This is a genomic window from Acaryochloris sp. 'Moss Beach' (assembly GCF_021497025.1).
Taxonomy (GTDB): domain Bacteria; phylum Cyanobacteriota; class Cyanobacteriia; order Thermosynechococcales; family Thermosynechococcaceae; genus Acaryochloris; species Acaryochloris marina_A.
In genome coordinates this window covers 2132028-2247370 of the sequence record NZ_CP071717.1, presented here as the reverse complement: position 1 = coordinate 2247370, position 115343 = coordinate 2132028, and the positions used below count along the sequence as shown (strand labels likewise).

General features: G+C 49.0%; 94 protein-coding genes and 2 pseudogenes (2 of these 96 cut by a window edge). 54 read left to right on the top strand and 42 right to left on the bottom strand.

Features of this window, described 5'->3' with window-relative positions:
* The 6 genes from HRE53_RS10375 to HRE53_RS10350 all read left to right on the top strand — a co-directional run.
* A protein-coding gene (locus tag HRE53_RS10375) for a hypothetical protein (RefSeq protein WP_212663375.1) crosses the window boundary here: on the top strand, positions 1–458 show its 3' portion. Its footprint begins 22 nt before the window's first position; only the last 458 of its 480 coding nucleotides appear in the window; its start codon lies off the left edge, out of view; it ends in the stop codon at positions 456–458.
* 70 nt (positions 459–528) lie between these two features.
* Positions 529–930: a hypothetical protein gene (locus HRE53_RS10370; protein WP_235110346.1), complete on the top strand. Its 402-nt coding sequence runs from the start codon at positions 529–531 to the stop codon at positions 928–930.
* A gap of 61 nt (positions 931–991) precedes the next feature.
* Entirely contained in the window at positions 992–1711 is a 720-nt protein-coding gene (locus HRE53_RS10365; RefSeq protein WP_235110345.1) for a rhomboid family intramembrane serine protease, read from the top strand.
* A 7-nt stretch (positions 1712–1718) separates the two neighbouring features.
* On the top strand, positions 1719–3293 hold the full coding sequence (locus HRE53_RS10360) for a metallophosphoesterase (RefSeq protein ID WP_235110344.1): 1575 nt from the start codon (positions 1719–1721) through the stop codon (positions 3291–3293).
* 308 nt (positions 3294–3601) lie between these two features.
* The gene (locus tag HRE53_RS10355) at positions 3602–4036 is read left to right on the top strand and encodes an AMIN domain-containing protein (protein ID WP_235110343.1); all 435 of its coding nucleotides are present in this window, start codon (positions 3602–3604) and stop codon (positions 4034–4036) included.
* Positions 3999–4649, top strand: coding sequence for an N-acetylmuramoyl-L-alanine amidase (locus HRE53_RS10350; RefSeq protein WP_235110342.1), 651 nt, complete (start codon positions 3999–4001; stop codon positions 4647–4649). The genes HRE53_RS10355 and HRE53_RS10350 overlap by 38 nt, the downstream gene beginning before the upstream one ends.
* An 18-nt stretch (positions 4650–4667) precedes the next feature.
* On the opposite strand, the gene HRE53_RS10345 is transcribed toward HRE53_RS10350, so the two are convergent.
* The 4 genes from HRE53_RS10345 to HRE53_RS10330 form a co-directional block, all read right to left on the bottom strand.
* Complete coding sequence (locus tag HRE53_RS10345; RefSeq protein ID WP_235110341.1) at positions 4668–7064, bottom strand: protein kinase domain-containing protein; 2397 nt, start codon at positions 7062–7064, stop codon at positions 4668–4670.
* The gene (locus HRE53_RS10340; RefSeq protein ID WP_235110339.1) at positions 7061–7870 is read right to left on the bottom strand and encodes a PP2C family serine/threonine-protein phosphatase; all 810 of its coding nucleotides are present in this window, start codon (positions 7868–7870) and stop codon (positions 7061–7063) included. Before HRE53_RS10340 ends, HRE53_RS10345 begins: the two co-directional genes overlap by 4 nt.
* Positions 7871–7975: 105 nt before the next feature.
* Positions 7976–8638, bottom strand: coding sequence for a VWA domain-containing protein (locus HRE53_RS10335; protein WP_212663366.1), 663 nt, complete (start codon positions 8636–8638; stop codon positions 7976–7978).
* 278 nt (positions 8639–8916) lie between these two features.
* Positions 8917–11178, bottom strand: coding sequence for a bifunctional (p)ppGpp synthetase/guanosine-3',5'-bis(diphosphate) 3'-pyrophosphohydrolase (locus HRE53_RS10330; RefSeq protein ID WP_235110337.1), 2262 nt, complete (start codon positions 11176–11178; stop codon positions 8917–8919).
* Between the two features lie 247 nt (positions 11179–11425).
* Here HRE53_RS10330 and HRE53_RS10325 point away from each other — a divergent pair, with 247 nt between their 5' ends.
* The gene (locus HRE53_RS10325; protein WP_235110336.1) at positions 11426–14020 is read left to right on the top strand and encodes a DNA polymerase III subunit alpha; all 2595 of its coding nucleotides are present in this window, start codon (positions 11426–11428) and stop codon (positions 14018–14020) included.
* A gap of 77 nt (positions 14021–14097) precedes the next feature.
* Positions 14098–14601 (top strand): hypothetical protein, encoded by a 504-nt coding sequence (locus HRE53_RS10320; RefSeq protein ID WP_235110334.1) that lies wholly within the window; start codon positions 14098–14100, stop codon positions 14599–14601.
* Positions 14602–14739: 138 nt separating this feature from the next.
* Here the strand turns inward: HRE53_RS10320 and HRE53_RS10315 are convergent, their stop codons facing one another.
* The 4 genes from HRE53_RS10315 to HRE53_RS10300 form a co-directional block, all read right to left on the bottom strand.
* A complete protein-coding gene (locus tag HRE53_RS10315; protein ID WP_235110332.1) occupies positions 14740–15150 on the bottom strand; it encodes a hypothetical protein in 411 nt (136 codons plus the stop codon).
* Between the two features lie 23 nt (positions 15151–15173).
* A complete protein-coding gene (locus tag HRE53_RS10310) occupies positions 15174–15992 on the bottom strand; it encodes a tetratricopeptide repeat protein (protein WP_235110329.1) in 819 nt (272 codons plus the stop codon).
* Between the two features lie 192 nt (positions 15993–16184).
* Entirely contained in the window at positions 16185–17333 is a 1149-nt protein-coding gene (locus HRE53_RS10305) for a DUF1822 family protein (protein ID WP_235110327.1), read from the bottom strand.
* A 10-nt stretch (positions 17334–17343) separates the two neighbouring features.
* Entirely contained in the window at positions 17344–18564 is a 1221-nt protein-coding gene (locus tag HRE53_RS10300) for a sigma-70 family RNA polymerase sigma factor (RefSeq protein WP_235110325.1), read from the bottom strand.
* A 100-nt stretch (positions 18565–18664) separates the two neighbouring features.
* Between HRE53_RS10300 and HRE53_RS10295 the strand changes: the two genes are divergently transcribed.
* From HRE53_RS10295 to HRE53_RS10260, 8 genes are all read left to right on the top strand, one after another.
* Complete coding sequence (locus tag HRE53_RS10295) at positions 18665–19582, top strand: hypothetical protein (RefSeq protein ID WP_235110323.1); 918 nt, start codon at positions 18665–18667, stop codon at positions 19580–19582.
* 240 nt (positions 19583–19822) lie between these two features.
* On the top strand, positions 19823–19975 hold the full coding sequence (locus tag HRE53_RS10290; RefSeq protein ID WP_235110321.1) for a hypothetical protein: 153 nt from the start codon (positions 19823–19825) through the stop codon (positions 19973–19975).
* A 44-nt stretch (positions 19976–20019) separates the two neighbouring features.
* Positions 20020–20454 (top strand): protein kinase domain-containing protein, encoded by a 435-nt coding sequence (locus HRE53_RS10285; RefSeq protein ID WP_235110319.1) that lies wholly within the window; start codon positions 20020–20022, stop codon positions 20452–20454.
* Complete coding sequence (locus tag HRE53_RS10280; RefSeq protein WP_235110317.1) at positions 20397–22415, top strand: AAA-like domain-containing protein; 2019 nt, start codon at positions 20397–20399, stop codon at positions 22413–22415. Before HRE53_RS10285 ends, HRE53_RS10280 begins: the two co-directional genes overlap by 58 nt.
* A gap of 65 nt (positions 22416–22480) precedes the next feature.
* Complete coding sequence (locus HRE53_RS10275) at positions 22481–26026, top strand: AAA-like domain-containing protein (RefSeq protein WP_235110314.1); 3546 nt, start codon at positions 22481–22483, stop codon at positions 26024–26026.
* A gap of 187 nt (positions 26027–26213) precedes the next feature.
* The gene (locus HRE53_RS10270) at positions 26214–27386 is read left to right on the top strand and encodes a histidine kinase (protein ID WP_235110312.1); all 1173 of its coding nucleotides are present in this window, start codon (positions 26214–26216) and stop codon (positions 27384–27386) included.
* Positions 27387–27538: 152 nt separating this feature from the next.
* Complete coding sequence (locus HRE53_RS10265; protein WP_212663354.1) at positions 27539–27799, top strand: photosystem I reaction center subunit IV; 261 nt, start codon at positions 27539–27541, stop codon at positions 27797–27799.
* 41 nt (positions 27800–27840) lie between these two features.
* Positions 27841–28695, top strand: a complete 855-nt coding sequence (locus HRE53_RS10260) for a DNA-formamidopyrimidine glycosylase (RefSeq protein ID WP_235110310.1) — start codon at positions 27841–27843, stop codon at positions 28693–28695.
* Here HRE53_RS10260 and HRE53_RS10255 read toward each other — a convergent pair.
* From HRE53_RS10255 to HRE53_RS10215, 9 genes are all read right to left on the bottom strand, one after another.
* Complete coding sequence (locus tag HRE53_RS10255; protein WP_315876581.1) at positions 28692–29816, bottom strand: AAA family ATPase; 1125 nt, start codon at positions 29814–29816, stop codon at positions 28692–28694. The two genes, HRE53_RS10260 and HRE53_RS10255, sit on opposite strands and share 4 nt — an antisense overlap.
* A 345-nt stretch (positions 29817–30161) precedes the next feature.
* Positions 30162–31766: a photosynthetic/respiratory NAD(P)H-quinone oxidoreductase subunit D1 gene (ndhD1, locus tag HRE53_RS10250; protein ID WP_212663350.1), complete on the bottom strand. Its 1605-nt coding sequence runs from the start codon at positions 31764–31766 to the stop codon at positions 30162–30164.
* 52 nt (positions 31767–31818) lie between these two features.
* Positions 31819–33882: an NAD(P)H-quinone oxidoreductase subunit 5 gene (locus HRE53_RS10245; RefSeq protein WP_212663349.1), complete on the bottom strand. Its 2064-nt coding sequence runs from the start codon at positions 33880–33882 to the stop codon at positions 31819–31821.
* A 183-nt stretch (positions 33883–34065) separates the two neighbouring features.
* Positions 34066–34416 (bottom strand): co-chaperone YbbN, encoded by a 351-nt coding sequence (locus HRE53_RS10240; protein ID WP_235110306.1) that lies wholly within the window; start codon positions 34414–34416, stop codon positions 34066–34068.
* A 45-nt stretch (positions 34417–34461) separates the two neighbouring features.
* The gene (locus HRE53_RS10235; RefSeq protein WP_235110304.1) at positions 34462–35184 is read right to left on the bottom strand and encodes an NnrU family protein; all 723 of its coding nucleotides are present in this window, start codon (positions 35182–35184) and stop codon (positions 34462–34464) included.
* Positions 35185–35196: 12 nt separating this feature from the next.
* On the bottom strand, positions 35197–36015 hold the full coding sequence (locus HRE53_RS10230) for a YaaW family protein (RefSeq protein WP_235110303.1): 819 nt from the start codon (positions 36013–36015) through the stop codon (positions 35197–35199).
* A 66-nt stretch (positions 36016–36081) separates the two neighbouring features.
* Positions 36082–36975, bottom strand: coding sequence for an LD-carboxypeptidase (locus HRE53_RS10225; protein ID WP_235110301.1), 894 nt, complete (start codon positions 36973–36975; stop codon positions 36082–36084).
* Positions 36976–38064, bottom strand: a complete 1089-nt coding sequence (locus tag HRE53_RS10220; RefSeq protein WP_235110299.1) for a glycosyltransferase family 4 protein — start codon at positions 38062–38064, stop codon at positions 36976–36978. It abuts the gene before it with no gap.
* 140 nt (positions 38065–38204) lie between these two features.
* Positions 38205–38348: a hypothetical protein gene (locus tag HRE53_RS10215; RefSeq protein WP_212663344.1), complete on the bottom strand. Its 144-nt coding sequence runs from the start codon at positions 38346–38348 to the stop codon at positions 38205–38207.
* Positions 38349–38686: 338 nt separating this feature from the next.
* Here HRE53_RS10215 and HRE53_RS10210 point away from each other — a divergent pair, with 338 nt between their 5' ends.
* The 4 genes from HRE53_RS10210 to HRE53_RS10195 all read left to right on the top strand — a co-directional run bounded on the left by HRE53_RS10210 (position 38687) and on the right by HRE53_RS10195 (position 40845).
* The gene (locus HRE53_RS10210) at positions 38687–38914 is read left to right on the top strand and encodes a Calvin cycle protein CP12 (RefSeq protein WP_212663343.1); all 228 of its coding nucleotides are present in this window, start codon (positions 38687–38689) and stop codon (positions 38912–38914) included.
* A gap of 92 nt (positions 38915–39006) precedes the next feature.
* Positions 39007–39879 (top strand): fructosamine kinase family protein, encoded by an 873-nt coding sequence (locus HRE53_RS10205; protein WP_235110298.1) that lies wholly within the window; start codon positions 39007–39009, stop codon positions 39877–39879.
* Positions 39880–40067: 188 nt separating this feature from the next.
* Positions 40068–40334 carry a Calvin cycle protein CP12 gene (locus tag HRE53_RS10200; RefSeq protein WP_212663341.1) on the top strand — a complete coding sequence of 89 codons (267 nt, stop codon included), beginning with the start codon at positions 40068–40070 and terminating at the stop codon, positions 40332–40334.
* Positions 40335–40419: 85 nt separating this feature from the next.
* The gene (locus HRE53_RS10195; protein ID WP_235110296.1) at positions 40420–40845 is read left to right on the top strand and encodes a hypothetical protein; all 426 of its coding nucleotides are present in this window, start codon (positions 40420–40422) and stop codon (positions 40843–40845) included.
* Positions 40846–41010: 165 nt separating this feature from the next.
* Here the strand turns inward: HRE53_RS10195 and HRE53_RS10190 are convergent, their stop codons facing one another.
* The 4 genes from HRE53_RS10190 to HRE53_RS10175 all read right to left on the bottom strand — a co-directional run bounded on the left by HRE53_RS10190 (position 41011) and on the right by HRE53_RS10175 (position 44619).
* Positions 41011–41547, bottom strand: a complete 537-nt coding sequence (locus tag HRE53_RS10190; RefSeq protein WP_235110294.1) for a hypothetical protein — start codon at positions 41545–41547, stop codon at positions 41011–41013.
* Between the two features lie 353 nt (positions 41548–41900).
* A complete protein-coding gene (locus tag HRE53_RS10185) occupies positions 41901–43271 on the bottom strand; it encodes a glycosyltransferase family 2 protein (RefSeq protein WP_235110292.1) in 1371 nt (456 codons plus the stop codon).
* A 106-nt stretch (positions 43272–43377) separates the two neighbouring features.
* Positions 43378–43953: a tRNA-(ms[2]io[6]A)-hydroxylase gene (locus HRE53_RS10180; protein ID WP_235110291.1), complete on the bottom strand. Its 576-nt coding sequence runs from the start codon at positions 43951–43953 to the stop codon at positions 43378–43380.
* A gap of 21 nt (positions 43954–43974) precedes the next feature.
* Entirely contained in the window at positions 43975–44619 is a 645-nt protein-coding gene (locus HRE53_RS10175) for a hypothetical protein (RefSeq protein WP_235110290.1), read from the bottom strand.
* Positions 44620–44725: 106 nt separating this feature from the next.
* On the opposite strand from HRE53_RS10175, the gene HRE53_RS10170 reads away from it, so the two are divergent.
* Positions 44726–45373, top strand: coding sequence for an NAD(P)/FAD-dependent oxidoreductase (locus tag HRE53_RS10170; protein ID WP_235110289.1), 648 nt, complete (start codon positions 44726–44728; stop codon positions 45371–45373).
* The gene (locus HRE53_RS10165; protein ID WP_235110288.1) at positions 45303–46070 is read left to right on the top strand and encodes a hypothetical protein; all 768 of its coding nucleotides are present in this window, start codon (positions 45303–45305) and stop codon (positions 46068–46070) included. Before HRE53_RS10170 ends, HRE53_RS10165 begins: the two co-directional genes overlap by 71 nt.
* 23 nt (positions 46071–46093) lie before the next feature.
* On the opposite strand, the gene HRE53_RS10160 is transcribed toward HRE53_RS10165, so the two are convergent.
* The 4 genes from HRE53_RS10160 to HRE53_RS10145 all read right to left on the bottom strand — a co-directional run bounded on the left by HRE53_RS10160 (position 46094) and on the right by HRE53_RS10145 (position 52990).
* A complete protein-coding gene (locus HRE53_RS10160) occupies positions 46094–49342 on the bottom strand; it encodes an efflux RND transporter permease subunit (RefSeq protein ID WP_235110287.1) in 3249 nt (1082 codons plus the stop codon).
* A gap of 44 nt (positions 49343–49386) precedes the next feature.
* Entirely contained in the window at positions 49387–50865 is a 1479-nt protein-coding gene (locus tag HRE53_RS10155; protein ID WP_235110286.1) for an efflux RND transporter periplasmic adaptor subunit, read from the bottom strand.
* 359 nt (positions 50866–51224) lie between these two features.
* Entirely contained in the window at positions 51225–52226 is a 1002-nt protein-coding gene (locus tag HRE53_RS10150; RefSeq protein WP_235110285.1) for a glycosyltransferase, read from the bottom strand.
* Positions 52226–52990, bottom strand: a complete 765-nt coding sequence (locus HRE53_RS10145; RefSeq protein ID WP_235110282.1) for an FHA domain-containing protein — start codon at positions 52988–52990, stop codon at positions 52226–52228. Before HRE53_RS10145 ends, HRE53_RS10150 begins: the two co-directional genes overlap by 1 nt.
* Before the next feature lie 193 nt (positions 52991–53183).
* On the opposite strand from HRE53_RS10145, the gene HRE53_RS10140 reads away from it, so the two are divergent.
* From HRE53_RS10140 to HRE53_RS10130, 3 genes are read left to right on the top strand one after another with little or no spacing between them, the layout of a single operon-like run.
* Positions 53184–54068, top strand: a complete 885-nt coding sequence (locus HRE53_RS10140; RefSeq protein ID WP_235110280.1) for a P-loop NTPase fold protein — start codon at positions 53184–53186, stop codon at positions 54066–54068.
* Between the two features lie 41 nt (positions 54069–54109).
* On the top strand, positions 54110–54529 hold the full coding sequence (locus HRE53_RS10135; protein WP_235110279.1) for a hypothetical protein: 420 nt from the start codon (positions 54110–54112) through the stop codon (positions 54527–54529).
* Complete coding sequence (locus HRE53_RS10130) at positions 54516–56276, top strand: tetratricopeptide repeat protein (RefSeq protein ID WP_235110277.1); 1761 nt, start codon at positions 54516–54518, stop codon at positions 56274–56276. Before HRE53_RS10135 ends, HRE53_RS10130 begins: the two co-directional genes overlap by 14 nt.
* Before the next feature lie 92 nt (positions 56277–56368).
* Here HRE53_RS10130 and HRE53_RS10125 read toward each other — a convergent pair whose 3' ends face one another.
* Complete coding sequence (locus tag HRE53_RS10125; RefSeq protein ID WP_235110275.1) at positions 56369–57265, bottom strand: hypothetical protein; 897 nt, start codon at positions 57263–57265, stop codon at positions 56369–56371.
* 82 nt (positions 57266–57347) lie between these two features.
* On the opposite strand from HRE53_RS10125, the gene HRE53_RS10120 reads away from it, so the two are divergent.
* Positions 57348–58523, top strand: a complete 1176-nt coding sequence (locus tag HRE53_RS10120; RefSeq protein ID WP_235110273.1) for a glycosyltransferase family 4 protein — start codon at positions 57348–57350, stop codon at positions 58521–58523.
* A 368-nt stretch (positions 58524–58891) separates the two neighbouring features.
* Positions 58892–59509 carry a 50S ribosomal protein L25/general stress protein Ctc gene (locus HRE53_RS10115; protein WP_235110271.1) on the top strand — a complete coding sequence of 206 codons (618 nt, stop codon included), beginning with the start codon at positions 58892–58894 and terminating at the stop codon, positions 59507–59509.
* Positions 59510–59610: 101 nt separating this feature from the next.
* Here the strand turns inward: HRE53_RS10115 and HRE53_RS10110 are convergent.
* Both HRE53_RS10110 and HRE53_RS10100 read right to left on the bottom strand, forming a co-directional pair.
* Positions 59611–60787 (bottom strand): annotated as a pseudogene (locus HRE53_RS10110) (glycosyltransferase family 4 protein).
* 44 nt (positions 60788–60831) lie between these two features.
* Positions 60832–62859, bottom strand: coding sequence for a GspE/PulE family protein (locus HRE53_RS10100; protein WP_212663327.1), 2028 nt, complete (start codon positions 62857–62859; stop codon positions 60832–60834).
* 442 nt (positions 62860–63301) lie between these two features.
* On the opposite strand from HRE53_RS10100, the gene HRE53_RS10095 reads away from it, so the two are divergent.
* Both HRE53_RS10095 and HRE53_RS10090 read left to right on the top strand, forming a co-directional pair.
* Positions 63302–64771: a TldD/PmbA family protein gene (locus HRE53_RS10095; RefSeq protein ID WP_212663326.1), complete on the top strand. Its 1470-nt coding sequence runs from the start codon at positions 63302–63304 to the stop codon at positions 64769–64771.
* 81 nt (positions 64772–64852) lie between these two features.
* Complete coding sequence (locus tag HRE53_RS10090; RefSeq protein WP_235110268.1) at positions 64853–66193, top strand: TldD/PmbA family protein; 1341 nt, start codon at positions 64853–64855, stop codon at positions 66191–66193.
* Positions 66194–66197: 4 nt separating this feature from the next.
* Here HRE53_RS10090 and HRE53_RS10085 read toward each other — a convergent pair whose 3' ends face one another.
* A complete protein-coding gene (locus tag HRE53_RS10085; RefSeq protein ID WP_235110266.1) occupies positions 66198–67307 on the bottom strand; it encodes an S-(hydroxymethyl)glutathione dehydrogenase/class III alcohol dehydrogenase in 1110 nt (369 codons plus the stop codon).
* Positions 67308–67395: 88 nt separating this feature from the next.
* Positions 67396–68064, bottom strand: coding sequence for a Mo-dependent nitrogenase C-terminal domain-containing protein (locus HRE53_RS10080; protein ID WP_235110265.1), 669 nt, complete (start codon positions 68062–68064; stop codon positions 67396–67398).
* Positions 68065–68225: 161 nt separating this feature from the next.
* Here HRE53_RS10080 and HRE53_RS10075 point away from each other — a divergent pair, with 161 nt between their 5' ends.
* The 3 genes from HRE53_RS10075 to HRE53_RS10065 all read left to right on the top strand — a co-directional run bounded on the left by HRE53_RS10075 (position 68226) and on the right by HRE53_RS10065 (position 70563).
* Positions 68226–69698: a DEAD/DEAH box helicase gene (locus HRE53_RS10075; RefSeq protein WP_235110264.1), complete on the top strand. Its 1473-nt coding sequence runs from the start codon at positions 68226–68228 to the stop codon at positions 69696–69698.
* A gap of 92 nt (positions 69699–69790) precedes the next feature.
* Positions 69791–70267 carry a DM13 domain-containing protein gene (locus HRE53_RS10070; protein ID WP_235110263.1) on the top strand — a complete coding sequence of 159 codons (477 nt, stop codon included), beginning with the start codon at positions 69791–69793 and terminating at the stop codon, positions 70265–70267.
* Between the two features lie 5 nt (positions 70268–70272).
* A complete protein-coding gene (locus HRE53_RS10065; RefSeq protein ID WP_235110262.1) occupies positions 70273–70563 on the top strand; it encodes a hypothetical protein in 291 nt (96 codons plus the stop codon).
* 238 nt (positions 70564–70801) lie between these two features.
* On the opposite strand, the gene psaB is transcribed toward HRE53_RS10065, so the two are convergent.
* Both psaB and psaA read right to left on the bottom strand, forming a co-directional pair.
* Positions 70802–73003 (bottom strand): photosystem I core protein PsaB, encoded by a 2202-nt coding sequence (psaB, locus tag HRE53_RS10060; protein ID WP_212663319.1) that lies wholly within the window; start codon positions 73001–73003, stop codon positions 70802–70804.
* A 22-nt stretch (positions 73004–73025) separates the two neighbouring features.
* Complete coding sequence (gene psaA / locus HRE53_RS10055) at positions 73026–75287, bottom strand: photosystem I core protein PsaA (RefSeq protein WP_212663318.1); 2262 nt, start codon at positions 75285–75287, stop codon at positions 73026–73028.
* A gap of 833 nt (positions 75288–76120) precedes the next feature.
* Here psaA and HRE53_RS10050 point away from each other — a divergent pair.
* From HRE53_RS10050 to HRE53_RS10040, 3 genes are all read left to right on the top strand, one after another.
* Positions 76121–79993 (top strand): hypothetical protein, encoded by a 3873-nt coding sequence (locus HRE53_RS10050; RefSeq protein WP_235110261.1) that lies wholly within the window; start codon positions 76121–76123, stop codon positions 79991–79993.
* 151 nt (positions 79994–80144) lie between these two features.
* Positions 80145–80930 carry a YdcF family protein gene (locus HRE53_RS10045; protein ID WP_235110260.1) on the top strand — a complete coding sequence of 262 codons (786 nt, stop codon included), beginning with the start codon at positions 80145–80147 and terminating at the stop codon, positions 80928–80930.
* 97 nt (positions 80931–81027) lie between these two features.
* The gene (locus tag HRE53_RS10040; protein ID WP_235110258.1) at positions 81028–81489 is read left to right on the top strand and encodes a GNAT family N-acetyltransferase; all 462 of its coding nucleotides are present in this window, start codon (positions 81028–81030) and stop codon (positions 81487–81489) included.
* A gap of 3 nt (positions 81490–81492) precedes the next feature.
* On the opposite strand, the gene HRE53_RS10035 is transcribed toward HRE53_RS10040, so the two are convergent.
* Entirely contained in the window at positions 81493–85542 is a 4050-nt protein-coding gene (locus tag HRE53_RS10035) for an adenylate/guanylate cyclase domain-containing protein (protein WP_235110256.1), read from the bottom strand.
* A gap of 326 nt (positions 85543–85868) precedes the next feature.
* On the opposite strand from HRE53_RS10035, the gene HRE53_RS10030 reads away from it, so the two are divergent.
* Positions 85869–86627 carry a hypothetical protein gene (locus HRE53_RS10030; RefSeq protein WP_235110255.1) on the top strand — a complete coding sequence of 253 codons (759 nt, stop codon included), beginning with the start codon at positions 85869–85871 and terminating at the stop codon, positions 86625–86627.
* A gap of 115 nt (positions 86628–86742) precedes the next feature.
* On the opposite strand, the gene HRE53_RS10025 is transcribed toward HRE53_RS10030, so the two are convergent.
* The 3 genes from HRE53_RS10025 to dnaK all read right to left on the bottom strand — a co-directional run bounded on the left by HRE53_RS10025 (position 86743) and on the right by dnaK (position 90260).
* Positions 86743–87981, bottom strand: coding sequence for an IS256 family transposase (locus HRE53_RS10025; RefSeq protein WP_235110252.1), 1239 nt, complete (start codon positions 87979–87981; stop codon positions 86743–86745).
* A 59-nt stretch (positions 87982–88040) separates the two neighbouring features.
* Positions 88041–88226, bottom strand: coding sequence for a hypothetical protein (locus HRE53_RS10020; RefSeq protein ID WP_235110250.1), 186 nt, complete (start codon positions 88224–88226; stop codon positions 88041–88043).
* 123 nt (positions 88227–88349) lie between these two features.
* Positions 88350–90260: a molecular chaperone DnaK gene (gene dnaK / locus HRE53_RS10015; protein WP_235110248.1), complete on the bottom strand. Its 1911-nt coding sequence runs from the start codon at positions 90258–90260 to the stop codon at positions 88350–88352.
* Positions 90261–90373: 113 nt separating this feature from the next.
* On the opposite strand from dnaK, the gene HRE53_RS10010 reads away from it, so the two are divergent.
* The 11 genes and pseudogenes from HRE53_RS10010 to HRE53_RS09960 all read left to right on the top strand — a co-directional run bounded on the left by HRE53_RS10010 (position 90374) and on the right by HRE53_RS09960 (position 103262).
* Positions 90374–90580, top strand: a complete 207-nt coding sequence (locus HRE53_RS10010; protein ID WP_235110245.1) for a hypothetical protein — start codon at positions 90374–90376, stop codon at positions 90578–90580.
* Positions 90581–90752: 172 nt separating this feature from the next.
* Positions 90753–91250, top strand: a complete 498-nt coding sequence (locus HRE53_RS10005; protein ID WP_212663300.1) for an HNH endonuclease — start codon at positions 90753–90755, stop codon at positions 91248–91250.
* 277 nt (positions 91251–91527) lie between these two features.
* On the top strand, positions 91528–92766 hold the full coding sequence (locus tag HRE53_RS10000) for a bifunctional oligoribonuclease/PAP phosphatase NrnA (RefSeq protein WP_212663299.1): 1239 nt from the start codon (positions 91528–91530) through the stop codon (positions 92764–92766).
* An 81-nt stretch (positions 92767–92847) separates the two neighbouring features.
* A complete protein-coding gene (gene ftsH3, locus HRE53_RS09995) occupies positions 92848–94683 on the top strand; it encodes an ATP-dependent zinc metalloprotease FtsH3 (protein ID WP_283250040.1) in 1836 nt (611 codons plus the stop codon).
* A 268-nt stretch (positions 94684–94951) separates the two neighbouring features.
* Positions 94952–95389, top strand: coding sequence for a hypothetical protein (locus HRE53_RS09990; protein WP_235110244.1), 438 nt, complete (start codon positions 94952–94954; stop codon positions 95387–95389).
* Between the two features lie 39 nt (positions 95390–95428).
* Entirely contained in the window at positions 95429–96133 is a 705-nt protein-coding gene (locus HRE53_RS09985; RefSeq protein WP_235110241.1) for a TIGR04282 family arsenosugar biosynthesis glycosyltransferase, read from the top strand.
* Entirely contained in the window at positions 96123–96833 is a 711-nt protein-coding gene (locus tag HRE53_RS09980; protein ID WP_235110239.1) for a TIGR04283 family arsenosugar biosynthesis glycosyltransferase, read from the top strand. Before HRE53_RS09985 ends, HRE53_RS09980 begins: the two co-directional genes overlap by 11 nt.
* Before the next feature lie 155 nt (positions 96834–96988).
* Positions 96989–98338, top strand: coding sequence for a DUF3747 domain-containing protein (locus tag HRE53_RS09975; RefSeq protein ID WP_212663294.1), 1350 nt, complete (start codon positions 96989–96991; stop codon positions 98336–98338).
* A 460-nt stretch (positions 98339–98798) separates the two neighbouring features.
* Positions 98799–99951 (top strand): annotated as a pseudogene (locus HRE53_RS09970) (tocopherol cyclase family protein).
* Between the two features lie 156 nt (positions 99952–100107).
* The gene (locus HRE53_RS09965) at positions 100108–101805 is read left to right on the top strand and encodes a TolC family protein (RefSeq protein WP_235110238.1); all 1698 of its coding nucleotides are present in this window, start codon (positions 100108–100110) and stop codon (positions 101803–101805) included.
* Positions 101806–101807: 2 nt separating this feature from the next.
* Positions 101808–103262, top strand: a complete 1455-nt coding sequence (locus HRE53_RS09960) for a DASH family cryptochrome (protein ID WP_235110237.1) — start codon at positions 101808–101810, stop codon at positions 103260–103262.
* A gap of 40 nt (positions 103263–103302) precedes the next feature.
* Here the strand turns inward: HRE53_RS09960 and HRE53_RS09955 are convergent, their stop codons facing one another.
* Both HRE53_RS09955 and HRE53_RS09950 read right to left on the bottom strand, forming a co-directional pair.
* Entirely contained in the window at positions 103303–105768 is a 2466-nt protein-coding gene (locus HRE53_RS09955) for an ATP-binding protein (protein ID WP_235110236.1), read from the bottom strand.
* Positions 105701–105943, bottom strand: a complete 243-nt coding sequence (locus HRE53_RS09950) for a hypothetical protein (RefSeq protein ID WP_235110235.1) — start codon at positions 105941–105943, stop codon at positions 105701–105703. Before HRE53_RS09950 ends, HRE53_RS09955 begins: the two co-directional genes overlap by 68 nt.
* A gap of 330 nt (positions 105944–106273) precedes the next feature.
* Between HRE53_RS09950 and HRE53_RS09945 the strand changes: the two genes are divergently transcribed.
* The gene (locus HRE53_RS09945; protein ID WP_235110234.1) at positions 106274–106954 is read left to right on the top strand and encodes a 2OG-Fe(II) oxygenase; all 681 of its coding nucleotides are present in this window, start codon (positions 106274–106276) and stop codon (positions 106952–106954) included.
* A gap of 53 nt (positions 106955–107007) precedes the next feature.
* On the opposite strand, the gene rsmG is transcribed toward HRE53_RS09945, so the two are convergent.
* The 3 genes from rsmG to HRE53_RS09930 are packed head-to-tail and all read right to left on the bottom strand — an operon-like array spanning position 107008 to position 109827.
* The gene (rsmG, locus tag HRE53_RS09940) at positions 107008–107790 is read right to left on the bottom strand and encodes a 16S rRNA (guanine(527)-N(7))-methyltransferase RsmG (protein WP_235110233.1); all 783 of its coding nucleotides are present in this window, start codon (positions 107788–107790) and stop codon (positions 107008–107010) included.
* 23 nt (positions 107791–107813) lie between these two features.
* On the bottom strand, positions 107814–108092 hold the full coding sequence (locus HRE53_RS09935; RefSeq protein WP_235110232.1) for a 4a-hydroxytetrahydrobiopterin dehydratase: 279 nt from the start codon (positions 108090–108092) through the stop codon (positions 107814–107816).
* Between the two features lie 46 nt (positions 108093–108138).
* Complete coding sequence (locus HRE53_RS09930; protein ID WP_235110230.1) at positions 108139–109827, bottom strand: DUF3352 domain-containing protein; 1689 nt, start codon at positions 109825–109827, stop codon at positions 108139–108141.
* A gap of 418 nt (positions 109828–110245) precedes the next feature.
* Between HRE53_RS09930 and HRE53_RS09925 the strand changes: the two genes are divergently transcribed.
* The 4 genes from HRE53_RS09925 to cysK all read left to right on the top strand — a co-directional run bounded on the left by HRE53_RS09925 (position 110246) and on the right by cysK (position 113069).
* Positions 110246–110530 (top strand): hypothetical protein, encoded by a 285-nt coding sequence (locus tag HRE53_RS09925; protein ID WP_235110229.1) that lies wholly within the window; start codon positions 110246–110248, stop codon positions 110528–110530.
* 130 nt (positions 110531–110660) lie between these two features.
* On the top strand, positions 110661–111500 hold the full coding sequence (locus tag HRE53_RS09920) for an A24 family peptidase (RefSeq protein WP_235110228.1): 840 nt from the start codon (positions 110661–110663) through the stop codon (positions 111498–111500).
* Between the two features lie 114 nt (positions 111501–111614).
* Positions 111615–112052: an Rrf2 family transcriptional regulator gene (locus tag HRE53_RS09915; protein WP_212663284.1), complete on the top strand. Its 438-nt coding sequence runs from the start codon at positions 111615–111617 to the stop codon at positions 112050–112052.
* A gap of 72 nt (positions 112053–112124) precedes the next feature.
* Positions 112125–113069 carry a cysteine synthase A gene (cysK, locus tag HRE53_RS09910; RefSeq protein ID WP_235110227.1) on the top strand — a complete coding sequence of 315 codons (945 nt, stop codon included), beginning with the start codon at positions 112125–112127 and terminating at the stop codon, positions 113067–113069.
* 80 nt (positions 113070–113149) lie between these two features.
* Here the strand turns inward: cysK and rpiA are convergent, their stop codons facing one another.
* Positions 113150–113857 (bottom strand): ribose-5-phosphate isomerase RpiA, encoded by a 708-nt coding sequence (gene rpiA / locus HRE53_RS09905; protein ID WP_212663282.1) that lies wholly within the window; start codon positions 113855–113857, stop codon positions 113150–113152.
* A 390-nt stretch (positions 113858–114247) separates the two neighbouring features.
* Here rpiA and HRE53_RS09900 point away from each other — a divergent pair, with 390 nt between their 5' ends.
* Positions 114248–114835: an adenylate kinase gene (locus tag HRE53_RS09900; RefSeq protein ID WP_235110226.1), complete on the top strand. Its 588-nt coding sequence runs from the start codon at positions 114248–114250 to the stop codon at positions 114833–114835.
* Between the two features lie 222 nt (positions 114836–115057).
* Positions 115058–115343, top strand: partial view of a transketolase C-terminal domain-containing protein gene (locus HRE53_RS09895; protein ID WP_235110225.1) — the start only. Its footprint extends 1616 nt past the window's final position; only the first 286 of its 1902 coding nucleotides appear in the window; the start codon lies at positions 115058–115060; its stop codon lies beyond the right edge, outside the window.

The window sequence follows — 115343 nt, the reverse complement described above, 5'->3', positions numbered from 1 at the left end:
TGGGGTATAGCTTAGGAATCTTGTGGTTGACCCTGCCAGGGCATCCATTGATAGCGTGTGAGCCACCTCAAAAATCGATAGTTTTGGATAGCCAAACCAGTCACAACATGCCCCTGATTCAGGATCAAGAAACGCTGCAAAAATATGGGGGTCAACCGGTGACCTTACAAGGGCGCTATGTTGCCCATAAACAAACACCAGATATTACGAGTGCAGGCATCTGGAACCCCGAGCAACCGCCTATTCCCCATATCAGAGCCAAGATAGTCTTGAACGATGGCACCTCTGTAGCACTTTATCCTCCCACTCATAAGCAATCCCTACGTTCACCTTCGGAAGCCGACCAGTTTGATCAACAGAATGTCCTGGTGGAGGGGACGGTTGAGTCTTATACGGGCGGTGGCTCATCTCCCATATGGATAATTCGTCCTTTAGAGATACAGTTGGCATCTCCCTAAGCCGCTTCTATGATTGAGCTATGCCTGCTGTTTACTCAGTTGGGCAGATCGCCACCGTGGGATATGAAGAATGTCTTCAGTCATCTCCATCAAAAAATTTGCGCTTTGGTTCGGGCTATATGCATTAGGCAGCTTTATCGCACATAATCTGTTGGCCTTTACAATTCCGGTTGCGATCGCATTCCTAATGTTGGTATTGCCTGGGTATGGTGTGGGTCTCCTGTACTTGATCTTCCGTGCGATTAAGCATCCTCATGGCCAGCTCAGGTATCGAAATCTTTGGTTGTGGGTGGGCATGACTTGCCAGTGCTTGGTCTTGCTAGCTAGCCCCAGAGATTGCTATGGCTTTAAGCAAGGGGCTGACTGTACGCCGCCGGTTGCCGGATTTGCGATTGTCGTGGTGCTCTACCTCATTTCCCTGTTTATATTCTTCAAAACGCTGCGTATTGAACTCCCTGCTCCTGAGTCATGATGACCCTTCTGGGGGTAAATGAACTAAGCTGCATATTAGTCCCCTGAGCGAGGTTGTACAAATGGTTCCTCTTCGCGATGAAAATCCAACTCAAATCACGCCCTATGTGACCTATGGCCTGATTGTTCTCAATCTATTGGTATTTGGCTATGAATTAAGTCTGCCTCCGGGACAGCTGAGCCTCTTTCTGCAGCATTGGGCGGTTGTTCCCATTGAGCTCACCGCGAGCTTTGGCGGTTTCTCCGCCGTGGATGCCGGAGAGTGGGGTACCTTAATCACCTCCCAGTTTCTCCACGGCGGTTTTTTGCATGTGGCAGGCAACATGCTCTACCTGTGGATCTTTGGCAATAATGTAGAAGAGCAGCTGGGTCGGATGCGATTTCTCTTGTTTTATTTAGCCTGTGGGGCTTTGGCGGTTCTGACCCAATGGTTTTTTAATCCCCTTTCAGTGGTGCCATCCTTAGGGGCCAGCGGTGCGATCGCCGGAGTGATGGGGGCTTATATCTTCCGCTTCCCTCAAGTCAGAATCCTGACCCTGGTGCCCTTAGGTATTTTTCTGACCACCTTTAGAGTTCCTGCGATTCTCTACCTGGGGTTTTGGTTTGTGCAGCAAGCCTTTTATGGAGTAGCCAGTTTAGACGCCCCCGTTACCGTTGGTATGGAAGCGGGTGGAATTGCCTATTGGGCCCATGCCGGTGGATTTATATTTGGCGCGATTCTGGGGCCACTCCTGGGGTTATTCAGCAAATCGGACAACGCCCTGCTCTCTTCTGAAGATTAGGCCTCTCATGAAGTTTGTTTCGGATCCAGCCGTCGCCGTCAAGATCGCCAAAATGAAGGAACGGGTGTGTTGGCAGCATCCCTACCTACAAGCTAGAGAGGTTGATCAAACCCGATTAGTGGTGGACGATGAGCAGTCGGACAGCCTCGATTTTTCCTTTTTGGTGATTGGGGATAGTGGCACCGGGCAATATCGCGGTGATAGTCCTCAGCGGCGTGTGATGGAGCAACTCTTAGCCCACGGGCAAGGCAGCAGCTTTGTACTCCATACGGGGGATGTTGTGTATCTCGTGGGGTCGCAAGAGCAATACTTTGATCATTTTATTCACCCTTATCGCGAGTGGCTGATCAATGGTGAGCGGCCTCAACAGATTGCCTATGACCAAATGGTCTTTAAGTTGCCCCTGTTTGCAGTGCCCGGTAACCATGATTACTACGATCTGCCCTGGTGTGTGGGATTAATCGCTCAAGCCACTTTACCGATACGCAATCTCTTTCAGCGTCAGCTTGATCTCGATCTCGGCTGGCATGGCTCTAACAAAGGGGATGCCTATGCCCAAGCGTTTTTAGATTATCTCTATCGGTTCACAATGGCTGAATTACGCCAGCATGTAGAAGCCCATTACACTGCTTATTTTAATGGCCAGCGTTGCTTGCGCTATCAACCAGGAGCGTTTACTCGCTTACCCAACCGCTACTATCAATTTCGTAAAGGTGGGATTGATTTCTTTGCTCTGGACTCGAATACCTTGAATACCCCACTGCCCATTCCTAAAGATAAGACGGGCAGATTACGGCGACGACAATTGAAGGCAGACCGCCAAGCTCTGATCAATACTAGAAGTCGAGCCTTGGCAGCAGCTTTGCGCCAGCATGAGTCTCGCTCGGACGATGATGCGACCAGCGATACCTATGCCAAAGTTGAGCAATTAGACGAGCAAATTTTAGATATTGATAAGCAATTGGCCAATGGCCCCGACCTCAGCTTAGATATCGAACAGTTAGTGTGGCTGAAACAACGGCTGATTGAGTCTTGGTCTAACCCCGAGGTGCGAGGACGAGTCTTATTTTTTCATCACCCGCCCTATGTTACTGAGGCCAGTAAGTGGTATCAGGGCCAAACCCTTGCCATTCGCCGTCATTTGCGTCAGGTCTTAGATCAGGTCCAGCAGGTCGTGGGAGATCAGGCGGCTGGCCGCCCCCTCGTCGATTTGATCATTAACGGTCATGCCCATTGTCTAGAAGTTCTGAAAACCGGCGATACGGGCCATGCCGATTCCCATATCAATTGTGTGGTTTGTGGGGGCAGTGGATTTAGTCTACGGCGACAACGCCCTGAGGGAGAGGACTTATGGGAATCGGTGGATGGAGGTGCCGAGCGATGCGTGGCGCGATCTCAACTCTTTATCGGCAGACATGGGCAAGGTTCCCAAAAACACCGCCCCTATTCTGGTCTACGGATTGATGTGCAGGCCGGAACGCCCCCTAAATTTATCCTGCGTCCTCTGATTGCAGAACGCTTTCAACGACAGTGGCATCACTATCAACTCGCGCCGATTCATCTTTCGAATGGGGCAGACTAAGGATGCCTAGAATACGACCATCAGCGGTGGAAAATTTAAGAAACGCAAAGCAGTCAGGAAAACAATGAATTTGGTGTTAATGCTTGCCCGTAAAGTGTTTCAGCTAATATCTCCAGCGCCATTGATCCGCAAGACTTGCGTCTTCAGCAATGATCCATGATGATGGCGGGCGATGAGCATCATCTTTCTCTGGGCAAAACATCAGCACAGGAAACTTGATCGTGCTCCTACCAGTCAAGAGGGATCTACCCCCCCACCTACTCGAGACTAAAGATTTGCCTGCTCAGAGACGACTGTGGAATTGCAAGATGAGGAAAGCCAGCTGGGTATTGCCCCTCGCTTTAAGCCTATTCTGCTGGGCGGACAGTGCATCAGCAGGACAGCTTACCTACTGGAAGTTTAATTCTAAAAAAAGTCGCATTGATCTGATTACGAATTCAGCAACTAAGCCGCGGGCAAAAGTGGTGATGAACCCGACCCGACTGGTGATTGACCTTCCCAATACCACCTTTCGTAAACTGAAAGCCCGCCGCAAAATCAGCAAGTATGTCCGAGAAGTGCGGGTGGCTCAACATAACCGTAAAACCACACGCGTGGTCGTGGAGCTGAGCAAAAAATATACCTTAAGCCCCCGGCGCGTCCTGGTGCGCGGTATTGCCCCCAATCGTTGGTATATCCAACTCCCCAAATTTTTCCCCTTAAAGGATGCTAAAAAAGTCTTCGCGCAAGACGATTGCCGTTAGAGTGCCGCCCCCCAAAATCCCCAAGCCCTCTATTTCCTCACCCGGTCCCATCGTTTCTAAACCCGTTAAGTCAGGGGCAAAAGTCGTTGTTATTGACCCCGGTCATGGTGGCGCTGACCCAGGTGCAGTAGGCATTGGCGGGATACAGGAAAAACGAGTGGTCTTAGATGTCTCGACCCAAGTCCATAACCTCCTGCGAAAACGAGGGATTAATGCGGTCTTGACTCGCTCCGGCGATCGCGAAGTAGACTTACCCCCGCGAGTGGCCAAAGCGGAAGGGGCTCGTGCTGATGTGTTTGTCAGTATTCATGCCAATGCCATTAGCCTCAGCCGTCCTGATATCAACGGTTTAGAAACTTACTATTATGTGACGGGATACCGCTTGGCCCGTGCGATTCATACCAGCATTCGTCGAGCCGTCTCTGTCGGCGATCGTGGCATTCGCCAAGCCCGATTCTATGTCTTAAGAAAATCATCGATGCCAGCTGTCCTTGTAGAACTAGGATTTTTGACGGGTAGGACTGATGCGGCGAAATTGCGAACGGCAGCCCATCGCAAACGCTTGGCAGAGGCCATTGCCCAAGGAATTGTAAATTATCTCCAGGGGAAATAGGCGGTAAGTCCGTCTGGGCTATGAGTTGAGCAGGGTGCGCAGTAGTTTCCCTGTCTTTAAATTCCATACTTTGATACTGCGGTCGCTACTCCCACTGACCAACCAGCGGTTATTGGGGCTAATGGCTAAGGTCGAGATGCTGCCTTGGTGATCCGTCAGGGTTTTGAGCAGTTGGCCGGTTTTGAGGCTCCAAATTTTGATGGTCTGATCCTCTCCGCCGCTAATCAAAAATTGATTATCGGTACTCACGGCTAATGAAGCCACCATTTTCTCATGGGCCTTAAAGTTCTTAATCAGCTTACCGGTTTGAAAATTCCATAACCCAATATTCCCGCCCCAACTGCCCGTAATGAGAACCTTACCTTGTTGACCTAAGGCGATGGAACTGGTGAGTTCGGAAGACTGCCAACCCTCGGTATTGGGCAAGCGTCTGACTAATTTGCCCGTCTGTACATTCCACTGTTGAATTTGGCCGTCGCTGTTGCTGGTTACCAGGCTTTTGGCGTCCGGACTCAGCACCATGGTTTGTTCAGATGCCATTAATTGCGAGGGAATGCGGGTGACTTTATCCGTTTTCAGGTTGTAGAGCAGAATCGAGCCACCCCAGGCACTGCTGGCCATAATGCGGGTTTTGGGATCAGTGACGGTGGTGCGAATCCCGCCTTCAGGACGCATGGCGGTGTAATTGACAAAGCTGCGGCGCAAGGTGGCCGTGGATAAGTCCCACTGCAAGACTTTACCGCTAATGCTGCTGCTGATCAGGGACTGGCCATCATTCATAATATGGCTAGAGACCACCGGTTCGTAGTGCTCAGATAAGGTATTGAGCAATTGCCCTGTCTTTAAATTCCAGACTTTGAGGGTAAAGTCCCGACTACCACTGACGAGGGTGCTGCTATCGGGACTAATCGATAACGTGGTGATGGTATCCCAATGGCCTTTTTGGCCGTTAGCCGGGGCTACAATGGTCTGAGCAGCTGTAGATTGACCGGAAGGGGGAAGCTGAGCCAGGGTTTCACCCGTAAAGGTCGTGCCGAGTTTAGAGATTAGCCACTGATCGACAGCTCGTTCCAGGGATTTTGACCAATAGCTGAAGGTTTGAGGGTTCAGTTCTGGGGCCAAGAGTAACCCTAATCCCAAAAAACTAAAGCCACATAAAATTACCCCTAGGACTGAATTGGAAATAGACGGTGGCCAACTCGTCCGCTGGACTAAGGGCATTTGCAGAATAGAGCGGGTGATTCCAGAATTAGGAATTTGCATATTCTGGAGCTGCTGCATCCGTTGGGCATAGGCCGCTGCTAGAGCAGGGTTGGCTTGGCTCGGAGGTTGGGTTGCCCAAGGGCTCTTCTTCTTTTTTTGCTGGCGACGTTTGGGGGCAGGCTTGGGAATCACCGGGTTAGGACTAAAGATATCCACCCCTAAGCGAGAGCTGCGATCGCACCAGTAACAATGGCCATAACTTTGGCTGTAATGATGGTTGGACTCCAAATTGCAAGTTTTGAGACTCGCGATCGCCTTCTGCAGAGCGGTCATCCATTGATCTGCAGAGGGACGCAGATGAGGTTGGCCATGGCCTTGGGTAAAGCATTGATGAAAACAGGACTGCAGCTGCGGGTGCAAAATCGACAACGGTATCGTGTTGGGACCGGGGCGAATCAAACTTTGGGGCGCATAGGGCCAAAATCCTTTTTCAATCAATGTGGTGGGCTGTGGCGACTCTCCCCGGCCAATCCACTTGCCTTTAAACGGCTGATCGCCAAAGAGGAGGAGAAAAACAATCACCCCTAATCGGAACCGATCATGCATTTCGGTCTGGTCAACCGACGCTAAATCCTTGCCTAATAATTCGGAAGGCGTAAAGCCTTCTGAACCTACTAAACATCGAAACACTTCGCGAGTATGAGGGTCTTGTACCTGAAAGGAATCCGTATCGATAATAGAAACCAAGGCTTGGTTATTCACCAAGATATTTTGCGGTTTGACATCTCCGACGACGTAACCCTCTTTATGCACGGCATCCATACTGGATGCGATATTGAGAGCTGCAGTATGAAGGTAATACCAGTTAAACCGAGGTGCTTTGCGACTGCGGAGTCGAGGGTTATAGATGGTGGATAATTTAACGCTTTCCCCCACTTCAGGCATGATGAACCCCATGGGCTCGCCTTGCTGGCTCTCTAGCAAATCCTTCGGCCAAGCCAAAGAAATGTGATTCTGCCCGAGGGTCGGATCTTGGGGAGGATGGGCAATCATCACCCGTAATTTTTGAAACCGCTCTGGCGTGCGCTCGTGATAGAGCTTGGCCAGAAACCCCCGATAGCTAGTTTTCCAGACGGTCCCCTCGCCGCTACTGGCGATCTGCTTCGTCAGGGATAGGGTCCGACCCGAAACTTGGCATTTGAGAACGGTCATCCGTCATCCTCTGGCCTAAATAGACAAAGCAGCAGCGTCTTATCGTCGTCCGTCTTGGCATTTAATCGATCTGATTCTAAGAAGGTTTCTACATAGGTTTGACGTTCTTCAGGATCGGAAATCGACCGTAAACATTCAAAGAACGGCTTGAAGAAAGGCGGGAATGCTTGCCAATCCTGAAATCGAATCGCTACTTTTTCAAGACCATCCGTGGCTGCACAGACAAAGGGATGATGATCCGCACGCACAGCAATTTGCATATGCTCTACCGCATTATCGCTAGTGACAAACACTGTTTCGTTAATGTATTCGCCTTTAACCGGCTCAAAGAGGAGGTCAAAGGAAGGTATGGGTTCAGTTTCAGAGAGGTTGGGGGCTGTTTGCTGGGCTTGGGTGACAATAAAGCCATCGCCAATCTGCATACAGGCCAGCCAGTTGGGGGTCGCAATAAAGCCTAATAATGTACATCCTAGCTCTCGCAAAGGATACTCACCACTCTCGGCTTGCGATCGCAAGGCAGTAACAACCGCTTCAACCATCTCTGTGAAGAGAATTTGAGCGTCAGCATTAATGGTTTCTAAGTCAACCGAGGACCAGTGTTCTTCTCTCTCCTCTAGCATGGCCAACGCTGTTTTGACGGCTAGCTTAGACCCAATATCTGAGAATTTAGCACTGCCAGCGCCATCAGACACGACACCAATGAGGGTGTCTGCTTGCATCAGATAGTTGCCATAATCTTGGCAAGGCAATTGTTTCTGTAGATGACGGGTTCCAATTGCCGAATGAACGATTGCTCTCCAGGCCACAACCTCTCCTTTTGGGCGCGAAAAATAACGATAGGTAGGATGCGGAAGCTAGAGATGCATCAAACATGAAAGTCTGAGGCCCTCACAAGTCTCCGGCTCTGATGTCTAAGTCGCGATTTGTCCCCAACCGACAGGGGGTAAAGCAACCATATCTCCGCCTACGGTGCTGCTAGACACGCGCACCATAGAATCACTCAACCATAGAAACATGGACCGGAAATCTAGCCCATTGAGCATTAAGGGTGGACGCTCGGGGGGCGAAATTTGGTTCAAGATGGCCATATCTGCACCCTGGACACCCACGGCAAAGAAAGATAACTTTCGCTGGGCTTCAGCGCTCTTAAGGCGTTCAGAAGCTTGCTGCCAAGGAGAGTCAGGATTGGGGGCACCGTCAGTAATCAAGAAAACCCAAGGTCGATAATATTGAATGCCATTGTTGCGATAGGTGGCTTTGCGATTTTCTAGTAAATCCAAGGCATAACTTAGAGCCTCACCCATAGGCGTTAGACCGTGAGCTTCCAGTTGTAGCGGTACAAATTGGTCAATGGTCACAAAATCTTGAACAAGTTCTACAGGTCCAAAACTGACAATGGCGACGTCAACCCGCAATGCGGCTTGCTCATCCTGAATGACCGCTTCTTTGAAAGCATCTAAGCCACTATTCAAAGCATCCATGGGGGCACCGCTCATGGAGCTAGAGGTATCCACCAATAAAATAACGGGGCAACGATTCTCAGGGTTTTCAACGAATTCTGGTTGTCCAATCATTTAGATTTTCTCGAAATTAGGAGTGATAAATTGCATTTTTATAAACCCCCCGACCACAGAACCTGATTTAAGGTCCACACAACTTAGCGGTTATCAACAGGCCATACCCACATTTTCAGTAGGCTAGCATAATCTTGCTAAGCACTAATGCTTACTAAAATCTTAGTGAGGTGACTCAGCAAAGGTTTAGTAAAAATTAACGATTTTCGCTCCATCATAACCTATGGTACTGCTGATTTCGCCACCCCATTGATTATGGAGGCGTACATGGCTGTATTTCAGTCTTCAACCTGGCTGAGACGTCTTAGTTTGAGAACATCACTCATTTTTCGGATTTGGGCGCAAATTTGGTCTAATTGATTGCAATGTTCGATGTGTAGCCCCAGATTAATCACCGCAGTTTGCCCTGGGAAGGTTTTGACTTGGGCGTTATAGACATTGACTCTGCTATCGGTCAGACGGGTCAAAATATCTTTGAGAATACCAACCCGATCGATGACTTCGATTTGAACTTCAATGGGATAGGTATAGCGGCGGCTTTGTTGGGAGGGGTGGGCCGGGTTCCAACTGACGGGAATCAGCCGATCTCCTGGAATATTGCCGACATTTTTGCAGCCTTGGCGGTGAATAGAAATCCCTCGATTACTGAGGGTGACCGCCCCGATAATGGGCTCACCGGGAACGGGATGACAGCAACCGGCCATATGGTAGACCAATCCTTCAACTCCCGTAATTGGAGAGTCCCCGGAGCTGGGGAGTGGTCTGGGGCTGGCTTGAGTGGGTAAATTAACGTCTGTTAGATCTGAGGTCGCTGGTTCGGCCTCGGCTTGCTGACTCCGAATGGTTTCTCTGAGCCGATTGGCGACGGAATTCAGGGTCACTTCACCATAGCCCAGGGCAGCCAGTAGATCCTCTGGGGTTTGGTAGTTGCATCGATTGGCAACCGTCAGCATCGGCTCAGATTTGAGTAAGGCATCGAAACCTTTCTTCCCCAGCGCTTTTTCCAGCATCTCTCGGCCGCGGAGGATATTTTCTTCTCGGTGAGAGCGTTTATACCATTGCCGAATTCGGTTGCGGGCAGCATTGCTAGCAGCAAAATTGAGCCAATCCAAACTGGGATGGGCACTATTTTGGGTCATGATTTCGACAATGTCGCCATTATCGAGGGGGGTGTCGAGGGTGACCATGCGCCCATTGACACGAGCCCCAAAGCAGTGGTTACCGACTTCGGTATGAATCCGATAGGCGAAATCCACGGGGGTTGCCCCTTGGGTGAGATCAATCAGATCGCCTTTGGGGGTAAAAACATAAACTTCGCTGTCAAATAAGTTGTCTTTGACGCTGTCTAGATATTCTTGGGCGTCTTTGAGATCGCTTTGCCATTCTAATAATTGACGCAGCCAGGTAAACTTTTCGTCATCAGGACTCCAAGAGGCTTTACCGAGCTGATTGGATGACTCTTTGTATTTCCAATGGGCGGCAATTCCATACTCCGCAATATGGTGCATGGCTTCGGTGCGGATTTGCACTTCCAGGGGCCGTCCCCCTAAGCCAATGACGACAGTATGGAGAGACTGGTAGCGGTTGGGTTTCGGTAAGCCAATATAGTCTTTAAATCGTCCAGGGATAGGACGAAAACAATCATGGACAACGGCTAGGGCGCGATAACATTCTTCGTTCGTTTTGACGATGACTCGCACGGCGGCGACATCATAAATTTCATGAAATTCCTTTTGTTGCCGCTCCATTTTCTGGCTAATACTAAACAGATGTTTAGGGCGGCCAGAAATGTCTAGGTGGTGGGAGCAAATGGGTTCAAGCCGATCATGCAAAATGGTGATCGCTTGCTCAATATGTTCCTCGCGATCGACTCGCTTATCCGCAACCAGCTGCTGCATTCTGCGATAGGTGTCGGGCTCAAGATATTTGAAAGCCAGATCTTCTAATTCCCATTTGAACCGCCAGATTCCGAGGCGATTGGCCAGGGGAGCAAATACATCTCGCGTTTCCTGAGCGATACGTTTCTGCTTAACGGGGGGCAGATGCTCTAGGGTCCGCATATTGTGGAGACGGTCGGCTAGTTTAACTACAATCACGCGAATGTCTTGGGCCATGGCCAAGAACATGCGGCGAAAGTTTTCGGCTTCCCGCTCGGTTTTGGTCGAAAAATTAAATTTAGAGAGTTTCGTAACGCCTTCAACTAGCTGTCGGACTTCTAGTCCAAACTCAGATTCGATGGTTTCTGGGGTGACGTCTGTGTCTTCAACGACATCGTGGAGGAAGCCTGCAGCAATCATGGCTGCGCTACCGCCTAGATCTCTTAGGAGCTCGGCAACAGAGACCGGATGAGCGATATATGGTTCTCCCGAAGCTCGATGCTGGCCTTCATGGAGCTGGTAACCAAAGTTAAAAGCGCGACAAATCAGGTTTTGTTCTGCAACACCATCTCTGTCTTCAGCACCATCGACCTCCAGCATACATTCCTGTAGCCAAGTGGGCAGTTCGAGGTCGGTCGGTGAGACTGTAGCTTTCAAATTCATGCTACGTCGGGATACGGAGAAGACAGTTTAAACAAATCTTAACAGAGGTAGGACCTCTATGGATTAGCTTTTATAAAAGTGCAATCTTAATTTATTTGTATAAACTCTATTTTACCCAACTCCGGGTCAGCTGCTGCAGGCGGTCGAGAAATCCCTATGCAGTGGGCAATCACAAATAATGTCGGGACTGTAGTCGTTGCGATCGCAATCCGTTACCCTATAGCCAGGTTTAGCAGGAAAGTGGCCAATGTCTTTTGTGGGTTTGCATATTCACAGTGACTATAGTCTTTTGGATGGGGCCAGTCAGCTGCCGGATTTGGTATCTCGCGCCGTTGAACTCAATATGCCCGCCATTGCCTTGACGGACCATGGGGTGATGTATGGGGCCATTGGCTTGATCAAAACCTGCAAGAAGCAGGGGATTAAGCCCATTGTCGGCAACGAAATGTACGTGATCAATGGGGATATCACTAAGCAGGAGCGGCGGCCTCGCTATCACCAGGTGGTGTTGGCGAAGAACAAGACAGGCTACCAAAATCTGGTTAAACTCACCACGATTTCTAGCCTGAATGGCGTCCAAGGGCGCGGCATTTTTTCTCGACCCTGTATTAATAAAGACCTGCTGGAAGAGCACCATGAAGGGCTGATTGTCACCAGTGCCTGCCTAGGGGGCGAGATTCCCCAGGCGATTATGAAGGAAAAGCCGGATATCGCTCGACGGATTGCCAAATGGTACAAAGCGCTGTTTGGGGATGACTATTACCTAGAAATTCAAGACCACGGTTCCCAGGAAGATCGGGTGGTGAATGTGGAGCTGGTGCGCATTGCCCAGGAACTGGATATTAAGGTAATTGCCACTAATGACTCCCACTTTATCTCTTGCTATGACGTGGAGTCTCATGATGCCCTCCTTTGTATCCAGACGGGCAAGCTCATTACAGAAGACAAACGGCTGCGCTATAGCGGTACTGAGTATCTGAAAACCGCTGATGAGATGGCTTTGATGTTTCGGGACCACTTAGAGGATGACGTGATTGCCACTGCGATCGCAACCACCCTAGAAGTAGCTGAAAAGGTCGAAACCTACGATATCTTCCGCGACCCCCAAAGTCCTGACTACGAAGTACCGGAAGGCTATACTGCTGAAACTTACCTGGAAGAGGTGACCTGGGATGGCCTATTGGAGCGGTGCGAATGCAAAGCCCGCCCAGAGGTGACGGATGTCTATAAGGAACGTTTGGAATACGAGCTAGAGATGCTCCAGCAGATGGGCTTTTCTACTTATTTCTTGGTGGTGTGGGATTACATTAAATATGCCCGCGACCATAATATTCCTGTGGGACCAGGGCGAGGCAGTGCTGCAGGTTCTCTGGTGGCCTATGCCTTAGGGATTACGAATATCGATCCCGTTCATCATGGTTTGCTATTTGAGCGATTCCTAAATCCAGAACGGAAGTCAATGCCGGACGTTGATACGGATTTCTGTATCGAAAAACGAGAAGAAATGATTGACTACGTTACCCGCAAGTATGGCGAAGATCGGGTGGCGCAAATTATTACCTTTAACCGAATGACTTCCAAAGCGGTGCTCAAGGATGTGGCCCGAGTTCTGGATATTCCCTATGGGGATGCCGATCGAATGGCGAAGCTGATTCCGGTGGCCCGAGGAAAACCGGCAAAACTGAAGGTAATGATTTCGGACGAAACGCCCGCCCCTGAGTTTAAGGAAAGATACGACAAAGATCAGATTGTGCGCCGCTGGCTGGATATGGCGATTCGGATTGAGGGCACCAACAAAACCTTTGGGGTCCATGCAGCGGGGGTTGTGATTGCCTCAGAACCGTTGGATCAACTGGTGCCCTTACAGCGCAATAACGAGGGCGCGGTGATTACCCAGTATTTCATGGAAGATTTGGAATCCTTGGGATTGCTAAAAATGGACTTCTTGGGTCTCAAAAACCTGACGATGATCCAGAAAACGACGGACTTGCTCAAGAAGAATCGGCAGCTCGATTTAGACATCGATCGGGTACCCATGAATGACCCAGAAGCATTTCAACTGTTAGCACGGGGAGAATTGGAAGGAATTTTTCAGTTAGAGTCTTCGGGGATGCGCCAGGTCGTCAAAGATCTCAAGCCGTCTAACTTAGAGGATATTTCTTCGATTCTGGCTCTCTATCGACCGGGTCCTTTGGATGCGGGGCTGATTCCCAAATTTATTAACCGTAAACATGGGCGGGAAAAGATTGATTATCCCCATGAATTGATCAAACCGATCCTAGAAGAGACCTACGGCATTATGGTCTATCAGGAGCAGATCATGAAGATTGCTCAGGATATGGCGGGCTACTCTCTGGGGGAAGCTGACCTGTTGCGACGGGCGATGGGTAAAAAGAAAGTGGCGGAGATGGAGAAACATCGGGAGATCTTCATTGAAGGGGCTTTCAAGAAAGGTGTTGACAAAAAAATCTCCGAAGATTTGTTCGAGCAAATGGTGTTATTTGCGGAATATTGTCTGAGCTATGACACGCCTGTGTTGACGTTGGAGTATGGTTGGCTGCCCATTGGCCAGGTGGTACAGGAGCAAATTGAATGTCAAGTCTTTTCGATTAATGAGCGAGGGCATCTGTATACCCAACCGATTGCCCAGTGGCATCATCGGGGGCAGCAAGAGGTTTTTGAATATACGCTGGCGGATGGGGCGACGATTCAGGCGACGGCGGAACATCAGTTTATGACGATGGATGGACAGATGTATCCGATTCAGCAGATTTTTGAAGATGGATTGAGTTTGAAGCAGTTGCCATTGCCTTGGCAGACAGGGTTGCAGAAAGCTAGTTAAACCAACTATTGAGATGGGAATGGCAACAGGTGCAAGCTTTTTAGGAGAGGGAAGAGCTTATTTGTGATGACTAAATTATGAGTGTAGATTTTTCCCTTTTTAGAGTGGCTAATAGCTTTTTGCAAATTTCTTCTGATCAACGAATATCGGAGTTAAATGAAAAGGTAGTATTGCCATTTGGTAGTTTTACAAATATCGTTGAGCGTATTTGTGATATATCAGGCTTTAGCCAAAATTTTGCTGAAGAAGCAACGAGTTTAAGAATTTGGGAAGAATTAGATACAGAAGATAGATATAAGCTTCCATTAGCATGGATTAATTATCGATATCAGCTAGATAATATTTATGGTCGAGTATTGCACTTCACCATATGGGATGATCCAGTATCCTGCATTATGGTAAACCGGCGAGCCTATGTGGAAGACTTTTTCCCCATCATCGATGTACTTAAAAATCTTGAGCCATTTCTGGTTCTAAATCCATCGAGTAGCAAGCTTATCAGTCCCCATGAATTTAAATATTCAATGGAAGAATGGTTCCAAAAAAATTCTGTAGGAGATGAACTGAATTTCAAATATTGATAATGCCTCAAGTTAGCCTTAATCTTTGCTCCTATCTTCATAGGTGATCTGATGAGAGCTACATTTGTAAAAAGAGGCTTTTTGTGAGATTGGCAATATTTTAGGAACGAAGCCTATGCACTATATTCTTAGGTGCGCCTAGGGTATGTTTGCTTTCTTGATAGAGTTTGACCAAGCAATACCGGATGTGGCAATACGAATCAGTTGTAACGTATCTGCATCATGCCCAGTGATCATCAGCAAGACTTCAAGATCGCCATGTTCCCACCACACATATCGCAATGCGCTCTGGTATTCAAAGAAGTATTTTTGAGGGCTAAGATCTGTCTCTTGTTCAGATCTTAAACCACTATAAATAGGCTGACCCAGTACCGAACATAGCTCTTCTTGGAGTGAGTCCAAGATCAGATGCAGTTCTTGCTCAGTGGTGACATAGTCTATCTCGCTTGCCCAATGACCGAGTGAGACAAGCTCAACGTCGAATTCGCCAATATCCCTTTCATTTTTCTGGCGCTCTAGTAATCTCTGAAGAGTCTTGACGACATTCATTGTTTGAGGTTGAGGCGTGTATCTCACTTCCAGAATTGCCACCATTTTTTTGTCAGATGTTGTTGGCACTGCTGGCAAATGCTAACAGGTGATCCTTGGAATGAGACAACAACACCTTCATCGAACGGCTGACCACATACCCTACAGTTTGATAGATCGAGGCTAGTGGATAGTACGGTTTCCGTAGAGCTTGCAGCACTGCCTTGGCGTAAGTGGTTAATGTAGCTTAATTCATTCAGTGCGACTTCATTGTCTGGCTCAATCTTGAGTGAAGACTGAAATGCCAATTCTGCATTATCGAGATCACCCATTTCAATCAACACAAACCCACGACCGCGCAGAGCGATGGCTAGATCATGGGTGCTAACGTATGCACTGATTTCCGTGATTTGCCCATAAAGGGCGAGTGCTTCTTCTTTGCGACCTTCACTCACCAAGGCTTTTGCCTTTTCACAGGAGAATTTGGGATTTTTGGGTTCGAGTGCTTGGCCTTTCTCAAGGTACTCGATGGCTTTGTCGAATTGTTTACGTTTTACGCAGAGAAATCCCATGTGGAAGTAGGCACGGGGATAAGCGTTACCCAGCCAGTTGATAGTCTTGTTCGCACGCCCATGATGGTTTTCCCAAGTGACATAGTGGATAAAGTTAGTCTCGTCCCAGAATTTAATAGAGATGGCATCGTCAGTCTCTTCACCGTTGGCGTAGTCTGATGGTGTATTGGCAATAACGCTTAACAACAGAGTTTCTGCTTCATCTAAACGGCCAGATACTATCAATTGAAGTGCAGCATCAACCTTGTCCACATCAGCGGACTCAATATCGGTAAGCAAGGGTGAAGTCATAGGATGGCCGAAGTACCACAAAATATTAGACACATGGTGACTCATTCAAGTCTGCATAAGACTCTACCTTCTGCAGAAAATGCAGGAAAGTTGCACCGGCCCGTACTCTTAACGTGCCCGAGTGAAGTATTCGATTTGCATGAATCTTTGTGGTGTGTATCTTATCCACATTCTTGAACAGGCTTGTATTGCCTAAAATCTGAGAAGTTCTTGGTCATACTGGTCTGGCCGTGGTTCTACCGTCCAAACTAGACTTTCACCAGACTCTAGAGCGACATCGATATAGAGCCGATCTACAGGTTCAGAGGCTTGATCTTCATTCCCCTCAAAAGACGCTAGTTCTTCCGTGAGTAATCTCAGCACAAAACCTGTTGGAATCGTGGCACCAGGGGTGACAGGTCGAAGTTCAAACCGCCACGCTGAATCAGTTTCCACTGCATAGATATTCAACTCATAGGGCTGACCCTCAATCTGTAACTGTCGCGCAATCGCTGCAATTGGTGTTGAGGGTTGATCGCCTCGGGCAGCAGAGAGTTGGGGTTGTAACGTAATAGATTGCCAGCCCATCTGTTGCGCCAGATTTGTCATCCCCGTTTGCAGCCATTGCCCCACTGAAAGCTGTTCAGTGATGCCGCATCGTTGTGCCGCTAAGTGCTGTCGCCAACCACCGTGATCTATTAAGCTGCCCCATTGTTCAAAAGGAATGGATAGGCGAGGAGTAACGATATCTGCATTGCCGAGCCGTTGAATAAGTTGATCAGCTTGTACCTTGGAGAGTGCTGGCAACGGATTAACTGCTGCTTGAGTGACCTCTTGGGGATTGAATTGCTGAGTTAACCAGAGCACATTCAGATCTGGGGTGAGATCAGTATCGTTGAGAGAGTAGGTGCGATCGCGCCAATCGTATTGCCCCTGTCCTTTGAGCTGTAAGTGTTTGGTAAATCCCCCTAATCTCACCCAGCCCTCATCCAGATTGACCTGCACTGCCACATAGTAATCTGCTATCCAGTCGGGAATATCCACCCATTCTTGGGGAACCCGCAGTTCATCTAAATCGATACTTTCCGTGGGAATCAACACCAGTTTCTGCGACCCGACTTGAATAGGGGTTCCCGCTACTACTGCCCAAATACTCTGTAAGGAAGGTAACTTCAGGGCCGGGATTGACCATAAATTATGATCTTCCCGCAACCAAGGCAGCACCGTTTCCAAACAGATCAAATGCAAGTAGACCTGCCAGCGGTTGCGGGCTGCCCCTAAGCTCTGTTGCCAACATCGTGATTGAATCGCAGCATCAATTTCTAAATAGGTGGAATCAAATAAGGCTAAATCAGACGTCATGATCATCACTCTAATGCAGGGGCAGGGGGGGAGATTCACCGTAGTGTCCCGTTAGCCATTCTTCCAGGGAAGAACTCATGGCTTTGAGTATGTCCGAGTCGGGTGAAATATGCAGGTTCTCTTGGCTCCAGGTGGCTAGAGCGGTCAATAGTGTCTTGCGAAGTTTGGTTAATCGTCGAGAGATGGTGTATTGCTTCATCTCTAATTTCTCGGCAATTTGCTGTTGGGTATAGGCTTGGGAGTAGTAGAGCTGCAAGAGATCTTGGGACGGTTGATCCAGTTGGTGGATGGTTGCCATTAGCACCTCACCGAGTTGTTGATGCTGGGATTGCCGGGTGTGCAATTCTTCTGTGGCGATCATCTCTTCCAGTAACGAAGCCTGTTCTATGTTGGCTAATTGGTCGAGAAATTCTCCCGCGTCTTGTCCCGGTCTGGGTGTATTGATGGAAATTTGGGATGGGTAGAGGTAGGCTCTGGCTGCTTTGGTACAGGTCATTAGGATGGCTTCGAGATCCTCAACCGTGATGGCATCAGTATTCGGGGATAATTGTGTGGTGCGTTCTTGGTTGTATTGAGTTGCGATCGCAACCCAAACCGCAGCCCCTGGTTTCTCCAATTTCTGAGTCCCCGTTGCCTGTTGAGGGACATAAATTGCCTTGAAGCTCACCCAGGCTAAAACATAACGGTCAATTGTTTCCTGAGGCACACCATTATTTTTCAAGGCTTCGACCAGCCGCTTCTGGCTTAGCTTTCGTAGCAAAGCCCAATCACTGCAAATATCAATTTCGCGGCGTTGCCGTAGCGTTTCCCGCATTAAGCTGGCGAAGGTGGCGCTGGCATAATTTTGCAGATTAAAGCCTTGATCGGAATTGAAGCCCTTGAGGATCTTGTCCACCTGCGCCATGGCGATTTGAAAATAGTCACTCACCCCATAGCGGCTGCTGCTAAACCGAGTCGCCGTTTTCTGGGCGGTCCAATAACAAGTTTCCTGTAAATAGGCCGATAAATGGCCTGCTGAGACCTTCTGTGAGTCGGGCTGAGATTCCACTCGCCACAGCTTATGCCAGTACAGGGACCAAAACTTCGCCGACAGATCGGCTTTCTGAGATTGCTCAAGGTGGATCTGCATACTGCGACGCAGCTTTGAATCACTGGCCCAAGTGTGGACGTGATCGGTCTCAAATTGCAGAAAGGTGGAAAAGATTGCCAGCAGTGCAGTCCGAGGTTGCATGTATCCCAATGTTCAGCAGCGTGCATAAACCAACCGCGTTGGTCCTAAGAGAACAGTACAAGCTAATTCTTCTCAACGCTGACGACTACAAGGAACTGTAATGATGCTGAAACAAACGGCTGGCTCTGCTCATCCTGCGCCTAACAAACTGCAAGTATTTCTAATGGCTTGCCTGGTGGTTGGGATGAATCCCCTCGCTAGTCTCGCCTCCGAGGCTAATCCCACCCCAACAGAAGACACTCCTATCTCTTTGGAGACTGAGTCATCTGAGTTAACTGAAGAATTGCTCACAGAAGATTGTCTCTCAACGATGAGCGAAAGTAAGGAAACCAAAGTTGAAGCAACTGGTGAGGATGCTCAAGAAGGCCTAGAACCTACTGAACTTTGTTCCCCTGTGGCAGTTGATTCCCTTGCAGAAGATGAATTTGCTAACGCAGATGACACAGCCTTGGTAGAAGAGACGCAAGACTCTAGCGGTCCTGCCATCAATGTCAATATCAATATCGGTACTGAAGGCCCCCTCATTGGGATCGGGGCTTCTGGGAATGACAATGCATTCCCACCCGATGATGACTTTGGTGAACATCCAGACCCTGGTTTAGCCGAACCTGTTGAGGAAGGATTACCCGCAGTTCCAGAAGCAATCCCTGCGGGTCCCAAAGTATTGGTTCCCACTAAAGCCATTAAATCTCCCTCCAAACAGCCAAAAGGCTTAGTTCGCAAGACTAGACTTCAGAACAATAAGTCCTTGCAAAAGAAACGGTATCGCCTCAAGCCAGGAACTCGACGGGTAAAGTCCAAGCGCGTTCAGCCCAGTGCTCGTCGCCTCAAAATACTTCGTAAAAAAATCAAGTTCAATCGTCGCCCCATGAAATCTTTAGGGAAGCGCCTTAAAACGAATCGGCGGCGGATGAAGTCAACGGGGCGGCGCATTCGTCCTACCCTGCGTCGTTTCCCGACCCAAAAGCGTCAATTTCGCAGAATCAAAACCGTTAGACCGATGATGCGGCGTCCCTAAAAGACCTGCAGGATCTGGCCTCCTACTGCGAGTCTTAATCAAGCCGATGTCAAAATCACTACAACCGTATCCTCAAGCAGTTAGGATACGGTTGGGTTTTGGTATTTGCCGACAATCCAACCTCCTCTTTGCTCGCCAAACGCGTGACAATAGGTCTAGTACAGATCCCTGATCAACTGTGTTGATGGTCTGTAGTGGTTGAGAAAAGACAGTACACCTCTCACATAAGCATTACAGAGTATGCTCGGTCGAACCCTCGGTGGACGATATCAAGTTCAGGAAACCTTAGGCGGCGGTAGTTTTGGTCAGACTTATCTGGCTGTGGATATTCATCGTCCCGATCGCCCCCCAATGTGTGGTCAAGCATCTCAAGCCGGCGAAACGAGATCCTGAGTTTTTTACCGAAAGCACGGTCTCTATTTGAGCGGGAAGCCGTCATGCTGGAGAAATTAGGAAGCCATGATCAGATTACTCGTTTATTAGCCTATTTCGAAGAAAAACAAGAGTTTTATCTCGTCCAGGAATATATCCCCGGTCACCTACTGCGCAAAGAATTACCCCAGGGCTGTCAATGGTCAGAAGAACAAGTCACTCAACTCCTGCAGGATATTTTGTCGATTCTGGCTTTCATTAACCAATTCAATGTCATTCACCGCGATATCAAGCCAGAAAATATTATTCGTCGGCAGCAGGATGGTCGGCTGGTCCTGATTGACTTTGGCGCAGTTAAGCAGCTGCGTAAAGAACTGAGTAGTGATCCCCATCAACCCTTGCCGGTTGGGGGGGAACGATTGCCATTGGCACCCCTGGCTATATGGCTCCTGAACAGGCCCAGGGCCGTCCCCGAGCGAATAGCGATCTTTATGCTTTAGGCATGATTGGGATTGAGGCCTTTATTGGTAAAAACCCGACCCAATTTACCCAAACAGCCCAGGGCGAGATTGACTGGCAGGAAGAAGTGTCTGTTAGCCCAGCCCTTGCGGATGTGCTACAGCAAATGGTCCGCTACCACTTTCAATATCGGTATCAATCTGCAGAAGAGGTCTTAAAAGAACTCCAAGCCCAACCCTCGTCAGGATGGTTCCAAAAAGTTGGCAAAATCTTGCGATCGCCCGTACAAAACTTTTGGGCTGGTGATGCTGACCCCACTGTAGAACGTAGCTATCAAACCACCCCGCAAGTGGCTCGTCCGGCTGATTTCCCCAAGGGCTCATTAGGATCAGATTCCCTTGCCGCTGATCCGGAAAGTGCGACTCAACCGTTGGCGGAAGTGACTAGCCAGGTTTTTATTAGTGCGTTGAATCGGGAACCCGAGCTGCAGGTTGCTAAGGACTTATTTGAAGCGGTTAAAGGGGCAGGCTATCAGCCGTTTATGTCTACCCAGAGCCTGGAGCTAAAAGAGAATTGGGCGCAGCATATTGATCACGCTCTCAAGGCTTGTGACTTTTATGTCTTGCTCTTGTCTCGGGCCTCGGCCCATAGCGAGTTGATGCTGCAGGAAGTGCGAGCGGTCAAAGCATTGCATCAGAGTCGTTCGGAACAGCGACCTCAAATTGTGCCCATTCGGGTTGATTTGCCGATGGATGGTTCCTTGAATTACGAATTACGAGGATATTTGCATCGGCTGCAGCAGCGCATTTGGCGATCGGCCAGCGATACGCCCAACCTGGTCCAAGACATTTTGGCAACCTTGGATGCCAGTGCTTCAGTGACTCGAACCGCTGAACAAGTGAGTTCGGGTTCATTCCCCACGGTGCCGCCACCCAAGCAAAAATCCGATGCGCCCCCATTACCCGTCGCTGAGCCAGAATTGCCAGAAGGACAGGTGAATGTAGCATCGGCGTTTTATATTGAGCGTCCCCCCATTGAAATCCGCTGTGCGGAAACTGTAGTGCAACCCGGGTCGTTAATTCGCATCAAAGCTCCTCGGCAAATGGGTAAAACTTCACTTATGGCTAGAATTCTCCACGAAGCCTCTAGCCAAGGGTTGAACACGGTGTCGTTGAATTTGCAATTGGCGGATGGCAAGGTATTTACGGATCTGGACAAGCTCTTGCAGTGGCTCTGTGCGAGTGTCAGTCGCAGATTGCGTTTGCCCAATCGAATTTCTGAAACTTGGGACGATATTTTTGGCAGTAAATACAATTGCACCGCTTATTTCGAAGAGTATATTCTGCCTGATTTAGATGGCCCCTTGACCTTGGCCCTCGATGAAGTGGATCGAGTGTTTGAATATCCTGAGATTGCCAGCGACTTTTTTGGTTTGCTGCGGGCTTGGCATGAAGAAGCCAAAAACCAAGAAATCTGGCAGAAATTGCGGCTTATCGTCGTTCATGCAACTGAGGTCTATATTCCCCTCAACACCAATCAGTCCCCCTTTAATGTCGGCTTACCCATTGATTTACCAGAATTCTCTTTAGCGCAAATTAGCCAACTGGCAGAGCTACATCACTTGGATTGGGATGAAGCTCAGATTACCCAGCTTCAAACCCTCATAGGTGGCCATCCCTATCTGATCCGACTAGCCCTGTATCACGTTGCCAAGGGAGATATGAGTTTAGACCAACTGCTGGAAACAGCTCCGACGGAAGCAGGACTATTTCGCGATCATCTAAGGGGCCATTGGTGGAATTTGCAACAGCATCAACAATTGGCAAAATCCTTTATTGCCGCTGTTACGGCTGATCAGGCTATTTCTCTAGAACCCTCTGTGTTGTTTAAGCTGCACAGTTTAGGTCTCATTCAACTGGTTGGGAATGGGGCACAACCCCGTTGCGATCTCTATCGTCAATATTTTGCAACGGTGGCGGCAGAGCAAGGGGCCAGGGAATGAGGGTGATATTTTGTGACTATGGGTGCTTCCCCTAGGGACTGCCCATCGCTGGTTATGGTTTGCCTATGGATACCTCTGTCTCAGACTGGACGACCGATATGTCGCCGATCAATCCCTATCAAGTGGGGGGAAGTTTACCCGTAGATGCCCGGACCTATGTCGTCCGCCAAGCCGATCGTGATTTGTATCAAGCCCTAAAAGCAGGGGAATTTTGCTACGTACTCACGGCTCGTCAGATGGGCAAATCCAGTTTGCGTGTGCATACCATGAAGCGCTTGACCGTGGAAGGGTTTGCCTGCGCCTCCATTGATGTCACTAAAATTGGCAGCCAGAATATTACCGCAGAGCAGTGGTATGCCAGTCTGATTGGGGCATTGGTCAGCGAATTTAAGCTGGGGGACAAGTTTCATTTGCGGTCTTGGTGGCGAGATCGCACCCTGTTATCCCCCGCCCAACGCCTGACGGACTTTATTGAACAGGTGCTGTTTGTCCATGTCCCCCAGAACATGGTGATCTTTATTGATGAAGTTGATAGCCTGCTCAGCCTCAGCTTTTCTGCCGATGATTTCTTTGCCCTGCTGCGCGCCCATTACAACAGTCGGGTCGATCGTGATGACTTTAAGCGCCTCACCTTTGCGTTGTTCGGCGTCGCTACCCCTTCCCAACTGATTCAAGACCAGCAGCGCACCCCTTTTAATATTGGCCGCGCGATTCACCTGCGTGGCTTTCAATCCTCAGCTGCTCGGCCTCTCACTGCCGGTCTGAGCGATGTGTCCGAACATCCAGAACGTTTAGTACAGGCGGTTTTAGATTGGACGAATGGGCAACCTTTTTTGACCCAAAAGCTGTGTAAGTTGCTGACCACGGGTTCCACCATTCCCCCAGGCGAAGAAGCCCAGGCTGTGACCGATTTGGTTCAATTGCAAATTCTCCATAGTTGGGAGGCCCAAGATGAACCAGAGCACCTCCGCACCATTCGCAATCGCCTGCTGCAAAATGAAAAGCGAGCGGGACGGCTGCTCGGCAGTTATCAGAAGCTGCTAGACCAACCCGATTGGCAAGTGGGTACCCCCACAGACAATAGTTCTGAACAAATGGAGCTCCTGTTGTCGGGCTTGGTGATTCAGCAACAAGGGCAGCTTTATATTCACAATCACATTTATGCCAAAATCTTTGATCTGACTTGGGTCGAGCAGCAATTGGCGCAATTGCGGCCCTATGCCGATGTGATGCAGTCTTGGTTGCAGTCTGACGGACAAGATATGTCCCGGCTTCTTCGAGGTCAAGCCTTGCGGGAGGCTTTGGCCTGGTCCAATACCAAAAGCTTAAGTGACCAGGACTATCAGTTTTTAAGCGCGAGTCAGAACGCTGACAAGCAAGAAGTCGAAGTCAGCCTCGCCACCGAGCGCCAGTCCAAGAAAGCCATGGAAGAGGCCAACCATATTTTGACGGAGGCCCATGGCAAGGCCCGTCGAATTGTCAGAGTTGCGATCGCAGCCTTGGCATTGGTCTCCGGTATCTCCGTTTTGGCGATTGCAGTTGGCATTCGTACGGGGCGAGATCTCCAAGAATCTCAGCAAAGTCTGTCCTTGGAACAGGAAGGGGTGATTACTCTCCGGCAATTCCCCACGAATCAGCTACAGGCCCTGCAGTCCGCGATTGAGCTAGGCCAAAAACTGCAAGACTTAGTCCCTACTAAACGCCAGCTGCAAGACTATCCCACCGTCAAACCCCTGTTTGTCCTCCAGAGCATTCTGGACAATATGTATGAAACGAATACCTGGCAGGGGCATAAGGGACGCATTTATAGTGGTTCCTTTAGTCCTGGCGGCGATCAACTGATTACCGCAGGAAAAGATGGCTATGTCCGAATTTGGTCCCCAACGGGTGAGCAGCTACAAGCGTTTCAAGCCAATCCTAAAGGCATCCGGTTTGCAGCATTCCTCAAAAATGACCAGGTTTTGACCATCACTCCGGTGGGACAGCTCCAGTTTTGGGATGCTGAAGGTGACCTCAAGTCAACAGCCCAACAGAAGATTGGCAGACTTAGAAGTATTCGGTTTAGCCCTAATCGTGACCAATTTGCTACCGCTGCTACCGATGGTCGGGTTTATATCTGGAGTCAAGCTGGTCAGCAGTTGGCTCAGTTCACGGCCAATAATGGCTCTGTGAGTAGTTTGAGTTTTAATCCCGATGGACAGACCGTGGTGACCGTTGGGACAGACGGTACGATGCAGGCTTGGACGCTATCGGGACAGAAACTGAGGGAATGGAAAAGCCGAATCAATCCCAACCTCAAGTTAAACAGTGTGAGCTTTCTCCCCGATACAGCGCCTGGGACCTCTTCTTCAAGCCAGCAAAATCAACGGTTTGCTATGGTCGGCACCGATGGCCTGATTCGTCTGTGGAGTGCGTCTAGTACCCAACCTTTGAATGTCTGGCGAGGCAGTCAAACGTCTCTATATCTGATTGATGCCAGCCCCACAGGACAAAAATTGGTGACCCTAGGGGAAGATAGTACGATTCGAGTTTGGGACTTTGCTGGGAGAAAATTGGCAGAGCTAAAAGGACATTCTGGATTGGTGAGTAGCGCTAGCTTTAGCCCAGATGGTCAAAGTCTGCTGACCACAGGCAGAAATGGCAGCCTCCACTTATGGAACCTAGCTGGCCAGCAACAATGGGCAGGCCAGCATAAGAGTATTTGGAGTATCGCGCTTCACCCCCAACAAGACACCGTGGCGACAACGGGCAAGGATGGCATGTTGCGGCTGTGGCAGAAAAATGGAACCTTGTTGTGGGAAAAACAAGCCCACAATAAAGGCAACGATGTTGTGTTCAGTCCTGATCAAAAGCGGTTAGCGACAGCGGGTGAAGATGGCTATGTCCGCATGTGGGATTTACAGGGCCGTAAATTAGAGGACCATCTCGTTGATAAAAAAGGAGTGTATTCCCTCAGCTATGCTCCCAAGGGTGAGATGCTAGCGGCGGCGGCCAATGATGGGACCGTCCATCTATGGGATTTTCAGTCCCAAGACCATCAACAATTTGAAGCCTCTACCCAGCCCCTATGGGCGATCCGATTTAGCCCTGATGGCAAGCGACTGGTGACGGCTGGTAGAGAAGGGCAAGTCAAGGTCTGGACACCTTCTGGTAAAAAGCTGAGGCAATTTGATGCCCAGCAAGGGTGGCTTAGTGATGTCCGCTTTAGCCCTGATGGCAAGCAGATTGTGACGGTGGGGAAAGATGGTTCTGTTAAATTTTGGTCGGGTAAAGGCCAGCTGCAGCAGCAATTTCAGAGTCATCCCAACGATATTCTTCGCTTGGTGCTCAGTGCCGATGGACAGCGTCTGGCAACGGCTGGGCAAGATGGGATTGTCAAAATTTGGACCTCTAAAGGGCAACAATTAGCAGAATTGATGGGACATCAAGGGGCCGTGTATAGTCTGCAATTTGCAGCGGATGGCAAGTCTTTGATGACAGTGGGCAAAGATGACGCCATTCGGATCTGGCAAACTGGAACCCTCCCTCAACTCTTACAGCAAGGATGCCAATGGTTACAGACTTACCAACAGCGACACCCTGATGTAACAAATCCCTGTACTCGGCGCTAGAATGGGCGGATGCAAGGCATTAAAAAAAGTAGTGTTTAAGAGTTTAAACCTCGATATCTATGGTTGGCCTGATCCGGTATGGGGCGTTGTCAATTAATATGAAGTTAAGTCAGCATATGTGACTTACTTCTGAGGATTGTGTTTTTTTTAACTCCCATGTCTATTCTGTCCTGAGCTACCTACCGGAATGAGATCATCTTCCGAGACCCACACTGAACATCTACAATCTGTAGTTAAGTCTGATGCTTCACTACAGCTGCTGTTGTTCGTGGATAAACGCACAACGGCTAAAGAACAGATTCATCAAATATCGCAATATTTAGATACTCTGAAACCAGATTGTGATTTCGACCTGCATGTGGTTGAAGTCTCTGAACAACCCTACTTGGTGGAGTATTACAAACTGGTGGCAACGCCAGCGTTAGTCAAAATTCGGCCTGAGCCTCGGCATATTTTGGCAGGCAGCAACTTGGTCGCTCAGTTGGAAGAGTCTTGGCCCTATTGGCAACATGCTTTATCTGAGAATGAATTGCTGAAAGATCAGGTTACCTTAGACGACGACACAACCTCTTTTGCTGATGCTGCCCAACTGATGCAGCTATCGGATCAAATGTTTCGACTGCAACAAGAGAATGCAGCGTTGCAGGATCAGCTCAAGTTCAAGGATCGCATGATTACCATGTTGGCCCATGACCTCCGCAACCCGTTAACGGCAGCGATCATTGCTTTAGAGACCTTAGCAGGACAATGGGATGAGGATAATGAGATCATCCGCAATTTATCTCCGGCTCTGCTGAAACGATTGGTTAAGCATGCTCATACCCAAACCCAAATCATTGAGCGTATGATCACCAATTTACTGGAAGCCTCCCAAGGAAGTGAGCCCGACCTTAAAATTCATCCTAAGCAACTGGATTTAGGTGGACTTTGCCAAGAGATTATCTTAAGGGTACAGAATACCCTCAAAACTAAGTCACAGGTTTTAGAAAGCGATATTCCACCCGATATCCCCAACGTCCATGCTGATGCTGATCAGGTGCAGCAGGTGATTCTCAACTTGCTGGATAATGCGATGAAATATACGCCGGAGGGGGGCGAGATTAAACTATTGGTTGTGCATCGGACGACCCAAAAGGTGCAGGTCAGTATTTGCGACAATGGCTTAGGGATTCCCCAGGAAAAGCAACAATATATTTTTGATAACCAGTATCGTTTGGATCGAGATCAAGGCCAGTCTGGGTATGGCATGGGGCTTGCTCACTGTAAACGGATTGTAGGGAACCATTTCGGTGAGATTTGGGTGGATTCTGCTCCCGATCATGGCAGTGGTTTTCACTTTACGTTGCCGGTTTATCGGTAATTAGGATCCCCAAAAAGCATCTAAGTGAACGATAAAGTCATCAATTTTTATGACAGTTATAAAATTTTATAGATTTTGGGTTAGGACTGCACCGAGACCATAGTAGTCTGAGATCAATGCTTCGTTTGCAATTTCAATAAGGTAAAAGATTCATGGTTCAACGCGGTTCTAAGGTTAGAATTCTCCGCCCGGAGTCTTACTGGTTTCGTGAAATCGGCACCGTTGCCTCCGTTGATAAAAGTGGTATTAAATATCCTGTGATCGTTCGTTTCGATACCTGTAATTACAACGGGATTAGTGGTACTGCTGCTGGTATCAACACCAATAACTTCGGGGTTCACGAACTCGAAGAGGTTGAGGCACCCAAGGCAAAAGCTAAGAAGCCTGCTGCAGCTCCCAAAGCAGAAGGCTAACTTACCTTCGTGTCTACTATTCGTCCCAACAGTCTGCTTTAATGCCTGAGCTACCTGAAGTAGAAACAGTGCGGCTTGGCCTAGAAAAGGTGACTGTTGGGATGCAAATTATGGGTGGCGAGGTTCTCTATCCGCGAACCATTGCCCATCCTCAGTCTCCGCAAGCATTTATCCAAGGGTTGCAAACTGCAACCTTTTTGGCATGGATGCGACGTGGCAAATATTTACTAAGCCAGTTGTCTTTAGCTACTCATCATCAGCCGAGCTGGCTGGGTGTGCATTTACGCATGACAGGGCAATTGCTCTGGTTGGCCCAAGATGAGCCAGTGCAGAAGCATACTCGGGTGCGTCTATTTTTTGCGAATAATCGCGAACTCCGATTTGTTGATCAGCGAACCTTTGGACAAATGTGGTGGGTGGCCCCCACTGAAGATCCTAAGCAAATTATTAGTGGTCTGCAGAAGCTTGGGCCAGAACCCTTCTCAAAAGATTTTTCCATCGATTATTTGGGTAAATCCCTGCAAGGCCGTAAGCGTTCTATTAAAAGCGCTCTGTTAGATCAGGCCTTGGTGGCAGGAGTGGGCAATATTTATGCGGATGAAGCCTTGTTTATGAGTGGGATTTGTCCGACGATGCCATGTCAACAGCTGCAGATGGAACAGGTGCAGCGGTTGCGAACTGCGATTGTGGACGTCTTATCGACCAGCATTGGGGCAGGCGGTACCACCTTCAGTGATTTTAGAGATCTCAAAGGGGTGAATGGGAATTATGGTGGCATGGCCTGGGTCTATGGACGCCAAGGTCAGCCTTGTCGGACTTGTGGTCAACCTATTGAACGGATCAAGCTCGTCGGTCGCTCCACTCATTTTTGCCCTCAATGCCAGCCTGAATGCTAGAGAACCTCGCGGCTGGCTCGATATAAGTCACTCCAGTTGTCTCGCTCTTTAACCACGGTTTCAAGATATTCTTTCCACACCACTTGATCTTGAACTGGATCTTTAACCACGGCTCCAACCAAGCTAGAGACTAAATCATGGGCCTGGAGGGAACCATCACCGAAATGGGCGGCCAAAGATAAGCCGCTATTGACGACAGAAATGGCTTCTGCGGTGCTTAGGGTGCTGCTGGGAGATTTGAGCTTGGTTTTGCCATCTTCCGTCATGCCGCTGCGTAATTCCCGGAAAATGGTGACAACGCGTCGAATTTCAGCTAAGGCAGGGGCTTCAGCAGGTAGCTCTAGGGCTGTTTTTAAGCTTTTAACTCGCTCTTGGACAATTCTGACTTCAGAATCGGCGTCATCGGGTAAGGGGAGAATAACAGTGTTAAAGCGACGTTTCAGGGCGCTAGAGAGATCATTTACCCCTTTGTCTCGGTTGTTAGCGGTGGCAATCACATTGAACCCCTGGGTGGCTTGAATCTCTTCTCTAAGTTCGGCAATGGGCAGGGTCTTCTCAGAGAGAACGGTAATCAAGGTGTCTTGAACGTCAGCAGGAATGCGTGTCAGTTCTTCAATGCGGGTGATTTTGCCCTGATCCATGGATTGCATTAACGGGCTAGGCACAATCGCATCTAGGGATGGCCCTTCTGCTAAGAGCTTTGCATAGTTCCAGCCATAGCGAATGGCATCTTCGCTAGTGCCTGCAGTCCCTTGAATCAGTAGAGTGGAATCTCCTGCGATCGCAGCCGCTAAATGTTCCGATACCCAAGACTTGGCCGTACCGGGAACCCCATACAGCAAAAGGGCTCGATCCGTTGTCAGTGTGGCAATAGCGATTTCCATCAGTCGCCGATTGCCAATATATTTTGCTGAGACTTCAAAGCCATTCTCTAAGGTGCCCCCCAATAAATAGGTGGAAACGGCCCATGGAGAAAGCTGCCAGTTTGCTGGACGTTGGCGCGTATCAGATTTGCGAAGTTCTTCGAGTTCTGCTGCAAACTGTTGCTCGGCATGTTGTCGCAGAACGGCAGTTTGAGGCTCGACTGTTTTCGAGGACTGTTTTTTTGTCTTAGCAGCCATAGCGCATTGCAAAATATCAGAGACCATGGCAATTATCAGGTATTTTGACTGCTGATGCTGCAAAGCTCTTCTGCAAGTTATAGGCTTGAGGTTGAACGAGTAGCTGAAGTAAACTTCATTCGATGGACTTCACCGGAACCCATTTTGAAGCTGATGGACCTGGCCTAAAAGTCTCTCTCACCTATAGATTTAGGTTTTAGAGTGAAAGGCTGCAAATCTGCCCAAAAGCTTGTATCGACGTTCCAGATGGTTGTCATGATCAGAGAACCCCCACGCTGACATTCAATGTGGGGGGTTAGTATACCTATTAAATAAATTAATTTTAGGTATGAAGTGGAGAGTAGCCTACTTAATCGCGGGAGCTTGGTAAGGGCTTTCCATCTCAACATCGGATACAGATGCGACTGTAGCTGCTTCTCGCATAGCAATAGAAGGCACAGAGGGACGAATATAGGCGACCAGCTGTGTGGTCTTGGCATCGTAAATCTGGGTAATGATTTTGGGATAGAGACCAATACCAATAATAGGGACGAGTAGGCAGACAATCACAAAGATTTCCCGGGGTTCTGCGTCGACCAGCTTCTCATGAGACGTGAGTTCCTTGTTTTCAGGTCCGTAGAAGATTTCCCGCAGCATGGACAGCAGGTAAATCGGGGTGAGAATGACCCCAATACCCGCCAAAATAACCATGGGTATGCGAAAGGCCAGACTATAGGCATCGCTTGTGGCTAAGCCAACAAAGATCATCAGTTCAGCAACAAAACCGCTCATCCCAGGTAGGGCTAAAGACGCCATGGAACAGGTCGTGAACATGGCAAAGATTTTAGGCATGCTCTGGGCCACACCTCCCATCTCTTCCAGAATCAAAGTGTGGGTGCGATCGTAGGTCGCTCCAACTAAGAAGAAGAGACTGGCACCAATCAATCCGTGAGAGACCATTTGCAGCACAGCACCGCTCATTCCTAAGTCTGTAAAGGAGGCAATTCCGATCAGGACAAAGCCCATATGGGAAATGGACGAATAGGCAATCTTGCGTTTGAGATTTCGCTGGGCAAAGGAGGTGAGGGCAGCGTAAATAATATTGACCACCCCCAGAATAATCAGAACGGGGGCAAAATAGGCATGGGCGTCAGGGAGTAGCTCCACATTCATGCGAATTAACGCATAGCCCCCCATCTTGAGGAGAATTCCGGCCAGCAGCATGTGGACAGGAGCCGTGGCTTCCCCGTGAGCATCCGGTAACCAGGTATGCAGAGGCACAATCGGCAACTTGACGGCAAAGGCCACCAGGAAGCCTGTGTAGCAGAGCAATTGAAACGTTAACGGATAGTCTTTGGCCGCTAAGGATTGCAGGTCAAAAGTTAGATCGGGACCAAAGAAGGCCATCGCCAAGGCGGCAACCAGGATAAATAGAGAGCTGATGGCGGTATACAGAATAAATTTCGTCGCTGCATACAGCCGTTTGTAGCCCCCCCAAATTGAGAGCAACAGATACACCGGAACCAATTCCAATTCCCAGACCAGGAAAAAGACCAGTAGATCTTGAACGGCGAACACCGCGATTTGGCCACCGTACATCGCCAGAATCAAGAAATAGAAGAGTCGTGGTTTATAGGTGACGGGCCAGGAGGCCAGGATTGCCAAGGAGGTGATAAATCCCGTTAGCAAAATCAGGGGCATGGATAAGCCGTCGGCCCCAACAGACCATTGCACGCCTAATTGAGGGAGCCAGTCATAGCGTTCCACCATTTGTAACCCAGACTCAGCAAAGTCGTACTGGGTGTAAAAGGCGTAAACCAGGAGGACAAAATCAATGAGGCCAATCACCAACGCATACCAGCGAATGGGATCACCTTTACCCTTTGGATCAGGGATGAAGGGCAGGGCAACAGTGGCCACAATGGGGAAGAAAATCAGTGTTGACAGCCAAGGGAATGTATCTGGATTCATGAACCGCTATCTCTATTCGACGGATTGAGCAACGACGAGGCAGGAATGGACGCTAGATGACCGTGGCAATCGAGATCCCCAAGACTGCCATAAAGAGGATGAAAAGGTAGAACTGGAGGCGGCCACTTTCTAAGTATTTGAGACCTTCACCGGTCAATACCGCTAGGAATCCAGCAAAGTTAACGATGCCATCCACGACTTTGAAGTCCACCTCTAGAACCAGGCGGGCAATCCGGCGACAGCCCTTGATGATAGTGCGTTCGTAAAGGTCATCAATAAACCACTTATTGAGGGAGAACTCATACAGCGTGGGGAACCGATTTGAGATCGCAGCCGGATCCACTTGCCGAGTTCGGTACATCAAAGACGCCAAGGTAATCCCGATTAAGGCGATACCCACAGAATTGCCGGCCATCAACAGAAACTCGGACCATTCAAACTCAGCTGCTGCCTCTAGGGCTGCATTGGCTTCTCCAGGGGCATAAATAAAGGCTTCAAACCGATTGTTAAAGGGCATTCCCAATAGGCCAATGGCAATAGAGGGAATCGCCAACACCATTAACGGCAAGGTCATGGTAATCGGTGATTCATGGGGTTCATCCGCATGGTGGTGATCGTCATGGTGATCCGACTCAGGCTCAGCCACCATGGTCAACTCGCGAGGATCCATGGCACCAGGACCAAAGTTGAGAGCCGGAGACTTGCCATCAATCTGTTCACGCAAGGCATTGATATTGCCCCGGAAGTCTCCTTCAAAGGTGGAGAAATACATTCGGAACATATAGAAGGCCGTCAGACCTGCCGTCAGCCAACCTACTAGCCACAAGGCTGGGTTGGCTTCGAAGGCCAAACTGAGAATCTCATCCTTGGACCAGAAACCCGCAAAGGGAGGAATACCGCAAATGGCTAAGCAGCCGATTAAAAAGGTGATGCCGGTATAGGGCATGTACTTGCGCAGGCCGCCCATCAGACGCATATCTTGCGCTAGGACTGGGTTATGACCGACTACAGCTTCCATGCCATGAATGACAGAACCGGATCCTAGGAACAGCATAGCCTTGAAGTAGGCATGGGTCATCAGGTGGAAGAGGCCCGCAGAGTAGGCACCAATTCCCATGGCCATGACCATATAGCCCAATTGGGAGATGGTGGAGTAGGCCAGACCCTTCTTAATATCGTTTTGGGTCACCGCAATGGTGGCCCCCATAAAGGCGGTAATCGCTCCGGTCCAGGCAATAAACTGCATGGCGGTGGGAATGTCCGAAAACACGGGGAACATCCGAGCCACCAAAAATACCCCGGCTGCAACCATGGTTGCAGCGTGAATCAGGGCAGAAATGGGGGTAGGACCTTCCATGGCTTCGGGTAACCAGACATGGAGGGGGAACTGGGCTGACTTCGCCATGGGTCCCAGAAACACCAAGATGGCGAAGATGGCCGCAACCACACCGCTCAACTCGCCCGTCGCCACCAGGGATTGCAAACGCTCTCCCATGATGTCGAACTCAAAACTATTAGTAGCCCAATACAGGCCCAAGATGCCGAGGAGTAACCCAAAGTCCCCCACTCGGTTCGTTACAAATGCTTTTTGGCAGGCATTGGCAGCAGGTTTCCGGTCATACCAGAATCCCACCAGCAGGTAGGAACACATCCCCACCAATTCCCAGAAAATATAAATTTGCACCAAGTTCGGGCTAAGGACTAACCCCAACATGGAGAAGCTAAATAGACTTAAATACGCATAAAACCTTACATAACCGGGGTCATGAGCCATGTACCCATCGGTATAAATCATTACTAGGAAGGCAACCGTGGTCACCACCACCAGCATGAGAGAGGTCAAGTGATCGATGGTATAGCCCATCGTCAAATGAAAGTCACCCGCTGAAGCCCATTCGAAGGTCATCAGATAGGGCGCATGACCCTGAATCTGACTCCATAGAATCGAAAAGGAGAGGACCATTGCCGCTCCCATCAAGGACACAATAAAGGCCGCATTGAGTTGACGGAGGGCGTTCGTTTGTTTGTTGTAGGAGATTAACCCTAAACCTACGAGAAATGCACCGCCGAGTGGCAATACAGGGATAAGCCAAGCAAATTGATATAACGAATCCATCGTTGACGCTGTTGTCGATACAAAAAACTTTACAGTTTGTAAAACAATTTACATTGTTACACAATATCAGGCCCTTTCTCGACCCGCAATCCTTAAGATTAACCAATCGAACCTTATACCCAAACACTGTTTGAGGTACCCTGTCAAATTCGATTTTTAAATACTTAGAGATGTAAAGTTAGGTTACCCCGCAGACAATAGCGATGGAACAATCTGATCTAGCGCTGCCTCTAACAATCGCAATGCTTCGGTGCGATCGCAAAAGTGGTCCATTCGATGGACCAGACGCCCCTGGTGGAATAGCAGCAGACTGGGAATATTAGTGAGGCGATATTGGCTGGCGATGGCAAAATTTTCGTCGGCATTGACAGCGACAACCTTGAGTTCCGAATCGTAATCCGCCTGGACCTGAATCAGTAACGGTTCCACCCAACGACAGACGCCACACCAAGGAGCCCAAAAGTTGACTAAAACGGGAGTCTCGGACTGCAACACTTCGGGGGCAAAGGTACGGGTTTGAATCGCAGGCAGCATGCTCAAGGGAGATTAGGAAAGACGATGGGAAAGGCTGAAATTATGCTACCAGCGAACGCTGAATGCTGCACGCATCATCAGGGGATGGGCAATCCAAAATAGCCAAATAAAGCCAGCCACCCCAACATAGGCAGGCTTTAAAAATTCCTGGAGCTTGAAGGTTTGCTTGCCCTGAGCAATGGCTAGAAAGGGCACGATGGAGGTGCGTGCCTTGACCGCCTCGAATGCGTCATCATAGCGTTTGGCTAATCGCTGATCGCCATGCCAAACCCCAAACAAGTGATAACCAATCAATCCCAAGCAGGTCGCTAAATTAAAGGAAGTCCCGACCCAAAGTAAATGGGCTATGCACCAAATCACCTGGCCCACCATTTGGGGATGGCGGCTGATCCGAATGATGCCGGTTTCGTAGAGATAGACCTGGGGCTTCTGAATCGCTGCAATTTCTAGCAGGTTGAAGGTGGCGGGATAGAGAAAAATAAAAGAAATCGCTGACAAGGCCCAAATAAAGCCTGGCAGACCTGGGGTGCCCTGAAGTTGCCAAAGCTGAACCCCATCGTAGCGATGCTTCAGAAAATAACCGATCACAATCACCGCAGCGGTGATGCTTGCTAAGGCAAAGATAACGCGATAGAGCCGCGCCCCTAATTTCTTCTCTGCTGCCATCCGTAGGGAAGCTAAACCACTGTGGATTAACCCAAAGCCCCCTAATAGGGCCAACATGATGAAGTGAGAGGGAGCCAACCAGGAATGGGGATCAGTGGACATTTCGAATCATACTCAAACAGATTGCCAAGAGGTTTCCCCCCTAATTAAGCGAATTTGAGCCAGAGTAAAGATCACCGGAATGACGCGCCCGTAGTTGGTTGCGATCGCACGCCAACCCAGGTCTGCAAATAAGCCAACCCACAGGGCTGAACTCACCACCGTCAACGCCCCACGCATGATGCCATATCGAGCTGCATTCCAAGCCATACCGCGTCGGGCTGCTTGCACCGCTAACTGTCCTTCGATTTGGGGGGCTGCTTGTCGAGCCACTTGATACACTGCCATCTGAGCCGCAAATTGCCGCGCCAGTTGCTTTAACAGTAAAGGGCGCAACACTGATGATACGGCTAAAGCGCTGCTTCCTTCCAGCAGCCATCGCCGGGGATCCGTTTGACAGTTGACGGGCAAGGGAGTCCCAGGAGTATCAGCCAGCGCCGTTTGGATCCGCTGTCGGAGCTGCTCCTGCTGATTTTTGGGTAATTTTTGCCAAGCTTCTTTGATCAAATGCAAGTAGATCTCAGCTTCTAAATCTGTGGTGGATAGGGTGGGTGAATACTGAATCTTCAAATGGCGGCTGACTTGCACCAAAATCTGGCGATAGTTCAAAGTTTCCGTTTGCCCTTTCAGAACCGTAAACCCATCGGCAGCCACAAAGCGAAAGCGGTTTTCGATGGCCGCTAACCACTCTTGGCGATTGGTCGCTTGAACTTGCCCAGGAGTGGGTTCTCGCAAATAATCTAGGGGGTTATATTTGCGACGAAACAGCAAATCTGTCAAGTCTTGTAATTCTTCCTCGGTCGCTAATTCGAGTGCCTGCCTCAGCTCGTTCATGCCTAGGTTCCCTATGGTCTCTACCTGTTACGATAGCGTACTGGTTTGGAGACTTAGGCAAGATTCCTAGGGAGTGCCAACGGTCAACAGGCCCTGATCTCCATCTAACTGGGCGGGTATGCCCACAGGTAGGGCCGCGTTGGGAGCGCCATGGCCAAAGGGTAAATCTGACACAATCGGGATATCTAAATCCCCCAAGCGATCTCGGAGGACTTCTTCCACCGTTAAGCTGGGAATCCCGGCAGGGACGTTGCAATCACTAAAGCGTCCTAAGGCAATGCCCTTTACCTGCTTAAATACCCCACTCATGCGCCATTGGGTCAGCATTCGATCCAGCCGATAGGGAGCTTCCCCCACATCTTCTAAGGCCAAGATCACCTGGTCTAGATGGGGGCAGCGAGGCGTGCCCAAGATATGGGTCGCCACCGTCAAATTTCCGGGCAATAAAATACCGGTTGCTTTGCCTTGCCCCCAGCCTTTGCCCGTCAGGGCTGGAATGGGGCGACCGGCAAGCCAATCAAAAAGTCGCTGCTGGGACCAGTCTGGTTCCTGGGCCAAGGTGGTCATGACGGGACCGTGAACACTAGCGACTCCTTGGGTGGCAAGTCCCCAAAGCAGAGCCGTAACATCGGAAAAACCCACCAGCCATTTGGGAGGGGAAGGGGGCCATTCCCACTCTTCTAAAAGCCTAGCTCCGCCATAGCCGCCCCGGCCGCAAAAGATGCCTGTATAGTCGCCTTTAAGACCTGCAGTGAGGGATTGTCTTCGCTGAGTATCAGTTCCTGCGAGATAGCCCCACTGGGCGGTGACGTTTGGGGAAAGGTGGACGATGTAGTGTTGCGATCGCAACACCGATACCCCTTGATCAAAATCCTGCCGTTCTCTGAGGGTGCCACTGGGCATTGTTACCCAGAGGTCATCGCCCGGCTGCAAAAAAGGAGGGATCTGACAGGCTTTCATTTATTGACCCGGTTGAGACAGAATTCGGTCAAACCACTGCTCAAGGCGCTGGGCAAAGGCCGTCAGAGAATACTCCTGCTCGGCCTGCTGGCGACAGACTTGTCGATCAATCTTGGGCAGCTTGTGAATGGCTGCTACTAAGCCATCGACGCTATCAGGTTCCACTAACCAGCCTGTTTTGCCGGACTGGATGATTTCCGCCGGACCGCCTCGATTATAGGCAAGCACTGGAACACCGCAGGCTAGAGCTTCAATGACGACATTGCCAAAAGCTTCCACCCAGCGTGGTGTCACTAACAAGCCTTGACTATGGCGCAAGACCTCTTGCATTGCAGTGGTATCGAGAAACCCTAGATAGTCGATGTTGGCCTGGGGAAATTGAGCCTGAATTTGATCAAAATAGGCTTGATCTTGAATATGGCCCATAATTTTGAGGGTCTGGCCTGTTTGATCGACTGCGGCTACCGCATCTTCCAAGGCTTTTTCAGGGGCGATGCGTCCCAGCCAGCATAAATAGTCTTTTGGATCAGGGGTGAATGTGTAGAGATCTAAATTGAAACCATTGCCCACAGGATAGCAATGCTGGGCGAAGGGAAAAGTATTCGCTTGGGCTCGGGTATGGACACCAATGGACTGGGGAAATTGGTCAGCAATCTGACCAATCATTTGATCCATCGCATCGGAGAGGGACCCCATGCTGATCAGATGAGCAACAGGAGTTTCTAAAAAAGGCGTTAAGTAGAGGGGGAGCCAATCATAGGCAAAATTGATGATCAGATCAAACTGGGATTGCAGGGCCAAAACCTGCAACCACATATTGCCTAGAACTGAGTTTTCAGGAAGATGAATTGGAGTCTGCCGGGTTTGGGTTTGGGCTGGAATTTGGGGAGATCCAGCTACGGTGATTACCTCAGTTTGGGGCAGCCGAGACTGCTGAGGGGCAAGCACTTGGACTTGGTGACCCTGCTGGGTTAACGCATCCAGCATATTCAGTAGAGTGAGTTCTACACCTCCCCCTACCCCGGATCCTAAAGGGCCTAATGGTGTAGAGACAAAGAGTAATCGATAGGATTGACCCGCAGAAACCAACGAGAAAGACCGAGTGTATAACCCCAGCAGTCTAACAGAGTTGAACAACCACGGAAATGGGGGTTTGAGAAAAAACGAACCGATGGGTGAGAGGCTCAAACCATCGGTTTATGACGAGTCATGATTTGGCACTATCCTGCTTAAGAAGCAGGATTGAGAGTGGCCTTTTCTTGACTTAGGGCTGTTACCACTGCATCCACTTCATGGGGAGAGAAGTGAGTCAGTTCTCGAACCCAGAATCGCAAGAGCTCTGTTTGGTCGGTATTGTCGCAGATAGTAGTCATGTCAGACTCCGCTAGCTTCGATACTCATGAAGTATATCTATGCTTGCCATAAATAGGTTGTAGGCTGCGCTACAGCTTCGTAAAAAATTGTGTAACCCTATTTACAATAATGCAGCAATAACCGCTTTGCTCTGCTGAGAGCTTGATCTAGCCCATTGCTAAGACATTCCTAAAACAGTGTTAAAGGGGACCTCATTTCTCGGTTCGGTCAATTACTGTGAGATATAGTTACACTAAATGCATTAAGCCAGAAGCTCCTTTGCATGACCTAACTGCAGTAACAAATACTGTCGTTCGCTCAGATAAACACATAGATAAGAGTGGTTGAGAATTGACCTATGAGCAATATTCAAGAAAAAATTGAAAATGAACTAACACAAGCCCGAGAGACTTGTGATACGAGTGGCGCTACTTCTGGTGAGTGTGCAGCAGCCTGGGATGCCGTGGAAGAGCTGCAAGCAGAAGCGTCCCACCAGCGCAAAGACAATAATGAAGACAAGAACTCCCTCGAGAAATATTGTGATGATAATCCCGATGCTGCTGAGTGCCGGATTTATGATGACTAAGCATTCCAGCTTAAGGTATTGATTCATTAGCTTCTTCGAAAAGACAACCTCATTGAGGTTGTCTTTTTTCTGTCAGGGTCTAGGAGATGGGTATGTCTGTATGGACTGAGATTCAGCACCAGATTAGTCAGGTGCAAGGGCAGGAATTTGCGATCGCAACTCGCAATTCCGTCGGCGGTGGCAGTATCAATCAGGCGTATCAGGTGAGTGATGGCCAGGAACACTATTTCGTCAAGCTCAATCAGGCCAGCAAAGTGGCGATGTTTGAAGCAGAAGCGGAGGGTCTCAAAGACATGCAGGCTTCCCAAAGTATTCGGGTGCCGAAGCCTTTAGGATGGGGTGCTGCTGAAGGACAAAGTTACATCATCCTAGAATGGATTCCTTTAGGCCATGGCGATGCCCAGACTTGGTTCGCCATGGGACAACAACTGGCTGCGATGCATCGCCAAGCCCATGATCAAGGCTTTGGCTGGCATCAGAACAACACGATTGGCGATACCCCTCAGCGCAATCCCTGGACTGAGCATTGGGGAGAATTTTTTGCTGAACATCGGATTGGCTACCAGCTCCAGCTGGCCCAACGACACGGGGGACAGTTTCGCCAGGGGGATGCCTTGGTGGATAAAATTCCCGCATTGCTCACCCACCCTGTCGAGTCATCTTTGGTACATGGCGATCTGTGGTCAGGGAATGCGGCTTTCAGCCATGGGGGCGAACCGATTATCCTCGACCCGGCCACCTACTATGGCGATCGAGAAGTGGATATTGCCATGACCGAGCTGTTTGGGGGATTCCCGCCTGCGTTTTATAACGGCTATCAAGCCGCGTGGCCTTTAGATGATGGCTATCAACAGCGTAAAAACCTCTACAACCTGTATCACATTCTCAATCACTTCAACTTGTTTGGCGGCGGATATGCATCACAAGCCCAGGGAATGATTGAGCAGATTTTAGCGATGGTTTAGGGGGAAATCGGTCGGTACTATTACTTAGCTAGGGTCATGTTTACCGAATAAACCGATCGAGGAGTTACGGGTTTCTACCGCTGTCGGTGGGAGGACGGCCTAGCTAGGTTAGAGGAGAAGTTTTCAGAGTGATGATTTTACTTCAATAAGACTCAACTCTGACCGCAATGATAGGAATGTGATTAAAAATGCCCCTTACCTTAGAAAAAACGGCTACTCCTACCCTTGAGCAGCCCGTAGCCATGGAAAAGCGCATGGAAGATGCTTTAAGCCAAGCTCGTGAAACTTGCGCTAGCGAAGGCGCGACTTCCAAAGCCTGCGCAGTGGCCTGGGATATTGTTGAAGAGCTGCAAGCCGAATATTCTCATCAGAAAGTGCAAGAACAGCCTTCTCAGTTCGAAGACTTTTGTGATGATAACCCTAATGCTGAGGAGTGCCGCGTCTACGACGTTTAAGGTGGCCTCGCTTCGCCTCATACTGGGCACTCAACAAGAGCGGAGGCTAGATTGGAGTCTCCTCTAAATCTACTTCCGCTTGCTGATGTCCTCGAAACTGCGATCGCAACCGCGATTAAAAGGGCTAGCCCTTCTCTATGCCGCCCTGTTTGGCTGGATATTGGTTTTAGCCTATACCGGAAATTTACCGTCTCAACTGGCTGTCATTCCCTACTATGACAAGTTGGGCCATGTCATTCTCTATGGCGTGGCCGCTTATCTAGGTCATCGTCTATTACATCCCTTTACCCTACGATTAGGCCGTTATCGTTTGCCCCTATGGGTACTCGCGTTTAGTGGATGGACTTTAGCAGAAGAAGGGGCTCAGTTTTTTGCACCGACTCGCTCCCTAGATGCGCTAGATCTAGTGTGTAGCGGTTTAGGGATTTTGATGGGATACTGGCTGGCCCAGCAACAGCTGGCGCGGCAGCCAGACTCCTCTGAACTCTCACAGCCTTTATCTAAAAACTAATATCAAGATAAAAAGCCCCGCAACTCTAGTCATGGGGCTTTCTGAAATTGTGGTGATGTTTTCTTGGCAGAAATACATCTGATTCTAGTTATGCCCTATTAGGGGGACGGATCTATCGCCCTAAACTTGGTTTTTGCATGACTCTGATGTAATTTCTGCGTGATTTTATATTGCTATGGCTGATTCATAGTTAGCGGCTGTATAGTCAGACTGGAGTTTGATTTGGCAGCCAATCACGTCCACTAGATGTTGAACCGTTTTCATCTGGGTCGTCGCTTGATGGGGGAGTTTAATATCAAAAACTTCTTCTAGATCCCGGATAATCTGAGTCAATTCCTTCTCATCAGCGAAATCGGCAATCCGGCTAGCCATACTGACTCGATGGGCATTGACATCTGTATAGTTACAAATGATTGAACACGTCTTCAGAAATATCCATCTTACGGAGTCTACATTGGAACGTATAGGCGTTTTTGGCTGAGGATGTCTGTCCAGATGTTGGGCTGCAGAAACTTGGCGTCTTTTCTGTTTCAGATGAATCGTAACCAAGTCGCGAACCGTAGATAGCTCAACTTTATGGCCACTGTAAGTATAGATTTTAGTGGCTATCTCCCAAACCAACTGATCTCGCTTGGATTCAAGTCGTTCTAAATCTTGTCTTGTTTCTATGTGATGGTTCTCTAAATCATTGATGATAACCATCTTGAGAATGCTAAGTGTATATTCCTGATCTTTCATTATTGCGAACCCCCTTAAGATTTATACAGATATATCACTTGCACGTATTGCCTTAGTGAGCGATTAATTCCCGTCCTCGAATCATTTCTATTGCCACACTTCCAACAACTCACTGGACAAAGTCTTTCAGACATAGGTCAGGCGGTAGCCTGGATTGGTATTGCTAAAGTTTTACCGATTTGTGCGTACCTGAGCGACCACTAGGTTGGCAGTCATATCACCCTGATTTGTAAGGTCTCTATAGATTCCGATTTATCCTATCAACATCTATTGAAAACGTTGTTGAAATGAGTGGGCTGATATAGGTATTGTTCTCACTATGGATTGAGACTTTGAGTAGGACCTACATGAGTGGGTAGTCGCAACTCTAGCGTGCATAAGTCTTGCATAATATCGAGAATTTTTGGAGAAGACAGCAGCAGATTTGGCCTATTTTCAGTAGATTGATGCGATTTACTCTGAGATAGATTGAGTGGATTGGAATGCCTGAGCAAAGTGATCGCTTCTGGAAGCGGTAGAGATGGCCAATAGTGATCTCTTTGATAATGCAAAAATTTGAGGGTTCGAAAGGCATCAAACCAAACCCTCAGGTAAAACTGAAAATGAGGAAAATCTTGACACTGCTGGAAGGCTTGCTGGAGGGCTTGATCAACTTTGAGGTGTAGCAAGGTCTCTAATAAAGACGGCTTTAGGTTTTTTTGTTCCCACCATGCTTGTAAATGCATCTTTGCGTCAGGTAGTGTATGGGGTCGCAGCTCTTGCCATAAGCATTGATCCAGCTCTAGCCAACCCTGCAATTCTCTAAAAATTTGGGGATGGTATAAGTAAAGGCCTGGTTTCTGGGACAGTTTAACCATGGCTGCTCCCGTGCCAAAGGGGACTCGATGGGATGACCGGGAAGACAGGGTTACAGTAGGTTGTTTTAATCGAATGACCTGACCTGTTTTAGCCAGCTTGTTGAGCATGTAGAAGTCTTCCGCTGCCTGACGTTTGGGAAAACCTCGGACTTTGGCATAGTGCTCAGCATTGATTTTCAGCAAACTACCAATAGTGTGAAAAGCATAGGGCGAACCGGCCTGGGCTAATCCTAAAACGTAATAGCGGAGCGAAATTTCATATTGCAGAATATCTGAATGGTGGGGGTGGTGCCTGAATGGATAAATGGCGGCAGCCACGTCCGGGCCAAAGTTGGGCGTGTCAAGGTAATCTTCCGGTAGCTGCACATCCCCATCGCTACAGTAAATCCAAGGTGTTTTGATGGTCTTGGCTGCAATACAGGCTAGAGCAATGTCACCCCCAATTTTGCGGGCTAGCCCTACCCCCTGTTTGTGAGGAAGTTGTCGAGGGGGAGTGCAGTAATCTACCAGCAGCAGGGTATTCCCCGAGGGTTGATCCACAGCTGTAAAGGGGAGCTGGGGGTGAGGATAAAATTGGGCCAGGAATGCCTGGGTCCGTTGAATCGCAGCTATATCTGCATCCACTGAAGCATTCACCACCGCAATAACCAGGGTGTTGTGAGTGTCTTGGGGCAAGATGCTCTCTAGACAATTGAGGGCTTCATCAAAGAGGGGAAGGACGAGGACAAATTGATAGGTTTTGTCGAGGGTGGATAGCCACTCATCTTGAATAATGCTGACAATAGGTTCGGCATAGCGGTCTAAATAACGACTGATTGCCTTAGAGATCATGAGCGGGCAGCAGCGAAGATTAGGATCATAGACCACCGCACGATACCGTGTCTGCTTTCGCCATCACAAGTGATCATGGAGTGCAGGGTCGCCACTACATTGACTCCTAATGCAGCATGGCTCGATCAGGTAATTGGTTCAGAATTTTAGCTTCAGTCGCTAATAGCTCATCCAGACGAGAGTTTAGGGCTGTGCTCGGACAATATTGTTCGGCTAGGTTGAGGAAGAGATGGGCATGTCTAGCTTCGGAATGAGCAATGGCTTGATAGAAACCTTGTAACGGACCATTGGGTAAAGCCAGAGCAATTTTGGTAAAGCGTTCCAGTCCACGGGCCTCGATAATCCCAGCAACCAGTAGCCGATCGAGAAAGTAATTTTCCGAGCCTTTGCGAATTAGACCTCGCAGTTGATTGACATAGGGGTCTTTGGCATCAGGAGGAATGGTTAAGTGGCGCTCTCGGATTAATTTGAAGACATCGCGATAATGGCTTAACTCTTCAATGGCTAAGTCAATCATGGCTGCCACTAAGTCTGGCTTGTCGGGGCAGTGGGCAGCAAGGTTGAGAGCGACCCCAGAGGCTTTTTTCTCGTTGGCGGCATGATCGAGCAGGAAAGTATCAAAATCTGCCAGCACCGTTTGTAGCCAGGTATCTGAACTATCACAATGTAGGTGAATGGTCACACAGACTTCCTCTGGTTTAACTTATTCATTATCCCCATTGTTGGGCAGGACGCCAGCTTGTAAACGCTGGATAGCGTTTTGTAGATTGGACCGGGCAAGGGCCTCATAGCGTTCTTGGAAATAAGCGGTTTGATAAAGATGGGGACGCTGCGCAAAAGTCTCTAATATCTGACTGCGTCGTCGACAGTATTTGGCAATGGGTACCCAAGCGTATTCCTGACGAATCTGAGTTTCAAAGTTGGTAAAGGTTTGGGTGTCCTGGCCGAGGATCGCCAAATCAATATCTACCATCAACGCCGTATCTGGATCGTCATGGGGGGTATGAGCTGCAGTGGCCATAATCAAATGGTGAACTTGATGGCATGGGTCTGCCTTGACTCTTGCTTGCTGTAAAAAATGCATGGCCCAGTCGGCGCTATCTTGCTCGTTTTGGTTGGACTGAGTTTGATAGACGGCATCGTGAAACCAGAGGGCCATTTCTAAGGTTGCAGGGGCTTGGGCCGAAGCTTTCACACCGTCAAAATGATCTAAGCAGGCATCAATATGGGCTGCGGTGTGATAGTAGCGGTGAGGCTCGGTATAGGCGCGAACTAACTGCTGGTAGGTATCCAGAGAGGGCTTAGCGCCCAGTTGATGCATTAAGGTTTGCCAGCGTAGTGGGTTCACTGCAGGTTGTGACTTTAGAGGTGGGTTAATCTCTACCCTACTCCAAGAAATCCCAGTGCTATGCTGATCGCATTCAGGGTTTATAGCAGTGGATTAAACGCGATTAATGGTTGCCTCCACCTCCCTTTCAGAACAACATGCTGTGGTGATTGGCGGCAGTATGGCCGGGCTTTTGGCTGCTCGGGTGTTGCTGAACCACTTTGGGCGAGTCACAGTATTGGAACGAGATCGCATCCCCGATCAACCCAGTCCCCGTTCAGGAGTGCCCCAAGCCCATCATGTTCATATTCTTCTGACCCAAGGTCAACGCATTTTAGAACAACTCTTTCCTGGTTTGGAAGCAGAACTGGAAGTCGCTGGTGCCCCTCAGGTCAATTGGACGAAGGATTTAAGCTGGCTCAGTATGTGGGGCTGGTCTCAAGCCGTGCCATCAGATCTCTGCACTCGACCCTGTAGTCGAGCATTGTTGGAGTGGTTGATTTATCAACGATTAGCGCAAGAAGCCAACCTCACCTTTCTACCGTCCACCCGAGTGACCGGCCTGGTCGCCAATGCTCAGAAAACGGTGATTACGGGGGTTCAGATCAAAACAAATCAAAGTACGGAAACCCTCAGTGCCGATTTAGTAGTGGATGCCAGTGGCCGGAATTCTGCCTTGCCTAAATGGCTCAATCAGCTGGGGTATGGGTCGCCTCCCCAAACAGAAATCAACTCTTTCTTGGGGGTACAGCAGCCGTTGGTATCAAATTCCTGACCATTGGCAAGCACCTTGGAAGGTGATGCTTATTCAAACGAAGCCGCCAGATCATCCGCGGGGGGTGGTGATGTATCCCGTAGAAGGCAATCGCTGGATAGTTACCCTCGTAGGGGTTGGCCATGACTATCCCCCAACCCATGAAACAGACTTTCTCCCATTTGCCCAGACAGTTCGGAGTCATGAAGTCTATGATGCGATTCACCAGGCGCAACCCTTAAGCGATATCTATAGCTATCGGCGGACCGAAAATTGTTGGCAGCACTATGAAGCATTACCTCGATTGCCCGAACATCTGGTAGCAGTGGGGGATGCGGTGTGTGCGTTTAATCCTATTTATGGTCAAGGTATGACTGTAGCTGCATTGGGCGCCTTAACCCTGGATCAGTGTTTGGACCAAACAGCTGGCAAGTTTCCATTACAAGGCTTTACACCTATCTTCCATCAACAGTTGGCTCAAATGTTGGTCGTGCCTTGGCTGATGGCGACGAGTGAAGATCTACGATGGCCGAGTACGGTAGGTCCAACGCCCAATTGGCAAACACGCCTGATGCATCAATATCTAGATCGCGTTGTTCAAGCTTCTTTGGATCGGTCCTATATCTATCGAACGTTTTGGGAAGTCATTCATATGGTGAAGCCACCCAAAGCCCTATTCCATCCCCAAATTTTATTACCTGACTTGAGACTGGGTTAATCTTCTGTACTGGTTTGAACCGCCTAATGCTCTACGGGCACCTTATTTGGGGTGAGCTGTAAATACAGCCCTGGCACCACTAATAGGGCAATTAAAGTAGCGGCGATCAGGCCAAAAATAATGGCCATACAGAGAGGGAACCATTCTGCTTCACTGAAGGCCAACGGAAGTAGCCCAATCACCGTGGTGATAGAGGTGGTCAAAATAGGACGAAGGCGATCGCTAGCGCCCAAGGCCGCAGCCTGCCGCACTTCCAAGCCCTGTTTACGCCGCTCGTTCATGGTTTCTACCATCACAATTGCATCATTGACCACAATCCCTGTTAAGGAAATGACGCCAATGGCTGCTGGAAATGAAAAGGGTAAATTCAAGAAGTAAAAGCCAATAAAAGTCCCGGTTAAGGCAAAGGGAATCGTCAGGATAATGATCAGTGGTTGGCTATAAGATCCAAATTGCAGGACTAACACCGCAAAGACCAGAAAGATGGCCACCACTAACATCTGACCTGCGGACCCAAAGGTTTCGCCACTGGTCTCAGCATCGCCGCCGAAACGATATTGATAGCCCTGGGGCCAGGTTTTTTGCATCTCCTGGAGTTTGGGTGTTAAGTTTGCCAAAATATCGGCATCGTACACTCCAATGCCAGGAACATTCTTGGCTAGAACCGTTACCGTGCGTTGGCTTTTTCGGTGGGTAATAGACAAAGGCACGGCTCCAGGGGCAGGTTCTAAAACCGCTTCAGCAGGAATGGTTTTGCCGTCAGCCGTGACAAACCGAATGGTTTGAAATTCATCTTGACGGGAGGGACCCCCGACTTCTCCCTGACGGGAGGGCCAGAGGGTACTCATATGAATTTCTAGATCTTCTTCGCCACTGCCAACGGGAAAGTCACCAATATCGTTGTCAATCATCAAATAGCGGCCCTGAGATGCCAGTTCGCTTTGGCTCAGACCATAGAAATCTAGGGCTTCCCGCTTCGGAATCAGTTTGTAGTCTTCCCGTAGGTTGCCTAGGTCATCTCGCACATCCATCGTGCCGGGAATCTCCCGCAAGACCTGCTGCACCTGCACCGAGATTTCTCGCAGCACCTGCATGTCTTCGCCACTAATGGCCACTTGAATGGGGTCTACCCCGCCGCCTGCTCGCTCATACTGGACGGCGAGGGTGGAGCCGGGATAGTTGCGGAGGATTTCGTTTTGGAGTTGCGATCGCAATTCCCGCGCATATTCAAAGGACTGACGTTGTCGTTGGTTAGACTCAACAAAGATGACGGAGAAGCCCACAAAATAGTCGGCGTTGCCGGGCTTCAGCTCCCCGGAAGAGACTAAGCTGCTGCGTTTGCCCACCAGCTTGACCACGCTTTTGAACACGGGCTGCCCATCTGGATCGCGATAGTCTAGCAGCAGGTCTCCCATTTGATCAGCGACGGTTTGAGAACTCTCTAGAGTTGTGCTAGGGGCCAGCTCCACATTCAGGCTAAGTTTAGTGCCGTCATTTTGGGGGAATAAGTTCGACGGTAACGAGGTAAATAAGACGCAGGCAAAGACGAATAGCCCCACTGCCCCCAAGGACCATAGCCGAGCCACGGCCTTATTGGGAACGGTCATTTGCAGGCTCCAGTTTGTAAAGCGGGCCGAGGCCACTTCAGTCATCCGATCCACAAAGGTTTTTTGGGTTCTGCCCTTCACATTTCCCAGCAGAAACTTGGACAGGGGAATCACCACCAGTAGGGACAGAAAATAGCTGATCACCAAGCAGGTAATGGCACTAATGGGAATGAGGCGAATAAACTTGCCCATGGTGCCGGAAATGGCCATCAGGGGGGCAAGGGCCAAGATGGTGGTGAGTTGTCCGGCAAAAGCAGGCCCGGCATAGGCTTTAACGGTCCGCAGGGCGGATTCAGAAAATCCCAAGCCCTCGACAAAAATCCCATCATGCATCCCTTCCAACATCAGAATAAACACATCCACCAGCAGCCCGAGGGCTAGGATCATGCCGATCAGCACCATGGAGTTGAGGGTTTGCCCTCCTAACCAGAGGAAGAAGATAGCACCAATAAAGGTGAGGGGAATGGCTAGTCCGGCAATCAGGGCTTCTCGCCAGGTTAAGGCTACGAGAAGAATAATAAAGACGAAAAAAGAGGCCTGACCGACGTTACTCAGCAGATTGGCGAGTTCATCATTAATGGTGATCGCATCGTTGTTCAGAACCCGATACTCCATCCCTGCTGGCCAAACTTTCGGGTTTTGGCTGGCCTCGTCTAGGGTTTGGAGGGCATCAGTAATCACTTGGATGGTGTCGCTGCCAGCAACCTTAACGATGTCTAAGGTAATGGTGGATTGAAAGGGCTGATTTTCCCAACTGAGAAAAGCTCGATTGGTTTCCCGTTCCAAATCCCGCCGCACATCCGCGACTTCTTCTAAGCGGACAATCCGGTTATCCGTCAGTCGAGTCACGGGCAGGGATTTCAAATCCTGGATACTGCGAAACCGGCCAAATAGACGCACTTGCGCCCCAATCGCATCATCCCGAACCCGGTCCCAGGAGGCATCTTGATTGCCCCCTTGAATGGCGTTTCGCACCTGGGTCGAGGAAATTCCTAAGCTGGTCAGACGGCTGGGAATCAGCTGCACATGAATGACTTCATCCCGATTGCCCGATAGATTGACTTCTCGCAGGTTTTTAACCGATTCCAAAATATCTTTGAGATCTTCTGTGGTTTGACTTAAGGTGGCAGCATCTAAGTTGGGGCCAAACAACCCCACCGTCAAAATCGGTGCATCTTGTTGGGAGACTTGGACAAAATCGGGTTGTTCGCGTCCTTCAGATTCTGCAGGCAGCTCTGGTACTGCATCATCGACTTTACCCCGCAGCTCTTGTATGGATGCGGCCACAGGAGCTTCCGCGCGAAATTCAACATCAATGATCGAATAGGAATTGAAGGTGGCACTTTTAACATCCTTCAACCCTTGCAGAGACTTAATTTCCTTTTCTAGTTTGTCCGTAACGCGGTTTTCAATCGTTTCGGCATCGGTGCCGGGCCAGGCAGTAGTGATATTAGCCCGGGCAATTTTGATGTCGGGGTCAGATTCTTTGACCATGGAAACGTACCCCATCAGGCCACCCATCACCAGCAGAAAACAGAGTAGAATCCCAAACACTTGGCGGGTGAAGAAAAACTGGGCCAAAGGCGAAGCTTTCTCTAGCTCGGAAGCACCATGCACGAGTTTATCTGGAGCTTCCAGGGTAGTTGGCCGATCCTCTGTTTGCATGGGTCTTATCCTTGCGGTGTAGTGCTGTGATTCAATCTGCTGACTTAGGCTGGATCCTCGACATCGACAACATCGACGGGGGAATTATTCACTAGTCGGTTACTGCCTTCAGTCACAACTAATTCATCTGGTTTCAAGCCCTGAGCAATCGAAATTCGATCCAATCCTTCAATATCTAAAACCACGGGACGCTGCTCCACTCGGCCCGTCTCCTCATCAACAACAAACACATAGGATTTGCGATCGCGGGTGATGACGGACCCAAAAGGCAATGTAATGGCCTGGCTTCTAGATTGAGCTGCAATCCAGGTTTGTACCCGCGCACCTAGGCGTAAATTTTCGCGCCCTTCCGTAATCCGAACCCGCACTTGAACGGCCCTGCCTCCAGGGGTGACGGCTGGGGTGACGGAAAATACCTTGCCTCGGGCTTTCGCCACGCTGACTAGATTTCTTTGATTCAGGCCCTGGACAAAGGCTTGGCTAATATCGTCATCCAAGGCAATATAGGCTGGCTGATTGGGGCGCAACAAGCTCCCTTCTGAGGCCGGGATTTCAAAGGCAACCTCGAAACTATTGGGGTCTACCACTACAATGGGCACGGACTCGATAGCAGATTGATAACTGGTGGCAGATTGCACTCTGGAAGGACTCCAATATTCCCCTTCCCGAATATTCATATAAGCGACAATCCCATTGATGGGAGATACGAGCTGGGTATCTTCTCTCGCAATCACCGTGTTCAATAATCGCGCCTGGTTGGAAACGACTCCTGCCTTGGATACAGCAATTTGGTCTTGGGCCGTGTTGACATTTTCTTGGGCTACCTTGACCCCCACTTGGGCTTGAATGACGCGATTATTGTAGGTATCCCGTTCCGTCGCTGGAATCACTCCTTGTTTGTATAGGGTTTGTCGTCGTTTGGCTTCTATCTTGGCGAGTTCTAGGTCAGCTTTGGCCTGCCTGAGATTGGCTTCCGTCTGACGTAAGCTAGCAATCGACTGCTCTTCAGTACGTTTAGCAACTTCGCGATCGGCTGCTGCAGCTCGAATATCAGAGCGATATTTGCGGTCATCCAGGGTTGCCAGCAACTGACCTTTCCCCACTCGATCGCCTTCTCGCAGGAAGCGGCCATTAATTTTGGCGAGCTGAGTGACTTCCCCACTGGATTCAAAAATTAGTTGTTTATATCGCTCTGCCCTTACATCTCCATCGGGATTGGTGACCCAGCGGCGAATGGGGGCTAATTGAGCCCGCACCGCCCGCACGGGTAATTTGGCGGTAGAAGCGGTTTCAGGTTCAGATACTGAAGGGGACTGGCTCTTGTTGTAGAGCCGCCAGCCAAACAGTCCTGCAATCACCAACATCACGAGAATGGCAATGGGCCAGGGAGACTTTTTACCAAAAACTGAAGGTCTGGAGTGTTTGGGCTGCTTGTCTCCAGGGACTTGGATATCAAGTTCTAGTTGAGAAGGGCTATCCGCTAGATCTCCCGCTTCTCTGGGCATACGTTCATCCGTTTTCATGTGTTCTGTTCCCACGCTGATAGGATTGTGCCGCTGGTTGAGCCTACAAAGCTTATGTGATAAAGCTCTTAGCTATTACTTTACGAGAACTTTTATGCATTACAGAAGCGATCTAAACAAAGATTATGCATTCACCTGGGGTTATAGGGCGAGATGATGGATGACCCAACCGGATAAAACGATTCATCCACCCGCATGGCCATGATTACTGAAGGGTATAGCTGACTGGTAATCCTTGTTGTATCCGTGAGAACAAGCCATGGGAGATGGCTCAAGCTGAGGGGCTTGCTTAATCAAGGTTACTGAACGAGCAGTGGGCTGATCGCTGATGATGATAAGAGGCAAATCATCCAGCAGATCTATCGTTGTGAATATTGGGTTTCAATGATTGAGATCGCATCCCCAATACCGTTCCCATAGTTCTGACTCTCCCGCTGGTCATGAGGAGCCTGCAATAAACTTTTCACTATATCTATTGCGGCTTGAGGCGTCTCCACGAGTCTTGCCCACCGCTGGCCGCGGTGCTGTTGTCGATCATATTGCCGGGGCCAGGCAAAGGAAATCAGTGGTTTGCCCAGAGCCTGACATTCAAACACGGTATTGTAGCCTGCCCCACCGATAACCACATCTGCCTGGTTTAAAACGGGCATGCCCGGCCACTTTTGAACCCAAAGGTGTGGTGGACAATGGGGAGGACAAGTATAAGCCAGACATCGACAGGTGACTGCAGGAAAGGTGGTCAGTAATTGCGCCATAAACTGTCCCCAAAAGGCCATTTCTTCCTGATTACCCGCTGCCACGACGACGATAGTGGGCTGCTCTGTTGGTGAAACAGAGGGTAACGCTTGGGCATTCAGCATTAACCAAGGCAAGGTATGAACCGCTTGGGGGAAATAAGCGAACGGGACATCGTCTCCCTCACCTGGAATAACGATAGCGTCGTAGTAGTGCGCAACAAATTTCTCCACCTGTTTGGCTTGAACATAAGCTGGATCGATATCCCGATGAATAAGAACCTTGGGAATGGCGGATAGGTGCGGGAAGCAATCGACTAGCTCGCCGCCGAGGCCACGGGGAAAAGTATCCACGATCAAGCAATCATAGTTTTGGGCTTGGACAATGGCTTGCACCTGATGTCGCGTTTCTGCAGCAGAAGCAATGGGTAGAATCTGTAGTGATAGATTCTGCAAAACAGATGGGCTGAAGTCTATTTGAGGGAGTTGCGTTTCAACCCAAGGGGCATAGGGGGAATTGGTGAGGATGCGAACTTGATGATGAGTCGCGGCTTGTCGCCCCAGGGCGATGGCCCGATTGAGATGCCCCCAGCCTCCGCCCAGGGCATAAATTAACCAGGTGGCCATTAACTAGCCCCAAAATTCATCTCGTAATCTGTATCCAATTCTTCTTCAAAGCTGGCCGCATCGGCTTCCGTAAAGTCGACATTTCGAGATTGACGGTTGTAGCAGTAGTAGGCGCGATCTCGATAGTATTCATATCCCCAATTACCGGGACGATAGGAGCCAAAGTTGGGATAGAGGTCATAGTCAAGCCAATAAGGGTCTTGGTCGAGCTTACTTTGGCCGTTGTTACAGTAAGGACACCCTAGTGCGGTGGTGCGATCGCATCGCCGTTTGAACAGGAAACCGATGGTGCGATCGCAAACCCATTCCCCAGAAGAACGGCCGAGTGCTTTTGCAGTCTGTCCAGGGCGTTCTGCCGCGACTTGTGCCAAACCTGCTAATGGAGTTTTACCCTGGTCCACCCTGGCAGCAGGCACTGCATCCTGAATCTCTTCTTCTTCGATGACGTCTAAGACAACGGTAAAAGTTAGCTCAAATGGTCCCACCTGAATCCGATCACCATGGGTGAGCACTCCTTCGGTAACCGTTACTCCGTTAATTTGGCTGTCTGCTTGACTGCATAACCAAACGCTACCCTGTCGGATTTCCAGCAAAGCGTGAAATGCTTGGACAGCATCAGCATCAAGCACAATCCGACTCACTGCCTGGCTCGCATGGGTTCCAGGCATTAGATTAAAGCTGTGTCCTAGAGCGACAGGAGGCTGCAATTGGGGCTGATAGGTTTTACCGAACTTTGGATCAGTCCAAGTTAATTGAATTTGCACCTTCGGCACCTGGGAGTCGAATCACTGCCTCAACTAAGATAAACCATGATTCTCATTACGCAACGGCTTGGCTGAGAAAACAGCATCCAGTCATTGATGATTCACAAGCATCTATACCAATAGAGTAGTCAGATTTTTTGTCTTTTGAATCACTGAGGTTGGGTATGATGAAGGCCAGCAATATTTATTTCTTATGAGTAGTCCCCTTCTAGCAACCTTTCGTCAGGCGTATCGGGATTTAGATTTATTTCCGCTGTTGTCTGACGAAGAAGTTGAGGCGTTTCGCGTCGATTATGGTCGAGATGCCTTGGTGCGCCTAGAGCAGGCTGTGGACGATGCACCCGAAGACGGCAAGATTATTTTTGCGGGACATCGGGGGTGTGGTAAGTCAACGCTATTAGCCCATTTTGGCCACCTCATGAGTGATCCAGAGCGAGAGCCCCGTTATTTTGTGGTGCGCTTCTCCATCTCGGACATGGTAGAGATGTCGGCGGTAGACCATGTCAATATTCTCTATGCTATTGCGTTACAGCTCCTGAGCAAGGCGAGTGACTCTGAGGTGGATATTCCTACGACCACTCAAGAAGAAATTTTAAATTGGTTCATTACCACTCACTCCACTACTGAAATAAAGGATCTCAAATCTCAAATTGGGATTGGCGGGGATGTTCTGAAAGTCTTGACTGCTAAGCTACAAACGGAATCCACTTTTCGAGAAGAAATTAAACGCACCTATGAGCGGCGTATTTCTGAACTCGTTGCCAAGATAGAAGAAATCGCTGGTCTTATTCAGCAGAACTCAATACGCCCACTGCTTGTCATCATTGATGACTTGGATAAATTGGACTGGAAATTAGTGGAGGAAATTTATAAGAACAATATCCTTGCTCTCTTTCAACCCAAAATGCGGATGGTGTTTACTATTCCCATTGCCGTAGTCCGAGATATTGAACTCCGCACTATTTTGCAGTCGGCTTGTGGTCGTCCCATTTTGCAAATGGGAGTCGCTAATTTTTTACTAAGGCCGATCGTCATCGTCAACAGCAGCCGAATCAACGAAAGGTCGATATTTTTCTAAAAGTATTAGAACGTCGCTTTGGTGAGCACTGGGTGGACTTGATGTCTCCGCAAACGGCTCAGCAGATTGTGTTGCTGAGTGGAGGGGTATTGCGGGAAATGGTGCGGATTGCTCGGGAATGTTGCAGTCAATGTTCGCTGTTGTTGCGGCTCGATCCCGAACTGACTGAGATGAAAATTGATGATCAGGTGCTGGACCTGGCTGTGCGGGAACTGCGGAATGAATTTTCCCTGTCTTTAGGCAAGCGACGGTCTGAGATTTTAGTCAAAACCTATGAAGATGCTAAGCCAGAAGAAGTTGATGATGAAGATTTTGCCCTGCTGTTACATGGGTTATATATCCTGGAATATCGCAATAATCAGGTCTGGTACGATGTGCATCCGATTGTGAAAAAACATCTCCAGCTAGAGCAATTGCTGCCGACGGAAGAATCTGGGAGTGCTGAGGATGCCTACCATTGAGCGGTCTGCTGAAGAACAGAGGCAGTACCTGCGGTTGCTAGTTGCCCTAGAGGCGAATCAGGAGCAATTGGGGTTACTGATTGCCGTGGCAGAAAACCGTAACTTGCAAACTGCCGTTATTGAGGACTATGAGCAATCGTTGGGAGAGCAGGGGGTACATGCCTTTCGACTTTTTATTAACCGCAAAGACCCTAGCCTGCGAACGGGATTAGAACAGTTAGTCGATCAACAGCCTGTCTTACAGGATCATCAGCCTGCGGTGGTCACGGTTCTGGGTATTGGGGATCTACTGCCGCCAATGTTGGCCATTCCAGAGTCTCAGCAAGCCCGATTTTTAGGGTACCTGCAATGGACCCGAGAAGCCCTACGGCAATTTCGGTTTCCTGTTGTGCTCTGGGTAAATCGCAAGGTGGTGCGTTTATTAGCAGAGCAATCGCCGGATTTTTGGAGTTGGCGAAGTGGTGTTTTTTGGTTTGGCGTTCACCCTAGTGATTCGGCAGTCTTACCTTCAACAACTCACAGTGCGTCAGAATCTAGTGCCAAGGGTTTAGATCCCTCTGATGAGAAATTGATGGGCCTGATTGAAACCCTGGAGCATCAGACTGAAAGAGATACAGCAAAATTGGCAGAGCTTTATTCTCAACTGGGGCAAGTTTATACGAAACGGAGTAAAAGCAGACAAAATCGTGAGTTTGCCATCCAGGTCTATAAACGAGCGGTTCAATTGTTGGAGGCTCTAGATTTACCAAAAGAACTGGCAACCAGTTTAGAGCAGCTGGGTAATCTCTATTTTGAACGCAGATATAACGCTCGCGAGGCAGATGTTTGCTATGACGAAGCGTTGCGCCTGTATCGCGAGGTGGGTGCTCGGCTGGGTGAAGCCAATACGTTAAAAGCCCTGGGTGATGTCCTCCAATTTCTGGACCAACGCCAAGAGGCCTTAGAGCGCTATGACGAAGCGTTGCGCCTGTATCGCGAGGTGGGTGCTCGGCTGGGTGAAGCCAATACCTTAAAAGCCCTGGGTGATGTCCTCCAATTTCTCAAGCAAAGTCAAGAGGCCTTAGAGCGCTATGACGAAGCGTTGCGCCTGTATCGCGAGGTGGGTGCTCGGCTGGGTGAAGCCAATACGTTAAAAGCCCTGGGTGATGTCCTCCAATTTCTGGACCAACGCCAAGAGGCCTTAGAGCGCTATGACGAAGCGTTGCGCCTGTATCGCGAGGTGGGTGATCGGCTGGGTGAAGCCAATACGTTAAAAGCCCTGGGTGATGTCCTCCAATTTCTGGACCAACGCCAAGAGGCCTTAGAGCGCTATGACGAAGCGTTGCGCCTGTATCGCGAGGTGGGTGCTCGGCTGGGTGAAGCCAATACGTTAAAAGCCCTGGGTGATGTCCTCCAATTTCTCAAGCAAAGTCAAGAGGCCTTAGAGCGCTATGACGAAGCGTTGCGCCTGTATCGCGAGGTGGGTGCTCGGCTGGGTGAAGCCAATACCTTATTGGGGTTAGGAAGTTTGCAGGACCGTCCAGCACAAGCAATGGATTACTATCGGTCTGCTCAAGCTATTTTTCAGCAAATTGGTGATCAATACAGTCAAGGTCGTAACTTGTTAATGTTTATTGTTTCTGCCCAACAACAGCTAGGCGACTTAGATGGTGTAGAAGAATCATTGGCTCAGGCTGAATCCCTTGGCAAAGCGATTCATTTTGAACCGTTTCAACAGGTAGCTGATCAGATTCGCTCAACGCTTTAGCCAAGGAATTCTCTAATACCGTGAACTCATCACCCGTAAATGAGTCAGGCATTAATCAGCAAAACTGTTGTCAGTGAAGTGATGGGGGCTGCTCATAATGTCACTTTTGATAACTTTTGGGCCAAATTGAGCACATGGTACAGACTCAAGAACATCTGTGTGATCAACTCTTCAACTTGTTTGACATCGACATTTCGATCAAAACCCAAATGGCTTGGAGGTGGATAGGGAGGCACCTTCAGAGTGATTGACAACGTGCGATCACTCACTTTTAATCGTTTGATCTGTACGGTAGGGGGCAGTTGTATTGCCTCTTTTAGGGAGTCTCTCAATACGGTTACTGCCCCATATTTCTTCCGTTGAAATCGTAACGTTAAGGTGAGCGATAATCCTTTGGGTTTACCCTTTCGCTTATGCTTGGACTTGCCGCTACGACTGCGTTTCCAACCATATTTTTCAATATATAATTCTGTCAAAGTTAACGTAAATTCAGTCTGGTCCAGAAACTGACCTTCTAGTAATAACCAAGGATCCGCATAGCGATCGATTTTCCACTTAGCTCGACTTGGATCAGGCATCGTGTCAATCCGCTTATGTTTAACCTTAGTGGGATAACAATCCAGATGCAGATTTAGTGAGGGCTCTCCCTCCATGTCACGCATGGTTTTTTTGATTAGCCCTAATGCCAGCTGGTAGCGTTCTTCAGGTATCAGCCATGGCCGCTCTGCTGATTTCAGAATCCACAGGACCAGCAGCACCCCAATAGCAATAGCAAAAAACCAAAACAACGGTCGTAAGAATAGCCCCCCCACAAAGAAGCAAAATAATCCTAGCCAAGCAAATTGAGCAATGGAGTTGTATCGACGATTGCGCGCTTGTGCTTGCTGGATTCGAGCTGCTAGTTTCGCTAAGTCAGCCTGGATTTCGCTAGCAAAACCAATGTGTTTGTACTTCGGCTTTAGCCTAAATTTTGCAAGATTGAGAGACATTTAAGACTTTTCTCCAGGCTGGATGGCTCCTAATCAAGCCCTAGCATAAAATATAGCTGCACTGATTGCTATTTTCTCGTTCATGCCAAAGTTGGCTTATGTTTGTTTCGATGTGATTCCTGCACCTAAAGGGGCGGCGATTCATATTGCTGTCTTTACCCAAGCCCTAGCCGAATGCCATGGTTCTGTGCAGTTAGTCAGCGTTTCACCTACTTCAGAGATAGCTCCCACCGTAGAACGATGGCCAGGGGTCATTCATACTGCTCTCCCCGCCCATGGTAAGACCTTGATTGACCGAGTGATCACGTTTCGGCAGCAGCTTAAGCAGTGGTTGGTCGGCCAACGGTTTGATGTCATTCATGTGCGGTCGATGTATGAAGGATTCCCTATTGCCCAGCAAAAGTCAAAGTATTGTCAGACCCTGATTCTGGAAGTGAATGGCTTACCTTCCATTGAGTTGAAATATCGCTATCCACGGGTGGCTGATGATCGCGAACTGATGCATAAGCTGATGGCTCAAGAAGAGATTTGTCTAGAGCAAGCCGATCGAGTGATTACCGTTAGTACCGTCAATCGTGACTATTTAATTCAGCGTGGTGTCTCCCCAGACAAAATTCAGGTAATTGCCAATGGCGTCAATCTAGAACTCTTTTCCTATCAAGCCCCACAGCGAGATTCTGAAAGCTTGCGTCTAATGTACTTTGGCACTTTATCTGCTTGGCAAGGGGTGGATTTGGCCATTGAAGCCTTAGGACTCTACTGTCGAAACTTTCCAGCTACTCTGACGATTGTGGGGCCAGCAAAGCCAAAGCAGGTAAGATCCCTGACTAAACTTGCAGTTAAGTTAGGCGTAGACCAGCGTCTGCACATTCTAGAACCGCTCTCCCAGGCAGATCTTTGTCAGCAGATGCATGCAGCGGATGTGATTCTCGCTCCTTTGAAACCGAATGATCGCAATTGCATCCAAGGCTGTTGTCCATTAAAAGTTCTGGAGGGAATGGCGTCTGGAACGCCTGTCATCACCAGTGATCTCCCGGTTGTTCAAGAATTAGGAATGCCTGATATCCATTTTCTGGCGGTTCGTCCCGGAGCTGCCAAAGCGATTAAAGATGGCTTGCTTCGACTCAGAGCCAGTCCAGAACTAGGGTTGAGGCTGTCTCAGGCTGCGCGATTACACATTGAGAACCACTACACTTGGCAGCATTCCACCCAAAAACTCATTGATTGTTATCAACGTCTAGACGGAGCCTGTCCCTGATGCAATGGAGAAGTGTTAGTAGATTTCTATTGAACATTCGTGCTGTCGTAGGCCAATCTAGGCCGCCCAAAACACAATAATTTGTCATTCTATTTAGTATCTGTTGAGGCTATAGTGATGGGGTAAGACGTACTCCTGAGAGCAGTACAGTGCCATGGAATAACTGCAAGCCTATGTTGTAGACTTTTCTATGCACAGGCAGTGTTCGCTATTTTGTTCTCTCATTAGTAGTTTGGTGAGTCTTTATTGTCCTCATTAATACACTCTTGCACTTAATGGCCAAGTTTTCAGACCTGTTTCTGGGGCCAGCGCTTTAGCTTTTGGTTAGCTAGGCGATCAGCAAAGATGTTTCTTCTAAAGGATTTTTTATGGATTTCACAATTGAGTGTGAACCCCGAAAGAGTGGTATAAACCCCAGGCAGCTACGCAGGGAAGGGCAAATTCCCGTGGTTCTCTATGGTCACAAAAAAGCGGAATCAGTCTCCTTGAGTCTGTCAGCTGTGCTGGCAGAAAAAATGTTGACTGCAGTGGAGGTCAATAATACCTTAGTCAAGGTCAACGTTCCTGAGCTCTCTCTCAACTGCCTCTCTCTTCTTCGTGATGTTCAAACTCATCCGTGGAAAGGAAATCTCTACCATCTAAGCTTTTTTGCCATTTCGGGACAAGATAGTGTAACGATTACAGCCCCATTGCATTTCAATGGCGAGCCTGTTGGTGTTAAGAACGAAAATGGCTCATTGGATACAGTGCTCACTTCATTAGAGTTGCAATGTGATCCAAAGAGCATTCCCGAATTTATTGAAGTGGATATTAGTGCGCTGAAGGTGGGAGATGCAATTCATGTCAAGGATCTAAGTTTGCCTAAAGGCGTCGTTTCCAGTGGGGAAGAAAATCGCATTGTGGTGTCTATCTTGCCCCCTGCTGGTCCTTCTAGTTCCGATGAAGAGACAAGTGCTGCAGACGAACCTACCACTACAGACGAGTAATAACTCCCTTTAGAAACTAGTGGTGGCAGCCCTGTTTGACTATCCACAAAACAGGGCTGCCACCACTAGTAAGGTGAGATTTCAAAAAAAAGAGTCAGGCATTAGAGCGCTCGCATCAATTGTTCTAACTGAGTTCTTTCTTGTATCAAGGCATGGCGCGTTTGGACAAACTGACGGGCTCGTTGTCCCATCTGCTGACGCTCTTCTGCAGATAATGACAAACAGTCCAAAATAGCATCGCCCAAACGATGCAGCTGAGATCGCGGCAACAACCATCCCGTTTGCCCTGACTCAATTACCTCTGGGATGCCGCCCGCATCGCTAGCAATGCAGCAGCGTTCACAAGCCATTGCTTCTAGTAAAGCATTGGGCATTCCTTCCCATAAAGAGGGCTGTAGATAGACATCACAGAGATTCAAGTGCTGAACGATTCGCTCAGGTTCTGATATCTGGCCTGTGACAATCACCCGAGCTGCATGATCGGGATGATCGATGGCAAAAGTTTGTAGCAACGACTGGGCAGCAGAACGCAGCTCGCCAATAATCAATAGACAGGCTGGACGCTGTGCTCGAATCTGAGTGAGCGCCTGCAATAAAAATCGCTGACCTTTTTTCTCTCTCAGCTCTCCCGAAAAACCCAAAACGATTTCCTGGTCGGCAATGCCTAAGGTGTGGCGCAGGTCTTTCAGTTCGCCACCGGGCAGGGGATGAAAAACCTCGCAATCGAGGGTGTTGGGAAGAACGGTTATGTTAGTGCGATTGCCGCAGGCCGGTCGCAGGCCATCGCAAACCAGCTGCATCTTGTGGGCCATATCTTGGCTGACTGCGGTGAGAGTCGAGGCATGGGTGAGCGTCCACTGCAAGCGAGCAAAGTCTCCGGGAGGAAACAATTCTCGATCAATGTCATTCCCCCCGCGCACTGACAATCGTTGGTATTTGATGTTGTCGGCCAAACCACACCCCTAAAAAACCGGCAGGGAATAAATAATGTCCCCATACGGCCTGAAACGGGGAAGCCTGGTGCAGACCCTCCAAAATATTGAGAGTATGGGGCATCGTGGCATCCCAATGGCGATATAACCCCAGCCGATAGACCTTGCCCAAACCCATCTGCTCTGCACTCACCTCACCCGGCTGGAGATAACGACTCCAGGTCACCACATCTACGGTGATGCCTAAGCTTTGCAGAGATGCAACAATCCGTCCTGCACTGCGGGATACACCTCCTATATCTGGGGGGAAACGTTCAGTTAGGAATAGCAAATGGGGCAAGCTCATAGTTCACAGCTTGCCATAACCCGATCCCTTTAGAGCAAGACGGTTTAGAGTTGATTGGCAGGATTATGCTCTGCAAATCTGGGCGTCAGGCAGTAAGGACAGTCCAACCACTCCGGTAAGAGCCCTGCATTGCAAACCAGACAGTTCAGTGCGGTCTTGCGCTTCGCTTTTAGCTCTGTTTTCAATCCACTATCGGAGAAGGTGACTCGTTCTACCTCTTCTAGGGATGTTGCGCCTTTTTCAACCAGATTCAGGCTGTAGGCTAGCAAGGTTTGCATCCCTTCTTCGACAGCTACTTCTTTGATGTGCTCTGTCGGGGCTCCTTCGGTAATTAGTCCCTTTAACTTTTCAGTTACCTGCATGACTTCATAGACCCCGCATCGCCCGGAGTAACCGATGCCAGCACAGGTGGGGCAAGCGTCTTCGGTGTTTGCCGTTGCCAAAATATCGTCTGACGTGGAGGTATTTGCTTTGTAAAAGGTGACCTCCGTTTTGGCGGAAGCCATTAACCCGAACTGAGCCAGCTTTTCTGGGGAAGGACGATAGGGAATCCGACAGTCTGGACAAAGGCGACGAACCAGTCGCTGGGCAACCACACCCAATAAGGACGCCGAGACCATAAACGGTTCCACATCCATCTCTGCCAAACGCACAATGGCGCTGGCTGCATCGTTGGTGTGCAAGGTCGTTAACACCAAGTGACCAGTTAACGCTGCCTCAATCGCCGTTTTTGCAGTTTCCTTGTCCCGAGTCTCACCCACAAGTAGGACATCCGGGTCTTGTCGCAGAAAGGCCCGCAGAATGGATGCGAAGTCCATGCCTTTTTCCCGCAGGACTTGAACCTGGGTAATCCCCTGCAGGGTATATTCAATGGGATCTTCAACGGTACTGATATTCACCTCAGGCGTATTACGCTCAGTTAAGGCTGAATATAGAGTCGTCGTTTTACCAGAACCGGTGGGGCCTGTAACCAAAATCAACCCAAACGGGCGAGCTACCATTTCCCGTACAATCTCAAGGCTGGCTTCATCGTCAATTAGGTTGTTGAGACCCAACTGCATGGCAGAGTTGTCTAAAATCCGCAAAACCACCTTCTCGCCATAGCGGCTGGGTAAGGTGCTGACTCGAAAGTCAACTTTGCGGCCTTGAAATAACCGAAGAATCCGGCCATCTTGGGGTAAACGCCGTTCCGCAATATCTAGGTTAGCGATGATCTTGAAACGAGAGACTAACGCGGGGGCAATGCGACGTGGTAGGGGTGCAAAGGCATTGTGCAGTAGGCCGTCTTTACGAAAGCGAACGCGCAAATTGTCTTCTTGCGGCTCAATATGAATATCAGAAATGTCGTTTTGCAACGCTTTTGCCAATATCTTATTGACTAAAGAAATGACGGGTGCCGCATTTTCATCTAGAAGGGCCTCATCTAGATTGATATCTGCATCATTGGTAGATAGATCTTCAATTCCTCCTAGGCGATCTAGATCATCTTCCAGTCCGTATTCGACGGGCAGATTTTCTTGGATGGTTGCCTGACGTTTGGCTTGAGCGTCTAAGAATTTGGCAATCAGCATTTGAAAGGTATCCAAATCCAGAACAACCCGCTGAAAGGTCATTCCATTGGAGCGCAGCAAATAGTCAACATCATCAATGGCACTGAGGTGATCTGGGTTGACCATCCCCAGCCGGACAACAGGTGGATCGACATCATCATTGCAGGCTAGGGGCAAAATCTGATAGCGACGACAATAGTCGAGGGGGATGACCGTGCGAATCAGTCGATCAATTTCGTCAAAGTCAACCTGGGTGAGCTCAGGATCGAGGCAATCCAGCCCATAGAGAATTTTGAGTTCAAATAGCTGCTGACGCTTAATCTGACGGAGAAGCCGGGGAGGCAAAGGTTTCCCCGTCATCTTCTGGAGAATCGCTAGTAGCGAGCGTCCCTTTCGCCGACTTTCATAAATCGCTTCTCGCAAGCGTGCTTGATCTACATAGCCACTCTTAATTAATTTTTCGTTTGAAGGAGAAAAATTGTTTCTAACGAGCAGTTCCCGCTTGGATGAGTTATTCTCCATGACTATAAAAAAATCTATAAAGTTAATTAAATGTGCAGATAAAAAAAACGGTGTATTCCCAAATACTTTGGGTTATGGGGAAAATCCAAGGCTAATGCAGACTGAATCAGTCGTGACCTATCAATACCATATATATACTGGCCGAAACAATCGTAGAAATTTTGCTCCCAGGACAATCAATACCTCTCCTCGCACTGTTCTTGGGTAAATCAGCAGCATTTACAAAATTTTGATGATTTTTGTTGGTATGGATGGATTTTATCCTTGTTTCAATCGAGTGGGATTGAAAGAATAATTTTTGAGCTCAGGAAATATATCTACACGGATTTGAGCTGGGTCTGAAGGCATTAGCTGATTTTGTTACACTTACTACATCAGCCCTTCCCATCAGATTAGCTGAGTCATTTTTGCCCATTTGCAATCAATTTGGATCACTCCATTTATGTCTCCAACTGCGCTGCTTTCCCGAGAACTGCCGACCCTAGATTATTCTGCAACGCGCGATCGCTTTGACGATACCTGGCGATCGCCTTTGTCTACGCTATTGGGGTTAGGCCGAGCTGCTGGAGCCGACTTTGTGGAGTTTTTCCTAGAGCGGGTCAACTACATTAGTTGTCTCGCAGAAGAAGATGCCATCACTAGCATCTCTCCTCGACTGGTTGCGGGAGCGGGCGTTCGCGTATTTTTGGGCAAGGGGGATTGCTACGTCAGCACCAATGATATGAGTTTTAAGGGCCTGAAATCGGCCTTAGAAAAAGCCCTCTCCATTTTGGGGTTAAACCTACCCAGTCCTCAGGCGTTTGTCCCTGAAATTAATTTAGATCTGCTGCGGGACTATGCCTCTACTAATGGCAAAGAGGCTTGGCTTGCCAACTGTAGCTCCATGCAGGAAATGGGCGATATTTTGCTGACTGCCAATGCCCAATTGGACAAAGATGCGAAGCATGTCCAATCTCGCCGAGCCACCTACTTCCGAGATTGGCAAGAGGTGCTAGTTGCCGCCAGTGATGGGGTGTTTGCTCGTGATATTCGTTTGACCCAATCTGTGGGCTATAGTTTGCTCTGTGCCGAAGGGAGTGACCGCGCTTCCATTAATAAGCGAGTCGGTGCCACCAATAATCCCAACTTTCTCCGTTCTTGGCAATATGCAGGAGATTCAGCAGAAGTTTCAGAATCTGCAGGCCAAATGCTTCATGCAGATTATGTGGAGTCTGGTAATTACCCGATCATTATGGCTAATGAGTTTGGCGGGGTGATCTTCCATGAAGCTTGTGGTCATTTGTTAGAGACAACCCAAATTGAGCGCCAGACGAGCCCTTTCTCGGATATGAAAGGTCAAAAAATCGCCCATGAGAACCTGACGGCCTGGGATGAAGGTTTATCTCCCAATGCCTTTGGTTCCATTGATATGGACGATGAAGGTATGCCAGTGCAGCGCACTCTACTGATTGAGAATGGCATCCTCAAAAACTTCCTATCTGACCGAGCGGGCTGTATCCGTACGGGCCACCCTCGCACCGGCAGTGGTCGTCGGCAGAGCTATACCCATGCTGCAGCGAGCCGCATGCGAAATACCTATATTGCCCCCGGTAATTTCACCAATGATGATTTATTTAACTCGGTAGAAAAGGGCATTTATTGCAAAAAGATGGGCGGCGGCAGCGTCGGTCCAACTGGAGAGTTTAACTTTGGTGTGGATGAAGCCTATCTGATTGAGAATGGCAAAATCACCAAGCCGCTCAAGGGCGCAACTTTGATTGGGGAAGCCAAGGAAATTATGAAGCGAATTTCCATGTCTTCCCAGGATTTGGGCTTAGCGGCAGGATTCTGCGGTTCCATTAGTGGCAGTATTTACGTCACGGTGGGACAACCCCATATCAAGGTGGATGAGATTACGGTGGGTGGTCGCTAAAGCATCACTACAGACCTCTTAAGAGATTGCACCTAAAAATTCAAGAAATAATACACCTAAAAAATAGGAGAACCCGTTAGCGTGTCTGATGTTGCTACCATCGCTGCGATCGCAAAAGAAAAAGCCCAATCCCTAGGCATCCAAAAATTTGATGTCTGTGGGTCTACGGTGGATGAAGCCAGCGTTCAAGTTGACCAAGGCGAACCCAAACAGGTCAAAGCCTCCAAGCGTTCTAGCGTCATGGTTCGAGTTTGGAATGAAGCCAATACCGTGGGGGTCACCACCACAAGCGAAGTCGATGAACTGGGACTAGAATTGGCGCTCAAAACAGCCCAAGAAGCCAGTGCCTTTGGTGCGAAAGAGCATGTGCCTGATTTCAGCCCAGAAGCGACTTCAGACCTAGAGGCACCTCAATCTAAACTGGTGCCCCAGGCGGAAATCGCTACTCTGATTGATAACCTGGTACAGACGGAAGCGAAGTTGATGGCAGCCCATGATGCGATCGCAGGCGTTCCTTACAATGGCTTAGCCCAGCGAGATGTCCAACGCTTCTACCTCAACAGTGAGGGTGCCATGCGGCAAGAAGCTCGGTCTTCCAGTTCGATTTATCTCTATAGCAAAACTGAACAGGAAGGCAGACGTCCCCGTAGCGCGGGTGCTTACCGGGTGAGTCAAGGCCTCAAGCAGCTCGACATTGAAGGTTGTCTGCAAGAAACCGCAGAAAAGACTATCAGTCACCTCAACTATCAGCCGATTACCTCTGGGAAATATCGCGTTGTCTTATCTGCTGAAGCTTTTCTCAGTTTGCTGGGTGCTTTCTCTAACCTGTTCAATGCTCAAAGCGTGCTCGACAATCGCAGCCTATCCACGGTTGACTCCTTAGGCACAGAAATTGCGTCACCGCTGCTCTCCGTTGCCGATGATGCCCTCCACGCTGACAACGTGGGTACAACCACCTTTGATGATGAAGGAACCCCCACCCGACGAATTCCCATTATCGATCAAGGGGTGCTCACGAATTTCCTCCATAGTTCAGGCACGGCTAAACGTCTCGATGCTCAGCCCACGGGTCATGCCAATCTAGGGGCAAAGGTCTCTGTGGGACCTCATTTCTACCATGTGTTTTCTACCAGTACACCTGAGCAAACCTACAGCTTAGAAACCGCCGAAAATGTAGTCTTTATTGATGATGTTCAAGCCCTTCATGCTGGGGTAAAAGCGCTTCAAGGCTCTTTCTCTCTGCCTTTTGATGGCTGGCTGGTTACCAATGGGAAGCGGGTCAGTGTTGAATCTGCCACTGTTGCCGGAGACTTCCGAGAACTGCTCAAATCGATTATTTATATCGAATCTGAGGCAGAACTCACACCTGGTGGCATCTGCCCCAGAATCTGGGTGGATGAGTTATCTATTACAGGTGAATAGGCAGTTAAAAACTAATCACGCTCCGAATTGATTCCCCTTTATGCATCAAGTCAAAAGCAGTGTTGATTTGGTCTAGAGGCATAGTGTGGGTGACCAGGGAATCAATATCGATTTTGCCATCCATATACCAATCGACAATCTTAGGGACATCGGTGCGTCCTTTTGCGCCCCCAAAGGCCGTACCTTTCCAGACCCGTCCCGTCACAAGTTGAAAGGGACGGGTGCTAATTTCTTGGCCCGCACCTGCAACCCCAATAATGATGCTTTCTCCCCAACCCTTATGGCAGCATTCCAGAGCTTGGCGCATTACCTCGATGTTGCCAATACATTCAAAGCTATAGTCAGCCCCGCCTTTCGTTAGCTCGACGAGATAGGGGACTAAATCTCCTTCCACCTCTTTGGGATTAACGAAATGGGTCATGCCCAATTTTTCCGCTAGGGGCCGCTTGGCGGGATTGAGATCGACCCCAACAATCATATTGGCTCCCACTAGACGAGCAGCTTGAATCACGTTCAGACCAATGCCCCCTAAACCAAAGACAACCACGTTGGCCCCCGGCTCCACTTTGGCTGTATTGATGACTGCTCCAATGCCTGTTGTTACCCCACAACCAATCAAACAGACCTTATCAAAGGGGGCATCTTCACGAATTTTGGCCAGAGAAATTTCAGGCACCACCGTATAGTTGGCAAAGGTGGAGGTACCCATATAGTGAAATAACTTGTCACTACCCAGGGAAAAGCGGCTAGAGCCATTCGGCATTACCCCTTTGCCTTGGGTTGAACGAATGGCCTGACATAAGTTGGTCTTGCCGCTCAAGCAATATTCGCAAGCTCGGCACTCCGGCACATACAGCGGAATGACATGATCACCAGGCTTAAGGGATTTAACGTCAGGTCCGACTTCTGCGACGATTCCTGCTCCTTCATGGCCCAAGATGGCAGGGAACAAGCCTTCTGGATCGGCACCAGACAAGGTATAAGCATCTGTATGGCAAACCCCTGTAGCCTTTATCTCTACCAAGACTTCCCCAGCTTTGGGGCCTTCTAAATCAACTGTCTCAATGCTGAGGGGCTGTCCGGCTGCTTGGGCCACCGCTGCTTTGACCTTCATCTCAGATCTCCTAAGGGGTACGCGCTTTTTACTATACGCGCTCTCAGATTCAGTCGATCAACAGGTTTACAAGTTTTACCAAGACCGATTAGATGTAGGACGAGACATCCTCTTTACAGTCATCAGCAAGATAAGACAGGGCTTTAAACCGCAAGCCTACGAGCTGCTCATAGAGGGGGTTGAGTTTGCACATGGGGGGAATATGGACCACCTTCTTGCCAAATAAGGTGATATCCCGTTCAAATGGGCATTGGGAAGGAATCATTTTGCACAGGAACCGGGCCACTTCGGGGTCTTGAATATCCAAACCATCCAGCCATTGGCGAACAGGCTTGAGGGGATCGCGAGGTTGCTTTTCAGTGGGTTTCGGTGCGCCACCTATGGCTTCGCCATCTAAGGTGAGGCGTAGAGAGTCAACGGCCGTGAGCTGGACTCGTAGAGCCTGGGCAAAGGTTTCCAGGACTTGGTCTTCAGAACTGGAATACACCCCATCGGCAAGGGCCACCATCACTGCAGTCCGCAAAAAGTTTTCTGCAACTTTGGGATTGTCGCCTAAGCCATCGGCCAGCTCTTCTGGGGAAATGGGTTTAAAGGAATCGTTATCTAGGTCCGGCGTCAGTTCATTCGCCACTACTTCCTCAATCAGGGACTGTTCCTGAGGATCAAACTTGCCATCAGACCAGGCAATGGTCATCAGGCCTCGGAGCCAAGTAGAGGTTTGATCCGCTGTGAAAGTAGATTGTGAGCTAGTTGTCATAACGTTTCCCAGAAGTAGGTCACCAAATGATTCAGTGGAAAGTGCTGCTGCTCACTGATTGTAACCTTTGCGCACAAAGGATGCTCGCTGTTCCTGATGCTCTCCTGGTAAGTTTGAATGGGGGCACTAGATCTTAGAACAGCTCACTTAGGCATTTTTCAATGGCGCGTAAGCCAACCTTAACCTACGATCGCGGCACGTTAATTTTGCATCCCCCGCCGAAGGGCAAAGATTGGCTGGATTTTGCGACCTGGGATGATCGCGTGGAACGGTTTCGGGTGCCAGCAATTGAGTACCGATCCTTACTGACGGCTACACAAAGCACCGATCCACGTCTGGTAGATCAAGCCAAATCCTACGAGACTTTGGAGCTGACTCCTAGTCTACAAATGGAGCCCTATCGTCATCAGCAGGAGGCTCTAGATGCTTGGCAGCAGGAACGTCGAGGGGTCGTTGTCTTACCAACAGCAGCGGGTAAAACCTATTTAGCTCAGCTTGTGATTCAGGCTACTCAACGCAGTACTTTAATCACCGTCCCGACGCTGGATTTAATGCATCAGTGGTATGCCCATTTGGTTGCCGCTTTCCCCGATGCGGAGATCGGCTTGTTAGGCGGTGGTTCACGAGATCGTACCCCAATACTCATTTCCACTTACGATAGTGCCGCTATCCAAGCTGAAAATTTGGGCAATCGCTATGGTCTACTCGTTTTCGATGAATGCCACCATTTACCTAGTAGCTTTAATCGGGTGATTGCTGAATATGCCATTGCCCCTTATCGGTTGGGACTCACGGCGACCCCAGAACGGAGTGATGGTAAGCATGAAGATTTAGATAGCCTGATTGGCCCCACGGTCTATCGTAGATCTGCAGAAGAGCTGTCTGGTGTCGCCTTAGCCAAACATAGAACGGTCCAAATTCAAGTCAAGCTCTCCGCCCAAGAACGAGAACGATACGATGAGCTGATTCAAACCCGCAATCAGTTTCTTCAATCTGCCCATATTTTTCTGGGAAGCTTAAAAGGTTGGCAGCAGTTTGTGCGGGAGAGTGCTCGGTCCAAAGCAGGGCGGAGAGCTATGTTAGCCCATCGTCAGGCCCGTGCGATCGCATTCGGTACTGAAGGTAAACTCCGCATCCTCGCTGATCTCCTTGCTCAACACCATCCTGAACAAACGCTGATTTTTACCGACGATAATGCTACGGTCTATCGAGTTTCTCAAGATTTTTTAATCCCAGCCATTACCCATAAAACCCCTGTCAAAGAGCGCCATGATATTTTGCAACGGTTTCGCTCCGGTGATTACCCCACTCTAATTGCTTCTCGCGTCCTCAATGAAGGGGTAGACGTTCCAGAAGCGAGTATTGCCATTGTCCTATCAGGAACAGGTTCAACCCGAGAATATGTGCAGCGCTTGGGGCGAGTGCTACGCAAAGGCAAAGATCCAGATAAATTGGCTTTACTGTATGAGGTGATTGCGGAGAATACCAGTGAAGAAAATACTGCGCGTCGTCGGCAACCTAAGAAAAGCAAACCTCAATTATCTGTAGTTCCCAAGCCATATGCGACCAATGATGTCCCAATCCCTCGGGCTGCTGAGAAGAAATCAGATGGGTCTCAATCTTCTGAGCATTGATGTGTGCTTTCGTAGCCCATGGCTTAAGCTCTTTCTTTGCCCTGCTTCCTATGAGACTATAGGCACGACAAAGTGTTGTGGGAAAGTAGCGGATGAGATTGAAATATTTGGGCCAGGTTCTATGGGTTGGTCTACTGCTGATGTCATGCTCAGGCAGTCCAGACTCTGAGCCATCAGCAGATCAAACAGCCTCTCAGCCTGCTTTAAGCAAATCTGAAACGGGCAAAACTTTGGCCCAAGGAGACTTTGTTGGATCGGATCATGATACCAAGGGAAGCGCTACCCTCATCTCCAGTGATGGCAAGACTTTGCTAGAATTTGATCAAGCCTTTAAAACTGATCAAGGTCCTGATTTATTTGTATTGTTACACCAGGATGCGAAGCCAGAAACTTATAATCCAAACGACTATAAGGTGATCAGTAAACTACAGAATACTCAAGGCCTACAACAGTATGAGATCCCTGCAGATGTAGATCTCGCCAAGTATCAGTCTGTTGCGATTTGGTGTAAGAAATTTAATGTTACGTTTGGCTATGCCCCATTAACCGATCAGCAAAGCCAGGGATAACCTTTATGTCACCCACCCTTATCAAATTAGCTGGATGGCTACCCGCCGTTATTATTCCCGCTGCTACTATCATTCAATTGACCACCATCTTTAAAGATCGGTCAACGCAAGGCGTGAGTTGGTTGACTTGGTTCCTATTTGGAGTCGCCAACATTGGCCTTTATATTTACACAGAAAAATATACAGCCTTACAATCAATCGTTGGTTTATTGGGCTCAGCAGTTCTCGACTTTCTGATTGCTGGGTTAGCCATTGCTAGTTTTGGTGTGTCAAAAGATTCGGCTCAATCTACCTAGTAGTCCAGCTGGCTCTTTCAATGCTGTGGATATTCGTGCGTTTAGGGAATTCGCCCGGTTTCTTTTCTACCAAATTTTGTAGCTGGCATCTGCTGTTATTAACAATTCAAACAGTTGCCCTCAGTGGGGCTAATGTCAGCCCCAGTTAGTATTGTGAATTTTCTCTCAATTAAAATCCCCCCTCAACGCTAGGTTGAGGGGGGATTAATCTATTTATCGTAGCTATGCTAGCTAGTCTTTAGCCGAGAGGAGCTGTCGCACCAATCACAAAAGCACCGTAGGTAACAAAATAGCCGACCGCAAAGTGAACTAAGCCAACTAAACGACCTTGAACAATAGATAGAGCAACAGGCTTGTCTTTCCACATCACCAAGTTGGCGAGAGGAGTACGCTGGTGAGCCCAAACGAGAGTCTCAATCAGCTCTTGCCAGTAACCTCTCCAGGAGATCAAGAACAAGAAGCCAGTAGCCCAGCAAAGGTGACCTAAGAGGAAGATCCATGCCCAGACCGACAGGCTATTCACACCGAAAGGTGTATAACCATTAATCAATTGAGCAGAATAACCCCAGAGATAATCTCTCAGCCATCCCATTAGGTAGGTTGAGTCATTATTGAACTGAGCTAGGTTGCCGGACCAAACACTTAACTGTTTCCAGTTGAAGTAGAAGGTCACCCAACCAATGGTGTTGAGCATCCAGAATGTAGCCAAGTAGAAGGAGTCCCAAGCGGAAATATCGCAAGTGCCGCCTCTACCAGGACCATCACAAGGGAAGCTGTATCCAAAGTCTTTCTTGTCGGGCATAAGCTTAGAGCCACGGGCATCTAAGCAGCCTTTAACACAAATCAAGACGGTTACATGAATACTGAAAGCAATACCATGGTGGACTAGAAAGTCTCCAGGGCCGATATTCAAGAACGGCGTACCAGAACCATTCACAGCATCCAGCCAGCCGGGGAGCCATACATCTCCGTAATTAGGCCAGGCAGTAGAAGCAATACTCTGAGGATTAGACAATAAATTGTCTAGACCCAATAGAAGCTTGCCGTGACATGCTTGTACCCATTCAGCAAAAATAGGCTCAGGTAGAATTTGCTTCTCAGGTGTGCCGAAAGCAACAACCACGTCGTTATGGACATACAAGTCTAGAGTATGGAAACCCAAGAACATTGATACCCAAGACAAGTGGGAAATAATGGCTTCTTTGTGCTCAAGCAGTCTGGAAAGAGCATTTCCTTTGTTGCGCTCAGGATCATAATCCCGAACGAAGAAGATGCCACCGTGTGCATAAGCACCTAGAGCTAGGAATCCACCGATGTATTGGTGGTGAGTGTATAGCGCAGCCTGAGTCACATAGTCTTGCGAGATAAACGCATAAGACGGCAACGAGTACATGTGCTGAGCAACAACCTCAGTGATGACTCCTAACGCAGCCAAGTGGAAGGCTAGCTGGAAGTGGAGTGACTCGTTGTAAGTGTCATACAGACCTTCAAGAGTTGCACCATACCAAGGATCTCTATGAGCATCCATGATCTCTTTCATGCTGTGGCCGATACCAAACTGAGTTCGGTACATATGACCCGCAACAATGTAGAGAACAGCGATTGCCAAATGATGGTGGGCAATATCTGTTAGCCACAGAGCTTCAGTTTGAGGATGGAAGCCACCCACAAATGTGAGAATAGCGGTTCCTGCACCTTCACTGGTACCAAAAAGATGACCAGTTGTATCAGGGTTTTGAGCATATACTGCCCAACGACCGGTGAAGAAAGGCGCTAAACCAGCAGGGTGAGGCATGGTTGACAGGAAGTTATCCCAACCCACGTGCTGACCCCGAGCTTCGGGAATAGCAACGTGAATCAAGTGACCTGTCCAACCCAAAGAGCTAGCACCAAAAAGAACTGCCAAGTGGTGGTTCATTTGGGATTCAGCATCTCTAAACCAAGCTAAGCTAGGTCGAAATTTGGGTTGTAGGTGAAGCCAACCTGCAAATAGCATGACTGCAGCGACAACCATCAAGAAGATGGAGCCACTGTAGAGATCTCCATTGGTACGCATACCAATGGTGTACCACCAGTGGTAAACACCGGAGTAACAAAGATCAACTGGGCCAGAAGCACCAGCTTGAGTGAAAGCCTGAGTTGCAGCATCACCCAGATGAGGGTCCCAAATCGCGTGGGCGATGGGACGAACGGTTAGTGGATCTTGGATCCACTGTTCAAAGTTGCCTTGCCAGGCGACGTGGAAAAGCAGACCTGCAGTCCAGAGGAAAATGATAGAAAGATGACCGAAGTGAGTTGCGAAAATCTTTTGGTAAAGATTTTCTTCCGTCATTCCGTCATGAGTTTCAAAGTCATGAACCGTAGCAATTCCGTACCAGATCCGACGAGTTGTTGGATCTTGGGCAAGGTCTTGGCTAAAACTTGGAAATTTAGTAGCCATGAGTTTTCAAAGTCCTCCTTGCCTATCCTAATGCGAGAATTCGAGCTAGATAGAAGGACCAAGAGGTCACAATTCCACCTAAGAGGTAATGGCCAAGCCCAACTGCACGACCTTGAGTAATACTCATGGCGCGAGGTTGGATAGCTGGGGCAATCTTTAATTTGCTGTGAGCCCAAACAATAGACTCAATCAGCTCTTGCCAATAGCCACGACCACTGAACAAGAACATCAGGCTGAAAGCCCAGATAAAGTGGGCACCTAGGAAGAGAATTCCGTAGGCAGATAGGGCAGAACCATAGGAGTTAATCACCTGAACCGATTGGGCCCACAAGAAATCTCGCAACCAACCATTAATGGTGATTGAAGACTGTGCCCAGTTGCCTGCTGTCAGGTAATTTATTCCACCGCTTGCATTGGCGGTACCCCAGACATCCGATTGCATTTTCCAGAAGAAGTGGAAGTTGACAATCGAAATACAGTTGTACATCCAGAACAGACCCAAGAACACATGGTCCCAACCTGAAGATTGGCAAGTACCACCACGACCTGGTCCGTCGCAAGGGAATCTGAAGCCCAAGCTAGCTTTGTCTGGAATCAGACGAGAGCTACGAGCGTAGAGAACCCCTTTGAGGAGGATGAGAACGGTAACGTGAATCTGGAATGCGTGAATGTGGTGAATCATGAAGTCAGCAGTTCCCAAGGAAACATGCTGCATGGCAACTTTGCCACCGACAAACATGGGATCGCCACCCCAAGCTAAGCTAGTTGCGCCTTCAGCAAGGGGAGCTCGAATCGTTCCAGCTACGTTTGCCTGCAGGTTTTGAACCCATTGAGCAAAGATAGGCTGAAGCTGAATTGCTGTATCAGAGAACATGTCCTGAGGACGTCCCAAAGAACGCATTTCATCGTTGTGGATGTATAGGTCGAAGGAATGGAATCCTAAGAACAAACAGACCCAGTTGAGATGAGCAATGATCGTATCTCTGTGACGAAGCATGCGATCCAGAACATTGTTCTGGTTCATGGCGGGATCATAATCTCGCACCATGAAGATAGCAGCGTGAGCTGCACCACCCACAATGTAGAAACCGCCTAACCACATGTGATGAACAAACAGATTCAACTGAGTTGCATAATCTGTTGCCAAATATGGATAAGGAGGCATTGCGTACATGTGATGGGCACAAACAATGCTGAAAGAACCCCAACATGCGAGGTTAATGGCTAGCTGAGCATGCCAAGAAGTGGTTAAGACATCATAGAGACCTTTATGGCCTTCACCTGTGAAGGGTCCTTTATGGGCATCCATGATTTCTCTCATGTGATGGCCAATGCCCCAGTTAGTCCGGTACATGTGACCAGCAATGATGTACATCACAGCTAGAGCCAAGTGGTGGTGAGCGATATCCGTCATCCATAACCCACCAGTTTGTGGATCAAGTCCACCTTTGAAGGTTAAGAAATCAGAGTACACACCCCAATTCAGCGTAAAGAAAGGCGTTAGCCCTTGGGCAAAACTTGGATACAAATCGGCCATAAAGGCTTTATCCAGAAGATATTCATGCGGAATCGGAATATCTTCTGGCGCCATGCCAGAATCCAACATTTTGTTGATAGGCAAAGCAACGTGGATCAGGTGACCGGTCCAAGCTAAGTTACCTAAGCCGAGCAAATTGATGAGGTGACCACCAATGGTTGCTTCAGCATTTTGGAACCACTCCAACTTTGGAGCCTTCTTGTGGTAGTGGAAGTAACCGGCATACATGGTTACTGCAGCTGCTACCAAGGCACCAATAGAGGTGGAGTAAAGTTCGATGGGAGCTGTCATTCCAGCTCCACGCAATATATGGAAAAGGCCAGAGGTAATCTGGATTCCGTGGAATCCATTACCTACATCTGCATTTAAAATATCTTGACCAACAATGGGCCAAACTACGTGAGCACTGGGTTTGTTGCCAAGTGGATCGGCTAACCAAGCGTAGTAGTTAGAAAAACGAGCAGCGTGGAAGATCATCCCGCTGATCCACACAAAAACAATTGCTAAGTGTCCGAAATGGGCACTAAAGATTTTGCGGGAAATTTCTTCCAGGTCGTTAGTTTGTGTATCGAAGTCATGAGCTAGAGCGTGAAGGTTCCAAATCCAAGTTGTGGTTTGGGGACCCTTCGACAGACTCTTGTTAAAGTGACCTGGTTTACCCGCGACTTCTAAAGAAGCTTTGACGGGGTTGATGTCAACTTCAGCTGTTCTGCCTTTCGTCTCTGGCCCACCTGGGCTATTTGTCATTGAGACTCTCCTCTCTTTGGACAAGCAAGGAATGAGCATCCTCACCAGATAGCAGTGTCATTCCTAGAGAATGGCGCTGATGCTATGCAAAAAATACATATAAATCAGCAAAATCGCTTTAAGTATAAAGACTTCAAAGCTTTTTAATAAAACCGCCACCTTAGGTTTACATTTCGCTAGCAACAGACAAATCTCTTTAAATGACAGAGTGCTGAAGCAGCAGTGGAAAGCCATCTGGAATGGAGTTCTCAATTGTGAATTATAGAAGGCTGACAGGACTTTTTCCGGTAATTAACAATAATTAAGGTGCCTAGGATGGGTAGGAATCACACGATCAAAGATGAGTAAAAAAAACTTATATGGTTATAAATATTCAAAATGCGTGATAAAAATTTACTCTTTTGCCTTTTTCTGCTGTTAAATCACTGATTTAAAGGTAGTGGTGAATCGCTCTATGAACTCTGAATTCCTTTGTTTTCAAGTCTTTTGTCGGTTTTTTGCGACTTGAAACACGCCATTGAAAGAAGTCGATACATGGACCCAAAAGATATCTATCTTTAGAGGTTAATGCGTGTTATTTATAAGAAATTCTTATGTTTCTATTTGTAGATTCTTATGGATTGTTGACGGGGGGGGGGCAAGCTTCACATTTCATCAATTAGTGCGAGGCTTTTCCGGTATAGTTCCCCTAGAGAAAGATTTTCACAATCACTATAAATAAGTATTTCTAGGTATTTAGTATGCGATGTCGGCAGACAATAGTCGGGTGGCTGGGTAGTTTCACGCTTATATGTTTCATCGCGGGGCTCAGCTTATCTATTGCTCCCCCTGTCTTGTCAGCGCCTTCCCGCCAATTCTCACAAGTCACCGATATTGTTGAAGTGTCGCCGCCTGAAACGATTCAAAAGTTGCGATCCAAGATGGATCGGTATCAGCCTCAGGTGAAAATCCTCAGCCCTGCTGCTGATCAGCTGCTTAAAGATGATTCTGTTTCGGTCCGTTTCGATGTTAAAGATTTACCTCTATTTAAGGATGCAAAGCTAGATCTGGGACCTCATCTCAATGTGCTCCTAGATAATCAGCCTGCTCAAGAAGTTTATGACCTGAATCAGCCCTTAGTTTTTAAAGACTTAGCACCGGGAACTCATACGATTCGGGCAGTGGCCACTCGCCCTTGGTCTGAAAGCTTCAAAAATTCTAGTGCCTTTGCCCAAACGACTTTTCATGTGTTTACCAAGACTGAAGAGAATAATCCTTCAACCGATGAGCCGTTGCTCACTTACGGGCAACCCCAAGGTGTTTTTGGCACAGATACTGTACTGATTGATTTTTTCTTGAGTAACGTGCTTGAAAAAGACTCTAATTCAAGGAATTGGCAAGCTCAGATATCTGTGAATGGTTCTAAGTTTCATATTGATGAATGGCAACCTTTTTATGTTCAAGGTCTAAAGCCTGGTAAGAACTGGGTGCAGATGCAATTAATGGATCGGCAGGGTCGCAAAATAGAGAATGCCTTTAATGACACCATTCGAATTGTTGAGCTCACAGAAAACGGTAACGATACCCTCTCCCAGATCATCAGAGGTGATTTATCCGCGCTGGATGCAGGGGGGATTGTTGATTCTAACTACAAACGACCTCAACCTCCTGTTAAGCCAGCGCCTAGTCCTGCTCCAGTCTTAACCCCTGCGCCTAAAGCAGCTAAACCTTCAAAGACAGAAACACCCAAATCTGAGCCAGTGCCAGCACCAGTGCTAAAACAGCCTGCAGCTACCCCAAAGCCTAAGGTAACGACAGCACCTGCACCCAAGCCTACTCCCGCGAAATCGGTTGCTCCAACGAAGTCAGCAGAAACAAAATCACCAGAGACTCAGAAGCAGCCTGATAAACCCGCTAAACCCACTGCTCCAGCACAGAAAGTTCAGAAGTCTGCCGATCAAACTAAAGGAAAAGCAAGTTCCTCGGCTCCTTCTTCTGTCCGCATACCTATTAAAGAAGATGCATCGGTTAAAGCTAAAGAAACAGAGCCTGGTAAATCTGCACCTGCTCTGACGAAGCCACGGGACTCTGGTGTCAAAGCGGAGAAGAAGCCTTTAACACCAGAGCCGAAACAGAAAGCTACACCTCCATCTGTTCCAAAGCAGCCTCAACCCAAGCCAGCTGAAAAGTCTCCAGTTATTAAGAAAACCGCACCAAAATCTTCAGAGAAATCCGTATCGTCGAAAGTAGACGCCTCTTCTAAGTCAACAGCTAAAACTGCGGTTCCCAGACAAGAAACCTCTAAAGTCTCTCCGACGCCAGCAGCGAAAGCTCCGGCTCCAGAACCTGTTAAAGAGAAGTCAAAAGTACGTCCGAACCGATCTGAGCAACTTAAATCTGCTCAGAAAGATGAAGAGTCTACGCTGACAACGACCTTTACCAAGTTTTGGCAACAGGTGCGACCTGCTCAGGAATCGGCTAAACCCTCAACATCAACTATTGGGGAGAAATCACCAGCCAAAGGAGCAGAGCCGAAGCCCGCACCCAGTTCTATAACTCCTAAGAAAGAAGAGTCCAAGCCAGCACCTAAGTCTACAGCTCCTAAGCCAATAGCTCCTGAGTCTGTAGAGTCCAAGCCGACTCCAAATCTTAGTGCACCATCCAATAAGCGGCCCACTACATCCCCTAAAAAAGTGCAGCCTAGTCCTCGCTCAACGAATCAACGAGGAACACCTACCAAAGCTAAGAACTCAACCACTCCTCCATCTCAAAAAGCACCAGCTAAGCCACAAGTCGCCCCTCCATCAAAGTCATCTTCCTCCCGGCTCCCAATTACCCAACAGCCTAAATCCTCTGCGGTGAAACCGAAGACTGCTGAATCGAGTCCAAAACCTGTAGTTATCAGTCCAGAGAAACCACAACCCAAAGCTCCCGTTCAAAAGTCTGGAGAGTCCAATACTTCTGTATTTTCTGGGTTCCGTGACCGATTGCAGCAGTTGCAAAAAAGTGCAGCACCAGCCGTTCAGAAGCCTAGCCCATCGAGTCCTTCACCTAACTCCGCCACCCCTCCCAGTTCAGTTAAGTCCAGCGCAACACCAGAAAAGGCAACAGCCCCTGCTAAGACAACGACAAAGGCCAAGTCTACGACCAGTCCAAGTATTGATAAGCAGACTCGGAAGGAGGCGGCCAAATCTTCTGTGGAGTTTAAGGAGAAGTCCAAACCTTCAGCTTTATCTACTTTTCGCGATCGATGGCAGAAACAGAAGCAGCTGATGTCTCCTGAAGAGAAAGCTCAACTTCCAGCCAAGTCTGCTCCTAATAAAGCATCTACGACACGGGCTGTGCCAACGCCTCCTAGCCAGACTAAGGTCTCTCCTGTTAGACCGTCTTCACCTGTGAAGGCTGAACCCAAGAAATCTACTTCTCAAAGTTCAACACCTAAATCGTCGGTTGCCAAGCCTACAGCCAAGGAGCCTGTAAAAGCTAAGTCTGTTGAGTCCAAGCCAGCCGCAGCTAAATCAGCTAAATCGAAGCAAGCAGATTCAGTCTTTTCGTCTTTGCGAGGTAAATGGCAGCAGCAGAAGCAGCTGATGACATCTGGACAGGAGGCTAAACCAGCACCAGTGAAACCTGCTTCTCCAAAAGCACCTAGTACGACCACTGCTGCGCCTCAATCTCCAAGTCAAAATAAAGTCGTTCCTGCGAGGCCGTTTTCAACTCCAGCGACACAGAAGAAACCCACTTCTCAAAGCGCAGCCCAGAAATCATTGAAATCTACTGCTAAGGAAACCGTAAAAGCTAAGCCTGTTGAGCCTAAGCCAGCCACAGATCAGCCAGCTAAATCGAAGCAAACAGATTCAGTCTTTTCTTCTTTGCGAGATAAATGGCAGCAGCAAAAACAACTGATGTCTCCTGCAGAGCAGGCCAGCCCCATTCTGGTAAAAACTGCCCCCAAGAAAGCGACGGGTGCGACTACTGCTACGCCTAAGCCTCCTAGCCAAAATAAGGTCTCTCCGGCGACGCCGTCTGCAACTCTGAAAACCGAACAGAAGAAGCCCGTTTCTCAACGCATACCCGCTAAATCTCCTCAGAAGCCATCACAACCTACAGCTAAGGAGCCTATAAAGTCTATTGAACCCAAGTCAGCAGCTCAATCAGGCCAGCAGAAGCAAGCCGATTCGGTCTTTTCATCCCTACGAAGTAGGTGGCAGCAACAACAGCAGCAAATCAAGAAGACTGAACTCAAAACGACTCCTGCAACTCCGAAACCAACGCAGCCCAAGGCAAGTCAGTCTTCGACCATCAAGCCCAATATTGCTACCCAGAAAGTATCTGAACAAGCTAAGCCTGCGGAGTCTTCTCGAACTCAAGGAAAGAGACGGCAGTGGTTTCAGCCTCCTGCTAATCAAAAGAAAGCTGTACCAGCACCGACTAATAGCCAAAAGCCATCTAGCCCGGCCCAGACTTCTTCAAAAGTTTCGCCGAGTCAGCCCAAGACACAGAGACCTAATGTAACGACTCCTTCTGCGTCATCATCGAGTCAGTCCAAAGTCTCTAGTTCTAGCCAGAGTGTCAAAAAGCCGGTTGAAGCTCTACCCAAGGCTCAAGTGCAGAAGTCAGAACCTCAGGTGTTTGACCCCGGCGATTACTATCGTCGTTTTTTCCCTGGTAAGACGACGAGTATTCCCCCTGCACCGACACCAGTAAATCCGGCTCCTAGTCCATAAGTGAGATCCGAATAGCTGAGATAGAGAATTCCTCAATTTCTAATTTAAAAGCGTAATACTGGGAGAGGCTTGAAGGATGCTGTGTTCACTCCTAGAGATCCTTCGAGTGTGCTGAGGGTGAGACGCTGATGATGGTTTGAGCTAAAGGTGTATGTTTCTATTTCTATCCAAGTTGCTCCCTCAACTGATCTATCCAGTGGGGTTGAGTACGGTGCTGTTATTGGTTGCGATCGCAACCTTTTGGAAACGTCCCAAAGTCGCTGCTATCTCCGTTGGCCTCGCCTTAGGCATTCTCTTCTTTTCTGCGAATGGTTGGGTGGGCGATGGCATGATGTATGCCTTGGAACATCAGTATCCTCCGTTGAAACAGGACTCTACCGGGGAGGCAATTGTTGTGCTGGGGGGATGTACTCGAACAGCCCACTCTCCTCGACCCTGGGTTGAAGTCTCTGAGGCAGGCGATCGGGTGCTGTATGCGGCCAAACTTTATCGAGAGGGCAAAGCACCAAAAGTTGTCCTTGCCGGTGGGCGCATTTTTTGGAAAGGGGGAGGCCAAGCCGAAGCCTTGGATATGGCTGAGCTGATTCAGAATATGGGAGTGCCGGAGTCAGCTCTTCTGTTAGAGCCTGACTCCCTCAATACTTTTGAAAATGCTACGAATGTCAAGCGGGTGCTAGCGCAAAATGAAATTGAGGGTCCTTTATTACTGGTGACCTCTGCGTTTCATATGCCCCGGTCGATGGCAATCTTTGAAAAATTAGGGTTGTCTGTTATTGCTGCACCAACAGATTTTCAGGTGACGGAAGTAAATGAGAATGCTGGATTTTTGGGATTTGTCTTGCGGCTGCTGCCAGATGTTGAAGCGTTAGAATACACCACCAAGGCCCTCAAGGAATGGATTGGATTTTCGATTTACCGACTGCGAGGCTGGGCGTAAATCTTGAGGATTGGGACTGCTGAAGATCTATGATGTTGTGAAGATTGAAGCGGCCCATTCGTAACATCATGACTTTGGAATCTAGGCTGTATGGGTTGTGAAAGGGCGATTGTCAGTCGGCACCCAGATGAAATTTGATACACGTCCCTATCAACCTGGTGATCTGCTGACTCTGCGGGAAATTTATCTGGCTTCCCGGACCGTTGCCTTTACCTGGGAGTCTCCCCAAGGCTATCAACTGGAGGATTTTGATCAGGTAACCGAGGATGAAGTGATTTGGGTGGCAACGGTGGGAGACCGACCGGTGGGCTTTATTGCCTGGTGGCCACCGCAAAATTTTGTTCATCATCTGTTTATTGATCCACACTTCACTCGCCGGGGCATTGGCAGTGCTCTGCTCAAAAGTTGTTTGGCTCAGGTGGGTCGGCCAGTGTCTTTGAAATGTGTGCAGCGCAATGCGAGTGCGATCGCATTCTATGTATCCCAAGGATGGCGCATTGCCTCCACGGGCCAATCTCCAGAAGGAGCCTATTACCGGATGGTGTTTGATCAGGAGTAGGGGTTATGCGATCGCAGGGGCCGTATCACTCACGGGTGAATGGCCGAGTTGCTTCAGCAACCGTCGAGCCTGATCTAGATGGTGCCGATGTCCGGGATCTTGAGGGTCGAGGCATTGTCCCCATTGCTGATGAATGCGGGCTTGCTCATAGGGCATGGCCATGGCTGTTGCGAGCTGCAGGGCTTGACGCCAATGCTTTTGAGCTGGAGCGGTTTTGCCCTGGTGCCAGAGCCATACCCCTTGCCAGAGCAAGGCCCGAGGTTGGGTTATGGGAAAAGACTGGGCGAATTGCTGCAGAGATGTGCAGGCTTGACGCACCTGTTTGGCATCTTGCAGATTATGGGTCCATAGATGGATGCAGCTTTCGGCAATACCAACGTAGCCTTCGTGGGTATGGACGGCAATGGGGTCTGATTCTTTGAGTAGTTGGATGGCCGTTTCGATAACCTGCTGGGCTTGGTGCAAGTCTTGGTTATGGAGATAAACACGACTGGCAATACCCGCAAACCGAATTTGGTCGGCGATCAGGCCTGGTTGTTCGGCAAAGATGGCTTGGACTTCCTCAACGCAGGTGGTGGCGGTAGTCCAGTTGCCGAGGCAGGCCCATTCTTCTGCCTGGCCCATCAGTCCCCAGGCATAGGATTGAATATCGTCATGCTGCGCTCCCAACTCTTGGGTCTCTTCCCAAAGTGAGATCGCATCTGAGAATCGGCCCTGAAAATGATCGATTAAGGCAATGCCAGCAACTGCTTGGGCCAGGACATGCCAATCTTGCAGTTGGCGACAGGCATCAATCGAGCGCTGAATATTGTGCCGGGCGGATTGCCATTTGCCTACGCCGCTTTTATAGGCCCCTACCACCAAACAAATCCAGCTAATGCAGGGTAACTGGACGTCTATTTTTTGGATGATTTGTTCTGCTAAGTCGCCGTATTGCCGGGCTAAAACATGGACTTGATAAACCCCCGTTGCAAAACACATGTTGGCATAGATGCGGGATAGCTCAGAAGAAGGAGGGACGGTTTCCGCCAGGTTGAGACCGACGAGGGTGGCATAGGTGCCTAGGGTTTTGGCGTTGGTGTAGTAGCAGACTTCCCCCAGGCAAATTTGCGATCGCGTCAGCTCCAAAATATGGGCTTGGCGCATAGGGGATGGGGTAATTCGACGGTGCGGCTGTAGGCGGTGCCAGAGCTGCTTCAACCCCTGGAAGGCCAGTTTAATCGCAATGATGTGCTCATTTTTGGGGATGGGATGACCGAGGGTAGTAATGGCCTGCATCAGCTGGTGTTGACTCTCTGGCAATTGGCCCAGGCCGTAATGGGCCTCTCCTAATTGGCGATACCACCGGGCGAGCTGCATCCGTGGGACCTGGGCCTTAGGAGTATGTAATGCCAGTACTTGAGAGAAGAAGGCGACGGCTTCTTGGTAGGCACCCCCTTGGAGGGCTTGTTCACCGGCTTGTTCTAAATAATGGGTGGCTTTTTCTGTGATTTCGGCTTGTTGCCAGTGGTAGGCCAGGAGGGTATAGACGGTGGCTAAATCATCGGTGTAGGTTTGTTCATACCAAGTTGCGATCGCACGATGTAATTCTCGTCGTTGGGAAAACACCAGCAGATGATAGGCCACTTCCTGGGTCATGATGTGGCGAAATAGATATCCCAAATTGGGAGATGGGGTATCGAGGACAATCAGCTCTAACCGCTGCAAACTGTCCAGATGTTCGGGTAAACGTTCCTTGTCTGCGGCTAGGGGATAAATGGCTTCCAGTAAGTCACCCCGAAAATTACGGCCAATCACACTGGCCACTTTGAGCATTAACTGTTGGGGGGGCAGGAGTCGATCAATCCGGCTGGTGATTAACCCTTGTAGGGTGTTAGGTAGATCCAGACCTTCCAGGCGTTGATCGGGGACTGTGAGTTGACAGTGTTCCTGCTCGATGTGGATGAACCCATTATCTCGAAGACTATAGGCCAACTCTTCGCTAAAGAGGGGATGGCCTTCTGCTTTGGCATATACAAATTCTGAGACAGGCTGAGGCAAATGCGCTACTTCGAGCTGCTGACTGACAAACTGTTGGGTTTCGCGGCGAGTCAGTCCTCGCAACCGCAGATATTTGGTTTGCTCCGTTTCTAAAAGTTGGGTATAGTCCTCCGGCCAGGGTTCTGCCAACGGTCGGGTGGCCATGATACAGAGCAGAGGCAATGCCTGTTGATGGACGGCCAAGGCCAAGGCCCAAGATGCAGAGTCGAGCCAGTGGGCATCTTCGAGAACCAGGATATGGGGGGCTTGATCCACGCCCTTTTGCAGCAAATACAGCAGCACAGTGCGGGTATTGTCGGCCCGAACTTGGCCTTTCATTTGCTGGGTGATCGGGGTTTCGGGGAAGTCGAGACCAGAAATGAAATTGAGCAGGGGCGTTAAAGCAATCAGATCGGCTCGATCCGCCAGCAGGTCTAGAATGCGTTGACGCCTATCTGCTGCAAGCAACTGTTCAAGCTGGAGAATTTGAGTGAAGATGGGCCGCCAAGCAAAATAGGGGGTGAATTTCTCAATGGCATCGCCGGCACCGACGACAAACGGTAGCTCCTGGGTTTGGCACCACTCTAGGAAATTGAGGACAACCTGAGATTTACCAATACCTGCTTCGCCCTCCAGAATGGCTGTGCCCCCCTGTTGATCAAACTGCAAAATCTGGGCTAATTCCAGTAAGTGCTGGCGTTCTCGTTGGCAACCGACTAGCGTTCGCGTGGAATGCTGCTGTTGCTTCAGAGCTCCCAAGGGTTGGTAGACAACGATGGGTTGTTTAATGCCTTTGAGGTTTAAAGGAGGTAAAGCGGTGAAGGCTAGCCGACGGCGGGCAGCTGTATAGGTGGTGGGGTCGCAGAGAATATTGTCCTGAGCAGACTGCATCAAGCGGGCTGCTAAATTAACGATGTCGCCAATCACGGTATATTCTCGCCGCCGGGAACTGCCAACGATGCCGCAGAATACATTCCCTGTAGTGATGCCAATGCTACAGCGCCAGCCCAAGCCCTTTAATTTGGTCTGCATTTCTAGGGCGGCTCGCACCCCTCGGTCGGCGTCATCTTCATGGGCGAAGGGGGGCATTCCTAACGCAGCAACCAGGGTTGCTCCTTTGTCATCGACACTAATTTTGTTGATGCTACCCTCAAACCGATAGAGGCTACTTTGTAGCGTCTGCATAATCCGCTGGGACTGCTCTAGAACGGTATTGGCATTTAAGTCGGGCAGGTTAATAAAGAGTAAGGTAAGCAGTCGATATTCCGATAACCATTCCCGTTGGCCTGCTTCTAACCGATCTAGAATTGCGCCGGGAATATAGGCTTTTAGGCCTGCGGCTAAATCAGCGGGCAGTTCTGTTGGACTAACCTTGGCAGGCAGGTCTACTTTTGACAAAGCGGTTAGATGCCAGCAACGGTTATCTATCGTGGAGCCGATACATTGATATTGGACTAGGGGTAAAACTTCAGGAGAGAGGATGACTTGTCCGGGTTTGGCCAGACTTTGGGTTAAGCGAATTTGCCCCAAGGGAGCACCTGTGATCGCATGTTCCCAGCGTTTATAGACACCGCCCACATGTGCGATCGCAACATCGCCTGCCCCAATGCCAATCCGTAGAGCGAGAGATACATCACTCGTCGCAGTATAGGACTGGGAAAACTGTTGAATAACAAGGGCGCATTGGCAGGCTTGGAGAGTTTGGTTTTGGAGAGTCTGGTCGGCTTCCTGCACTGGCCAAACTGCAAGCAGTGCATCTCCCGCAAATTTGAGGACGTCACCGCCATACTTCAAAATCAAATCTACGATTTGGCCAAAATAGGCGTTCAAAATGGCGGTGAGGGTTTCTAAACCATCAGGTCCAGATTTGACTAAGGTCTCTGTGAGGATGGTGAATCCAGAGATATCGATAAAAATAACGGCAGCGGGAAAACGATCAATCTGGGGTTTGGCGATGGGAGTCGGATCTTGGAGTAACCGTCGCACGACAATATCTGGGACGTAACTCGCCAGGATGTCTATCTGTTCGGCCACTATCGTTTTCCTTGGTTGGGAGCGGTGTGAGTTGACTCTTTCTATCTTTACTCATGATCTGGTCATTCGTCAGATCCAGCTCACTTTAGGCCTATTTCATGCTGTTAAAAGAACTATACCTATTTGATATGGCTAAGGATGTCTAATAACCTTATTAAGATGGGGAAAATAGAAGAATAAACTATTTTTTTTGATTGAAATCATTGGTTTGAGTGATTTTCTTCGTTAATAGCGTCTGAAATCCTACCCTGAGCCCATGCCTGAACAACGAATTGTGACGAATCGAGTCTTTGTGCTGGGGGCTAGATGAATTCTATCGCCAGGCTATGAAACGCCATGAAAGCACTGAGCTATTGCGATGTGCGGAAGAGGTGGCCTCGATATTGTCGATTGTTCCAGGCAAGGGGCCGGTTGAGGGATATTACACAGAGTCGCCAGAGCTGACTCGGTATTTTCAGTTGGTTCGGATGTTACAGACTGTTCCACAGGAACGGAAAGTGGAAGTATCAGGAGTCAAGAGTTTTCAACGACTGCAACAGGTGACCCAATCACCAATATTTGGAACTCCGGCGAAGCAGCCCTACTTGTTACCTGCCAGTAAAGATGCACTGTCTATCGCAATGAAGCAAACTTTCCCGGCATGGACGATTGCCAATTTAACGGCTGAAACATTTCATATTGCCATCGATTCTGACGACTATTCTTTGGTGGCCATTGCTGCTTTGTCAAAAGACCCTGTTGTACTGGCTGCTTGTCGTGAATCAGTGGTGTTGTATGCCTTTGCAGTAGCTGGTAGTGCCTATATATCTGAAGAACCGGAGTATCTTTGGCAAGTGGACCCGTTAATTGAACAAAGGGCAACGAAATTTGTTCGCATTTTCAATCAGCTTTTTAATGAATCTTTGCCGGAGCCAACTTCAAAACATGCCAGAGAATATTTTGTGGCTTGTCGTGAGTGGAAGCTAGTGGGGCGTTGTGTGCGTATTGGCTTTGATGACAGTAGCAAACCCATTCGTCACTATCATTGGGCAATCAAGCAAGGAACGTATCAACCGGGGCGCTTTCGGCAGTCGTGGGAGACCTGAATTTACCTCGTTGGGACATGGGGGAATAAGGTATCAAAGCGTTGATTCACCCAATCCAATCTCAGGTGAAGGAGATGATGAGAGTGTTTAGATTTTTGTGTAAGCCGTAACGTATTCAATAGTTGAATCGTGTTGGGAACAGAATAGCAAAATGGGACAGCGCCGCCTTCCAATTCAAAATCGGTCTGGTCCATCTCTTCGAGATATTCCTCATCGCCAGAAACATCAATTTGTAGACAGACTCTTCATTCGGGAAGACAGCTTTGGTCTTAATCACCTTTCGCAGTGAGCGATTGAGCGACTCAATGGCATTAGTGGTGTAGATAACCTTTCGGATGGCCATTGGGTACTTAAACAACGGAGCAATATTATCCCAATGCCGTATCCAGATTTGGCTGATGCCAGGATACGTCTGGTCCCATTTGTTGGCAAACGCATCCAAGGCAGCCTCAGATTCCTCCAAAGTGGCCGCTTGATAAATGGGCTTGAGGTCTGCAGCTACGGCTCGACTTTCCTTCCAAGGCACATGGCGCAAACTATTGCGAATGAGATGAACGATACAAACTTGAACTTGAGTATCGGGATAGACCGATTCAATCGCCTGGGGAAAGCCTTTGAGACCATCACAGCAAGCAATCAAGATATCCTGAGCGCCTCGGTTTTTAAGGTCTGTGAGCACTGAAAGCCAGAATTTTGCTCCCTCCCGCTCGGCAGCCCCTATCCATAATCCCAACAGCTCTTTGTTTCCCTCCACAGTTACCGCTAGCGCGACATAGACGGCTCGCTTGCTGACTTGGCCATTGACTTTGATGTTCACATACAGGGCATCGAGATAGACAATCGGATACACCTCATCCAATGGTCTTGAGCGCCAGTCTTTAACCTCCTCCATGACACTATTGGTGACGTCACTAATCAGACCCTCAGAGATATTGGCCCCATACAGCTCCACCAATTGAGCTCGAATATCACGAGTGGTCATGCCACGAGCATATAAGGCGATGATTTTCTCGTCGAGTCCCGCGATACGTCGCTGGCCTTTGGGCACGAGGACAGGCTCAAACTCACTGCAACGGTCGCGAGGAATCGATAGGTCCATCTCTCCTTGTTCAGTCTGGACGGTCTTTTTCGAGTAACCATTGCGACTGTTTCTAGGGCCATGAGAACGCTCATCGACGGAGGATTGATGCAGGTGATGAGTCAATTCACCTGCCAAGGCTCGTTCCACTAGGCGTTTGCTGAGTTGTTTGGGCAGTCCTGATTCGCCCAGAATATCCTCTGGCTGTGGATTCTCTCCAATGAGTTCATCCAATAGCTCATCAACTCGATTGGGTACTTGTTTCTTTCTAGACATGATGCGGTCTCCTGGTGTGTTTGGATTCTAGACCGCTTACACAAAACTCTGATCAGTCTCTAGTTATGGTTTGCGATCGCAAACTTAGCAGGTCCCAGAAACCCACCCAACTGGCGATAGTTATCCCAGCACAACCAAGTCTTCAACAGGATAACAGTGGGGATTAGGTAAACCCACATTACTAGAGCATGAGCTGAGTTATCCGCCATACAACTTGCCTGCGCATTACGCCTGAAGAAGTTCATGGGGAAAAGACTTAAATGACAAAAACTCTGCCCTTACAACAAGAGCAGAGTTTAGAAGGAGTAATAAGAACCTAAGCTTTAAAGCTGATCCATCGGTTCGCTAGAGTCGATGGATCGAGGAACCTAGTTGGTTTCAGTGAAATCAGCATCAATGACATCATCTTCGCCACCAGCAGAGTCGCTGGGCTCATCAGGTGCTGCCCCTTCAGGTGCTCCTGCGGCCGCTGCATCCCCCTCTTGTTGATAAAGCTGAGTGCTGATGCTGTATAGGGCTTGCTGTAACTCAGTCGTTAGAGCTTGCATTTGCTCATGATTTTCACTGGCGACAGCTTCTTTCAGATCTTTGATAAGACCTTCAGCCTTCTCTTTATCCTCACCGGAAACCTTATCGCCTAGTTCAGACAATTGCTTCTCGGATTGGTAGACCAACGTATCGGCCTGGTTCTTGGTCTCGATCTTTTCGCGACGTTCTTTGTCTACAGAGGCATTTTGCTCTGCATCTTGAACCATCTTGTCGACTTCGGAATCAGACAGGGTCGAAGCGCCAGTGATACTAATGGATTGCTCTTTGCCAGTGCCTTTTTCCTTGGCAGTGACATTGAGAATACCGTTGGCGTCAATATCGAAGATGACTTCAATTTGAGGAACGCCTCGGGGAGCTGGAGGAATACCATCTAGGCGGAAGGTTCCCAGACTTTTGTTGTCCGTGGACATTTCCCGCTCACCCTGGAGCACATGGATCTCCACATTGGTTTGGCCATCGACCGCCGTTGAAAACACTTCCGATTTCTTGGTCGGAATCGTAGTGTTTCTAGGAATCAGCTTGGTCATCACGCCACCCAGGGTTTCAACACCCAAGGAGAGGGGAGTGACGTCCAGCAAGAGAATATCCTTGACTTCACCGGCCAGGACACCCGCCTGAATCGCGGCACCCACAGCAACCACTTCATCCGGGTTAACGGATTGGTTGGGGGTTTTATCGAGGACTTTCTTAACGACTTCCAGTACTGCAGGAATTCGGGTGGAACCACCCACCATCACCACTTCATCGAGAGCGCTCTTATCGATTTTGGCGTCACGAACGGCATTCTCAACAGGAATCCGACAGCGATCGATCAAATCAGCGCAAAGCTCTTCAAACTTGGCACGGGTCAAGGTGGTGTCTAAATGCTTAGGACCATCCTGAGTCGCAGTGATAAAGGGAAGGTTGATATCCGCTTGAGTGACATTAGACAGCTCAATCTTGGCTTTTTCTGCTGCCTCAGTCAGTCTTTGCAGGGCCTGCTTATCTTTGCGCAGGTCAATGCCTTCGGCTTTCTGAAACTCTGCTGCCAAGTAATCCACAATCTGCTTATCGAAGTCATCCCCACCCAAGTGAGTATCACCAGAGGTAGAGAGTACTTCAAATACACCATCACCCACTTCGAGGACGGAGACGTCGAAGGTTCCTCCCCCTAAGTCAAAGACCAAAATGGTTTCGTTGCTTTTCTTGTCTAATCCATAGGCGAGAGAAGCAGCGGTCGGCTCGTTGATAATCCGCAGCACTTCCACACCGGCAATCTTGCCTGCATCTTTCGTGGCTTGGCGCTGGGAATCATTGAAATAGGCGGGAACAGTAATGACCGCCTGAGTCACTTTTTCGCCTAAATACTTACTGGCGTCATCGACTAATTTGCGGAGCACCTGGGCTGAAATTTCTTCAGGGGCAAACTTCTTGCCTGCTGCAGGGCAGTCTACTTTAATGCTGCCACCCTCAGTGAGGACTTGGTAGGAGACCTCAGTTGTTTCATGGGTGACTTCGTCTTGACGACGGCCAATGAATCGCTTAACCGAGTAAAACGTGTTTTCGGGGTTCATGACCGACTGACGCTTTGCAATCTGACCGACGAGACGATCACCATTTTTTGCAAAAGCAACGACGGAGGGGGTTGTCCGGAATCCTTCTGCGTTGGCAATGACCGTGGGTTTGCCCCCTTCCATCACTGCTACGCAAGAGTTAGTGGTTCCTAAATCTATTCCAACAACTTTTGCCATAGGTTTTTACAGGCTCCTTCTAAAAAATTGTCTGTTAAGCAAACAGGTCACTGACCGGGTTCTAGAACACCCATTGACGGAGCAATAGTTTTTATGTACTAATGGCGAGCGTCGTGGGATGGTTAACTTACCTCTATACTTGGCTTTCCCAGCCAGATCTTGAAGGCGTATTTACCGAACCTGGTGTAGACGGTTTTAGTGCTGTGGGGTCCACCGAACTGTCATCAAAGGACTTTGCGGTAGGGCAGCACCAGTGGGGAGCCGTCAGCCGGAAAGGGTTAGGGTTACCCCATCACAATTTCCAGGACTTGGTTTGCTGAATCAATACATTCATCACTATAGACAGCACCGCTACAGACTGTCGTTGGGACAACCGTAACGTTTTGGGGGTATTTACCGTCAGCGCCTAAAAATAGGCCTAAGTACTTCCCAATCATGGGTTTCATGGGGTATGTGCTACTATCTGTATCAGATCTGCTTGGGCAAGGATTCATGGGCAAAGTTCTCGTTCTGAATGCCTCCTATGAACCGCTGAATATCACCAGTTGGCGTCGTGCGGTTGTTTTAGTCCTGAAAGAGAAGGCTGAGCAAGTAGAACACAACGGTAAGTTTGTGTATCGAGACTTTCCCTTGCCAACAGTCATTCGGCTGCGCCAATACGTGCGTGTTCCTTACAAAGAAATTCCCTTAACTCGCCGAAACCTACTGCATCGCGATAGCCATACCTGTCAATATTGTGGGCATTCTGGCGATGATTTAACCCTTGATCATGTGATGCCTCGATCACGAAAGGGAGGAGATACCTGGGACAACATCGTGACTGCCTGTGTGCGCTGTAATGTCAAAAAAGGCAATCGTACCCCCAAAGAAGCTCGGATGAGCCTGAAACAAACGCCTCGTCGTCCCTACAGTAGCTTGTACTTTGAGGTCACCAAGCATCTACGAAATGGGGTTCATCAAGAATGGCGTAAGTATGTGATTGGGATGTGATTTGCTGTGATGCCTTCATGTCTAGGCCAAGAAGGCGAGTATTCCTCCCCATAACTTTAGGGGTATCCTCACAATAGAGTGATGGTTTTTTCGAATAAGATCGCTGAAAATAAAAGGTATATGAACAGAAGGTGCTTCCCTGCAGGGTTGTTAGCACCGATCCCAATCCTAGCGATTCATGATAATCTTCAGAACTGGCTTTGTCTTGATAAAGCGGTTCTGTCCGTGTCTATTGTTCCATCTGAATATTACTCCTACCTAACATTAGGTTTTTACTATGGTTTCAACTTCTTTGAAGTCAGTTGACCCTAAACCAGAAGCCCGTTCAGCCAATCTCAATTCGTCTGAAAAACTTGGCTCTCGGTCTTCCAGTAATCTCACGAGCCTGAATGGGCGAGCCCAGGAACAGCGCGCTGACGCATTTGCCAAGATTCTCGAAAGTCATCGGGGCGACTCGCAACTCGTCGTTTTACAAGATTTTCCAGATCCAGACGCCCTTTCTTCTGCATGGGCCTATAAGCTCATTGCGGAACAGTTTGATATCCAATGTGAGATTCTCTACGCTGGTACCCTCAGTCATCAAGAAAACATTGCCCTTGTAAAGTTGACTAACCTGCCCGTGCAACGATGGGCTTGTCAGTCTCCTAAAACGAAAGGAAAAGATTTATCGGCTTACCAGGGCTGTGTCTTGATTGATAATCAAGGCACCACCAGCCAATTGCTGCCGACTTTGCAGGCAGCGAATATTCCGATCACTATCATCATCGATCACCATAGTTTGCAAGAAGGGGTTGAAGCTGAATTTACGGATGTGCGGCCGAATACCCGAGCCACAGCAACTATCCTCACCCAATATCTCCGAGCCGGTTTACTAGAGTTTGATAGCAGCGTTAGTGAACATGTGCATTGTGCAACTGCACTGATGCATGGGCTACGCTCCGACACTAATTTCCTTAGGCAAGCCCAGGAAGAAGATTTTCTGGCAGCTGCCTACCTGAGCCGCTTCTATGACAGCCAGTTACTGAATACGGTTCTCCAGTCCTCGCGGTCAAAGCAGGTGATGGATGTGATTGAGAGTGCTCTCAAAAATCGCAGCGTTTATAACAATGTGACGATTGCGGGGGTGGGGTTTCTCCGCTATGACAATCGTGATGCGATTCCTCAAGCCGCAGATTTTTTAGTCACGGAAGATAATGTCCATACAGCTGTGGTATATGGCATTGTCCATGATGAAGATGAAGACCTAGAACTGGTGGTTGGGTCCTTGCGCACCACGAAAATTACCCTTGACCCGGATGAATTTATCAAAGAGGCCTTTGGCCAAGATACCCATGGCCGCTTTTTTGGGGGTGGTCGCTCCCTTGCAGGGGGATTTGAAATCCCCATGGGCTTTTTGTCGGGCTTAAATGAGAATTCGGATTTCGCTAAGCTGAAGTGGAGTGTCTACGATACCCAAATTAAGCAAAAGCTCTTGCGTTTGGTGAACCCAGAAAATAGCGTAATTCCCAGTAGCTAGCCCCACCTCTGAAAGAATGGGTTAACATTAGTTAATGTAGCGATCGCATCGCCCCATTCTGAACCTGGAGGATTGAAGTCCGTGAATAAGCGGTGGAGAAATGCAGGATTGTATGCGCTGTTAGCCATTGTTGTCTTGGCATTAGGGACAGCTTTACTAGAGCGCCAGCCTGCTGACAACCCAACTTGGCGTTACAGCAAGCTAATCGAAGAAGTTGAAAATAACAACGTTGAAAAAATTCGCATCAGTGCCGATCGAACGATGGCTGAGGTGAAATCTGGCGAGGGTATAATTACCGTCAACTTGCCACCGGATCCAGACTTTATCGATATCTTAACTAAGCAAGATGTTGATATTGCTGTTCTTCCTCAAAGAGAAGAAGGGGTTTGGTTTAAGGCGTTGAGCACATTTTTGGTGCCCGTCCTCTTACTCGTGGGACTTTTCTTTTTGTTCCGTCGGGCTCAGTCCGGACCTGGTAACCAGGCCATGAACTTTGGTAAGTCCAAAGCCAGAGTCCAGATGGAACCTCAGACCCAAGTCACCTTTAATGATGTGGCGGGTATTGAGCAGGCAAAATTGGAGCTGACGGAAGTCGTTGACTTTCTAAAGAACGCAGACCGCTTTACTGCCGTGGGTGCCAAGATTCCTAAAGGCGTACTGTTGGTGGGTCCTCCTGGAACGGGTAAAACCCTTCTAGCGAAGGCTGTAGCTGGAGAAGCGGGCGTTCCCTTTTTCTCCATCTCTGGTTCAGAGTTTGTGGAAATGTTTGTGGGTGTGGGTGCTTCTCGAGTCAGAGACTTGTTTGAGCAAGCTAAAACCAATGCCCCTTGTATCGTCTTTATCGATGAAATCGATGCTGTTGGCCGTCAGCGAGGTGCTGGTCTAGGCGGCGGTAATGATGAGCGGGAGCAAACCCTTAACCAACTCCTAACGGAAATGGATGGTTTTGAAGGCAATACCGGCATCATTATCATTGCAGCCACCAACCGTCCTGACGTACTGGATTCTGCTCTGATGCGTCCCGGTCGTTTTGACCGTCAAGTGGTGGTGGATCGTCCAGATTATAAAGGACGTCGTGAAATCCTTAATGTCCATGCCCGAGGCAAAACCCTCTCTAAGGATGTTGATTTAGAGAAGATGGCTCGTCGGACTCCTGGATTTACGGGTGCTGACTTGTCGAATCTCTTAAATGAAGCTGCGATTCTAGCAGCCCGGCGAAATCTGACTGAGATTTCGATGGATGAAATCAACGATGCCATCGATCGGGTCTTGGCTGGACCTGAGAAGAAAGACCGCGTCATGAGCGAGCGCCGCAAGCGCTTAGTGGCATACCACGAGGCAGGTCATGCTCTTGTGGGTGCGTTGATGCCGGATTATGATCCAGTTCAAAAAATTAGCATTATTCCTCGAGGTGGTGCAGGGGGTCTAACTTGGTTTACACCGAACGAAGACCAAATGGATTCTGGTCTCTACAGCCGCAGCTACTTACAGAACCAAATGGCTGTTGCTTTAGGCGGTCGAATTGCTGAAGAAATCATCTTTGGTGAGGAAGAAGTGACAACAGGTGCTTCTAACGACTTACAGCAAGTGGCTCGTGTTGCCCGCCAGATGATTACTCGTTTTGGTATGAGCGACCGTTTAGGGCCTGTGGCCCTAGGCCGTCAGCAAGGCAATCCATTCATGGGACGCGACATCATGAGTGAGCGGGACTTCTCTGAAGAGACTGCCTCTACGATTGATGATGAGGTGCGTAACCTAGTGGATCAAGCCTACCGTCGGGCTAAGGATGTGTTGACTTCTAACCGTTTAGTACTCGATAAAATCGCTGAACGATTGGTTGAGAAAGAAACGGTAGATTCTGATGAACTTCAGGAAATTCTGAATACGAATGAAGTGAAAATGGCTGCGATCGCATAACGCTGCATCACCAGAGACTTATCTCTGGTGGTTTCACATCCTGCATTAATCATTGACTATCTCAAGAGGCTCTGGGAACAGAGCCTCTTTTTTTGGGCTATGGGATAAAGACGCTATATATAGACATTAGATTGTATTTTTTAACTACATATGGCGTAGTGATCGAATATTCATGAAATCCTCACTTCACCTGTTTAGGGATTGACAGGGGCAAAAAATGCAGATAAAGTACATTTGTACTAACTCAGCCCCTCTGGAGACTCAAGCAATGTCCATCGGTCTTACCACTCCTCCCCCAACGTTTGTGGCAACCAAAGTGGATCAAGCCTATTGCAACCAACGCCAGCGGTATCAAAAGCGCAAACTCCGTATGGCAATTCGGTATCGACGGCGGTTAGTACTTTTGCGAGCAGCCTTCCAGAACGAGCTAGATCGGGCCTTAAGTGCCAAACTGCAAAAAGGCTTGGGGTTAAAAATTTGCCTTAGTGAGCAAGCGGAACATCAGGCCCATTTCATGGCTCAATTTGAATTTGAGGGACAACAGTGGGTATTGACCTGTCAGCGTCATTTTTGGCGTTGTGATTGGTTTTTTACCAATACTGATCAAAATCGGGTAGTGCGCTGTAACCATCGCACGTTAGAGCGTCGCCTCTGCTATGCATTAGGACATTGTCGAGCCTTATCCCCTAATTTCAAAGCGGCTTAGAGCCGATATGATAGGGACGTTCGGTTTGCCACAGTTTTTATGAACGACCAGGATAGGTCCTCCTCCGATGCCCCGTTTTGCCTGCTGTTATTTGTCAAAAACCCTATCCCTGGCACTGTTAAATCTCGATTAGGACGAAGGATTGGGTTTGAAGCGGCTGCTGCGCTCTATCGCTGCTTTGCTAGGGATTTACTCCTCACCACTCAACAACTGGGGATAGACCAACTTATTTTCTATGCCCCGGCAGAAGCGGAAATGGTGGTTCAGGATTGGTTAGGTTCTGAATATACTTATCTTTCTCAGCAAGGGGATGATTTAGGCGAGCGGATGGCCCATGCCTTTACCACCTGTTTTGAGAGGGGATATGGCGGCGCTTTAATTACGGGCAGTGATAGTCCTGATTTGCCCCTGTCCTATTTGCAGAATGGACTCAATGCCCTGAAGCGGCAGCACATCGTGATTGGTCCTAGTAATGATGGTGGATACTATACCCTGGGGTTTACCCCTGAGACTTTTACCCCTGACGTTTTTTCAGATATGCCCTGGAGTACAGAGACGGTCTTTGAGCAGACCCTCCAGCGCCTCCAACCTCGTCCAGTCCACCAACTGCCGACTTGGTATGATGTCGATACATTAGAAGATTTACGCCACTTCCACCAAAGACTATCCCCAGCTGGCGTCCAAACAGAGAGTATGGCTTTTCTTCAGCAACATCTTGACCTTTTGGGCCACGATGAAACCTGAACTTTCTATTGTTATTCCTGTGTTGTATGAAGGGGCGAATATTTTGCTCCTGGCTGATCATCTCAAGGCCATTGCCGGGGATAGGGTTTATGAAGTCATTGTGGTGGATGGTGATCCAGAGGGCTCAACCCTGCAATATCTGCCCCCCGACATCCAAGGGATAACGGCTGCAGCGGGTCGAGGAACGCAGATGAATGCCGGGGCTAAACTAGCTCAAGCTTCAACCCTGCTGTTTTTACATGCGGATACCAGACTGCCCCAGACGGCCCTATCCCAAATCTGCAGGACTCGGGAGCAAGCGACTGCGGGGGCGTTTGATCTGGGGATTGATAGTCCTAAAGCGAGTCTGCAGTGGATCAGTCGGGTTGCCTCTTTGCGATCGCGTTTCACGCGCATTCCCTATGGTGACCAGGCTATTTTTGTTGATCGAGCCACGTTTATGCGAGTGGGTGGCTTTCCCAATATCCCGATTATGGAAGATGTGGCTCTGATGCAGCAGCTCAAACGGCAGCGGATTCCGATTCAAATTGTGCGCGATCGCGTTTTGGTTTCGCCTCGGCGTTGGGAACAAGAAGGCATTCTTCGCTGTACCCTGCGGAATTGGATGTTGTTGGGGCTTTACACCTTGGGAGTCAGCCCTCATCGTTTATGGCGCTGGTATAGACCCCCTTCTCTGCCAAAATCTGGGCTTAAAAATTAGTTATATTTTTGGGGGATAAAGAAAAACAAATGGTTTGGCGTGATACACTCTCGACTTAAAACGAACCCCTGGAACAAGCCAGACGATGCTTGTCGTCACAAAGGCTGACCCATGTCGCTCAACATAATTCACCATCACGTTGTAGAGCCAAACCCATGAAACTATCATTACGCCCCATTGTTCAATTACTCGCTGTTGCGGCCTCTGCCACGTTTGCAGTGGGAGCTACTGTCCCAGAGGCCCGAGCCGCTACTTTTAGTGAGAAAGAAATCAATCAGTCTAAGTTTGTTTTAGTCGCCGCCCCCATCGGCAATGGCAATATTCACCAACTCCTGATCCTGGAACAAATTTCTACTGAAAAAGAATGTTGGAGTGAAAGTGGCAGCAATCCCGTCGTCATTGATCCGCTTTTGCTGAACTTTGACTTCACCGGTTTGTGTAGCCGCAGCGTCGATCAAAATGGTTACTCGATTCGTGTGGACGGTGACGATTTGGGAGGCCGATATTTGGTCCAAATCCGTAAGACTGACACGGATATGGTGCTGATGGGAATTCCTGATTCTAAAGCCGGAGGTGATCAGGAGATTGAATTGGGTCGGACCAACGGCAAAACAACAGGATTTGCCAAAATTGCCCTCAATCCTGACTGGCGGTTGACCAAGCGAGCATTCAAAAAGAAAACCCTAGGTCATGTCTATATCTCTAAGGGGATTAGCGCTGTGCCGTTTCCCGATGTTGAAAATGACATTTACCTCAAAGATATTAGTCAGGCCGTTGCCCTCAAGTTTATTGCCGGATTTGAGGATAATACCTTCCGTCCGCTAGAATCCCTGACCCGTGAGCAATTGGTGTCTATGATTCTGGAGTCCCTGAAGAATATTCCTGGGGTGAGCTTTACCGTGCCTAGTCAGGCCAGCAGTAATCCCTATCCTGATGTGGAAGCAGGTCGTTGGAGCGCAGCCAAGATTGCGTTTGCTCAGCAAAACGATATCGTCAAGGGTTATCCCGATGGGACCTTCCAGCCGACTCGTAAAGTCACCCGAGCAGAAATGATGGCAGTCCTTAAGAACGCCGCCATTTATGCTAAATCCTTAGGCGGACTTGATACGCAACTGGCCGTGAAGCAACCCCCTACTAATTTCACGGATACCAGTGGTCATTGGGCAGTTGACGTGATTACGGAAATGTCTAGCTATTGTGGAGTTGCCTCTCCCCTAAATGAAAAGGGTTTGGCCTTTACCCCGAATCAATCGGCTCAGCGAAACTATGCAGCAGCAGCCACCTTGCGTACCCTCAACTGCGTGAAAGCAGATGCATCGACGGGTGCATCGCCTGCTCCAGCTGGAGCACCATCGGAACCATCGGTTGCCCCAACTGTGCCGTTACCATCGGTTCCCAAGCCATCAGTACCGACTACTCCGTCTGTACCGGATGCGCCCACGGTTCCTCCTGCGGATTCCAATATCGCTCCAACTGTGCCGATGCCATCCGTTCCTAAGCCTTAGGACTCCGACTCACAATCTCGAATGTCGTCTCTACTGATAGAGCAATGCTTCCTTCGTAGAGTGCTGTATCCCATGGGAAGGTATAAAAACGGCTCAGCCTCAACTTTTTGTCAGGGCTGAGTCGTTTTCTTTAGGAGGTATTTTGGGTCTGTTAAAGACTGTTAGTTCTCAAAGGTCTGACGGGGCACCCATGACTGAGCACCTCACTAATACTGGTTCTCAGAAAAAAATAGTTTCCGTAAATCCACTCAGGTGGATAAACGAATGAGCTTGTTAGGATGGCGTTTGCCTCAGGGGTTCTGCTCCCTGGCTCCTCGCGAGCCCTCCTGGGGCTAACTTTGTTTTGATTACGTTACATCCTGTCTTCTTCTCGGCCAGATCCTATGATGAAAGAAGAGATGTAAGTGATGAAAAGTTCCTAAGTGTTGTAGGACAATGAATTGTTCTACATGATTGGGTTATGGATACGCTGCCCACCACCTTGATTACTCCCCACAGTGGTTATCACTGGGATGGTAGTCAGCGACGATTTTTTGAAGGCTGGTATTACCGGGTGACTTTGCCGGAGCTGGATCAGACCTTCGCCTTTATGTATTCCATTGAGGATCCGATAGGGGGCCAACCCTATAGCGGTGGGGCAGCCCAGATTTTAGGCCCTGAGGATACTTACTTTTGCCGGACTTTTGCAGATGTTAGCCAGTTTTGGTCTTGGGGGGCTCCTGTTGGTATGGGACCCTTAGGGCTGGGCCATTGGAGTCGTGGGATTCCGGGCTTACAGCCTCAGTTGCTAGAGCCAGACGAGTTTGATCGACAAATCACCCAAGGCTATCAGGGCACTCATACTTGGCATCAAGGCCATCTGCGAGATCCGGGGACGGGGCAAGCCGCCCATTGGGCCTATCGGATTCAGCCGGTTTATGGCTGGGGAGAGGTGGGTAAGACTTCGCGATCAACGGCAGGACTGCTGTCTTTTTTGCCGATTTTTGAGCCGGGTTGGCAGGTGATGATGGCCCATGGATGGGCGACGGGGTGGATTGACTGGCAAGGCCAGCGATATGTATTTGAAAATGCCCCGGCCTATGCGGAGAAAAATTGGGGTGGTGCCTTTCCCCAGAAATGGTTTTGGATCAATTGCAATTGTTTCGAGGATCAGCCCGATTTGGCGTTAACAGCGGCGGCTGGACGTCGAGGGGGTGCTGTGGTGGATGGAATCTGTGGGGTTGATTGGGATTCATCATCAGGGTCAGTTTTATGAGTTTGCCCCCTGGAATTCTGAGATCTCTTGGTCGGTGACCCCCTGGGGCGAATGGACGATGACGGCCCGTAATTCGGAATATGCGGTGGAGATTTGGGCGAGTTGCGATCGCAACGGCACTCCCCTCCGTGCCCCCACTCAGAATGGCCTGATTTTTATCTGTAAGGACACCATGCATGGCCGTGTCACCCTCACTTTAAAGCGCTATCATCAGCAAGGAACGACCCTGCTCTTGAAAGCCCATAGTCATCTCTGTGGGTTGGAGGTAGGAGGAAGACCTTGGCAGACGGCATGGATTGCGGAAGAGGCTGCTTCTCAACCCTTGGATTCTGCGCCTTGGGGACTGGTTGCGACTTAGAACGCTGTTTATCTAGCCCACCTGTACGCCATCTCTAAGTTACAGAGGCAGTCACAGACAATGGTTTACACTGAGATTTGCGACTCTAAGTGGTTTTAAGGTGGAATTAGACCGATCCCCATAGCATATGAGCAAAGAATTGATAGGTCCAGCAATATGGTGATCCGACTGTATCTTGTGGCGGCTGGTTTAGGGATAGCCCTGATTGGCCTTGGGGGACAGCCGTCTTTGGGGCAGACCCCTGAAACAGCTGTGCCAGAACCTAAACTGAACCGCGACTCCTCCTTGTTGAGTTTGCCCACTCAAGAGTCAGATGTAGAGATTAATCTCAATCAGCCCCTCGCTCTCCAACAGGCTTATGAGTTAGCCCTGCGCAATAATCTGACCCTACAAGTGACCGAGCTACAGCTGCAGCAAAACCAGAGTTTTTTGACCCAGGCTAAAGCCGCCAACTGGCCCACCGTGAGTGTGCAGTCAGCCTTGACCCGGACGGATTCTGCTAATTTTCTGCTCAACCAAACGCCAATTCAGGTGGATGCGGCGGCTCAACTTCAAGCTCAGCAGCGAACGTTGCAAAGTTTGCAAACCCAGCAGTTTCAGTCCCAACAGGAACTGTCTATCGATATTCAGCAACTGCAGTCCCGGCTACAGCAGGATCAAAACCAGAGTCAACAGCAAATTTTTGATCAGCAAATTCAGCAGCTGCAGTTGCGTGCCAATACTAGCGCGACGCCCTTTGCGATTACGAATGTGGCACCTTTGCAGCCCATTGCTGCAGTGCCGATTAGTCAAGGGAACAGTGGAGGCATTTCGAATCGAATTCAAGGGACGGTATCGGCTACCTACAATATCTATACTTCCGGGTTTCGGTCGGGGCAAATTGGGGCAGCTAAGGCCCAGGTCAAAATTTCTGAGTTAGAGCTGAAGCGACAGCTTGAGCAATTGCGCTTGGATGTGGCTAATGACTACTACAATCTTCAACAATCGTCAGCCCTGATTACTGTGTCGAAGGATGCGGTGCGGAATGCGGAGGCTAGCCTTGAGGTCGCTAGGGTTAGGGAACAGGCTGGGCTTGGTACCAAATTTGATGTGCTGCAGTCGGAAGTTCAGTTAGCCGATACGATCCAAAATGCCACCCAGGCCGAGAATTTACAGAAGATTGCCCAACGCCAACTGGCCCAGCGGCTCAATGTGAAAGAAACCGTCAACCTGTCGGCTGCGGATCAGGTCAATATTGCTGGCGGCTGGCTGTTGACCTTAGAAGAAAGTATTGTGTTGGCCCTCCAAAATCGGGTGGAACTGGCGCAGCTCCTCAGTCAACGTCAGTTGGCTCAGCAGCAGCGTCGCGTTGCTCTGGCAGCAAATAAGCCCCAACTGCAGGCCTTTGCCAGTGCGGAAGTGGTAGAAGGGCTGGATGATGGTGTGTCCGGTGCGTTTGGCTATGCGGTCGGCTTGCAAGTGTCCATCAACTTTTTTGATGGAAAAGCGGCTAAATCTAGGGCGGCACAGCAGGAAGAAAGTATTGCGATCGCAGAAACCCAATTTGCCGATACCAAAAATGATCTGCGGTTTGAAGTAGAGCAAGCCTATTCCGATCTGCAGTCGAATTTACGCAATATTAATACGGCCCAGAGCAGTGTTCAGTTGGCAGAGGAAAGTTTGGCCTTAGCGCGGTTGAGATCGAGCGCCGGGATTGGCACTCAGCTAGATGTGACCAGTGCTGAAAACTCGTTGACTCAGGCAAAAGGTAACTTAATTTCCGCTATTTTGAACTATAACCGAGCTTTAATTTCCCTCCAGCGGGCCACTAGCTATGCGCAACCCGTCAGTGGGGTGACACCTCCAGGAGGTTAAGGGTGCGCGTTCTCATTTGGTTTCGCAATGACTTGCGGCTCCATGACCATGCCCCGCTGCATCAGGCGGTGCGTTCTAATGCGGATGTGATTCCCTGCTACTGCTTCGATCCACGCCAGTTCGGTCAAACGCCTTTTGGCTTTCCCAAAACAGGACCGTTTAGAGCCCAGTTTTTGCTGGAGAGTCTGGCGGATTTGCGTCAATCCTTGCGGGCTAAGCAGAGCGATCTGATCCTGCGCCAGGGCCATCCTGAAACGATTCTGCCTGAGCTAGCGCAAGCGTTGAATGTCGATGCAGTGTATTTCAACCGTGAGGTTACCTCTGAAGAGGTGGAGGTCGAAAACCATCTGCGCAAAGCTTTAGCCGACCTAGGGATTGATTGCCTAAGGTTTTGGAGCAGTACCCTCTATCACCCAGAACAGCTGCCCTTTCCGATTCGAGAGCTGCCGGAGGTGTTTACCCAGTTTCGTAAGCAGGTAGAAAAATCAGCTAAGCCTAAACCCCCGTTCCCGACACCACAGACTTTATCGGCACTGCCAGATTCTGAGCCAGGTGAGCTGCCCCAACTGGAAAACTGGGGATTATCCACTGCTCAGCCAGACTCCAGGGCGATGATTCGGTTCTCAGGTGGAGAAACGGCAGCACTGGAGCGATTGCAGGACTATCTCTGGGAGCAAGATTGTCTAAAGCAGTATAAGGAAACCCGTAACGGGATGCTGCAGCCCAATGATTCCACGAAGTTCTCGCCTTGGTTAGCCTTGGGCTGTGTATCGCCGCGCTATATTCACCAGCAGGTGCAGGCCTATGAGCAAGAGCGAGTCAAAAATAATTCTACGTATTGGCTGATTTTTGAGCTGATCTGGCGAGATTATTTTCGGTTTATTTGTGCCAAGCATGGCAAGGGAGTCTTTCGCCTGTCGGGGTTGCAGGGGCTGGCGTTGCCGTGGCAAGACAATCGAGAAACCTTCGAGAAATGGCAAACAGGCCAAACAGGATTCCCGTTAATTGATGCCAATATGCGGGAGTTAGCAGCAACGGGGTTTATGTCCAATCGGGGACGGCAGAATGTGGCCAGCTTTTTAACCAAGAATTTGGGGCTGAATTGGCAAATGGGGGCTGAATGGTTTGAATCCTGCCTGATTGATTACGATGTGTGCAGCAATTGGGGCAATTGGAATTATGCGGCGGGGGTGGGGAATGATGCCCGTGGATTCCGATTTTTTAATATTGTGAAACAGGCGAAGGATTATGACCCCCAGGGGGATTATGTGCGCCATTGGTTACCGGAGTTAAAGACTGTGCCGGGGGGACAGGTACAGACGCCTTGGCAGTTAACGGCGTTGGAGCAAGAGATGTTTGGGTTGACGATTGGCAAGGATTATCCAGAGCCGATGGTGGATTTGTGGCAATCGGCGAAGGTGAATGAACAGATTTATAACCGAGTAGTGAATCGATAGAAAGCCCATTGTTTGCTTAATCTGCTTGGATTACTGAAGTTTAAGTTAGGGACTTATCTTGGCAAGGTTTGGGTTGTGGGTCCGCTTTGGCAAGATCGGTGGCATATTTCTCAGGTAGGCGAATCATTTCGAAGCCATCTTTGATCGTTCCTTTCCAAGCCTGTCTGGCCTCATAGCCACTTTTATCTTTATCTTCTAGATGGAGGTGAGCCCGAATTAGAAGTGTTTGATTGTCTGACGCTTGGATGGGCTTACTTGTACTAGAGAAAGGCTGTTGATCATCATGACTAATGTCAAAATGGGGGCGATCTAATAGCTCCTGATCTTCACTTAGGATTTCCCACCAATCCACATACTGATTACAACCTTCTGTAGGACCATAAAGATTGGCCTTGAAGGTATATTTACCCCGTTCTTCAGATGCTTCAGGCTGCTCTACAATCACTGCGCCATTGATTAATCTAGGTTTTTTTTGCTCAGCCCAAAGAGTCAAAAGTTTGATCTGGGCTTTCACTTTCCAAGATTCTGGGCAATATCTCAGGGCCTTTAATGACTGCCCCCAGTCGTTTAGATAGGCATATTTTACAGAAATTGCTTCCATAACACGTTCGGCATTAGCTGCTTCTGCAGCTTTTAGAATCTTCTTTAATCCTTCCTGGGCGAGTTTGGGGTCATTGATTTGACCATAGGCGGCTGCAATCGCTATCAGGGCAATGGATTTGGAATATGGGTCATCAATTTTTTCGGCCCTTACTTGCATTAGATTTAAATCTTTTTTGATGGATTGATGGTCAGTCTCATGAATCAACACAGATGTAAATTGACTAAAAAATTGAGCCTGACTCCCTGGAAGATCAACATATTGGGTCACCATATCCATCGCTTTTTGTTTTTTGCCATCTTTGGCAAAAGCAATCGCTGCACTGACTGCATCTTCATCGCTAACTCTATCTAAGGGGCCACCCATTGGATTCACCAAGGCCCACCGCACCTGCTGCATTTGTCCTGCCGGGATATACCATAGCCAACCTAAAAACACAGAAATCCCTAAACAAACTGCCATCAATGCCCCCGTAAATCCCTGCACTCGCCGCCAGCTTAAAGCCAACAGTTTTTCTTTTTGGGGCCGTTTGGGGCCCCAGGTTAAATAGGGCTTTTGCTGTTTAATCGACCACAACTCCCGTGGACCAAAGAGATAATGCCCACTGCGTTTATTTCCCAACCATTCATTGACTCGTCGATCCAAAAGCTGATTCGCCTGATCTGCCGCCGATAGCTCACGACCCGCCTGTTTGAGTAAGGATGGAATTAAGCGTTCATGGGCCAGCTCATACCCCACTTCTTGCTGCTGTCGGTTGATTGGGGTAATCAGCCGTACATCTCCCCGTTCCAACCATCTCACCGCTTCGCGCACCTCTTGAGAAGAGAGAGACCCCGTTAATTTTTGCTGTAATTCACTGACCGTTAAAACCCCTGCCCGCACCTGCCGTTCCAAATCCGTTAGGGCCAACAATACTTTCAAGGCAGCCTGTCGCTGTCCCTCCGAGACCCGAGCCATCAAGGCTTTATCCAAGAACCGCATCAACAGCCCTTCCACCCCCCCAAACTTCTGGAAAGCTTGACGATTAAAGGCCCGCAACTCCGAGGCATTTTGGCGTTCAATCATCCAAGCCAAAATCTGCACATCCACCGGAGAAATCAGCCCATCTTCCCGACCTGCCAACTCTTGCTCTGCCAGCTCCATCACAAAAGATTCCTCAAACCAGAGATTTTCTGTTTGAGCAATCACCGCCAATACCTGGGTCGCTTCAGCAGGCGTAAACTTGGCTAACTGAAACACATCCTGGGGACCGAGGTCAAAGTGGAGTGCCTTCTGGATTTCTACAATATGGAAAAACAAATCTGAACGAATCGAAACCAGAATCTTCACTGGCGGAGTGGGCTGTTTGTACCATGCCATTAACCCTTGCAAAAAGGGCTGACGATCCTCGGGCTGCTTGGCATGGACATACCATTGCTCAAACTGGTCCAAAAACAGGACCACAGGCTTGTCCGCAGCAGCCACCGCTTGAGTTAAAAGCACTAAGAAGGGATGTGCATCCGGTTTAGTGGTCAGCCACTCCATCGGAATTTCGAGCTGCTCAGCTAATGCCTGCCGAATGGCAGCCAACGGTTCTTGGTCCGAAAACCGCACATACACACCGCAGAATTCACATTCGGGTCTCAGAAACTGAGGTAAAATTCCAGCTTGTAAAACAGAGGTCTTCCCACACCCCGACTCTCCTACTAAAATTCCAAATCGGAAGTCAGAGCTAGTGATCACTTCTACACAAGTTTGGAGCAATCGTTCTCGCTGCAATCGGGCAAAAATTTCTGCATCGTCTTGGCTAAAGGGTCGCAGTCCCTTAATCGCTTTGCGCTCTGCTAAATCTTCGAGGTTAGGGGGCTGAGTTCGAGGCAGGGTTTTGAGGGCAAACCCCAAAGCCACTAAAATGATCAACCCCACCCCACCCCATAGCAAAAAATGAGAAGGCAGTTTGATATTCTGGCTTGATGAATTGATTGAGCTGATCTCGACCGAAATGAGTTAATAGTGCTAGCCCTACTCCTACTAAAACCAACAGCATGTACCAATTGCGCTGTCGGACTAACTCCGCGATCCAGCGAAGCAACTGAGCCATTGACTCCGTTGCAGACTTCAAAAAATGCTCTGGTGGAGGGGGGAGGAGTTTCAGAACCCATAATTTAAGTGGATTTGGCAAGATTACCTTATTTAATCCTGAAATCATGGGTAAAGTATCTTTTGTCAGGATATTTTTAAGATAGCTTCAAGCCAAAAAGTGACGAATAAAAACCCCAAAATCTATCTAAAATTTGGCCATCAATGGTGATGATTAGTCGTTCATTTTTTGTCAAACCCTAAGCTAAAGAAAAGCTGCACCCTCCCTAGCCAAGCCGTAGATAAAGATACAATCTCGATAATATGCCGCAGTCCTTGTGCCCAAGCCACTATGCCTGACCCTGCCCAATCCAATGTTGAATATAAAGTCATCAACCAACAGGTCTATAACATCCAGTTGATGGATCGGCAGGTTGAGACCAAAATTCAATTTGTTTCCGAAAACCCCAACGACGCCACCATTAGCAAATATGTCGCTCTAGAGCATTGCTTTAGCGATCAAGAATGTGATGCCATCGAAACTTACTTTTCCAAAGTCAAAACCATGACCGGAGAAGTGGGCGGTAAAGCGGTCCACAAAGCAACCCGCGACAGCACCCTACGCTGGTTGCGGTTAAATGAATACCCAGATAGCGTGTGGATCTACGAAAAAATCATGAACCACGTTGCTCAGGTTAATGCTGACAACTGGCAGTTTCGGCTAGATGGATTTGAAAGCTCTATTCAACTCACGGAATATGAACCCGGTGGCCATTACACCTGGCATCAAGATATTGGCTCTCGGCGGAGTGGCTTGCGGAAGCTGTCTGTCTCAGTGCAGCTCTCAGCCCCTGATACCTACGTAGGCGGTGGACTAGAACTCCATGCCACCCAAAAGCCCGTCCTGATGCCTCGCTCCCGGGGCACCCTCGTCATTTTCCCTAGCTATACCTTGCATCGTGTTACCGCTATGACCGCAGGAATGCGCCGTGCCCTCGTCACCTGGATTGGTGGATTAGAAGCCTATCGATAGCGCTAATTTTAGGTGCAATAACTTAGGTGCAAAAACAATAAATAGGTGTGAACTTACAGCGGCTTTCGGGCCGGCACACCCACTCGTCGCGGAAATTTGGGATCGGTGGGTTGGGTTTTGCGGAGATAGATACAGTGCCGGATGCCTGGAGAATGGGGCATTGTCACAGGCAATACCGCCACGACCTCTCCTCCAAGTTTGGATGCTACAGCCTTTAATCCCTCCTGCTCTTCCGTTGTCCATTGGCCGCGATACAGCACGGCATAGCCTTGCAAGGCTAATAAAGGGAGTGCATATTCAGCGCAGACTGAGGCTGGACCCACGGCTCTAACGAGGGCCAGATCAAAGGATTCTCTATAGGGAGACTGTTGGCCTAGATTTTCAGCACGATCGCAACACCCCTCCACATTCTCCAACCCCAGGTCAGCCGTTGCCTGTTCTAGAAAGGTCAGCTTCTTTTGGGTAGAGTCGAGTAGAGTAATGGGCCAGGTCGGTTTGATGATTGCGATCGGTAAACCCGGAAACCCACCCCCTGTACCAATATCGATCACCCGCATGGCTTGGTTGAGGTCTGTAGATAAGCTCGCTAGGTCTTGGAGCCAAGTAGGTATAGGAGAGCCAGGCGGCAACCAAGGCGCAATACCCACGAGAGAATCCCACAGGTGTTTTTCCCAGAAGTCTTGGGGATCCGTAATTCGAGTGAGATTAAGCTGCTGATTGGCCTGCAGAATTTGCTGAAACAAGCGTTCAAACTGCTGTTCCTGCTCCGAGGTCGGTTGCCAGCCCAAGGTTTGCAGCCACACGTCAGATCGATTGGGTAATGTGCGGTCGCTCATAGGTTGTCCGTCTGGATCTAGTTCTATAGATTAGAAATCGTTTGGGCCATTTGGAAATCCATTTCCGTCAGTCCCCCCGCATCATGGGTAGTGAGGGTAATATCGACCCGGTTATAGCTGATATAAATATCGGGGTGATGGCCTGCGGCTTCAGCAGGGTCTACCAGGCGATTGACAAAAGCCATAGCCGCCAAAAAATCCTTGAACTTGCGGGTGATTTTGAGGGATTGGCCGTCTACGGTCCAACCGGCGAGGGACTGTGCCCGTTCACGAATGGTCGCATCATCTAACCTTGCAGCCATGAGAAACCTCCAATCTGAATGTTGTGGGTCTGCCGCGCCAGGGCGACTAGGATTCTTTCTTCTTCTTTAGTTTGACATGAATGTCGTAGCGGGTACTCCACTCATTGTTAATGGCTGTCGTCACGCCAATTGTTTCAATCCCTTGCATAAATTTTGTGGTGTCTGGCGTCAGTTTTGGCAGTAGGGGATTGGTGTCTAGCAATCCCAGCATGCGCGGCATATCAATATAGAAATTGCCGTTATTGGGGTCCAAGTCTGAAGTAGTGGCCCCTTTAAAGCTCGCGGCTTGGGTTAAATTTGTCTTCGGAGCCGGGAGCAAGCGGTTGGCGATGGGAGCCCCAAGGGTAAAAAAGGCCACATCATTATCTAACCAGCCATGACTGGCAATGGGGAGTCCGGGAGGCACCTTCCAGTTCGTTACGGTTTTCTTCCCCACTTTGGATTCAGTCACTAGAAAATTAAAGCGATCGCGCATGGCCTCATCGAGGGCTCGAAAGGCCTGATTGGCGGTGGTCCGATCTTTGGCCTTCGCTAAGAAAACGATCCCGACCCCTTTTTTATCCTTGGTTTGGGCAGGGATGATGGCGGTAGAGAACTCTCCATCCATCCAGCTAACAAACTGGTTATTGAAGTCAATGCCCGTGCGTTTGCTCAGGTCATCATTCCAAGCTTTGGGATTGAGGGGAAACACCAGTTTGGCTAAATTTCCCTGGGCATAGTCCCGCCAGACCTGTTGGAAATTCCCTCCCGAGGTCATCAATAACGTATCGTCGGGTAAATGTTTGGCAATATCTTTAGCCTCGTTTTTGGTCTCTAAGGTGTCTTTGGCATCGGGCTTTAGCCAAGAGATCGCCTTAAATTGGATGCCATCATTGACTACCATCAGGGTTGAGCCAATTCCCTGGACACTCTGAATGCGTTCCTGGCTGGCTGGGGATAAGGGCACTCGACTCATCTGAGCCGCGGCAATGGGGACATTAATATAGACCTTTGCGATCGCAGCATCGTTTTCGATTTCTTTGAGGGCCTCTTGATAGCGGGGCACATCGGCTAAGGCGGGCTTCCCTTTATGGGTATCGATAACGGCGTTGATGGGGGCATCGGCGGACGTAAACACTAACCAGCGATTATCTAACGTGGCAAAACCATAGCGTTTGCCATCCTCTGCATCAAATTCATACACCTTTGTTTCTTTATAGGTGCGCGTATCTGTCGAATTAGCAGCAGTCAGCTTATTTTGAAAGACTTTTTCAAATTGGCCTTGATCTCGAATGGGCACTATCCAAATGGTGGCTTGTTGGCTTTGCTCCTCCACCGATTCCACCGTGGGGGGCAACAGAGCCATGGTCAGTTGATTGGCGGCCCAGGGCTGGATATTGGCTTTATAGGACAGGCCATTGGGTTTCAATACGTCCGTCTCTAGTTGCTGGAGCCGGTCTTGCAACGTCTTTTGAGTGTCAGGGGTGCCGAACTGGGCGATTTGTTGCCATTGGTTACCCCCGGTATTGAGGGTGACGCTCAACATCACATCTCTGGGCACTACTTTGGAACCCAGGGGTAAAGGCCCCGCTTTCTCTTCACCTTGAAGCAGAAAGAACGCGAGGGTACCGCCTACCACCAGCAACGCTGCGCCACCCAATGTCAACATCAAAGTCCGTGACTGGTTTTTTTGCGGCTTCCGCTTGGCCAGCTTAGATCGGTTGGGTCGGGTCGGTCGAGTGGGTCGTTCGCTCATGGTTGAGTTAAATCCAAGGTGTAGAGGTCAGTATGCACAACTTCACTAACTTAGGTAAAGCCTGCGATCGCAATTAGGAATCAGCCAAATCCCTAGGTGTCCCCATGATTGATCGGTCATTATTCATCTATGCAGACGGCAATAACCAGAAGATGTCCATCGCATTTTAGAATAGTTTCGTTTTATTGCCCCTAAAATCACCGGACACTGCGAATGAGAATACCTGGCTAGGGGGATGGTCAGGCTGATTCAAGAGATGTTGACTCTCAATTCATCACTCCTTTTGTGGATTATTGGCCTCAAAAAATGAGAATAAGTACAACTTTTTATCGGTAAATTCTATCTTTGCCCTTGCTGAAATAGAGGTTTCTTGCTACAAATTACAGGTAATTCAACCTAGTAAAACAGGGATATTCGAGTGACTTTCGTTCATAATCCCCCTGATCAAAATCGACATTCTGAAGCGATTCAATTGCCATCTCCAGACATGATGTTGGCAACTGCTCGTGAGGCATATCAATCCTATTGCCAGATCCATATCGATGCACAGCCTCCTGTTGGGGTGGCAATGGATCGGAATACAGGGCGCGGACAACTGATTTTTTCGGAGCAACCCATCTTGCTGCCCCATGAATGTTTTATCTCTGCTGAACAAATCGAAATCGACGAGTCATCTCAACCCGAAGATATCGAACTCAATTAGAGAGTGGGTATCCTGCCTATAGGAGTGGAACTTCTCTGGCAGAGGTTTTCTCCCTTCAAACATCAAGGAGAAGCACTCAAAAGATAGCCGTGATCCACCCTGGGATCTGGATATCTGTGCGCATAAAGGTATGAGTTGGGCAGAAATCTTTATCTATGGACTGGTGATTAGCCTGGGGGCTTCGGTCGGTAGCTTTTTGAATGTCGTAATTTATCGGCTACCCGAGGGCTTATCTTTACTCCATCCCCCCTCTCGCTGCCCTAAATGTCACACCCCACTGAAGCCTTATGACAATATCCCTGTTCTAGGTTGGCTGTGGCTTCAAGGCAAATGTCGCTATTGTAAAACCCCGATAGCTAGTCGGTATCCCTTAGTTGAAGCAGCCACAGCCTGTATGTTTCTGGGGATCTTCTTGGTTTTTGGCTATCAACTACAGACCTTGGGCTATTGGCTGTTTGCCAGCGTGCTCATTTCCCTGGCTCTGATTGATTTAGATGTGATGTTACTGCCTAATCCCCTGACCCAGTTAGGTGTGATCTCAGGCATTACGTTTCAGACTCTAGTCGGTTGGCATCAAAATGGTCTTGTGGGGGCGGCCCAAGGGTTTACCTTCGGTGCTTTAGGAGTAATTGTTGGGATCTGGCTGATTGATGTGATTGGTTTCCTGGCCCACCTGGCTTTTGGCCGTGTCGCCATGGGCGGCGGCGATAGCAAACTGATGGCGATGATTGGTGCTTGGTTAGGATGGCGATATGTCTTGCTAACCCTATTTCTCTCCTGTCTAGTCGGTTCAATTGTGGGGCTAGGAGGTCGAACTTTTGGCAAGATCGGCCGATTTCAGTACATTCCTTTTGGCCCATTCCTTGTGCTGGGAGCATTGCTTTGCATGATGTGGGGGGCTCACATTTGGACGGGCTATCAGCAGGGGATTTTGTGGCTGTATGGCTGGATGGGAATTGAATTAGGGTGAGTTTTGGTCTCTTGCCCCCTGAGGTTGGGGCCAGACATGATAATCCCTAAACTCCGATGGAGAACCGGAGTATACTAGGTCCAAGGCTGTCGTTGCCTCAGGGGGGCTTGCCCTGTGGAATTGTCATGTAAATGTGAATATGCGGTGTTGGCATTACTGTCTCTGGTGGATCACTACCCTCAAGGGGAGCCGCTACGAATCCGCCAAATTGCAGCCCAACAACATATTCCCGATCGATATTTAGAACAGCTCCTGGCAATCCTGCGTCGTTCAGGTTTAGTCTGTTCGCAGCGGGGGGCTCGCGGCGGATATTTATTGGCCCGTGAACCCTGGAAAATTACCCTTCTAGAAATCATTAACTGTATAGAAGGGAGAGACGCACAACCGAACGCCCTGCCTCAACCGGGACTGACGACGGAGAAAGCCGTGGTCCAGGAACTGTGGCAAGAAGCAGATCAGGCGGCGAGTCAGATCCTCAAGAATTGTACGTTGCAAGATCTTTGCGATCGCAGAGATGCTAAAAAACAAATTGACTTAATGTATTACATCTAAACTAAGGGCAGGCCTCAGATGCCTGAGCTGCGCTTCCCCCCTTGACCGAACTGATAAGCAGAGACTTTCACTATGCGTATTGCCCACGATATTACTGAACTGATTGGTAAAACGCCGCTCATTCAACTCAATCGCATTCCCAAGATGGAAGGGTGCCTTGCCAAAATTATTATCAAGCTGGAGAGCCTCAATCCGTCCTCTTCAGTGAAAGATCGGATTGGTAGCAATATGATTGCTATTGCTGAAAAGCAAGGACTGATTCATCCTGGCATCACGGTATTGGTGGAACCCACCTCTGGTAATACGGGGATTGCCTTAGCAATGGTGGCGGCGGCCAAAGGCTATCGCCTGATTTTAACGATGCCGGAAACCATGAGTGCCGAGCGACGGGCGATGCTGCGGGCCTATGGAGCTGAGCTAGAACTGACCCCTGGAACAGAAGGGATGCGGGGCTGTATCGAACGGGCCCAGGAGCTAGTGGATACTCTCCCCAATGCCTATATGCTGCAGCAGTTTCGTAATCCAGCTAATCCCCAAATTCATCGCCAAACCACAGCAGAGGAGATTTGGGCCGATACCGATGGCAAAGTAGATTTCTTAATTGCCGGAGTGGGAACGGGGGGTACCTTGACCGGGGTGGCAGAAGTTTTAAAAGCTCGGAAGAAATCGTTTCAGGCGATCGCAGTGGAGCCGGAAGGCAGCCCGATCTTATCCGGTGGATCACCTGGTCCCCACAAAATTCAAGGGATCGGGGCGGGATTTATACCTCCCGTTTTAAAAGTGGATCTGATTGACGAAGTGATTCTGGTCAATGATGACGATGCCATCGCTTATGGTCGGCGGTTAGCGCGGGAAGAAGGGTTGCTCTCGGGCATCTCATCCGGGGCAGCCCTATGCGCGGCGATCCAAGTGGCGAAACGACCTGAAAATAAAGACAAATTGATTGTGATGATTCAGCCTAGCTTTGGTGAGCGCTATCTCAGTACACCCCTGTTCCACGATGCCGAATCTCATTAGCGGTTTGAATTTGTGCGTGCCGCTAGTGTGAGTCAGCGGTGAGCAGGATAAGAGCTTGTAGTTCTTATCCTGCAGATCAATTACATCTCGCGAACGATGGGAGTTCCATCTTTAATCTCACCGATTAAAACAATATCGGTCATGCCCACAAAGATGCCGTTTTCCAGCACGCCTGGAATATTGTTGATGATTTTCTCCAGCTCAGGAGGATTGGGAATGGCGCTGAAGGTGACATCCAATACCATGTTGCCCTGGTCGGTAATCACGGGACCATCTTTTTTGATGCCCATGCGGAGTTCAGGCTTGCCGCCGAGCTTTTCTAAGGCTTTGACGACCGGTGCGATCGCCATGGGTAATACCTCTACAGGCACGGGGAAAGTCGATCCCAATTTATCGACAATTTTGGATTGATCCACCACCACAATAAATTGCTCGGCCAGGGAATCCACCACCTTCTCGCGGGTATGGGCAGCGCCTCCGCCTTTAATCAAATTTTTCTGAGGATCGACTTCATCGGCCCCATCAATGCCGATATGAATCCGATCGACTTCATCCAGAGTAGTTAAGGGGATGCCATATTGCTTGGCCAATACGGAGGCTTGAAAGGAGGTGGGAATGCCTTTGATATCGGTTAATTCACCTGACTTAATCCGATCACCCAAAAACTGAATCGCGAAAGCCGTGGTGGACCCGGTTCCCAACCCGATTACTGAGCCAGACTGAACCCGATCTGCTGCGGCTTTGCCCACCTGTTGTTTCATTAACTTAACGGGATCAACTGCGCTCATATCTGAACCTCCAAAAAAAGCTGTTTGTGAAAAACTCACGATTTCTAGCATGACCCAAAGCGGTCCCTCTGCCTAGCCCATTTCCCTGGAGGAATAGACCTTAAGAACCTTAAAATGGCCGTTGCTTCTGTTCAGCGCTCCTGAGATTGGGGTGGATCCGATTCAGTGTATAGTAAAGGGGATGTTACAGAAAAAGCTTCATTCTCTTGATTAAGTGAAGGTTATGAGTTCCTTTGGATCTTCTTATACTCACCATCTAGAGCAACGTTGACATCAAAAGATAAGCTTCTTGTTCCAATTACATATTGAGCTGGGTTAGTGGGTTTTCTCCTCTAATTCACAGCGTTTTTCAGAACATTTTTGGTTGTCCTGTCATTCCTCCCTACCCTTATGCGACTTGTTTTTCTTGGCCCACCGGGTTCTGGCAAAAGTACCCAAGCAGCATCTTTGGCTGCCCGCTGGCGGATTCCCAGCCTGTCTACGGGGGATCTGTTGCGAGATGCGATGGCCAAAGGCCGGTTGGAAACCATCGCATCCCAATCTGACTTAGGTAAACAAGCCCAAGCCCAAATGGAAGCGGGAGAACTCGTGCCCGATCAGCTGATGGTTGACCTGATGCGGGAAAGCTTTGGCGCGCCCGCCACCCAGCATGGCTGGATTTTGGATGGGTTTCCTCGTAATCTGGCTCAGTCCCAGGCTCTGGATACCTTACTGCAAATTATGGGACAACCCTATGGGCAGGTGGTGTACTTTGATGTTCCCGAAAATAAACTCGTGGATCGGATGCTAAAGCGAGGTCGACAGAATGATAGCAAAGACCTGATCCGACAGCGTTTGCAGGTTTATAACGAACAGACTGTCCCGTTAATTGACTTTTATCGGCGTCGGCAATGTTTGGTGGAAATTGATGGCAGTCTGTCTCCCCAAGAGATTACGGATGCGATTTCATCTGTGATTAAGCCCTTGGCCATCGTTTAGACAACAAGCCAGTATAATAGGTAAAAATACTTAAGAAATTGCAGCTTGGCGGCAATATCACCATTCAGCCTTGTCAGCTCATGTGTCTTCGGTTGAGATTAGCCTGAGATGACCTCAGGTCTAAGGATTGAAAAACTCCTAGAGCAATAAAGACAAAATGGTACGATAGCCAGGCTAGCCCGTTATAACTCTTCACATTGACCCATTTAAGGAACAGCTTCTATGTCAACATTCCCTATTAATTTAAAAGCTTATAAACCGCTTACCCTGGACGCTAGCAATCCCAAACTCACCCCAGAGCAACGGGATGCTCTCAAAGCGAATATTCAGCTTTGCCGTGATGCCATTGTATTTTTTACCGCTACTGGTGCAGCCAGAGGCGTGGGCGGACATACGGGTGGACCCTACGATACTGTCCCCGAAGTCATGATTTTGGATGCTCTCTTTCGGGGGAGTTCTGACAAGTATGTTCCTATCTTTTTTGACGAAGCTGGACACCGAGTCGCTA

Coding starts and splice junctions, on each gene's coding strand:
- HRE53_RS10130 (WP_235110277.1), top strand. CDS start 54,516: ATGCCTACCATTGAGCGGTCTGCTGAAGAACAGAGGCAGTACCTGCGG.
- HRE53_RS09975 (WP_212663294.1), top strand. CDS start 96,989: ATGAAACTATCATTACGCCCCATTGTTCAATTACTCGCTGTTGCGGCC.
- HRE53_RS10325 (WP_235110336.1), top strand. CDS start 11,426: ATGTCTTTTGTGGGTTTGCATATTCACAGTGACTATAGTCTTTTGGAT.
- HRE53_RS09920 (WP_235110228.1), top strand. CDS start 110,661: ATGAGTTGGGCAGAAATCTTTATCTATGGACTGGTGATTAGCCTGGGG.
- HRE53_RS10335 (WP_212663366.1), bottom strand. CDS start 8,638: ATGATTGGACAACCAGAATTCGTTGAAAACCCTGAGAATCGTTGCCCC.
- rsmG (WP_235110233.1), bottom strand. CDS start 107,790: ATGAGCGACCGCACATTACCCAATCGATCTGACGTGTGGCTGCAAACC.
- HRE53_RS10165 (WP_235110288.1), top strand. CDS start 45,303: ATGGGTCGCCTCCCCAAACAGAAATCAACTCTTTCTTGGGGGTACAGC.
- HRE53_RS10365 (WP_235110345.1), top strand. CDS start 992: ATGGTTCCTCTTCGCGATGAAAATCCAACTCAAATCACGCCCTATGTG.
- HRE53_RS10095 (WP_212663326.1), top strand. CDS start 63,302: ATGTCTCCAACTGCGCTGCTTTCCCGAGAACTGCCGACCCTAGATTAT.
- HRE53_RS10290 (WP_235110321.1), top strand. CDS start 19,823: ATGCTCGGTCGAACCCTCGGTGGACGATATCAAGTTCAGGAAACCTTA.
- HRE53_RS09930 (WP_235110230.1), bottom strand. CDS start 109,827: ATGAGCGAACGACCCACTCGACCGACCCGACCCAACCGATCTAAGCTG.
- HRE53_RS09985 (WP_235110241.1), top strand. CDS start 95,429: ATGAACGACCAGGATAGGTCCTCCTCCGATGCCCCGTTTTGCCTGCTG.
- HRE53_RS10195 (WP_235110296.1), top strand. CDS start 40,420: ATGTCCTCGAAACTGCGATCGCAACCGCGATTAAAAGGGCTAGCCCTT.
- HRE53_RS10080 (WP_235110265.1), bottom strand. CDS start 68,064: ATGACAACTAGCTCACAATCTACTTTCACAGCGGATCAAACCTCTACT.
- rpiA (WP_212663282.1), bottom strand. CDS start 113,857: ATGAGCGCAGTTGATCCCGTTAAGTTAATGAAACAACAGGTGGGCAAA.
- HRE53_RS10240 (WP_235110306.1), bottom strand. CDS start 34,416: ATGCTGCCTGCGATTCAAACCCGTACCTTTGCCCCCGAAGTGTTGCAG.
- HRE53_RS09980 (WP_235110239.1), top strand. CDS start 96,123: ATGAAACCTGAACTTTCTATTGTTATTCCTGTGTTGTATGAAGGGGCG.
- psaB (WP_212663319.1), bottom strand. CDS start 73,003: ATGGCTACTAAATTTCCAAGTTTTAGCCAAGACCTTGCCCAAGATCCA.
- HRE53_RS10300 (WP_235110325.1), bottom strand. CDS start 18,564: ATGCAACCTCGGACTGCACTGCTGGCAATCTTTTCCACCTTTCTGCAA.
- ndhD1 (WP_212663350.1), bottom strand. CDS start 31,766: ATGAATCCAGATACATTCCCTTGGCTGTCAACACTGATTTTCTTCCCC.
- cysK (WP_235110227.1), top strand. CDS start 112,125: ATGCGTATTGCCCACGATATTACTGAACTGATTGGTAAAACGCCGCTC.
- HRE53_RS10360 (WP_235110344.1), top strand. CDS start 1,719: ATGAAGTTTGTTTCGGATCCAGCCGTCGCCGTCAAGATCGCCAAAATG.
- HRE53_RS10045 (WP_235110260.1), top strand. CDS start 80,145: ATGTTTCTATTTCTATCCAAGTTGCTCCCTCAACTGATCTATCCAGTG.
- HRE53_RS10315 (WP_235110332.1), bottom strand. CDS start 15,150: ATGAATGTCGTCAAGACTCTTCAGAGATTACTAGAGCGCCAGAAAAAT.
- HRE53_RS10120 (WP_235110273.1), top strand. CDS start 57,348: ATGCCAAAGTTGGCTTATGTTTGTTTCGATGTGATTCCTGCACCTAAA.
- HRE53_RS10285 (WP_235110319.1), top strand. CDS start 20,020: ATGCTGGAGAAATTAGGAAGCCATGATCAGATTACTCGTTTATTAGCC.
- HRE53_RS10160 (WP_235110287.1), bottom strand. CDS start 49,342: ATGCAAACAGAGGATCGGCCAACTACCCTGGAAGCTCCAGATAAACTC.
- HRE53_RS09990 (WP_235110244.1), top strand. CDS start 94,952: ATGTCCATCGGTCTTACCACTCCTCCCCCAACGTTTGTGGCAACCAAA.
- HRE53_RS10000 (WP_212663299.1), top strand. CDS start 91,528: ATGGTTTCAACTTCTTTGAAGTCAGTTGACCCTAAACCAGAAGCCCGT.
- HRE53_RS10355 (WP_235110343.1), top strand. CDS start 3,602: ATGAGGAAAGCCAGCTGGGTATTGCCCCTCGCTTTAAGCCTATTCTGC.
- HRE53_RS10370 (WP_235110346.1), top strand. CDS start 529: ATGTCTTCAGTCATCTCCATCAAAAAATTTGCGCTTTGGTTCGGGCTA.
- HRE53_RS10205 (WP_235110298.1), top strand. CDS start 39,007: ATGTCTGTATGGACTGAGATTCAGCACCAGATTAGTCAGGTGCAAGGG.
- HRE53_RS10330 (WP_235110337.1), bottom strand. CDS start 11,178: ATGAATTTGAAAGCTACAGTCTCACCGACCGACCTCGAACTGCCCACT.
- HRE53_RS10210 (WP_212663343.1), top strand. CDS start 38,687: ATGAGCAATATTCAAGAAAAAATTGAAAATGAACTAACACAAGCCCGA.
- HRE53_RS09900 (WP_235110226.1), top strand. CDS start 114,248: ATGCGACTTGTTTTTCTTGGCCCACCGGGTTCTGGCAAAAGTACCCAA.
- HRE53_RS10350 (WP_235110342.1), top strand. CDS start 3,999: ATGCTAAAAAAGTCTTCGCGCAAGACGATTGCCGTTAGAGTGCCGCCC.
- HRE53_RS10215 (WP_212663344.1), bottom strand. CDS start 38,348: ATGACTACTATCTGCGACAATACCGACCAAACAGAGCTCTTGCGATTC.
- HRE53_RS10150 (WP_235110285.1), bottom strand. CDS start 52,226: ATGGCCACCTGGTTAATTTATGCCCTGGGCGGAGGCTGGGGGCATCTC.
- HRE53_RS10235 (WP_235110304.1), bottom strand. CDS start 35,184: ATGTCCACTGATCCCCATTCCTGGTTGGCTCCCTCTCACTTCATCATG.
- HRE53_RS10310 (WP_235110329.1), bottom strand. CDS start 15,992: ATGACTTCACCCTTGCTTACCGATATTGAGTCCGCTGATGTGGACAAG.
- HRE53_RS09945 (WP_235110234.1), top strand. CDS start 106,274: ATGCCTGACCCTGCCCAATCCAATGTTGAATATAAAGTCATCAACCAA.
- HRE53_RS10190 (WP_235110294.1), bottom strand. CDS start 41,547: ATGGTTATCATCAATGATTTAGAGAACCATCACATAGAAACAAGACAA.
- HRE53_RS10295 (WP_235110323.1), top strand. CDS start 18,665: ATGATGCTGAAACAAACGGCTGGCTCTGCTCATCCTGCGCCTAACAAA.
- HRE53_RS10075 (WP_235110264.1), top strand. CDS start 68,226: ATGGCGCGTAAGCCAACCTTAACCTACGATCGCGGCACGTTAATTTTG.
- psaA (WP_212663318.1), bottom strand. CDS start 75,287: ATGACAAATAGCCCAGGTGGGCCAGAGACGAAAGGCAGAACAGCTGAA.
- HRE53_RS10345 (WP_235110341.1), bottom strand. CDS start 7,064: ATGACCGTTCTCAAATGCCAAGTTTCGGGTCGGACCCTATCCCTGACG.
- HRE53_RS10265 (WP_212663354.1), top strand. CDS start 27,539: ATGGTTCAACGCGGTTCTAAGGTTAGAATTCTCCGCCCGGAGTCTTAC.
- HRE53_RS10020 (WP_235110250.1), bottom strand. CDS start 88,226: ATGAACTTCTTCAGGCGTAATGCGCAGGCAAGTTGTATGGCGGATAAC.
- HRE53_RS10230 (WP_235110303.1), bottom strand. CDS start 36,015: ATGAACGAGCTGAGGCAGGCACTCGAATTAGCGACCGAGGAAGAATTA.
- HRE53_RS09950 (WP_235110235.1), bottom strand. CDS start 105,943: ATGGCTCAGTTGCTTCGCTGGATCGCGGAGTTAGTCCGACAGCGCAAT.
- HRE53_RS10305 (WP_235110327.1), bottom strand. CDS start 17,333: ATGACGTCTGATTTAGCCTTATTTGATTCCACCTATTTAGAAATTGAT.
- HRE53_RS10025 (WP_235110252.1), bottom strand. CDS start 87,981: ATGTCTAGAAAGAAACAAGTACCCAATCGAGTTGATGAGCTATTGGAT.
- HRE53_RS10135 (WP_235110279.1), top strand. CDS start 54,110: ATGTCTCCGCAAACGGCTCAGCAGATTGTGTTGCTGAGTGGAGGGGTA.
- HRE53_RS10200 (WP_212663341.1), top strand. CDS start 40,068: ATGCCCCTTACCTTAGAAAAAACGGCTACTCCTACCCTTGAGCAGCCC.
- HRE53_RS10170 (WP_235110289.1), top strand. CDS start 44,726: ATGGTTGCCTCCACCTCCCTTTCAGAACAACATGCTGTGGTGATTGGC.
- HRE53_RS10140 (WP_235110280.1), top strand. CDS start 53,184: ATGAGTAGTCCCCTTCTAGCAACCTTTCGTCAGGCGTATCGGGATTTA.
- HRE53_RS10125 (WP_235110275.1), bottom strand. CDS start 57,265: ATGTCTCTCAATCTTGCAAAATTTAGGCTAAAGCCGAAGTACAAACAC.
- HRE53_RS10320 (WP_235110334.1), top strand. CDS start 14,098: ATGAGTGTAGATTTTTCCCTTTTTAGAGTGGCTAATAGCTTTTTGCAA.
- HRE53_RS10100 (WP_212663327.1), bottom strand. CDS start 62,859: ATGGAGAATAACTCATCCAAGCGGGAACTGCTCGTTAGAAACAATTTT.
- HRE53_RS10280 (WP_235110317.1), top strand. CDS start 20,397: ATGGCTCCTGAACAGGCCCAGGGCCGTCCCCGAGCGAATAGCGATCTT.
- HRE53_RS10065 (WP_235110262.1), top strand. CDS start 70,273: ATGTCACCCACCCTTATCAAATTAGCTGGATGGCTACCCGCCGTTATT.
- HRE53_RS10155 (WP_235110286.1), bottom strand. CDS start 50,865: ATGAAAACGGATGAACGTATGCCCAGAGAAGCGGGAGATCTAGCGGAT.
- HRE53_RS09965 (WP_235110238.1), top strand. CDS start 100,108: ATGGTGATCCGACTGTATCTTGTGGCGGCTGGTTTAGGGATAGCCCTG.
- HRE53_RS10255 (WP_315876581.1), bottom strand. CDS start 29,816: ATGGCTGCTAAGACAAAAAAACAGTCCTCGAAAACAGTCGAGCCTCAA.
- HRE53_RS09935 (WP_235110232.1), bottom strand. CDS start 108,092: ATGGCTGCAAGGTTAGATGATGCGACCATTCGTGAACGGGCACAGTCC.
- HRE53_RS10225 (WP_235110301.1), bottom strand. CDS start 36,975: ATGAAAGCCTGTCAGATCCCTCCTTTTTTGCAGCCGGGCGATGACCTC.
- HRE53_RS10260 (WP_235110310.1), top strand. CDS start 27,841: ATGCCTGAGCTACCTGAAGTAGAAACAGTGCGGCTTGGCCTAGAAAAG.
- HRE53_RS10275 (WP_235110314.1), top strand. CDS start 22,481: ATGGATACCTCTGTCTCAGACTGGACGACCGATATGTCGCCGATCAAT.
- HRE53_RS10185 (WP_235110292.1), bottom strand. CDS start 43,271: ATGATCTCTAAGGCAATCAGTCGTTATTTAGACCGCTATGCCGAACCT.
- HRE53_RS10070 (WP_235110263.1), top strand. CDS start 69,791: ATGAGATTGAAATATTTGGGCCAGGTTCTATGGGTTGGTCTACTGCTG.
- HRE53_RS10115 (WP_235110271.1), top strand. CDS start 58,892: ATGGATTTCACAATTGAGTGTGAACCCCGAAAGAGTGGTATAAACCCC.
- HRE53_RS10270 (WP_235110312.1), top strand. CDS start 26,214: ATGAGATCATCTTCCGAGACCCACACTGAACATCTACAATCTGTAGTT.
- HRE53_RS10030 (WP_235110255.1), top strand. CDS start 85,869: ATGAAACGCCATGAAAGCACTGAGCTATTGCGATGTGCGGAAGAGGTG.
- HRE53_RS10005 (WP_212663300.1), top strand. CDS start 90,753: ATGGGCAAAGTTCTCGTTCTGAATGCCTCCTATGAACCGCTGAATATC.
- dnaK (WP_235110248.1), bottom strand. CDS start 90,260: ATGGCAAAAGTTGTTGGAATAGATTTAGGAACCACTAACTCTTGCGTA.
- HRE53_RS10245 (WP_212663349.1), bottom strand. CDS start 33,882: ATGGATTCGTTATATCAATTTGCTTGGCTTATCCCTGTATTGCCACTC.
- HRE53_RS10085 (WP_235110266.1), bottom strand. CDS start 67,307: ATGAAGGTCAAAGCAGCGGTGGCCCAAGCAGCCGGACAGCCCCTCAGC.